This window comes from Thermoleptolyngbya sp. PKUAC-SCTB121, from assembly GCF_016919485.1.
GTDB classification, from domain to species: Bacteria; Cyanobacteriota; Cyanobacteriia; order Elainellales; family Elainellaceae; genus Thermoleptolyngbya; species Thermoleptolyngbya sichuanensis.
Genome location: NZ_CP070366.1, coordinates 3,876,618 through 3,991,960 on the forward strand (window position 1 = coordinate 3,876,618; position 115,343 = coordinate 3,991,960).

The window sequence follows — 115,343 nt, forward strand, 5'->3', positions numbered from 1 at the left end:
CGCACTCTTCACTGCTGGCGGCAGCACGCGCATGATCTTGCCCTTTTCGCGATCCACGGCGACAAGCGTAACCTGGGCTGTGGCGTAGAGGATTTCGCCATCGGGGGACTGGATGCGGTAGTCGCAGTTGAGGCGCACGCCGTCCATCTGCAACCGAGTGCGGACGATCGCCCCTGCGCCCATCTGAATCGCCCGGTGATAGCGCAGCGAGAGTTCGACGACGGGCAGTTCGCAGCCGATCGCCACGAGGTCTTCATAGTTTACGCCGATGGAGCGCAGATACTCGATGCGGGCTTCTTCGAGCCAGGCGATGTAGGTGCCGTGCCAGGCCACGCCTGCATAGTCGGTGTGGTGGGGCTGGACGCGCACAGGATAGTCGAACCAGCTATCGCTGGCGGCGACGGCGGGCTGGATGGCGTGGGTGGGGAGTTCGGTCATGGATGGGCTGCAAACAGATCAAAAGTCTTCCGAAAGCGGCCGAGCGCTGGGCGCGGCCTCCTCTATGCTATCAACGCGATTGGGGCGATTTGCCAAGAGAATGCAGCCTGACACGGGCACAAACTGCAAAATATTCAGCAGTGGAATTATAAGGCGCTCGGCATGGCGGGCGGTATTGCCACGTCAATTTTTACATCATTTCCGCCGCAGCCCAGACCGCCGTATTTTAAGCTGGAATACGGATATTGCAAGGGATTCGGGCTTTGGGGCGATCGCCCGCTGATTCATTCAATTGGGCATTGTCGGAATGATTCGGAGAACGTTCCGATGTATGTTTTGCGAATGGTCTTGAATGGTCTACTGACCTAAACATTCTCTTTAAGACACCCCTAAAACACCCGTTCTGACTTAACTTGTTCTGACTGAAAAGCTGTTAAGAGGCAAGCATGATCGAGAAAATTTTGCTGGCAGATTCTGGCACTGGGCATACCGAGGAAATGCTCAAGAGCCTAATGGAAATCCCAACTGTTCAGGCGGCGACGGTGACTGTGCTGCACGTCGTCCCACCGCAGGTCACCTCCGATGAGATGGTAGCCAAGTGGGAAGAGGGCGGCCGGGTTTTGTCGCAGGCGATCCAAAATCTGAAGCTCGATTCGGCGCGGGTGACGGCAGTGCTGCGGGAGGGCGAACCCAAGGACGTAGTGCTAAAGGTGGCGGATGAAGTGGATGCCGACCTGATCATCATGGGATCTCGCGGCCTGAAGCGGATTCAGTCGATTCTGGAAAATTCCGTCAGCCAGTACGTGTTTCAGCTAGCTTCGCGGCCAATGCTGCTGGTGCGGGATGATCTCTACGTCAAGAAAATCAACCGCATCATGGTAGCAATGGACAAGTCCGACTCGGCAAAGGAAACGCTGAAGCTGGCCATTACCTTCCTGCGCGACATCAAGGGCGGGCAACTGGTGCTAGTGCATACCAACCCAGAGATGAAGCTCAAGCCGGGTGAAATTGCGGCGAACCCAGACGAAGATCCGGTGCTCATTCCGGCGATCGCCGAAGCCAAAAAATACGGCATTTCCTACAAAACCGTCGCCCCCGAAGGCAAACCTGGCGAACGCATCTGTCAGCTTGCGGAAGACCTGAACGTAGACCTGCTGATGCTCGGTTCGCCCGATCGCCGCCCCACCATCGCCAAGGGATTGCCCGATCTGGATCGGCTGCTGGGGCAGTCGCTGTCGGACTATGTGCGGGTGTATGCGCCATGCCCCGTGCTGCTGGTGCGAATCCCGAATCCGTAGCCAGGAGGCAGTCGCAGAGGAGCGGGTCATTTGAAGAAACCTTAGCCTGCCCCTTTGCCTGTCATTTCAAGTCGCTGTGCCGGAATCGTTCACAACAGGACGTGCCTTAGCCGATCGCCCTCAGGTAGGCGGCGCTGAGTCGATTCAGGTAGTTCTTCAGGCTAAAGTTCTGGGCAACCTGTTTTCCGGTTTCGGCAAGCTGGTCGCGCAGGGGGCGATCGCCCAAAATTTGCTCCAGCTTGGCCTGAATATCTGCCACATCGTAGGGATTCACGTATAGCGCCGCCGGGCCGCAGACCTCTCGCAGGCAGGACGCGCTCGACGTGACCACCGGACAGCCCATCGTCATCGCCTCGATCGGCGGCAGCCCAAAGCCTTCGTAGAGCGACGGAAAAACGAAACAGTACGCCCCCTGATACAGATAGCGCAGGGCATCGCCGGGGACATATTCCAGCAGGCGCACGTCCTGCTTTGTGCCGGGGTCAAACAGGTAATCCAGTCGCCCCAGGTCGTCCTCAAAGGACCAGGCCTTTTTGCCGACGATGACCAGCGGCAGGTCAGTTTCCAGCGCGGCATAGGCCTCCAGCAAGCGCCCGACGTTCTTCTTGGGTTCGATCGCCCCCACAAACAGCAGATAGTTCTGATAGCCCAGCCGATAGCGCTTCAGGAAGTCGCCGATTTCCTCCGGCGTTGCGTCTAGCGGCTTGATATTCACGGACTGGTAGGTGACGACGATCTTGTCGGGGTCGGCATCAAAGTAAGACAGCACATCTTTTTTGGTGTGTTCCGACACAGCAATGGTCAAGGTGGAATCCTTGAGCGATCGCTTCACCTTGTTATAGAAATCCTTCTTGTTGTCCAGCGTCGTATAGGGCAGGCGCAGCGGAATCAGGTCGTGAATCGTGGTGACTTTCTTTGCGCCGGGAATGCTGACGGGCAGAGGAAACGTGGCGTGCCACAGGTCGATTTTTTCGGGAATCGTCACCTGAGTAGACCGTCCAAACAGGTTAAACGCCGCATTGGCGACGCTATAGCACTTCGGCAAATTGTACGACCGGGCAAGCTGAATGAAATCTTCGGTAAACTTGCCCTGCTTTAGCACCACCTCGCCCACCGCTTCCCGCCGCCACGCCCGATAGAGCGACGGCACAGAAGATTTCAGCAGGTCTTTGACCAGCATCAGGTTTTCTACCAGTTTGCGCCCGCCCACGTCCTGCTCGTCAAAGAACAGCACCTCGTCCAAAATCGGGTCTTTTTTGTTGCTGTTGCGGCTGAGCAGCACGTCCACATCCGCCCCCAGCACCGTCAGCGCCCGAATCAGGTTCACCGCGTAGGTGCGGATGCCCGTGCCCGTGGTCAGTTGCAGGTTATATCCATCAACGAGAACTTTCAGGCCGGCGAGGACGGGTTCGGCTAGGGGCGGATCTGGAGGGCGATTCCCGCAGGGATCGCTTCGCGAATCGCGCTCCACCCGTTCCACTGAATCCGCCTTGGCCACTGCGGGCACCGCCAGTTCCTTCAGCGCCGCATCTATTATCGGCTGCCCGTCTTCCTGCCGCTCGCTGATGTTGCCCCAGGTAGACCCCTGCTCCGTAATCTGGAAGCTTCGCACCAGTCCGGGTACGCAGATCAGGTACTTGCCCCGCTTGGGAATGGCATGGGGCGACCAGGCAGTAATCCACCAGTCTTCGTCTGCGCCCTGGCCCGGCTTGCCGCCCGTCGGCTTGGGTGCGCCCAGATCCGGCGTAGGAATGGGCATGACCCCGGCCCAATAGTCCCGGTGGGCGTGCAGGTGTTGCCCTGGCATAGAGCGCTTGAACAACACCTCGTAACCCGCGATGCTGCCTTTGGCAAAGGTGGGATGCTCCAGCGCGTCACGCCCCGCCAGAATCGGCCGCTCCACGGGATCTTGGATTTTCTCCAGAATCTTGAACAGGTCGGGATGCACGTCCACATCGTCCTGGAAGTAGGAAATCCAGTCGATGGCGGGGTCGGCTAGCCAGTAGCCGATGCCGACGTTCATGGCGTTGGGCAGGCCGCGATTTTCGGGAATGCGGATGAGGGGAACGCCGTGTTCGTCGGCGATGCGCTGGTTGGCGGCGGCGTTTTCGGGACTGGAGGCATCGTCCACAATCACCACGGGCGCACCCAACTGGCGGATCTGCGGGAGCGATCGCCCCAGGCTCTCCGGTCGGTTGTAGGTGGTAATCGTCACGCCATAGCGAATCGGCTTTACCTTGCCCCGCTGCTGCGCCTCCACCACCGCAAGCTGCTTCAGCAAGGGCTGGAGATGCACCCCTGCTGCTTTGGGCGCGTTTTCCGGCGGCTGTTTGGCAAACACCACAAACACGGCGTTTGCAAAGAGCGGCTGAAACGTCCGCAGCACCTCCAGCGCAAAGGGCGGCTCGATTTCCGCCACCATGCCCTTGTGTATCACCACATAGTCAAAGTGGGACGGCGGCAGCAGGTAGGTGATGTTGTAGTGATAGTTGCCCGGAAAGAACTCCATGAACTCGTTTGGCGCAAGGATGGCATCGAGTTCGCGGGCGTGTTGCTTCAGGAAATCGCGGGTTTCGATCCAGGCGGGGTCGGTGAGGGGGAAAGGCATTTTAACCAGAGACAGGATGAACCAGAGACGGGATAAACCAGAGATGAGGGGGCTTCTCAACCTCCCATCATCCTATCATCCCCGCTTTCCTACGCTCTTCCCCTCAGCCCTACCTCCGAGGGCACTGTGCGCCAGAGTTGTTCCAGATGGGTAGCAGGCATGGTCAGGTAAAGCACGTCCCCGGCTTGCAGCGTGACATCCAGCAGGTTCCAGCCGTGGGTGGTTTTGCGTTCGGCCTCCAGGTACAGCGGCACAAAATCGACATCCATCGCGGCTTCCTTGAGGGGGCGATCGCAGAAGGGATGACCCGGCGTGATCAGCGTCGCCAGGGCCACCCACAGGCTATCGCCGGCCATACCGTTGCCCAGAATGCGTCCGCCCAGCGCGGCGGCGGCAAAAGAGGGAGCCGCCAGATCCGCCGGACTCAGCACGGCTTCAAAATCAAACACCTGCTCTGCCAACGGCGCGAACTGGGGGTCTTGATTGCGAACGATGACGGAAATGCGCGGCGCAATCCCTTTGGCCGTCAGGGCAATTTCCAGATTGGCTACGTCATCGCTAGTGACAGCAATCAGGGCCCGCGCTGAGGCGATATGGGCATCCTGGAGCGTGCAGGCCAGACTGGCATCGCCAAGAATCACGGGCACGCGCAGCGATCGCACGGCGCTCAAAAAGCGATTGCCCGGATCTTTCTCGATTACCACCACGCGGCCACCGCTGGCGTGGAGCTGGCGCACAGTCTGAATACCCACGCCGCCCAGCCCGCAGACGATGTAGTGATTGCGGCGGGGAATGGGGGCAGACTGCCAGAGCTGCCGCAGCCGCGTCCCCAGCACCAGGTCATTCAGCAGGGCATAGCAGATGCCAACCACGCCCGTACCGATCAGCATCATCGACACGGTGAACAGCTTAATTTCGGGCTGCGCTCCTTCCGCCACGCCTTCGTTGCCGCCTGCCCCCGTAATCATGCCCACCGAAAAGTAGAGGGCATCGATGAAATCTGCGCGGACATGCTCGGTGTAGAGCAGGGTGGCCCCCAGAATAGCCGCGAGCAGGAGCAGAATCGCCATTACCGTCGGGCGGACATGCTGCTGAAACTGGCGCAGGTGGTTGCCCCAAACCAGCAGCGTTTCGCTGAGCGATCGCCCGCTAACCTGGGCTTCGGGCTTGGTGGCCACAATCAGGCGATCGCCCCATTGCAGCAGTTGCCCATGCACCACCCCCGACACCAGATCCATGCGGCTATTTTCTGGCAGGTAATAGATCAGCATCCGCGAGCGGTCTTCCCAGAGTTCGCTCAGCGGTCGCCCCAGCCAGGGATGGGTTTCGTCGATAAATTCTTCCCGCATCGGCCAGACCTGATCAAACAGGCGCAGTTGCCCAATCGCCCGACTGCCCATCGCGGCAAAGGCAAACACCGGAGCCGCCAGCGCCGCCACGCTCATGCTGACGTGATCGGGCAGCGTGTGATCGAGGCGATCGCCCAGGCTGGTATTAAACAAGCGGTTGATAATGCGAATGCGAGGATTTAGCACTCGCGCCTGCGTCAGCACGGCCAGATTTTGCGCGTCGTCGCTGCTGGCCAGCACCAGCGTATGGGCCTCTTGCACACCTGCTTCTAGCAGAATTGCCGCCGATCGCATGTCGCCCACGATGATGTCTGCCCCGCCCTGCTCTGCCTGAGCCAGCGGGCGACTGTTGATCCCCACCACTGCCGCACCCTGCTGCTTTAGCAGGCAAAAGATCTTGTACCCCGCTCGACCCAGACCACAAACGATAATTCTTGGTTTCATGAATTCCTGATTGTCAGCCATACGCTCTGTCAGCGGGACGCAAGGGTTGATGGTTTATGCCTGAACAGGCGATCGCCCGCTGCGTTCCAACGTCTCGAAAAACAAACTCAAAAACCAGTCTCGAAAACAGCCCAGAACAGCCTTTAGTCACAAGTTCTGATCTACTGATCTACCAATTCTTTGGCAGGCGGTGCGGGCAAACTGTAGCCCCAAGCACGATGCTGCAAATGTTTACCCAATGTAAAGCTTTGGGACTTGGAGGTTTACAGTTCTCAGGGGGGAGGAGGGAAGAACGAAGAGGGAAGAACGAAGAACGAAGAACGAAGAGGGAAGAACGAAGAACGAAGAGGGAAGAGGGAAGAGGGAGGGTTCTTGGGGTGTGTTGAGGGATGAGATGGGGCGATCGCTCTGTTGCTGTGCCTGTTCCCTGATAGCGCCGCACCAGACTGGGCACACTAAGCAGGAGTCTTTCAAAAGACACCCCACAAGCCATTCACACTTGGTGATTCCTATGCGTCCTCGCTCCACCCCTGGCGCAATTCGCCCTAAAATCAGCACGATGCCCCGCCCCAAAACCGAAGCCGCCGCGTTTCTGGATTTGTATAAACTATCGGTCGAAAAGAAACGGCTCCAGCAAGAGCTTCAGTCGCTAGACGCACGCCGTCAGCAAATTGGCGATCGCCTCGCGGCGCTGGACAGCCAGATCGCCACCCTTGAAACCCGCGTCGAGGCCCTGCGCGAACAGGAGGAGCCGTCGTCTCGTCCGGTGCCCGGATTGGCTCACCCCATTCCTGACAGTTTCGATATGGTGTTTTTGGAATATTAAGTCATGGTTTTGTAGCTATCGGTGGAATCTTTGCGAACTCTGAAATTCCGGGTTTAACAAGTCAAGGTCACTCAGTCAAACCAGCGCTATGACCACCCTAGAGCTAATCACCAGCTTCGCGTTTGCATTCGTTGTTGTCGGTCTGTTTTTTGATTTGGATTCCACCGTCAAGCGGATCGATCGGCGCACCAAACGCCTGGAGCTTTGCCTGGATCTGATTCTCGATCGCTTGGAAATCGACACTCCGTTTCAGCTTTCCGAGCGAATCAAACAAATTGCGCTTGATCCCAAACGTAAAGTCGAAGCGATTCGGCTCTACAAAGAAGAGACAAACGTAACGCTGCGAGAGGCAGTTGATGCCATCAACGCATACATCGCGCAGCACCAATCTTCCAGTAATTCGTAGAGTGCGCTGCTTGACGCATCTCTGCTTATCGCGTGTTTAATCATTCAAATCATTCAAATGAATGCAAAGGGCGATCGCTCATGAGACAGTCCTCAGCCAGCAACCGGGTCGCTGCTTTTCTCTGTGCGTTTCTGGTTCTCGCGCTGTCGGGGATGATTTACCTCGATGGGCAGGGATTGGGCTTTCCAGACGGATTTTTGACCGAGCTAGATCGCGCCAAAAAGCTGCTGGGTCAAATTTTTCTCTGGGTCAGTGTGCCAGTTGCCCTGTGGCTCGGCTGGCTGGGCTGGGTCGCGGCGCGGCAACCGATTGGGCCGCCTCTCCGCAGCACGATCCTGGGCTACGGGGTGTTTCTGCTGATATTGCTGGGCATCTATGGCTATTTGGGGCAGACCCTCGATGCTGGCGGTGGCGGGTAGCGACGGGTTTGGAAGTCGCGATGGCTTGGGAAGCTGATCTCGAAAGCAGCAAGGGAGGCGATCGCCCCGATTCCGCCCAGCCTCAGAACTGCGGCAGAACCTCGGTCGGCCAGCCTCGCGTGTAAGATAGAAAGCGTTCATTCCATTCCTGCTTTTTTACTCAAACCGTCAGCCAATCCATGTCGAACGCCGTTCCTTCTGCACAACCCGAAGACGAATCCGCCCAAAAGATTTATCTGCCGCGCACCAGCGAATCGGAAACGCTCAAGAAGATTCGGCACACGACTTCCCATGTGATGGCGATGGCCGTGCAGAAGCTCTTTCCCAAAGCCCAAGTCACCATTGGGCCCTGGATCGAGAACGGCTTTTACTACGACTTTGATAGCCCAGAACCCTTTACCGAAAAGGATCTGAAGGCCATCAAAAAAGAGATGACCAAAATCATCAATCGCAAGCTGCCCGTGATTCGCGAAGAGGTCTCGCGGGAAGAGGCCGAGCGCCGCATCAAAGCACTGGGCGAACCCTATAAGCTAGAAATCCTGGCGGATTTGAAGGAACCGATTACGATTTATCATCTGGGCGACCAGTGGTGGGATTTGTGCGCTGGGCCCCATGTGGAATCGACCGCTGAGCTGAATCCAGATGCGATCGCCCTAGAAAGCGTGGCCGGAGCCTATTGGCGCGGCGATGAAACCAAAGCCCAACTCCAGCGCATCTACGGCACCGCCTGGGAAACGCCAGAACAACTCGCGGAATATCACCGCCGCAAAGAAGAAGCCCTGCGCCGCGACCACCGCAAGCTGGGCAAAGAACTGGGACTGTTCATCTTCACCGACATCGTGGGGCCGGGGCTGCCCCTGTGGACTCCGAAGGGAACTCTGCTGCGATCGCTCCTCGAAGACTTCCTCAAGCAGGAGCAAATCAAGCGCGGCTACCTGCCCGTCGTCACGCCCCACATCGCCCGCATCGACCTGTTCAAAACCTCCGGGCACTGGCAAAAGTACAAAGAAGACATGTTCCCCATGATGGCGGACGATGACGAAGCCCGTCAGGACGAAGAGGGCTTTGTGCTCAAGCCGATGAACTGCCCCTTCCACATCCAGATTTACAAAAGCCAACTGCGCTCCTATCGAGAACTGCCCATGCGGCTGGCAGAATTCGGCACGGTCTATCGCTATGAGCAGTCGGGCGAACTGGGCGGCTTGACCCGCGTGCGCGGCTTCACGGTGGATGATTCGCACCTGTTCGTCACTCCGGAGCAGCTCGATCAGGAATTCCTCAACGTGGTGGATCTGATCCTCAACGTGTTCAAGAGCCTCCAGCTTAAGAACTTCCGCGCCCGCCTCAGCTTCCGCGACCCAGAACAGGATAAATACATCGGCTCCGATGAGGTCTGGGACAAGGCCGAGGGCGCGATTCGCCGCGCAGTCGAAACGCTGGGTATGGATCACTTCCTGGGCATTGGCGAAGCGGCGTTCTACGGGCCAAAGCTGGACTTTATCTTCCAGGATGCGCTCGATCGCGAGTGGCAACTAGGCACGGTGCAGGTGGATTACAACCTGCCGGAGCGATTTGATTTGGAATACGTCGCCGAAGATGGTTCCCGCAAGCGCCCTGTGATGATTCACCGCGCCCCCTTTGGCTCGCTGGAGCGGCTGATTGGGATTTTAATTGAAGAATATGCGGGCGACTTTCCGCTGTGGCTGGCTCCGGTTCAAGTGCGGCTGATGTGCGTGACGGAGGAGCAGGTACCGTTTGCCCAGTCGGTGGTGGAGCAGATGCGATCGCGCTCCATCCGCGCCGAACTCGACACCAGTGGCGAACGCCTGGGCAAGATGATCCGCAATGCCGAAAAGGACAAAATCCCGGTGATGGCGGTGATCGGAGCCAAGGAGATGGAAACCCAATCCCTCAGCATCCGCACCCGCGCCTCCGGTGAACTCGGGGCATTACCCGTGGCGGAGGTGCTAGAACGGCTGACGGGGGCGATCGCCCACTACGGCAATTTTTAAGGGCAATTTTTAGGGGCAATTTTTAGGGGCAATTTTGAGAGGGCCGATGCGGTCAGGGTTCAGGTCGCCCATGTTGCCCTAAATCAGATTCCTCCCCCGGCTGCCGGATGTCACCCGGATTACCTACAGGGACGCAGCTCACAGCGGATATTAGGGGCTGGGGCTTTGCCGTGCGAATGCAGTTCCGACCGCTGTCTCAAGCAGATAGATGGTTGGGATGACAGCAGAATGGCGATCGCCCAATATTTAGACTCTCCCATCTAGCTACCCTAAATCGCCTTACAAATGAAAGATAATAATGTAACCGTCATCAAAGGTATTGACGACGCGGCCGCCAAAGCCCTGCAAGCCGCCGGCATCGAAACCACCGAAGCCCTGCTAGAAAAAGGCGCAACCCCCAGCGGGCGCAAGCAGTTGGCGCAAGCAACCGGATTGCCCGAAGCCGATCTGCTGCGCTGGCTCAACCTGGCAGATCTGTATCGCATCAAAGGCATCGGGCGAGAATATGCCGACCTGCTCGAACTGGCGGGCGTAGACACCGTGCCCGAACTGGCCCAGCGAAACCCCGAAAACCTGCATCAGCAAATTGTCCGCTTGAACGAAGAACGGAATATCGTCAAGCTATTGCCCGAAGCCGTCCTCGTTGCCAATTGGGTCGCTCAGGCAAAGGAACTGCCCCGTGTGATTCAGTATTAATCTGTTCAATTAATCCGTCTCAATCTGCCCCATCAAATCTGCCTCATCAAATCCGTCCTATCAAATTTGCCCAAATCTGCTGCATGATGAAGCCGCTAAGCCGCTGCGGCCCTCGTCAACGCTGCGGTTTGGCCGGTGGTTCCACGCGCACCTCTCCGAACCTTGACCCTGCTTGCCCTGTGGGATAAACACCTCCCCCGTTGAGCAAGGCCAAACCGTATTTGGGCATTCCCAGATAGACTTGCCCGCTGACGGGGCATTCTAGATCACGTCAGGGAGCGTCATCGGTTTTGTAGATCAGGGCATGTTTAGCCCAGAGGATTTATGGGGGCGGCCCGCGCTATCCCAAAAAACAGACCCCGCCCCCTGCCCATTCGACACACTCGCTCGACATCCATGCCTGGGGTTTGACTGCTAGGGCATGTTTTAAAACCCTTTGATCCCCCCTAGCCCCCCTTAACAAGGGGGGAACCGGGTCAAACCGCTCCGGGAGTCCCCCTTTTGAAGTGGGATTTAAAGGGATCGACTCAAGTCAATCAACGACCTAAAAAGTCTAAAGTCCCCCTTGTTAAGGGGGATTTAAGGGGGATCGACTCAAGTCAATCAACGACCTAGAAAGTCTAAAGTCCCCCTTGTCAAGGGGGATTTAGGGGGATCGACTCAAGTCAATCAACGACCTAAAAAGTCTAAAGTCCCCCTTGTTAAGGGGGATTTAGGGGGATCGACTCAGGGCAATCAACGACCTAGAAAGCTATAAAACAATGCCTAGGCTATCTCCGTCCAGATGCAGCTTATAAAACGTTCTGTCCCAACAGACAGCTTTCGGCACTCTCGCTAGATTTAAGCTGTGATTAGACTTAAACTGGCACTCAGCAGCAGGGTGTCGTTGGGATTTCGGGGTGCCGTGCCAATTGGGTTTTCAGTCGATACAATGAGTCGGTTCAGCGCATCGGGTTGCCCAAGCTAGCCCCCAAAGGCCAATTGTGGGCTTGATACAGGCTTGATGTGGGCTTGATGTGGAAAGAGGGTGTTCTTAGATTTGTACCAGGCTATTTCACGCTAGAGCGATCGCCCTAGCCTGTCCAATCGCTCTGCCCTACAGCGGTTTTGCGCTAGCCACCTATCTGCCCGGACTACCCAGGCTTTTCGCAGATTGTTCCCTGTAGATTTCTCTGTAGACTTTTCCCAAGACTCTTCCCAAGGTTCTTCCCAGATAGTTATTACCCGCGCACGATCGTCACGCTGACATGGGTTCTTCCAAAAAGCCGTCAAACCCTGAAAAACAACTGGCGACTCTAAAGCAAACTCTTCAGGCTCTGCGTGAGGAGGAAACTGAAGATGTGCTGGTAGAAACGGCGATCGCCTATGTCGAGGAAGAATGCGACTATTCGCTCATCTGGATTGCCTCCTATGACCGGGTGGGGCACTGTCTGCGCGGGCGGGGTGGGCGCGTGCCCAATGGTGACACCGGCCCCCTACGGCAGCAGTTTGGGCTAAATCCGGGCGATTTAATGGAGCAGGTGGTGATTCAGCAGCGGCCGATGGGCGTGCCGGATCTGCGCGAAGAGATGCGGGCAGGCGACTGGCGCAAGCTGGCCCAAAAGTATGCCATCCAGGGAGCCTCCATCTTTCCCTTACGGCATCGGGATCAATGTCTGGGTGTGGTAATTTTGGGGTCGTTTCTCTGGGGGGTGTCGCCCCATGCCGACGAGCGAACCCGACTGTCGATGGTCTTTGGGGCGCTGGCATCGTCGCTCTTTCAGCTTGAAGCAGAGCGACAGCGGCAGCAGACCAAGCGCCCCGCCGAGCCGCTCTTGGCGCTGTTGGGCAAGCTGCGATCGCTCCCAGATCTCTCCGCTCGTCTGGCGGCAGTGGTGGACGAAACCCAGCGCTTTGTCGCCCCTACGCGCACCAACGTCTACTGGTTTGAGACTGAGCGACGCTACTTTTGGCTGCGGGCCAGCAGCCGCGATGGCAACGGCTACGGCAGCGGACAAGCCATCACGGGTTTTACTGCCCAGGAAGTGAACAGCTTTTATCAGGCGTTGGCGGCGGATCAACTGGTGTCGGTGGGCGAGGCCCATAGCTCGCTCAAGGCAGAAGTGACGGGGCGACTGATGCAGCAGATTCAGGCGCGATCGCTCTTGGTGGCTCCCATTCTGCTGCACAACGAGCTACACGGCTTTTTGGCCGTCGAGGGCAGCGAACCCCGCATCTGGTCAGACGAGGAAAAGAGCTACGTGCGCGGCGCGGCTCAACTGATCGCCCTGACTGCGCCCCTGGAGGGTATGGAGGAAACCATTCAGCAGGTGAAGCTGGATCAGGCGCTCACGGCTGAACTGTCCACCGCCATCTTCAGCGACTATGACTGGAACCAAACCCTGAAGCGGGCCTCCGACTTGCTGAGCCAACGGCTGCGGGCCGAAACCTTTGCGGTGCTGCTTTACAGTTCCGATCAGGAGGGCTTTGAGGTGGTCTATCAAAGTCATGGGTCGCAGCGACGCAATTTGCCCCCCTGGCTAGACGCGCTCAACCAGGTCGATTGGCAAATGCTGGAGCGCAGCACCGACCCCGTCGGCATTGAAAACCTGACCGAAGACCTGAAGCTGATGGCTTGGCGGCAGGCGTTTCTGGATGCGGGGCTGCAATCAGTCGTGGTGTGCCATACCGCGATCGGGCGATCGCTCGAAGGGCTGGTGGTCTTGGGTCACGACCTGCCCCGCACCTGGAACCGCGCCGAACGGGCCGTGCTGCGCGTCGCTAGCCAGCAAATCGGCGTAATCCTGCACCAGTGGCAACTCCAGCGGCAGACCGAGCAACAGCAAAAGATCAACCAGACGATTCAGTGGGGCATGACCACCCTCCAGCAAATCCACACCCTGGAAACGCTGGAGCGCTCAGCCATGCAGCAAATTGCCCAAATTCTTGAGGTTCCCTTGGCGGCGCTAGTCACTTGGCAGCCGGGCCGCAATCTGGGATACATCACCTCCGCCGTGGTCGGCAATGCTCGCTTTTCGATTCATCTGGATGCGGCGATCGCCCTCCATTCTGACTCACTCGTGCAGTGGGCCAAGCACACCGACGGACTCCTCCCGCTTACCATCGACGACATCGATGCCGAAACGCGCCGCTGGCTCAACGGCAGCGACATTGGGCAAATTCTGGTCATGGCGCTGCGAACCACGCCTGAGCATGAACCGGGTGGCATGGTCATCGTGGCAGATCACCTGGATCGCTACTGGCACGAGCGTCAGCTCAATGCCTTTGGCACCCTCGTTAGCCAGCTAGCCTGGTCGCGACGCTACCTCATCCTGTCGGAAGCCCTCACCCTGCGACAGCGCGATCTAGAGCAAATCAACTGGTATAAGCATCGGCAACTGGAAGAGATCTACCGGGCGCTGGGCATTGGGGTGAAACGGCTCAACGAACTCAGCAACCAAAAAGACCCCCTGGCCAACAACCGCTATCAGCAGGTCGTGCGGCAACTGGGGGGTCTGCTGTCGGCGATCGCCCCAGTGCTGAAAAACGAGCAGTGGCAACTCCACAGCGAATACGAGACGACCCCCCTGGCCTCGCTGCTCAAGCGGGCAATGGAGCGCGTCGAGCCGCTGATTCGCCAGCGCCAACTCTGGCACCAGGTTCACAACGAGGAAAGCAGCCTGAATATCGGCGGCGACCTGACCAAGCTAGAGCTCGTGCTGCACGAAGTGTTGACCAATGCCTGCTTGCGATCGCCCGCGGGCAGCCGCCTCGACGTATGGTGTCGCCCGCTGGATGCCCGCTGGCTGGAGTTGTCCATCACCGACAACGGCATCATCGAACCGCGACTGCTTGAAGAACTGCAAACGGGCCGCCCCGAAGATCTGCTAGCGCCCTCCATCCTCGACACCCCACCTGGGCTGCACCTGGAAATCTGCCAGGCCCTCATGCAGCAGATGGGCAGCGAACTGAGCCTGTATCAGCTTGAAGACGGCCGCATTCTCAGCCGGATGTTGCTGCCAATCGCCCTGGGAATGCCGCCCGACAAGCCAAAACCCTAAAAAGCCCAGAGCGCTGCGCCGAGCGGAGGCGACTGGATGAATATTTGAAAATTTGAAAACGCGCCCTGGAGGACTCGAACCCCCGACATCAGGTTTTGGAGACCTGCGTTCTACCAACTGAACTAAGAGCGCAAAGCTGTAGGTTTTTGACAGGATTTACTACAACTAGCAAAGCCTGTTTACCCAAGTCTATCAGGTTGCGATCGCCCAGCCTAGCCCAGTGTTGAAGATTTCTGAGCGATCGCCCCTGAGAAACCAGACCTAGAGCGGGCGATCGAAGCGCTGCTTCAGACGGGTTGCCTTGCCCACGCGATCGCGCAGATAGTAGAGCTTGGCGCGACGGGCCTTGCCTCGGCGCAGCACCTTGATGCTGGCGACGCGGGGCGAATGGAGCAGAAACACCCGCTCTACCCCAACGCCCTGAAAAATTCGGCGAACCGTGATGGTTTCATTGATGCCGCCATTCCGCATGGCGATCACGGTGCCCTCATAGGGCTGAACCCGCTCCTTGCCACCTTCTTGAATCACAACTCCGACCTTGACCGTATCGCCGACGTGGATGACGGGCAGATCGGTCTTCAACTGTTCCGACTCAATGGAGCGGATGATCTCCTGGGCTTTCATGGCTCTCTGGCTCTTTGCAAAAACTCACAGTCTTCTATAGTAAACTGCTGGGTCGCTTTGCGTCTAGTGCGATCGCCCAAATCAAATATTTTTTCTCGACGAGTAGATGACTAGCCCCAGGCTCAGCCATGACGACGAAGCTACGATAACCCAGATTGCCTGCATCAGGATCGCTTCAAGCTGGCAACCTTTTGGCGGAGGCTATTGAGGTAGCGACCGACGTAGAGATGCCGGACATCGGGCGTGAAATAGGATAGCGAGGGCACGTCTGGACGGCGGCGGACAAAGACCACGTACACCTCATTGGCAAACACTGGGCGAAAGCCGCAGCGGGCAAGTTGAAACAGCAGTGCCTCCACAGGTAGCGCCATGCCTTTGTGCAACACGAGCCAGTGATAGCGACCGGGCGATCGCAAAAAGTCTGCATATCCTTCTACCTGGCCCGAAAACGGTAGCCGAAACTGGGGTGGCGCGGCGATCTGCTCTTGGGGCTTGAGGCGATCGCGCATAAAGTCGATGGTTGCCGTGGTCAGGGCATCCTGCAAGAGCGATCGCAGCAGGCTGAATTCTGCTTCTCGCGCAGCGGGGAACAGTTGCAGGTAGCTTAGCGCCACGCCTACCAGCCGTTTATCTTTGGGGGCGGGATTCTTGTGGTTGATTGGCGCAACTCGGTCAACCTGAAGCGTGAGTTCTGCAAACAGTCGATCCGGCGGTAGCCAATCTGCTGGAATTTGCGCCTGATAGAGCCGCGTGGTGTCGCTGCTATAGGCGATCGCCAGCTCGCTTGGATGCCCATTGACCAGACATTTCAGGCTATCCAGCACCTCCGGTGCGGTGGCCCAGACTTGAGTTACCTGAAACTCGACTCGATAATCGGTCGGCGTGGGGGCAATAGGCAAATCTAGAGTTGACATGGTGACGGGGCCCGTCCAGCGATGGGCGGCGTTGGGCCGGTTCTGGTCACAGTCGCGCCGCTGCCAGCCCAGCCCTCGTAGCGGCTGACAGAAGTTGTAAACCGACACCTCCGAAGGGGGCGGGTTTTGCGCCTGGTAGCGGTCTTGGGAGTGCCATTCCAGCAGTTGTTGCAGCGTGGCAAACTCCAGCACTTGACCCGGTGGCGGCGCATCTAGAGCGAGGCGATCGCCATAGCGCTGCACCAGATCTTGCTGCATTTCGTCAAACCGCTGCTGGAAAATCTCGCAGCCATCGTCATATAGCGCCCGATCCAGCGACATGGCTTCCCGAATCCGCGCCAGCGCTTCCGGCGGAATCTCGCTCAGGGGCGTTTTGGATTTGGCGACGTTTTCGCGGCGGCTGTTGACAATTGGCTTCCAGCCAAAAATGTAGGACAGCAGAAACAGCGACTCTTGAAATCGCTCTAGAATTCCAGCAAAAGCGCACAGATTCAGGCTTTTTTGCGCCAGCGACAGCGCCTCTTCTGGCTCCAGGCTGCCAATGTCGTATTGCAGCAGCCGCGCAATGTGGTATACCTGCACGTTTTTCCCGCTGCGCCCTGGCCCTTCGCCCGTGGCGAACTCCTCCAGCGACATCTGGCTGACGGATTCGTAATAGGGGTCATCCGGCGTGCGGCGGATGTATTCGTAGTGCGAAATCACCCGCGACACGGGTTCGCGCAGCACGGTTACCTTGATCAGGTTTTTGCCTGCCAGCAGCCCCGGAATGTTGACAAAGCCCAAATGCCCGCGAAACAGGCGATATTCGCGCAGTTGCTCTGGTGTGTAGTCGGCAATCTGGTTGGACAGCGTGGCTGGGCAAATCTCCTCGCAGGCGAAGTAATCTTCCAGAATCGTCCGAAACGTCATCCCTGCCGTTTTGGGAATGTGGCAGAAATAGAGCGTGTCGTCGGGCTGCAAGTCGTATTGAGCAGGAAAATGTCTCATTGTTCCCCAGAGCTTTCCAGAGCGATCGCCCGGCTGCCGCATTACGGTAAAACTATACCAGGCGAACCCAGAAGTGTTGAATCTTGATGGTAAAACTTTACAAAAAGCACTCTCAAGAGGCGGATTATTGAGAATGGAAGCAATAAGTAGGTCATTACAGGCAGAATTATAGATCTTTTGTACTGGATTCAGCTATGAACTTGCCCTGCTAACATTGCGTTCAACACTTCTGAGGCGAACCGTATCAGGCTAAAACGAGTCCGGCCGAAACCAGACTAGCCGAAACCAGACCCGCCAAAACCTGGCCGGGCTAGAACAGCGGCCCGCTGACCTTTTCTGAAAGCTTGCGGCGATTGATGCGTTTCCCTGCGGCGGCGATGTCAAGCTGGGCGGCGGCGGTATAGGCTTCGGCGACCTCGGTGGCGCTGCCGATCATTTTCACATGGTGGTCTTGAATCCACAGAGCGCGATCGCAAATTTCCGAAACGCTCGTCATGGAGTGGCTCACCAGCACAATCGTCACGCCGCTATTGCGGAACTCCGCCATTTTGTTGATGCACTTTTGCTGAAACCGGATGTCGCCTACGCCCAGCACCTCGTCGATCAGCAAAATCTCTGGGTCGAGATGTGCCACCACGGAAAAGCCCAGCCGCGCCATCATGCCTGTAGAGTAGGTGCGAATTGGCCGTTCAATAAATTCGCCCAGTTCTGAAAACTCGATAATTTCCTCTAGTCTTGCCTTTACCTCGCGGCGGGTCAGCCCCAGCAGCACCCCATTGAGCAAGATATTTTCGCGGCCCGTTAGCTCTGGATGAAAGCCCGTGCCCAGCGCCAGCAGAGGCGAGATCCGCCCGCGCACCACCACGCGCCCACTGCTGGGCTTCAGCACGCCCGCAATCAGCCCCAGGGTGGTGCTTTTCCCTGCGCCGTTATAGCCTACAATGCCAAACTTTTCGCCGCGATAGACCTCAAAGCTAATGTTGTTCAGCGCTTCAAACTGCTGCCTGCGGAGAGCCTTCAGGTTGTGGGGAAAGTTGAACATCAGGTTTTTGACCCCCCGGACGTGGTGATACATCGGGTAGGACTTGTAGACCTGATCGAAGCTGATAACCGGTTCTTCCATAACACATCCGCAGGCTGTAAACAAACGGCGCTCTCTTCTCTTTAGTAAGACTGCGCTTCCTGAATGCTATGTTGCCAGAGGGCGATCGCCCTATGCCTGGAACATACGCTATCGAAGCATTCGAGCGCATTAAAAACGCCCGCTGGCGAAGTCTAAAGCCAATCTTAAAAACGTGGCATTCCAAGGCTGATAATACTCTACTCCTGCCCGCTGCGACATCCGGCAAGTTTGTAGCGGTGAAGGGTAGGGCACAATGCACCTGGACTTGGGGCGATCGCGCTCTTGCCGGACTGTTGACCTTCGCTCCCAAAGCAAGAGGTTTAGAACTTACGAAGTCGTCCACAATCCAGAAAGCCTATTGCAACTGCATATACTCTGAGGTTATTAAAAGATTCTGGTTAAATTTGGGGCGACCGTGACCCCACCGTGTAGAGTGCTAGTATGCTCTATAACCTTACAGGATTAAGTTTTTCAAAGTTCTTATGGAAATCGAGCGTCCGAATGCAAAACCGCTGACCCGCGAAGACCTGGCAAACCTAGATCGCCTCAAGGCAGTAATTGAAAGGGCGATCGCCGATGGAGTACTAACCGCAGACGAGCAATACAGAATCAAGCAGGTCATTTATAGCAACCACGTTGTGAGTCCTGAGGAAATGGAGCTAGTGCGGGAACTCATCTGGAACAAGCTAAGCAGCGGTGAACTGGTTCGGGATTGGGGCTGGTAGCATTTTATGGCAACTTTAGGTACGGCAACTTTAAAACACCCTCAGAACACCTTTAGAACTGTTAGATAGGTAGAACTGTTAGATAGAATTGTTAGAATTGGCGGTTCCCAGGCTTCTATTTCTGATTCTTCTAGGCTGCATTCTGTTCAGGCAAGCGGGAGCGAAAATCGGAACGTGCTGCCCTTGCCCACTTCGCTTTCCACCTCGATCTCGCCCCCCTGAAGCTGCACTAGCCGCTGGGAAATGGCCAGCCCCAGTCCCGTGCCTCCAGAGTGGCGATTGCGGGAGCGATCGGCCCGCCAAAACCGCTCAAAGACGTGGGGCAGGTCTTCGGGCGCGATGCCCTGTCCCGTATCGCTCACGGCAATCCAGGCGTGGGTTTCGGTATGCCAGACTCGGAGCGTAATTTTGCCGACGGGCGTGTAGCGTAGCGCGTTGCTCAGCAGGTTGACGAGAATCTGCTCGACCCGGCCAGCATCGGCCAGCACCAGCGGCGTTTCCGGCGGACATTCCAGGCTGATCAGCGGGCCGTCGCCGGTCAAAAGCTGGTCAGAAAATCGCTGCACCACTGAGGTCAGCAGCGGATACAGATCCATCTGCTGCGCGTCGATAGGCAAGTAGCCTGTTTCAATCTTGGACAGTTCTTGCAAATCATTGACTAGACGGCGCATTCGGACCGTTTCTTTGCCCAGCAGTTCATAAACCTCTGGAGTCGGGGCGATGGTTCCGTCTGCCAGTCCTTCCAGATAGCCCTCCAGCACCGTCAGCGGCGTTCGCAGTTCATGGGTCAGGTCGGTCACTAAGTCACGGCGGCGCTGCTCGACCCCCTGGAGGTCAGCCGCCATTCGGTTAAAGCTGGCAGCAAGCTGGTTGAGTTCTGGGATTTCGCTGGCGGGAACCCGCTCGTCGAGTTCTCCGGCGGCAAATTTCTGCGTAATCTCTTCCATCTGAATTAGCGGCTGCACAATCCGCTTGGCTACCAGATAGCTGAGCGCTCCGGCAGCACTGGCTCCCAGCGCCATTGACCAGAGTGCGCCCCGGCTCCAGGCAAACTCAAAGCCGCGCACGAGCTCGGTTCGCAGGGTTCGAATGCTGATGACGCGCCCTTCGATGTGCTGGAGATAAACTACAAAAAAGCGGGGTGACGACACCTTGCCAATCACCGTCAGCGTCACCAAACCCACCAGCATCACGGCAAAGTGAGAGAGGAAGAGGCGCGATCTCAAATCAGGCTTGGCCATGCCGTGTGGGGATTTGGATGGGACGCGATTAGATCAGGGCTGATAGGCTTAGGGCTGGTAGACTTGGGCGGGGAGTCCTTGCTGTTGGAGCGAGGCGGCCAGGTCGCGGGCGCTAGCGGCATCGCCAAATACGCCAAGCTGAATTTTTGCCCCATTGTCGAAGTTGCGAACCCAGGCATCGCCGACCACTTCGCGGGCTTGCTCTAGGCTGCGATCGCCGCTGAAGTCCACCACTACATAGTAGCGATTTGACGAGGGAGCCGCAGGACTAGGGGCGATCGCAGGCTGGCGGGGCGCAGTAGCTACGTCTTGAGGTGCAGCAGGCTCAGCACTGGGCACAGGACGCGGGGCTGGCTCGGCTGCTCGGCTGGTGGCGCTGGATGCGCTAGCACGGGGCGCTGGTGCAGCAGCGGTGGCAGCAGGACGGCTCTCGCTGCGGGAACTGGCGGCAGGCTGAGAACGGGCTGGGGCGCTGGGGCGGCTAGCGGGGCGAGGAGGGGTTGGGCTAGAAGGCGTGCTTCTAGCAGCAGGTTGGGCTGGTGCAACAGGCTCGGTTGTGGAAGCTTCGGCTGGGGCAGTGGGAGCCTCTGCGGGGAGCGGTGAACCCGACAGAACGGGCGGCTCGGACGATGAATCAGCCTCGGCCGAGGGTTCCAGAATGGCAGTGCGTCCGCTGGGAAGCGTACTTAGGGTATCCAGATTCACCTCAGGGAACTCTTGAGCAGATAAATCGGGAGAAATGGCGCTGTTCCCAGCCCCCGCATCCGCCGTCAAGGAGCCGTCTGCGCCCGCATTTGCCCCTGGACTAGAGCCGTCTGCCGTCCTGCGAGCCGCTTCGCCCAGACCAATGACGCTCAATCCAGCCGGGTTCATCACCAGATAGCCAAAGCTAAGGCTCGACAGTAGCAGCAAAATCATCGACCCGATCCCCAGTGGCGTGAGCAAGCTTTGCAGCATTCCTGGCTCTTGCTGGCTGGCCCGCAAGTCGCGCTCGTCTTCCGCCAGATTCCGCAGCAGATATTCAGAGGATTCCAAATAATCGTCTGGCTCGTCCGCTGGTTTGGCGGTGGGGTAGAGGTCGTGGTCATGCTGAGGATGCAGCGGAACTGCACCATAATCCGCAGCAGGAGGAGCCATTTGGGGGGCGATCGCCCCACCCAGCAGCAGTTCTGAGCGAGCTTGTGGCTCAGGGGCATACCCCAGATCTGGCAATGGGCTATGCGAATCGGTATTCCTGGCTGCGTCTGGTGCAAGCTGGAGATAGGGACGAGACTCAGCAGCACCCCTGGATGCCTCGTTCCATCTTGCCGGGAGCGATCGCGCTTCAGCCTGAGCAGTCAGGCTGTCTGCTCGTCGATTGCCCTGAAGCACAGGTGCAATGCCCCGCCGACCTTGCTGACGACGATAGCGGGCTAACTCATCTTCTAGCCGCAAATCCAGATTTTCAAAAATGGCTTGCAGCGCCGGGTGCAGCGGCGTAGAGGAGCTAGATTGGGACGGGGTAGCGGGTGAGCGACGCATCGCAGAACTCCTGGCAAGGCTAAATTTAAGTAGCGATTTATGTTGAAAGCTGTTTGATGAAACGTTGACGACTCCAGTACTGTTTCTAATCCCGTTTAGGTCAGCTCAGCACTGCTCAATCAAATTGAATACATAGAATACTATCTAGACGGTTGCGAGGGATTTGACGATTCTGGAGCAAGTCTTTCGACTAAACCTTCGACTCAACCAAGGAGCCACCGATAGCGGACGACCAAAGAAATTCTAGCGAAGGAGCTCCTGCGCGATATAAGGCTTTGTGCAAAAAGCCAAGCAAACACAGCGTTCGCTCGCCACGTAGAGGTTGAGTTAATCTTAATCACGCGCCAAAGCACGATACACCCAGGCTGCTTATAATTCTCGGTCAAAGCAGCTATCTGGAATTGTAATTAAAGAATCATCCCTTGTTGCATTTGCAATTCACAAATCTTGCCGCTCATGACGTTTCAATCTCTCCAGCGTGTTTTAGGTGACCTCGATCAGCAGTCCTCTTGGCGATCGCACCGACAGATCCAGCAGGTTCTCACGGTTTGGCCAGAACTGGTCGGCCCAGCGGTGGCAGCCCAGACTCGTCCGTGGGCCCTACAAGCGGGGGTGCTTCAGGTGGGCGTGTCTAGCTCTCCCTGGGTGCAAACGCTGATGTTTGAGCGGCTCCACATTTTAGAAAAGCTGAATGCTCGACTGCCCTACCGCATTACCGATATCCGCTTTTCTACGACCTGGTGGCATCGGCGATCGCTCCATAGCTCGGCCGAGTTGCAAACCGAATCCGCGCGAGTCTGGCGAGAACACCCTAGCCGACTAGACGGGACAGCGGGCGATCGCCCTCACCACGGCGCGGCTGCTCAACCCACAGACCCCGAATCAGCCTTTCGCGCCTGGGCCAACCAGATGCGATCGCGCACGGCTCAGATGCCGCTCTGTCCCCGCTGTCAGTGCCCCACCCCCCAGGGAGAACTTGAGCGCTGGTCTTGCTGTGGGCTGTGTGCGGTCAAGCAGTGGTAAACCGGCAATTGTAACACCGTAATTTCACGCTCATTTCACAGTAATTTCACCGTAACGGTCTTTGCGGAGGGCTGCTAGCCTTTAAACGGGCAGGCGTGGGCTAAAATCCGGGTGCTGAAGTACGGGTTTAGTTCAGCCAGTCAAGACGGCCTGCGGATGCAGTTTTGGGCTGGTTGCGTTGATGCTTTCAAGGCTGCTTTATGGCGATCGCCCATCGATGATCTTCTTGTGGTTCTACAGCGGGAAGCCGTTCTATTAGCCCGCTGCTCACGCCTCAAAAGTCTCTTATCTTTGCTTTTACTTACAGTTCTAAAGCTATTATTTTCAATTCTTAAAGGCATCCAAGAAAAATCATTAAGGCATCCAAGAAAAATCATTTTTGTCTCATACATATCTCATTTCCTCGTGATCCCCGCTCAGTTTTAAGCAAAACTACGGGGTTTATTGGTGTGCTTGCTTGAATCAGGGGAATTCTAAATTTGGAGATCTCTCAGAATCTGAAGCTAAAAACAATCTAAATACTTACTTTTTATTTGGGATCGCTGAAAGGGTTGCCTGCTCTACAAAGCAACGTTTTTCTGATGATTTTTGACCAAATTTGTTGACTCAGAATAGTAGAGAAGATCCGGTCTTTGCCTCTCCTTTACCGCTCCTCTCGAAATGGATGATTTACATCACAGCATTTCTTCCTGCCGTCGTTGTGCCCATTACCACATTGAGGGGCGACGCGGCGGACATTGCCAACTCTTGGGGGTTCCCGTGCAGGGCGCTTGGGACGCTTGCCCGATGGCGCAGCCGCAGTTTTTGCCAGTGGCGATCGCCGCTGCGGTGGCAGATGTCGAGCAGGTGATTCATTGCCCGCCGCTTGTTCTTCCAGAACCTCAGCCCATTGCCCTACTGGTTGAGATGTTTGTAGACGAAACCCCGCGGACAGAACTGGAGCCTGTGGCGGCGGCTGCGGCTGTGGAAGCTCCATCGCTGCTGCCGAGATCCTTCTAGCGCTGGGTGCTGATCTGCCGAACCCAGGCTGGCTTTTGGGTTATCGCTATTTGGGTTATCGCTATCTGGGTTATCTAAGTAGCAGCCACACCGGAATGGTAAACAGCAGCGTGGCCGTTGTGAGGACAATGCTGCTGGCGATCAGCTCACGGTCGAGGTCGTATTCCTCAGCCAGAATGAGTCCGGCAAAGGCTGTCGGCATTCCCGACATCAGCACCAGTGCTAGTCTTGGCTCGGCAGACAGGCCCAGCAGCGTGGCTAGTCCGGCCACCCCAACGGGCAGCACCATGACCTTGAGCAATGCTGGGGCGATTGCCCCCTTGAGGCTACGCCAGCCGTGGATTTGCCGCAGCCGCAGCCCCATCAGCAGCAGCGCAGCAGGAATAATCACCCACCACAGCGCCCCCCGCAGCCCTGTATCGACTCTATCCGGCAGGGCGATCGCCCGCGTCAGCATTCCCAGCCCAAAGGCCCACAGCGAGGGCACTGTCAGCACGTCGCGCAGGTGAACCCACCAGGCTTTGCCGCCGTGCGATCGCCCATAGATGCTCGCCAGCCATACGCCCAGTCCGTAGGTTCCAACCACGTTCTGCGTGACGCTGTAGAACACTAGCCAGCCCAGGTAAGGCTCGGAAATCAGACTGGGGGCGATCGCCAGCCCCACAAAGCCCGTGTTGCCTAACACCGCAGAGATGAGGAAACTGCCGCGCCGGGCCGAATCTTCCCAACCGGAATCGACCGGGCGTGCCAAACCTGGCTCATCTAGCGCTGGAGTGGACGTTAGCGGGTCTACGCTTGCGGAGGAACTGGAAACGCTGGTCATGATCTTTGGCGGATTTGCGGCGAGGGGGTTCCAGGGCGATCGCCCTAGCTCAAACCAGCGCAGCCCTTGCAGCGTCCCCCAGGAAACACCCAGCCCGCCTACCAGGGCCAGCATGACCACCAGCGGAGCCAGCCCCACCTGCGACGAGAAATCCGTCTGCCGAGCCAGTGTAAAGATTTGTATCGGCACGCCCACCCAATACAGACCGCGCCCTAGCACGCGCGGCAGCGAATCGGGCAAGAGCGAACAGGACAGCAGCCCTAGCCCCGTCCAAAAGATCAGCGGCCCATAGGCATGGAGCAGCGTATCAGACATTTCCAGCACCAGAGTGTCAGCAATCAGCGCCTTCGACTACTGGGTACTTTACGGGAACAGCCGCCATTCGCCAAGCCAGTCCGCACTTAATACCCCGGTCATTAGCCAGATTATGGCTTGAGTGCATCTCAATGCCTCACTGAAATGCCTCACTGAAATGCCTCATCGCAAGGCCTCACCGCAATGCCTTGCGAACCCTAATTACTGGCATCTGCCGGATCGATTCTGCCAGAAGTTCCACTCCCCGCAGGAGCGGTATTGGGCGCACCGGGAACCGCGCTGCCTGGTGCAGGCAAGGAGCCTTCGGGGAGCGGGCTAGGGCCAGGGCTTTGGGGCAGCGCAGGGGAGGGCGCAGGCTGCAAGCCTGGAGAAGTCGTAGGCAACGCAGCAGGGTTGCTGGCCGGGTCAGAGGGTTCATTGGTGGTCATGCTCTCTAGCGGCCCATCCGGCAAAATTTCATTGCTGCGAATCCGCCACTGTCCTCCTTGGCGAGTCAGGTAATAGCGGACATTCAGCGTATCGCCGTTTTCCACCACCACTGCATCAATCTGGGCTTCGTCGGTGCTGCTAGAAGCGGTCGGGGGCAGCACGTTGACCTGCTGAACCTGGTGGGTATAGGTCAGGGGTTCGCCCGCCAGTCGCGCCGCCTCGGAGTTGCTGCGCCACTGCGACAGCATGGGATCTGCCAGGATTTGTCCAAGCTGGCTGGTGTCGTAGCTGCTGCCCATTGCGGCAGATTTTGCCCGCAGCCAAGTTTCAACTAGTGTCTTCCCAGACTCAGCCGTGAGGGGGGCGTTGGAGTCAGCAGGGGAGGGCGATGGCTCTGTTTCTTCGGGAATTGGAACGACGGGTTCTGCAAGGCTGATGCTGAGCTGTTCGCCTTCCAGCACCGGGCCGCTGTTGAACGAACGGGCCACCCAGCTAAACAATAGCCACAGGAGTCCCAAGCTGAGCACGCCCAGCGCCAGCAGCAGCATCAGCCGATCCAGCCGCAGCGTAATGCCCCCGCCGCCGGAACTGCTGGGCAGCGAGGTGGTGGTGCGGCGGCTGCTGTCGCTGAAGGAAGTCCGGGGCGATCGCCCGCCGCCGTCCCCCGTGGTCAGCCGTCCCGAAGGAGACATCTGGGACACGCGCTCGGCTGTTGGAACGGCTGAAGTGCCGTTTGTGGCAGTGTAGGCGGCGGCCGCAGGCTCTAGCGTCGCCGTGCCACCCATGCCGAGTCCATTACCTGCCGTGCCGGCCTGGTCATAGCGGCTCTGGGGCGCAGTCGCCCGACGGGCAAAGGGCGTGGTCGTGCTGCCCACTGGAGCCGGAGCCGACTCCCACTGAGCTGTGTCCGGTTCGCTGGGCAGTTCCTCTAGATACGCCTGCACCTGATCGTCGGCAAAATAATCCTTCAGGGATGCCCGCTGCTGGGACAAGTCGCGGAAATGAGGGAACACCTCGTTTTGCAGCCAGCGTTCGCCGTAGAGACACAGCCCCGGCAGCAGGTCGGGTGAGCCTTGGGAATGTTCGCGAATGAAGGTCAGGGAATCATGCTCCTGGCTGCGTTCTAGGGCGCGGGTGGCTTCTTCGGTTTGCCCCAGCAGCAGGGCGCACACTGCCTGCTCTAGATACACATCCTGGCGCGTACCCAGACGCATCAGCATTTGCTTGGCGCGACGAATCAGGGCGGGCTGGCGATAGGCAAAGCCGCGGGCCAGCAGGGCATACACTGCCAGGTAGGTCGCCACAGCCGACGGGCGACGGGCTTCGACCTCAAACAGGGCGTGCTGCTCGGCGGCGGTGAGGTAGCCCCGGAGTTGCTGCATAAACCGCAGAAAATCTTCTACATTTAGCCCAGAGCGGTCGTCGCCGGTGCCGTCGATGCCGCCGCGATCTTGCAGCATGTCGCGCAGCAAGTTCATGCCCTGGCCCCGCTCAATCTCGTGGGCTTCGGGCAGCGCCAGCAGTTCCAGAATGCGGTAGGGGCGTAGCTTGTAGAGGTCGGACTGCATTTCGCCGCGCACTCCGGCAAACATGCCCTCCCGCAACAGCAGTTCTTGTCCTGCTTCTAGAGATTCGGCAGCGCTTTCGTACTGTCCCTGCTGCCACTGTTCGCGGCCCAGTTCTAGGTAGGCGAAGGCAAGTGTCAGCACGACATCCGACCGGGCAATATCGGCCTGGGCGCTGCGGCCCGCGCTGCCGCTGAAGGCGCTATTAGACAGGTAGGGATGCCCCAGCTTCAGCACCAGTTCGTACTCTCCCAACTCCAGCAGGATCAGCAGCGCCCCGACCAACTGGCTGTCGTCGATGTCGATGCTGGGGGCGTAGGGGTCTGCCTCGGTTTCTAGGGCGATCGCCCCCGATTCTGCCCCAGCAAAGCGATCGCTCGTTGGGTCGTAGCTGCTGGCGAGGAAGGTGGCATCGTAGGCGCGGCGCTGCTCCGGGTTCGACAGGGCGGCGTAGGCCTCGTCCAGAAGCTGCTTGCGAGAGGCGATCGCCGCTTCGGAATATTCGCGTCGGGGAAGCTGCTGCGTGCGATCGCGGTGGGCCTGCTGAAGCTGGTCAGCCGTTGCCTGAATAGGTAGCCCCAAAATGCGGTAATAATCAAGCGGAATTCTCACGGCCCACTTCCCCAAAACTCAACGTTATCAAGACATCTTCTAAATCGACCCATGCCAGCAGGCGGCATCACGTAGCCTTGTAAGACCAGCTAGACTAACTTCCAACAGGCTTTAGCACCTACCATATCCAGGCTCCCAAAGCGGCTTCTAAAAGCAGCATCTAAGCTCAGCAAGCTGACCTCAGATGCTATCAAGCAACGATTCACCCAACGATTCACCGACAAATCACCGAACGAATCACCAACAAAGACTCAACCCATGCTCAAGAAAACTCAGTGCGGGTAGAAGCACGTTTCGTAAACCCCTCGAACCCTGCATATTCCAGGCACTACTCCATTGAGCAGAATTGAGCAGACCCGTCAGGCGGACATTTGTTTACAGGCGGATGTTTACAGGCAGACACCTTCACAGGCGGACACCTATTATCAGCATTAACTGCTGGATGAGCAACCTCAACGTGTCCTCCGAACAAAAGTCCTGATTTGAGTTTTGCATTTGAGTTCCATGATGGGCCACGCCAGTCTATGCTACGTCAATCTCTCTTATCCCAGTCATCTTCTTCTCTTAGCAAACTGCGTCAAGTGAGCGACTCCTGAGACAAAATTTACTCATCAGCATACAAAAAACCTAGAAAAATGCCACAGGTTTTTAGCATTGTGCGAGTTTTGTGCAAACTTCTGTACAAACTTCATGGACGGCCAATGCACCCTGATACACCGATGCACCCGGTTCATTTCCAGTCCCTATAGTTTCCAGTCCCTATAGTTTCACGTAAACCCCTGCATTTGTCAGTGAAGGAAAAGGTTAAGGTTCGCGACACTATATTTCGCTGTATCCGAATATTCCGCCGCATCCAGCAACGCGAACCTCCGGCACAAACAAAACCGGCATCCATTTTAGTGTAGGCAACCGAATTCCTGTTACGATTTGTTACTAGGCAAGTCAAGCCATTGGCGGAGATCCAAGCCATTTGGCAAGTTGATGGCCCTTGGGTTTCTGGCGCTGGTTTCTGGCAGCGGCATTTGGCAGTGGCATTTGGCGAATAGGTCGCTCAGGTATTTTAATAGCCATAGCTGCTTTTCCCAGAAGCCCGCTGGCTTGTACGTGCCAGTTTGGGTTTGCCAAGTTTTTCTGTAGGGGCGATCGCCCTCGCCACATCCTTCTCAACCCCATAGGACAGTCTCATGGTTCAGGAACGTGTATTGCCCGCCTTTTCCGCTAGCCCTTCCCAGATCAGCCGGGAAGATGGGATGGTGGTCTACGAAGACATGGTGCTGGGACGCACCTTTGAAGACAAGTGTGCCGAGATGTATTACCGGGGCAAGATGTTTGGCTTTGTTCACCTCTACAACGGGCAAGAAGCAGTGTCGTCCGGGGTGATCAAGGCTATGCGGAGCGATGACTATGTGTGCAGCACCTACCGCGACCACGTCCATGCGCTTAGTGCAGGCGTGCCCGCCCGCGAGGTGATGGCAGAGCTGTTTGGCAAGGCGACGGGATGCAGCAAGGGGCGCGGCGGCTCGATGCACCTGTTTTCGGCAGAGCATAACCTGCTCGGTGGCTATGCGTTTGTGGCGGAGGGCATTCCTGTGGCGACGGGCGCGGCGTTTCAAACCAAATATCGCCGCGAAGCGCTGGGAGACGAATCCGCAGATCAGGTGACGGCCTGCTTCTTTGGCGACGGCGCAAGCAACAATGGTCAGTTTTTTGAATGCCTGAACATGGCGGCGCTGTGGAAGCTACCAATCCTGTTTGTGGTGGAAAACAACAAGTGGGCGATCGGCATGGCCCACGACCGCGCTACGTCGCAGCCAGAAATTTACAAAAAAGCCAGCGTGTTTGACATGGTGGGCGTAGAAGTGGACGGGATGGACGTGCTGGCGGTGCGAGCCGTGGCCCAAGAAGCCGTGGCCCGGGCCCGCGCAGGCGAAGGCCCCACCCTGATCGAAGCGCTCACCTACCGCTTCCGGGGGCACTCCCTGGCTGACCCTGACGAACTGCGCTCTAAGGCAGAGAAAGAGTTCTGGTTTGCCCGTGACCCGATCAAGCGCCTTGCCGCCCATCTGATCGAGCAAAACCTGGCGACAGATGAAGAACTGAAGGCGATCGACCGCAAGATTCAGGCAACGGTGGAAGACGCAGTGCAGTTTGCGCTGGAAAGCCCTGAGCCAAATCCTGCCGATTTGTATAAGTATGTCTTTGCGGAAGACTAAAACCCATCCCCCTTATGCCCGACCCGATCATGTTTCGTGAGGATGCGTTTGTCGTGCTGGAAACTAACCAGCCAGAACAATTCCTCACTGCCGAGGAACTGTTGCAGAAGCTGGCATCGGTGCTAGAAACTATGCAGGATAGCTTGCCCCGCGAACTGCAAGACATTCCCACGTTGGCAGCGCAAGCGCGTCACTTGCTCGACACCGCCTGCGAACTAGACATCGGGCCGGGGCAGTTCTTGCAATGGTATGCAGTGCGATTGGAGAAGTAACGAGTGAAGTCACTGGAAGCACCGCAGACGCTCGACTAGCAGTCCAAAATCGCAAATCCGAAATTCAGAATCAATACAGTCCCGACTATCAGCCCGACCATACCCGACTATAAAAGATTTCGGGCTTTGAGTTGGAGATAGCGATCAACCAGTTGCGTGCTGATCCGATCAGCAGGTGCGTCTAGGATTAGCACGCCGCGCTGCTTTAGCTTGGCCAGGGCAAGCTGCCGCTGAGCCAAGAGATCGAGGGCAACAGCGCGACTATAGGCCGTCTGCACGTCTTCGGCGGGGTGGTTTGCTCGGTCGTCTACGCGGCGATCGCGCAGGGCCACGCAAAACGGCAGATAACGGGGTGCAAGCTGAGCCATCGCGCCGAAGAGTTCTGCCGAAGCAGTCTGGTCTATGATATCGGTCAGCAGCACCACCAAGGCGCGGCGGGTCTGGCGCTGGGCGACGGTGGTCACGGCGTTGAGATAGTCTGGCTCCTGGAATACAGGCTCGATGGGCGTGAGCTGAGCCAGCAGTTCTGGTAACTGGTGTGCGCCGCGCTCTGGCGGAATCCAGGCGTGCATTTGTTGATCGAAGACCCCAACCCCGACGCGATCGCCCCGATGCAGCCCCGCCAGCGCCAGCGCCAGCGCCGCATTCAGCGCCCAGTCAAACCGTGCCAGCCCCGCCACCTGCGCCGTCATCAATCGCCCCCGATCCAGCAAAATCACCAGGGTTTGCTCCTGCTCTGGCTCCAACACCCGCATCAGCAGATGACTTTTGCGGGCCGTCGCCTTCCAGTCCACAAACCGCAGGTCGTCCCCGGCGCTGTAGTCCCGCAGTTCCGTAAACTCCGTGCCCATGCCCATGCGCCGCGCCCGGCGGATATTGCCGCTGGTTTGCAGCGTCAGCCGCAGCGACAGTTCCCGCAGACCAATCAGGTCGGGATAGACCGCCACGGAAGCCGCCTGGGGAATGCGCCAGTCGTGCCATGCCAGCCCCCAGGGCCCAAGCTGTCGCAGATAGAGATCGCCCCAGGCGTAGACTCCGCGCTGCTTTGGGAAAACAGTGTAGGTGATTTCCCGCGTTTCCTGGGGAGCGATTTCACATTGGATTGCTTCGCGAAACGCCAGGGGTTCTTCCGCTTGCGGCCTGCCAAAGTCGGTCGGGTAGTCGTCTCGCAGTTTGATCAATGCAGGCGCGTTGCCCGCGGTCACGGTCAAATGCACCGGATTTTCGCGCCCAATCGAGAGCTTGTCTAACGGCCGCCGCGCCACGGACACCCGCCGCGATCGCCCCCGTCGGGCATCCACCACGCCCAGCCCCAGCACCACCCCGTCGTAGAGCAGCGTCAGCCCCAGCGCGATCGCCAGCCCAGAGGGACGAGTCTGACCAGACAGCAGGAGGGCGATCGCCAGTCCCGCACCCGTTCCAGCCAGAATCAATTGATACAGTCGCGCCGCAGGAAGCATAAGGGGTTTGAGTTAGGGGGTTGGGATTGTAATTATGACTTACTGAGTGCAAAAGTTTATGTAGCGTTTTTCATTCTGGCGAGGCATAGTAACAGCAATGGGAGAACCAATTCTGTAGGTCATTCAATGACACTTGGGAGAAGGACTCCTCAATGGCTTTGTCTAGATCAAGATAGCTCCGTGCCCCAAGGGAGCGCAGAATACTCTTAATCTTTGAAAAGCAATTCTCGATGGGTGAAAAGTCCGGCGAGTACGGCGGTAGAAACATCAGTTTAGCACCTGCATCCTCAATCAACCTCCTAACTTCTTCACCAAGATGAATCGAGCAGTTATCCATGATGACACATGCCCCTTTCCACAACTTAGGAACGAGTCTCTGGGAAATGAAGGCTTCAAAGGTAAGTCCATCGACTGAACCGATGAGATTGGAATAGGTAATTACCTTTTTAAGGCTAATTGCACCAAGAATCGAGACCCGTTTCCCTCGTTTGCTGGGACGCTTACCATGGGCTCGTTTTCCTTTCGGGGCACGTGCCCGGAGTCGAGCCAAAGCCAGGTTCACTCCTGATTCGTCAATAAAGATTAAGTCTTGAGCCAGGAATCCTCGAACCAGTTGCCAAAATTTGACTCGTTCGATTTGCACCCGTTCAGTTTCCTTTTTGTCGGGATACAGCGTTTTTTTTAAGGGTTAAGTTCAGTTTCTCTAACATACGAAACATCGTCGAAACGCCAATCCGAACACCGACCCTTTGTTCCAGCAAGTCACACAACTCTGCCAATGTCGCGTCATGATTTGATTCAGCAATCGTTTTTAGGATCTCTAGTTGCTCATTACTTAATTTGGTTGGCGTTTGCTCAGTGCGGCGTTTGGGGGCAATCTCACCTGTTTCCCGATATTGTTTGATCAGCTTTCGCACGAAACTGTAAGCAACTCGAAATTGTTGAGCGATTTGACGTTGCGACGTATTCCCTTCAATGTAGACATCAATAATTTTTTGTCTAAGATCTAGTGAGCAGGGTCGCATTTGAGTTAAGGGTAAAGTAAATTCACTGAATAGATTATATCAAAATACGCCTCACTAGGCTAGAAATTGCTATATCCTGAAGTTCAACAACATTCATATCAGGGAATCTTAAGAGAGCTGTCAATTGCGAGTTTATCCATGTTACGCAATTTTATTGTCTCAGTAGCATTCATCTGCTTGCTGCTTATTATTGGTTCTATAGCTGTACCTGATAAAGCCATAGCCAACTCACAACAGCTTCAAATTGTATCGGCATACTTGCGACAAATTCCTGATGCTTCACCACGAAATGATCATGAGCTGATCATCGCATTCAACAGACCTTTGACTCGCGTAGAACTTAATCCTGCCGGGTTTCTTAGATATCCATACGGTATAAAATATTGGGTTGAGTCTTATACTGGATGGAAACATGAACCTTCAAGTATTGAAGGAATACAAGAGGGACTGGCGAGAGATGACAATCTTTCATATTGGCCTTTCATATTGGCTTGATAGCGAGAACTCATTCTATCCTATAGGTCGCTACAGCTATGACGAGGAAGTTGATAGATCCTTCAGAAAAGGAAACATTAAAAGCTTGCGCGTTAAGTTATACAAACAGGACAGGAAAAATCCTGATTCAGAATATCAACTGATTCAAACATTTGAAGCTAATGCTCTGTGAAAAATGACACTGGACTGCTAGGCGAGGATGAGCTTAACAGAGTCCTTGCGGACAGACATTTCGCAGTCCGAAGTCAAAATCGCCTAAAGTCTTTGTACGGCAGATGCTTTAGATATCTATTCTCCTTTCTAGAAACCAGTGCCGAAATCTGGCAATCTCATAAAGTTAACAAGCGGCTGATGGGAAACAGCGTACAACAAGCCAGGATATGGAGGCGGGGCTTTTTATCCTGCTGCCTTTTGAGGTTCACTCAATTTCGGCAAACCCTGCCTCTAACCCCTAATCCCTAACCCCTCCTTTTGCTAAGGTAGGCAATGTCGTAATTTTCTGCCGGATTGCTATGGTTCGTCGCATTGCCCCCCCTACTGGTTCCTCTGGCTGGCTCCAGCCGCTCGACCGGGTGGCTTGGCTGATGATGGCGGTGCTGCTGGTGCTGACGGGGCTGCTGCTGGCGGGGGGCGACCATGCTTCGCCACGGGTGCGCGATTTTAGCTGGGACGGGCGGCAGGTGGGCGCGGAAGATCGGGCGTTTTTGATGACCTTTAGCCGTCCGATGGATCGCCAGAGCGTGGAGCAAAATCTGCGAATTGAGCCGCCGCTGTCGGGCAAGATCAGTTGGGCGGGGCGGCGCATGGCCTACACGCTCGATACCCCAGCGCCCTACGGAACCGAGTATCAGGTGCGGCTTCAAGGGGCCCGCGATCGCTTCAATCAGTCCACCGATACCAACCTGCTGCAACCCTTTGAAAGCAGCTTCAAAACGCGCGATCGCGCTTTTGTGTATCTGGGTGCGGAGGGCGACGAGGCGGGGCGGCTGGTGCTGCAAAACCTGACCCGCGACGAAAAGACCATTCTCACCCCGGCGGATCTGGGTATTTTCGACTACGAGCCGTATCCAGAGGGCGATCGCATCCTGTTCTCAGCTGTCGATCGCAAACATCGCGCCGACGATATTAGCCCGTTTCTCTACACGGTCACCACGGGGCTGCTGCCGGAAGCACCCGCCCCCACCATTAGCCAAATCAAAGCGGGAGAACGAGTGAGGAGCGATCGCGCCCCCCAGCCCGCGGGCATCGTGCAACTGGTGCTGGGCGACAATGAGTACCAGAATTTGAAATTTGACCTGTCGCCCGACGGGCAGCGCATCGCCGTGCAGCGGGTCAATCGGCAAAATCCGGCCGAGTTTGGGCTGTGGGTGATCGAGCCTGGTGAGCCTGCCAAGCCCGTGCCGACTGAACCGGGCGGGGACTTTGTGATTGCCCCCGACGGCAAAACGCTGGCCATGGCCCAGGGCGAAGGCATGGCAATCCTGTCGCTCACGCCAGAGGAAGATGCAGCCGAAGAGGGCAAGCCGCTGGACTTTTTGCCAAAGTATGGCCTAGCGCTGAGCTTTAGCAAAGATGGCGCGGCGGCGGCGATGGTGCGCTTTAACCGCGACCCGCAGAACCCGACGCGATCGCTCTTTTTGGTCACCAATCAGGGGCAAGAAAAGGAACTGCTGACCACCGACGGCTCTATTTTCACCGCCCAGTTTGATCCTACAAACTCGCTACTCTACTGTCTGGTTTCCACCCGCCTGCCAGGGGATATTTACGTCGAACAGCCCTATCTCGTGGCCGTTAACCTAAAATCTGGGATTCGGACTGACTTGCTCAAGCTGCCCATCCAGCGGGATATCCAAATCGCGCTGGCCCCGGATGGATTGGGGCTGCTGTTTGATCAGGTGGTGTCCGCCTCAGATAACACTGAGGAAGGTATTGCTCAGGGCAGCGACGGACGGGCGATCGCCACCAGCCGCCTCTGGTTCTTGCCCCTACAGCTTGACGACGAGGGCAATCCCCAAAAAGTCGCCCCCCAGCCATTGGCGGTGGCAGGGCTACGACCGCGATGGTTACCGTAGGCTAGCCTGTCGGGAATGGGGTCTGCGAATGGAACCTTCAGGCACGACTCGCTCAACCCAGCGAAGGAGACGTGCTAAAATTTTTGCCCCCTTGGGCTGAGTTTGCCGGGCAAACGCCTGGATTTGGGCTGAATCCTTTATGATGAGTGAAACCTTTAGGACTTACGCAGTTGAACAATTTCTCGTGGACTGCGCCCGCGAGGAATTGTCCAAAATCCAGAGAACTTATCGCAAGTGCATAAGAGCTAATTTATGAAGCAAATCTTAAGAAGCCTGAAACTCTTGGCATGTGTGGCTTTGAGGTCATGTTTGCCCAGGAAAAGCGGTTTCTCGGAAATCCTTGATTAACAAGGCTTTCAGGCTCCTTTACAAATTAGCTCTAAGTCCTGACTTTTTTCGCTGAGCGATTTTTGGCTCAAAATCGGCCTCTAGACTTCCAATCTTTGGAGGTTGAAAGAAGTTGCAAAAAGTTTCAAGAGGTTGCAAGAAGTTGCAAGCTGCTGTTGCAAGTCGTTAGTGCAATCGTCAGAACAGATATAAGAACCGTTATTCAGAACAATTAGGAAGGTTCAGCAGCCTCGATTAAGCGGGCTTTCCGCATCCTGACTCCCACTCTTCTATCGCGCCCAAATCTAGACTATGCAAGGTTTCAACATGCACGTTTCCAAGTCCCTGCGCCGACTGCTGATTTTGCCCCTAGTGGCGCTGTTTTCCGCCTTTGTCGTGGTGTCCTGCGCGGGCGGCAGTGGCGGCCCCAGCGGCTCCGCCTCCGGAGGGACGGTCACGGTCGGCTCCAAGGACTTCACCGAAGCATTTATCATTGGCGAGATGTATGCGCTGGTGCTGGAAAAGGCAGGGTTGACGGTGAACCGCAAGCTGAACCTGGGGGGAACGCCCGTGGCCCAAGCTGCGCTGATGAGTGGCGAAATCGACTTGTACCCCGAATACACGGGCACGGGGCTGCTGACGGTGCTGAAATTGCCTGCCCGGAGCGATCGCCAGGCCGTGTTTGAAGCCGTCTCTAAAGGCTATAAAGAGCAATTTGACCTGGTGTGGCTGGAACCGTCGCCCATGAACAACACCCAGGCGCTAGCCATGACCCGCGCCAAGTCTGAGCAACTGGGCATTAGAACCATTTCTGAGATGGCTGCTAGAGCCAGCGAACTGACGATTATCGGCCCGCCAGAGTTTGAGCAGCGTGAAGACGGTCTCCCCGGCATCAAAAAAGCCTACGGCGACTTCCAGCTAAAAGGCTACAAAGCCGTTGATCCGGGTCTGCGCTACAAAGGGCTGGTGGATGGCGAAGCCGATGTGGCTGTTGCCTTTGGCACCGATGGCGAAATCGCGGCGTTTGACTTGGTGCTGCTGGAAGATGACAAAAATCTCTTCCCGCCCTATCAGGTTGCGCCCGTGGTTCGGCAAAAGGCGCTGGATGCCAATCCCCAAATTGCGGATGCGCTGAATGCCCTTGCGCCCAAGCTTACCGACGATGTGATGCAAACCCTCAACTTTGAAGTCAGCGGCAACCAGAAGGAACCCGCCGACGTGGCCCGCGAGTTTCTGACCAGCGAAGGGCTGATTTAGGGGCTACTCCATGAGCGCTATCCGATTTGACAATGTGCTGCTCCGCTTTCCGAGCATGGCGCGGGCGGCGGTGGATCACGTCAGTTGCGAGGTGGAGTCCGGCAATCTGGTCGTCATCTTGGGGCCGAGCGGCTGCGGCAAGACGACCCTGCTGAAGATGGTGAATCGGTTGTATGAGCCGACAGCAGGCACCATTTATCTGGGCGACACGGACATTCGCCAACTGCCGAAAACCCGGCTGCGCCAGCAGATTGGCTATGTGATTCAGCAGTCGGGGCTGTTTCCCCACATGACCGTAGCGCAGAACATTGCTGTTGTGCCCAGGCTGCTGGGCTGGGCCAATCCCCGCATTCAGGCGCGGATCGACGAACTGCTGGATCTGGTGGCGCTGCCGCCAGGGGAATATCGCGATCGCTATCCTGCCCAACTCTCCGGCGGACAGCAGCAGCGGGTGGGGCTGGCGCGGGCGCTGGCGGGCGACCCGCAGGTGATGCTGATGGACGAACCCTTTGGGGCGATCGACGCGATTACCCGCGCTACGCTGCAAGACGAAATTTTGCGGCTGCAACGGCAGTTGAAAAAGACGATTCTGTTTGTCTCACACGATGTTGAAGAGGCGCTGCGGCTGGGCGATCGCATTTTGATCATGAAAGCCGGCCAGATCGTGCAATACGACACGCCGTTCAATATTCTGACCAAGCCCACGAACGAGTTTGTGCATGACCTGGTGGGCGCAGACGACATGGTGCGCCAGCTCAGCCTGCTGCGCGTGTCCACCGCCATGACTCGCTTGCCCGACGGCTACGCCCTCAATGGACACAATGGACACCCCACTATCGCCCGCGAAGACAGCCTGCGCGATGCCCTGTCGCTGATTCTTCGCACAGGCGCACCCAAGCTCACGGTTTTAGAAGACGGTTCCCCCGTGGGCACGCTGACGCTAGAGCATATTCGCGACTCTGCTAGCGTGGGCGCGAGGGGCTAGAGGCGTATCGGAAGCGCGACGGCTTGTGTAAATCGTTGATCTTCCGCTGACCCATTTTCCGCGCTAACCCATTTTCCGCTAAGCCATTACGCCGTACTGCACCCCCAACTGCCGGAGCCACTTGCGATAGGCCAGCGACGTGCGATCGCCCGGCAGGTGAAACTCGACCGCAGGATTCAGCGGCAGTTGCGGCGGGTTGTGGGATTCCAGATTGTCTAAGTCTTGCTGCACGATGCGATCCTGAAAGGCAATCAGTTCTGCATCGGGAATCTCCTGCCCAAAGTTCAGCGCCATTGCCATCCAGCCGACGCACTCCGTCTCGCTGACAGGCGTGACGTGATACAGCAGCGCCAAGTTTGCGCCACTGGGATTGGGCTTGCGGAGGTGCGCCGTGAGCGGACGCTCCACGCGGTAATCGTAGACCACCTCGCTGCCGCTGCCTGTGCCATAGGGGTCGGGCTGCCAAATTCGCAGGTTGCGAGCCTCGATACCAGTGGGCGTAACCTGTACCTCATAGTCGGCGATTTCGGGGCGCTGGGGAGAACCCAGGATGTCGGCGTGTAGAATCGGCAGGTGGGTCACGTCCAAAAAGTTCTCGATTGCCCGCGGCCCGCTGGTGTGGATCGTGTAGGGCCCGGCGATCAGCCCGCGATAACCCGGTTCGTGCCATTCGGGAAAGTCCACTATTTCCTGCCCCGGAACACCCAGGCAGACATAGACTAGCCCGTAGCGCTCCTGCACTGCGTAGGTTTCGGCGTGGGACTGGGGCGGCGGCGTATAGCCGGGGTGCGCCGGAACCAACACGCAGCGCCCAGTGGGGTCAAATGCCAGCCCATGATAGGGACACACAAGGCGATCGCCCGCCACCCGCCCTTTTGACAACTGCACGCTGCGATGGGGACAGCGATCGCGCCACGCCTGCACCGCCCCATCTGCACTGCGCCAGAGGACGATGCCCGTATCGAGCAAGCGCGATCGCCCCACTGCGCCAATGGGCACATCCACCGACCGAGCCACCACATACCAGTCGTTCCAAATCACCGGGTCAATCGCCGCCGCAGTTGCCTTCAGTGGATTGGCAGCCGGATTGGCCGGGCGATCGCCAGACTCTTCAAGACCGCCCTCCACGCCCAGATCGAACCCTATTCTTCCAGTTGCCACAGCTCTTTATTAAAGTCTTCGTCCAGCACGCGCTTCGGCCGCATGATCAGCACCACTCGCCCCAGGATTGGCTTGGCAGGCGGCACGTCAAACCACTGAATATCCAAATGTCCTTCTTGGTCTACCACAAAGTAGCTGAACTCGTCCCACTGGCGCTGCGCCCGGTCAAGAATCACTAACACCGACTCCGACGGGCCCTCCGGCACATTGGGCAACTGGTCGCTGTCGGTGATCAGCGCTACGGGGTCTTCGGCCGCCAAAATCACCTGCCAGCCGGGAACTGGAACCCACGCCCCTATGCCCGAAAATTTGACAATGCCAAAGGGTTCCTCCTCTTGCAGAATCGGCACCGCCTGGAGGTGGGCGCGAGACAGCGGCAGCCGACCCGCCACCGGAATCACCCTCGGCACCTCCGACTCCGTTTCCAGCCGATAAAACGGCAGCCGGGGAGCCTGCTGTACACGAGCCACGCCAAAATCCGTCAGCAAATGCTCGAGCTGCTGGCGGGCACTGTCGCTGCTGGCGAATTTCAACCCCTGGGCAATCAGGCGCGATCGCGCTTGCAGATCCGCCTGCTGCCGCGCCAGGTTCCAGCAAAAATAGGCCACCGCGTCGCCTGGTGCCTGGGGAAACTTCTCTGGCGGGGCCGCCAGCCGCGAATACTCCTTCACCGCCCGCACTAGATCCCGTGCCCCTTCCGAGTCCACGCCTTTTTGGACTACCAGTTCTGCAACCGCCGCGCGATCGCCCTGGCTCAGCACCCGAAACTCGTACAGCGTATCGCTACCCGTCCGCTCAAAACGGGCCCGCACCGCGTCCGACACGCCCACCTTCAGCATCGACAAATACACCTGCGCCGCTACTACAATCTGGTTTTGCTGCACAGGCTCAAACCCCGTTGCCTCAAAAATTTGCTGCGGCGAATACCCTGCTTTTTGCAACTGCAAGCAGGCTTTGCCCCAGTCCATCCAGGTGCCCTGCTTGCGCCGCAGCAACAGGATCAGCGCTTCTATGTCTGGCTCGGCGGGGGCGCGGTCGGGAGCGGGCGACGCTGGAGACGTTTCGGAAGGTTCGGGTGGCAGGTTAATCATAGAGTGTGAGGTTCTGTGCCGAAGGGCGAGCAACAAGGCTATTCCCCATTAAACGCCAAATCTCTTACTTGAAATCCAAAGATTAGTTGACGAAGTTACTGTTCGTCAGGCATTATAGGAAACGCACAAGGGGCTATAGCGCAGTTGGTAGCGCATCTCAATGGCATTGAGAGGGTCAGCGGTTCGAATCCGCTTAGCTCCATTCTTAAGTTCCGTTTGATTTTTCATAGCTCTGTTTCTCTGTTGCTGATTATGCCTGCGCCTAGGCTGCGGAAGTGCTAGCATCAGCCTATTTTCCAGACTCACTGCGAGCCTAAGGGCATCTCGAACTACCTTTCTGCGAATTATTGCTAGAGTTAGCCGTGCTGTATCAAATTTAAGATCAAGCTATTTTTAGCAAGCAACCCTATTTTTCGAGGTGCCCCCAAGCATCAGTGTTAGACAAACGTAGGCAAGTGGGAATGGGCGCTGCGTGAAATTATGGCAACAGAGTCTGTCAGTTCTACTACAGTCAACCAGGGACTAGCGGGCCGTGATGTTTCAAGGCCATGTATCTTTGCTCGTCATGAAACGTTTCACCCTCGCTTTGGTTGGTTGAAGAAGGGTTTTGATCGTGCCTCTATCGATTCAGAAATTTTCTTAAGGGAGGATGCCCCTGTTCGACTCGGCGTGGGAAAGAACATGGTGCGATCGATTCGGTACTGGTGTTCTGCCTTTAAGCTGCTGAAGAATGACCAGCCGACAGAATTTGGTCAGCAACTTTTGGGGCAGGACGGTTGGGACTCTTATTTGGAAGATCCGGCCTCCCTTTGGCTGTTGCATTGGAAATTGCTAGAAGCGCCTAACTTGGCAACTGCCTGGGATGTTGCCTTCAACTATTTTCGTCCGATCGAGTTTACGGCTGAAGATTTGTTTTACCAGCTTTGTGAATACCGCGATCGGGTTGCGCCTCGTATTTCTGATTCTTCACTCAAAAAAGACGTGAGTTGCATTTTGCGGATGTATGTCGTGCAACCCAGTAAAAAAGCGAAGGTTAGCGAAGACTCTCTGGATTGTCCATTTACGGAACTGGGGTTAATTTACACCGCAGGGGATTCTCGACACTATCGGTTCCGCGTTGGGCAGAAGCCAAGCTTGCCCCCCGAAATTGTGGTCTACGCTTGCTTAGAGCACCACGCTCGAACGGGTAGCCCCGCCAAAACGATTCCAATTGCCAATTTGCTCTACGACCTGGGCAGTCCAGGGCTTGTTTTTAAGCTGACCGAGAGTGCGATCTGCGACGCGATCGAAGTTGTCGCCCGACGGTGGAATCAAATTCGACTCTCGGATGCCGCCGGAAAGCTGCAATTTTCCTTTGAAGGGGAGCCACTTAAGCTGGCAGCAGCTATCTTAGACGGCTACTATCGGTTCTTCTGTGGAGACGCTCCGCGAACGGGAAGGTGAGCAAAATGACCAATCAGGTTCTATTAACCTATTTTGAGCTACACCGCCGCTACTACCGATCCGTCAATTTAGAGAGAGACTTAGATAAGCCTGATGCGGTTCAGGGCTATGTTCCGACGGAGCGATCGGCGATCGCGTTGCGACGGATTTTATCTGCCATTGGCGATCCGGCTGCTCACCGCGCCTGGACATTAACAGGAGTCTATGGAACAGGAAAGTCGGCATTTGCTCACTATCTGGCGGCTTTATGTGCGCCTGGAGGGAGTCGCGTTGCTGAGGAAGCTTGGGCGATCGCCGAATCCGTTTTTCCGGCTGACAGTCCTGAAATGGCTGTCATCACAAATGTTCCTCAGCCTGGATTATTCAGGGCTGTGGCAACGGCTCAACGAGAACCCCTAAGCTGGACGATCGTCCGTGCCTTATCGCGCGGGTTTGAGCTTTTTTGGAAAAAGAAGCGAAAGCCAGATTTTTGGATGGATCTCAATGAGTGGCGCTTTCAGGCGGAGGCGGGCAACTGCCAAGTGACTGACCAACAAGTGCTGAAATTGCTCCGAACGATCGCCCAGACGGCTGAAACCGATGTGCTGCTGATTATTGATGAGTTGGGCAAGAATCTGGAGTATGCGGCGCATCATCAGGGGATTCAAGATCTTTACCTGCTGCAACAGATTGCTGAACTAGAACTTCAGGGAGACTATCAGGTTCACCTGTTGGGGATTCTCCACCAGTCGTTTGCAGGCTATGGCGATCGCCTCTCCACAGCAGAACAAAGTGAATGGGTAAAGATTCACGGAAGATTCACCGACATCGTTCTCACTGAATCACCCAGCCAGATGACCCGCTTAATCGGGCAAGCTATTCGTTGCTCTGACCCAATCCGACCCAGGGTTTACAGCCAAGCTGAAAGCTGGTTTGATGCGTTGAAAGAGCTACTCTCGGAATACGAGATTTCAGCGAAGGTGCTAGCAGATGCTTACCCCCTGCACCCCCTGACGGCTCTGGTGCTGCCAATGCTCTGTGTGCGTTACGCCCAGAACGATCGCTCTCTATTTACCTTTCTCACGAGCGACGAGCCTTACGCTTTCAGTCAGTTTCTTAAAACTGCCACCCTTGAAGGAGATCAAATTCCTACCTTAAAGCTGCACCAGCTTTATGACTACTTTGTAGAGACCGTCGCCGGGCTGGCATCACGGCTTAATTTACAACGTTGGGTTGAAGTACAAGGGTTGATTCAGGATGCCAAAGACCAGAATCAGGATGTTCTTAAGGTACTGAAAACCATTGGAGTCCTCAATCTGGTCACCTCAACCGGAAGGTTTCGTGCAACGCCTGAATTAGTCGTGCTGGCATTGTGCGACTCTCCCACGGATGCGAAGGGACGTAAGCATTGGCAAAAGACGATCCAGCAACTCAAAGACAAAAGATTAATCACCCACCGCAGTCGAACTCAAGATGAATTGCGGATTTGGCAAGGCTCAGATTTTGACGTTGAAGCGGCAATTCAAACGCAAATCGAGCAAGCCTATCATCCCCTAGCCGATTTGTTGACTACAACCTATCCCTTAAAACCGCTGGTCGCTCAACGCCATTACACCACAACGGGCAACCTCCGCTATTTTGAGCAACGGTACATTGATAGCCGGGTTAATCTACAGACTTTGACGTGTACGACAACAGGGAGTGACGGCTTAATTGCTTACTGGTTAGATCCAGACCCTCTGAAAACCGTTCCACCCTTTACCGCAGATGGCAAGCCTTTAATTGTGATTACAGTTGCCAATCTTGACCTACTGCAAATGCGTAGTGAAGATTTTTTGGCACTGAAAAAGATCTGGAAAGATGCCCCTGAGTTGCAAACGGATGGCGTGGCAAAGCGAGAGGTGAGACAACGCCTTGTGGAAGCAGAGCAACTCCTAAATGAAACCGTTGCTCTAGCGTTCAACTGGTCAGCCCAAAAGAATACTTGCTGGATCGATGGGCGACTTGCTGCCATTGAGTCTGACCGGGGTTTTCAAGCTGCGCTTTCAGACTTGTGCGATCGCGCTTACAACAAAGGCCCAGTGCTGGACAATGAACTGATCAATCGCCGCGAATTGACCTCCCAAGGGGCAAAAGCACGACGTGAACTGATTGAGGCAATGCTGGAACGTTCTAGCCAAGAACGACTAGGGTTAGAAGGTTATGGGCCTGAAGTCGCTATATATGGTTCGGTGCTAGAGGCGACAGGGATTCACCGCCAGGAACAGGGAGTGTGGGGTTTCTATCCGCCTAACCCCGCATCAGGTGTGGCAACGACCTGGCGGGCGATCGCCCAGTTTTGTCTAGAGGCAAAGGAGCGATCGCGCAGCTTGGATCAGATTTACGCCGACCTGCAAGCACCCCCCTACGGAGTTAAGCCAGGAGTAGTTCCCGTCCTGATAGCTGCTTTTCTGCTGGCTCATGTTGACGATGTCGGAATCTACAAGGACGGCACCTACATTCCTGTTTTGGGAGCAGAGCATTTTGAGTTGTTGGTGAAATCGCCCTCGCGCTTTTCGGTGAAGCACTTTGAGATGACTGGACTGCGATCGCAAGTCTTCAAGGAACTGGAAACCGTTCTGAAATCTCCAAATGCCAAAACTCCTGATGGAGTGCGTAATGCATCATTGCTAGCAGTTGCTAAGCCCTTGTTTGGATTTGTCCGTCAACTGCCGGAATTCACGCGATCGACAAAGCGGCTGAGTGCAGAAGCACGAAACGTTTTACAGGCATTACAGACGGCTCAGGAACCTGATGCTTTACTGTTTGTCTCTTTACCAGAAGCTTGTGGGTTCAAGCCAATGACAACGGGTAGTGAGGAAAATGAACAGGAAGCAAAAGCATTTCAAAAGAAACTGGTGCAATGCATCCATGAGATTCAGACCGCTTACGACAATTTGCTGACTGACTGCCAAAAGCACCTTTATGAAGCATTTGGGGTTCGCAGCAAGGAAGCCAACTTAAGGGAGGATTTGCGAGTTCGTGCCAGCTACTTGATAGGGCAGTGCATCGATCCAGTACTGCGGCATTTTGTCGCTAAAGCTGTGGAAGAGGATTCGTCTGACAGAGATTGGCTAGAGGCACTCGTTAGAATTGTGGCGGACAAGCATCCAAAGGGTTGGATTGACGAGGACTTCAGTCGATATGAAATTGCTTTGAGTGATTTGGTTCGTCGGTTCGAGAATCTAGAAGCCCTTCGGACTGAAGTCAGGCGGCAAGGTAAAGGATTTGATGCTCTGCGAATTACGGTGACTGGGCCAAATGGTCAGGAAGTTCATGAAGTTGTTTGGATCGATGAAGAATATGAAGCGTTATTCGATCGCCTCACTGAAGAGGTGTTGAATACGCCAGCATTGAAAGACAATCCCCGGCTTCAGAAGGGCCTTTTAGCAAAGCTCAATGAAAAACTCTTGAGTCGCAAGGATGTTAATTCTCAAGGTGAATTTGGAAAACCTAAACGGAAGCGGGATCAGCCAGCATGAGTAAGAAGAAGGTTCGGCACATAGTAGGTCTCTCTGGTGGCAAGGATAGTACAGCCCTTGCTATCTTTATGCGTCGAGAATATCCTGACTTGGAAATCGAGTACTTCTTCTGTGATACCCATAAGGAATTGAAGGAAACTTACGAGTATCTAGGGCGAATTGAAGATTGGCTTGGGATTAAGATTAACTACCTCGAAGCAGAACGAGGCTTCGACCACTGGCTGGATGTATACGGTGGAGTATTACCGTCTCCCAAAATGCGATGGTGTACCAGGCAGATGAAAATCATTCCCCTGGAAAAGTGGGTAGGTGACGATGAAGTGATTACCTATATTGGTATTCGTGCCGATGAAAATCGAGATGGCTACATCTCGACCAAGCCCAACATCACACCTAAATTTCCTTTCAAAGAACACGGACTTGTTAAAGCTGACATTATCCGCTTACTTGAAGAAAGCGGAATTGGAATGCCTGACTATTACCGCTGGCGATCGCGATCGGGCTGTTACTTTTGTTTCTTCCAGCGCAAATATGAGTGGGTGATGTTAGCACAAGAGCATCCTGACCAGAAGTGTTGAACGCAATGTTAGCAGGGCAAGTTCATAGCTGAATCCAGTACAAAAGATCTATAATTCTGCCTGTAATGACCTACTTATTGCTTCCATTCTCAATAATCCGCCTCTTGAGAGTGCTTTTTGTAAAGTTTTACCATCAAGATTCAACACTTCTGCATCCTGACCTCTTCCAAAAGGCGGTCGAATACGAGCAAAATCATCGAGACGGCAGAACTTACACCTGGACACAGGGCGAAACCCTGCTAGAACTATTAGCGCGAAAAGACCAGGTTATCGCTGACCATCACAAGGCAATGGCACGGGAAGCCCAGAAAAAGCCCGATCGCCCCTTGGTGGAAGCATTAGAAGCCGTTCTGGATGAAGAAGACGAAACCTTACCCTGTCTCGCCTGTCATTTGTAAGCCGAACTCAAGGCATTTTGCACAGTCCTGGATGCCATCAAGGAGACTCAATGATAGTAGCCGCCACAAAACCCCTTCAAACGCCTCAACCCGTGCGGTTTACAGTGCAAGACTATCACCGTTTAGTAGAACTTGGCCTTTTGGGTGAGGATGACCACATCGAACTCATTCGGGGGGAGTTAATTCAAATGGCAGCACGAGGTACTGCCCACGAAACCTGTATCACTCGCTTACTCAGAGTCTTACCTGAGTTAGTGGGCGATCGCGCCACTCTCCGCTGCCAGTCTCCTATTACTTTATCCTTTGATGGGGAACCAGAACCCGATTTTTCGATTGTGCAAAACCGAGAGGATGACTATGAATCAGCCCATCCCACACCTGCGGAAACGCTCTTGGTTATGGAAGTAGCAGATTCGTCGCTGGAGTACGATCGCACAGTGAAGTTGTCTTTGTATGCAGAAGCCGGAATTCGAGACTACTGGTTGTTTAATGTGGTCGATCGCTACCTGGAAGCCTATAGCCAACCTGCTGAAGTGGCTCCTGGTCAGTTTGGGTATCTACATCGACAGATCGTCACAGCACAAGCTGCGATCGCCCTTCCCCCCTTTCCTGAGCAGGTCTTATCCCTGGATTGTATTTTTCCTTAGTCACTTCTGGTTTTTCACGCCCTATGCCTGGTTTACCCACCTCCTTACTGATTAAAGCTGACCTCCGAGTGCTGCTGGCTCAGAGTCTCCAGCCCAATGCCCCAACGGGTTCTTTGTCGGCTCAGGCGCGGCAGAGGGCAAAACAATGGGCGATCGCGGCAAATTTGCTAGACGATCGGGGTTTGACACCCGAAGGAAATCTGGTAGCGACCAAAGATCCTTACCTGGAAGCAACGGTGACAGATTGGTTGATTCATTTTTACTTAAGTTTGAATGATCGCAGTTTATGGCACTATTTCATGTGTGAGTTTTTACCAAACCATTCATCCTTCACTCAAGAGGAGTTAGTCAATAGCTGTATTGAAACTTTTCCAATTGAATCGCCAGAGACGTTAAAAAAGAGCATTCGATTAATCCTGAGGACCTATACAGAATCAGAAGCGATCGCGAAAATTGGGTTTCTGAGACAAGACAAAAAGATATATTCGATCAGTAGTCCAGATCTATCAAATCCTTATACGACTGGATATCTTTTTGCAAAGCTTTGGGAATATAACTACAACATTCGAGCATCTGTTCTAGTGAATGAGATTCTTGACACAGATATGGGTTTAGTTAGTGTTTTGGGAATTAATAAAGCACAGTTGAGACAGCAATTAGACATTCTGGAAAAACATGAAATTATCGAGCAGCGATCGGCAAAGCCACATCTTGCAGGAACAAAACCGCAAACAAAAGATGATGACGAATTTCCCTATCAAGTTCATCGTTGTTGGGATACGGCAATAGAGTTATTGAAGAAAGCATACGAAAATGATATGGCAACTCCAAATAGACCCTTAATTCAATCATTAGGAGAAATCCTTGATGATGACGATAACATTCCTGACTTCTCACAATTTTTAGAATGGGCTTCGAGATTAATAGCCCTGGATGGCGGATCAAACACGATTGTCAAATTAGTGTCGTGAATGTGCTGCCGTAAAAGGCGCAAGTAATTTTCTGCATCGCTTCGACGACGAAACCGATTAATTACGGTACGTTGCATATTGGGCAGCAGACGAACCACCGCCCAGACATGAAGCGGACTAGTATCCATAATATTCCTCAAAATCAACGCAAAGTTTAGCGAGACACTAGCTAAAGTGCCTCCCGAAGTCGTTTAATGGAGGATGAGAAAGAACCTCTTACTAGAAAAGTTTTCTAGAAAAGCGGGGAGTTGTCAAGTGTTTCTAAAAACTTTTTCCAGATGGAACAGGATCGACCAAAACTTACCCTAAAACAATTGAGGGAGAAAGCGGAACTCTCGCAGGAAGCTTTGGCACGTCTAGTTGGGGTTAGTAGCAAGACTGTCAGCAACTGGGAACGAGGAACCAATGTGGCTAGCTTGACAGTTCCTCAGATGAAAGCCCTTTGTGAGGCTTTAGGTGTAACACTCAATGAACTGCCGGATGACTTCAGTTCGGAGCGGGAATAATAGGGAATGCTCTCTTAATATATTTCTATGGATACTCCTGATCATCTTACTTCTCACGTTAGACATGATCGAGCCGCTGAAAGTAGTTCTAGTGAGGATTTGTTTATTGATATCTTTCAGGAGACTCTGGGGTTTGAGCGAACTCAATTGCTCATTCCTCAGTATTCCGTAACAGATATCTACGGCACTAATCGGTTTATTGATTTCGCGTTTCTTTCCCGACTGGATAAGTATGCTTTTGAAATTGACGGTGAAGTGTGGCACGCACCTGATGGTGCAATGGTTAATTCACAAATTTACCGTGACCAATTATTACGTCAGAACAGTTTGGTTTATCAGGGGTGGAAAGTTTATCGTTGGACAGATATTCAATTAAGCACTGAGCGAGAACGCATTCAGGAGCAACTTTTACTCTTCCTAGAAAGAGAAATTGTGCAGGGAACCTTAGTGGTGCAGAAAACTTTTAGAGTCTCAGGATGAGAATACGGTGACACGGGAAAATTCAACACGGGTTTCCAATTGCGCTCGTTTTTTCAGTGAAGCCGCCGCCGTCGATGGACTTTTGCGAGGTAACGTTGCCAATCGAGGAATCGGCAGATTGAGATAGTCCAAGCGTTGAATTTCGCGTAATCCCAATTGTAAAAAACTCAAACCGCGTTGATTGTGCCAGTCCAAGGCTGCCCGTCGTCCCTGTTCGATGACTGCAACAACGGCAATGGCAATGGCAATCAACGTTGCCGCCGCTAACAGCATCAGTAGACAACCGAGGGCAGCAGCACCACGCAAATGAGAACGGATCAGGTCAAACGCCGCCGACTTGTAATCTTTGAAATGCGGTTCGATACCACCAAAGCGTTGACCATAGAGTTCAAAGGTTGCTAACGTGGGCGGCAGATTGGAGAGGACTGCCCAAGGTTCACTCGCTAAGTCCAGATGAGCCGTGGCAAGATGAGCGTCGATGTCTTGGAGAATCGTCACCTTGCTAAACAGATACGCTTCTCCTTGTGGCGGCAACAACTCAGCGACCGCAGCGGTTCTGCCCGTTGAGAGGGTGATGTTCAAGTCCGATTTGGCTCGAATCGCCCAGTTCCATTGCTGCTGTTGCAACCAACGAATTAACGCTCCGTGTTCAAAGCCTCGGTCGGCTAACAACGTGACTTGAACGCCTTGAGGCAAGCGTTGTTGTGCCATTTCCAACACGACCTTGTAGTCTTCAAAGCCAACGCTAGCACTGCCATGTTCCAACACGTGCTGAGCTATTACGACCGAACGACCGCCCCAGACCAGACACACTTCAATCAAGCAATACTGGTCCCACAGCATACTCGTATCGAGCGTGAGTAGCATTACCATGCCTTCCCAAGCCCTCAAAAACTGCTTCAGCAACGGCACGTAAAAGGTTTCAGCATTGATGTGAGCATTATGGACAAAATAGTTCAGGCGTTCCATGTGGCTACGCGCCTGACAGTCTCGGTGACTCAAGTAGGGTAGCCAATGACTCAAACAAGCACTCTGGGCTTGTAAAATCGCTGCCACATTCTCACAAAACCCGTGGAGGTGGCGTTGGTCTTTTGGAAAAATCCATTGACTCAATTGAGTTTGCAGTTGACGATAAAGTTGGGGGACAGACATGGGGAATTGCTTTTTGTGTGGAAACTTGAGCATCCCATGTCATCCCCTTTCCTGTCACTTCTGTCTCATCATGAGACTCCCTAAATATCGAGCTTTTGGGACTTTTCTGCACCACTAAGGCAGGGAACACTAGATGGATTTTTGCCAAAACAGGAAGTTGGAGAGATTTCGTTAAGAGAGCATCAGATGGATGCACTGAAACAACTGGAAGAATTACGAAATCGAGGTAAAACAATTGCTTTACTAACTCATGCAACAGCAGAAGTGTTGAAAGATAGCTCAACATACAAAAAATGGGGGCAGAATATTGTATTCTAGCCCCCAGCAAACAAAAACAATGTTTAAGATGCTAGTGTCATTTCCTGCGCTTGTCAAACCGATACTCAAGCAGTTGTGCCCACATAACTATCCTGTTTTGAACTCTCGCTTATTCTTTGAAATCTGGTTGACCTTCGTTTTAGACCAGGGTTTAACGAGCATGAGAAGCCTGTTTTATCGTCTCAACAAAGCAGGAATCAAGGTTGATATTTCCACCTTTTCTAAAGCCTGCAAGACTCGACAGGATGAACACTTTTGTCGCATCTACGCTGAGCTCATAAGACAGCTAAAACAAAAAAATCCAGCGACAGCACAGATGCTGTTTCCCATTGATTCAACGGTCATCACATTGACAAGCAAGTTGTTCTGGATGCAAGGCTATCATCAAGTCAAATTGCTTAATGGAGTCAACTTAACGCAAGGTAATCCCAGTGAATGCCTGATTCATTTTGGTCAAGGACATGACGCAAAATTTGCTGACAGAGTGACAGGAATGATTCCTGAAGATGCCATCGGCGTCATGGATAGAGGCTTTGCCAGTTGGGATTTCCTTGACCAATTAAGCCAGGATCAGACTCGCTTTGTTGTCCGCCTTAAGAACACGATGAAGACCGAGTTTGAGCATGAGCGATATCGAGTGGTTTGGTTTTGTGACTTAGAGAGCCAAACGGAGTTTCGGCTGGCGACCAATGTAGAACTGATGACGAATGAAGAGATTAGTGAAGTCTATCGCCATCGGTGGCAGATAGAAGTGCTGTGGAAGTTTCTAAAGATGCACTTGAAGCTAGATAAACTAATCTCTAAGAGTGTCAATGGAGTCACCATTCAAATCTACATGGTGTTGATTGCCTATCTGATTCTGCAATTGATAGAAATTCCAGAGTTTTATGGTCATCAATTACTAGATAAGTTGCGCTATTTGCAACTTGAATTGAGTCGTCGTTGTTCGATTGTCCATTGGAGCTACGATCTGCTGCCAGAGACACTCGTAGGAGCTTCGTAGGGTTGAATGTAAAGTTTTATGTCTCAATTCAACACTTCTGATGCAACAGGTACAGGAAAAACCCATGTTGCTATTTCCCATGCTCACTATCTAGGTTTTAGAACTCTGTATCTTGCTCATCGCAAGACTTTAGTTACTCAAACACAGGAGAGATTTTCTGAGCTTTGGTCTGATGCAACTTCTGCTATTTATCAGAAGAAAAAGAGCAAGCCGGATTCTCATATCGTGTTATCTACAATCCAGGCAATTGCAGATTCATTAAATCAATTTGATGAGCGCGAATTTGGTTACATCATTATTGATGAGAGCCATCATGCAGCCGCAGAAACTTACCGCAAGGTGATCAGCTATTTTCGTGCAAAATTCATTCTTGGACTAACAGCAACGCCGGAACGCCATGATGGGCAATCCTTAACAGAAATTTTTCAGAACTGTGCCCATCGACTTGAATTAGAAGAAGCAATTCAACGAGGTTTGTTAGTTCCAATCCGCTGTATTCGAGTTAAAACGAAGGTTGACTTGTCCAAAGTTCGATTTAATGGCGTTGATTACCGGAGTAATGACTTGGGACATGCTTTAAAGGTGCCCGATCGCGATCGCTTAATTGTGGACACTTATTGTAGTCATACGCTGGGTAAACGTGCTGTTTGTTTTTGCATTGATATTGCTCATGCAGAACGAATGGCAGAGCTATTCAATCAGCAGAATGTTCAAGCATCTCATGTGTCTGGGCGCATGGCAGAAAACCAGAAAGAACAGATATTAACAGACTATCGAACTGGTAAAATGCAGGTTCTTTGTGCCTGCGACATCCTTAATGAAGGCTGGGATTCTCCTGAGACAGAAGTATTATTAATGGCACGTCCCACACTGAGCAAAGTTGTTTACATTCAGCAGCTTGGACGTGGCACCCGAACTGCTCCAGGTAAAGAATACCTGCTAGTATTTGACTTTATTGACAATACCAGTCGTTATACTCAGGCACTTAATACTCATCGCTTGTTTAAAAATCCTCACTATCGCCCTGGGGCACTCGTCGCAGCCCCAAATGATATGCTGGCTGAAGAGGCAGCGACCTACGCAAAAGGCGAAAAACCGAGTGATGTATTGGGGCTTCATTTATGGGTCGATAAGTACGAAGCAATCGACATCTTTCGTTGGCAAGATGAAGTCAAAGAGCAGAAGTGTTGAATCTTGATGGTAAAACTTTACAAAAAGCACTCTCAAGAGGCGGATTATTGAGAATGGAAGCAATAAGTAGGTCATTACAGGCAGAATTATAGATCTTTTGTACTGGATTCAGCTATGAACTTGCCCTGCTAACATTGCGTTCAACACTTCTGGTCAAAGAGATGTATCAAACTCGTGAATTGGAAGCTGAATTGGGAGTTGCTGACAATGTTGTAAAACAGTGGGTTGTGACGGGCAAACTTATTCCTGATCACACAATTCCAATTGGGAATCAAACTTATTTCTACTTCAGAAAAGAACGACTAGATGAAATTCAGAAACAATTCAACATCATACCGATCACAAAAGAGAATATTAAAGTTAAGTTTGTTGAGTTTGTCCAGAACATGGATATGAAATATTCCTATAAACCTGTTTTATTACTGGGCTTACTTCAACTTGCAGACTCTAGCGGAAAAATCAAAATTCCTGATCTTGTTACTTTCTTTAAAGCCTTTTACCTGAAACGATTACAAAATGGTGAAATAGTGGAAAAAACTGGAAGCAAGATGGTGCGAATTGCTGAACTGAGCGATCGCGATATTGAATCTATCCTACTTTCAATGCCTTTCGAGAAATTTGAGCGGCGCAAATTCATCCGTCGCCTGAAAGAACTCACCCTGCTCAAGTTTGACCCTGTACTTTGGAAAAGTCTCACTCAACAGGACAAAGCTGACCTCAAACAACTGGCTGAAACCGCCCTGGTAGAATATTATCAACGTCTGGAAACCCATTCATCTCTCACTCACCATGACGACCGAACGATTGGTTAAGCTACCCCCCTTGGAAAATGGCGATCGCCTCACCCGCAGTGAATTTGAGCAGCGGTACAACGCCATGCCCCAGCTCAAAAAAGCCGAACTAATCGAAGGAGTCGTTTACGTGAGTTCTCCCGTCCGCGTCATTCATAGCCAACCCCATGCCGACCTCATGACTTGGCTGGGTTCCTATCGCGCGGCTACACCGGGTATTGCCTGCTACGACAACCCCACCGTGCGCCTGGATGCCGACAACGAACCTCAACCTGATGCCGTGTTGCGTCTGGAACAGGGGGGCAACTCATGGATTAGCGATGATGGTTACCTAGAAGGCGCGCCCGAACTTGTGGTTGAAATTGCTGCTAGCAGTGCCTCCTACGACTTGCATGACAAACTGCGGGTCTACCGTCGCAATTGCGTACAAGAATACATTGTTTGGTGTACCTACAGCCAGCAGATTGATTGGTTTTACCTCGAAGATGGCCAGTACAAGCCCCAGTCTCCAGATGCTAGCGGCATTCTGCGAAGTCGGCAGTTTCCTGGTCTATGGTTAGCGGCTTCGGCACTCTTGGCGGGTCATCTCGCTGCGGTGCTGCAAACGCTTCAGCAGGGGATTGCTACCGCCGACCACCAGACCTTTGTTGAGTCTTGGGCGGCGGCGGCGGCGGCGCGGGTTGGGCGGATTGCTACCGCCGACCACCAGACCTTTGTTGAGTCGCTCCAGCCAACCCCCTTGTGATTTACCTCGACTACCACGCCACTACTCCCGTCGATCGGCGTGTGGCCGATCGCATCTATCACTTCATGACACTCGAATTTGGCAATGCCAGTAGTGTAGATCATGAGTGGGGCGATCGCGCCGAAGCAGCCATCATGCAAGCGGCTAAACAAGTTGCAGATCTAATTGGAGCCTCACCGAGGGAAATTGTTTGGACATCTGGCGCAACCGAGAGCATCAATCTGGCAATTCAAGGGAGTCTCCCCCCTAACCCCACGAAACCGCATCGCATTGGCTTAATGCCGATCGAACACAAAGCTGTCCTCGATACCTGTCGTGCATTGGAGCAGCGAGGTTGGGCTGAACTGGTTTATCTGCAAGTAGATTCCAGAGGCAGACTTGACCTGGAACATTTGGAACAAGTCTGCGCTGAGGGACTGTCTCTGCTCTGTGTCATGGCAGCTAACAACGAGATTGGCAACCTCTACCCGATTCAAAGAATTGGGCAGATTGCTCAACATTACGGCATTCCTTTTCTATGTGACGGCTCTCAGGCAGTCGGTAAAATTCCCATTCAGTTTGAACAGTGGGGCATCACCTACCTAGCAATCTCTGCCCACAAGTTCTATGGCCCCAAAGGAGTTGGGGCCCTAGCTGTTCGTAAAGGCTATCACTTGGAGCCGCTTATATTTGGTGGCGGTCATCAACAAGGAATGCGATCGGGTACTCTTAACGTCCCTGGGATTGTTGGGTTAGGAGAAGCTTGTCGGTTGCGATCGCTGGAGATGGAAGAAGATGAGCGGGCGATCGCCATGAAGCGCGATCGACTTCAAGATCTGCTCCTAGAGAAGATCCCTAACCTAGTGATTAATGGAGATCTAGAGCATCGGCTGGCAGGAAATCTTCACATTTCAATTCCTGGTATTCCCAATAGTGCTGTCATCGCTAGAGTCCGTTCTAAATTAGCGATATCAACTGGATCAGCTTGTTCTTCTGGTCTAGAAGAACCTTCCCATGTGCTACGTGCACTGAAGCTACAAGACACAGTGATTGATGGGGCACTTCGTATTGGGATTGGTAAGTTTAGTCAGGATCAGGAGATTTACGCAGCAGCAGACTTCTTAATAGAAGCCTATGAAATGAGGAGCATCCCACTTTCGATGAAACAGTCAACTGGCGAGCTGTCCATTGAGGTAGGCACAGCGCAGACTCAACATGGCATTAACGGAGGCCGTATTCCAGCGAGCACCCGAAATTTGGAGGCGTCGCCCAATCTGTTTGACAGCCGATTCTACGGCTCCTGATCCAATAGAACAGAGTTGCTCAGCCTGGTAGAACCCATAATTCACGATGCGAGAGCGATGGGTGCTCAGATAGGCTTCAAAATTGCGGGCTTGCTTGCGCCGACAGTCGGCAAAGAGGCCTGGCGGCTTCCACTTGACCTTGCCATAACAGCATTTCCGCCGCTGCTAAGCGCTTGAGCGACCCACCGACTTTGTAGAGGTTTTCTTTGAGATGGTACCAATCGAGGATTTCCCAACGGGTCTCAACGGTGGTGAGTTGAGCAAACAGATTCCACACCCCAGCGTGACCATCGCCCAGACAGACCAGTGGGGAGAGCAAGCGTTGAGCGCTGAGATAATCAATCAAGCTGTCATTGTCTTGGAAGAAGGCGTTGTAATAAATCCCCTCCACCCGCACCGCTTTGTAGTCTCGCCACGGGCTATCGGACTCTAGCAGGTCACGCAGACGGACTTTGCCGCCATCAATGCTGACCTCACTGACGCCTTGTTTAGCCTCGGCAGACTCGAACGACTGACGCCCCACCAGACGTTGTTGGGTCGAGTGCCCGACCCGCATCCCGGTCAGGGCTACGATGTCATCCTCTGCATCTTGAAACGATTCGTTGGCACTTAAGCGTAGGTTGGCTTTCTCTAGGCCACCACTGAGACGGCTGTAAGCCTTTACGCCTAACCGTTCTGCCTGACTTTGACGAATCTCAAGGACCCCTACCAAACTCTTCAATCGGCGAACCCGGCCTCGGGCGGGGTAGGCTTTCTGGTTGACAAAAAAAGGGCAACTCGAGGGCTCACCTCCTCTAGCATTTGCCGTCGTACAGTCTGCTCGATGCCTTCTAGACTATCGAGCCCCTCTCGGTTGCTATTGCGATACAAAATCTCGGCGATCTCTGCTGTACAAGCTTCCAATCGCTTTTGGTCTTCAGGTGTCCTGGTGAGTCATCCCTGGGGCTACCCTCCCATTCTCACCCTTCGCACTGTTTTCGCGAAAGTGGGATGCTCCCTATGAAATGACCCGTCAATCTTTGTATGCTTAGGACTAATTCAATCTGTAATTCAATCTGTTAAGCTCTTTTGACGATCGAAGAATATCGAAGAATATTTAGAGCCAGCTTTGTTGAAGATGTTTCGGCTGAAGATCAGCCAGACGTGATTGCAGTCCCTAAAAAACGAACTTTGAGTACACTAAAAGCGCTGCCTGACTTTCAAATTCTGCCCATGCACCCTTGCTGTTGCTCAGCGAGTTCGTTCCTTCTGCTCAGGAAAAACTCATTTCTGGTTTCGGGCATCCAGTTAAATTGGAGACACTCCGAAGATAGCCGCTGGGCTTGCAATGTACCCGCTATATTTGCCAAAACCCATGTCCTCCCCGGCTGACGGAGCTAATTTTCAACGCCCGCTGCGATCGTCCCTGCAAGTGAGGCTGACGCTGGGGGCGATCGCAGCAATTTGGGGTGGGCTTGGGTTGGGGATGCTCTGGATGTCTTGGCGGACGGAGCGAATGTTTTTGTCGGATCACCGGGCCAAGCTGTCGGCCATGGTGCAGCAGATGCCCGATCAGGAAGTGGCGATCGCCCACGGATCTGCCTCCCAGAGCGATTTGCAGGACATGGTCAACCGGCTGTCGTCGGCCAATACCTGGCTGTGGATTCGAGATCACCAAGGCAACATCTTAGCCCGCTCCAACAATCTCCAGGTTTCTGAAAATCAGGATGCGCTGCTGGATCTGTCGGAAACCACCACTACCCCCAAAATCCTGCGGCTACATGGACAGTACATCATTTGGTGTACCTATCCGCTACAGCATGACGGGCAGATGATTGGGCAACTCTACGTCGCCAAGGACGTGACCCGCGACTACAGCATGTTGCAGTCGGTCAACCGCGATCTGATGATGGGCACGGGTATGGGCGTGGTGACGATGAGCGGGCTGGCGGCCTGGTTGATTTGGCGATCGCTCTCGCCCCTGCGGCAGGCCAACCAGATCGCTGAAGCCTACAGCGCTGGCAGCACCAACATCTCCCGCCTCGACCCAGATCAGGTGCCCGTCGAGGTGCAGGAATTGGTTCACACCTGCAACCGCCTGGTCGATCGCCTGTCGCAAACCGCCGAACGGCAGCGCCAGTTTACCAACGACGTGTCGCACGAACTTCGCACGCCGCTGAGTCTAGTCTATGGCTATCTGCAAAGCACCCTCCGCCGCAGCCCCAACCTCACCGAGGCGCAGCAGGAGATGCTGTCGATGGCGGTTTCTGAAACCGAGCGCACGATTGAGCTGCTCCAGGGATTGCTAGAACTCGCCCGCACCGACAGCAGCGCGGTGTTGTTTAACCTGGAACCCGTGCCGATTGGCGAAGTGGTTGGTGACGTAATCCGCATGACAGAACAGTTCAAGCAGCGATCGCTCAAGCTAGAAGCGCCCAGCCAGCCGATTGTTGCCCGGGCCGACCGCGAACACCTGCTGCGTGTACTGGTTCACCTAATCGACAACGCCATTCAATATTCCGAACCCAACCAGCCCATCAGCCTGACGCTCAGCCGCAAAGCACCCTGGGCGACGATTCAGGTGCGCGATCGCGGCTGTGGCATCTCCAAAGAAGACCAGGCGCGAATTTTTGAATCCTTTTACCGGGTTGATGCCTCCCGCAGCCGGGCCACAGGCGGCGTGGGGTTGGGGCTGGCGATCGCCAAATCCCTGGTCGAAGGCATGGGCGGGCAGATCGGTGTCGAATCAACTCCCGGTGTAGGAAGTGTGTTTACCGTAAAGCTGCCGCTTTTGGAGTGATGGAGTCGCGGAGCGATGGAGCGATAGGGCATTTCTACGCCTTCACCCCTTCATCCCAATCCTCTCTCCCCCCCCCAATCTTTAACCCCCCAACCCCTGATCATGTCTACTATCCTTTTAGTTGAAGACGAAGAAAAACTGGCTCGCTTCATTCAGCTAGAACTGGGCTGCGAGGGCTATCAGGTAAACGTCGCCCACGACGGACTGAGCGGGCTGACGCTGGCGCGCGAGACTCCGCCCGATCTGGCAATTTTGGACTGGATGCTGCCGGGAATGACAGGCGTGGAACTGTGTCGCCGCTTGCGCTCGACAGGCAGCAAGATTCCGGTGATTTTGCTGACGGCGAAGGATGAAATTGGCGATCGCGTGACGGGGCTGGATGCGGGAGCCGATGATTACGTCGTCAAGCCCTTTAGCATTGAGGAACTGCTGGCCCGCGTCCGCGCCCACCTGCGCCGCACCCAGGAACCCGACCCCGACGCACTGGAGTTTGCTGACCTGACGCTGAATCGCCGTACCCGCGAGGTGTTCCGCAACGGTCGCCTGATCGAACTCACTGCCAAGGAGTTTGACCTGCTGGAACACCTGATGCGCCGCCCCAAACAGGTGATTACGCGCGATCGCATTTTGGAAGAAGTTTGGGGCTACGACTTCATGGGCGACTCCAACATCATCGAAGTCTACATCCGCTACCTGCGCCTAAAACTCGAAGAACAGGGCGACAAACGGCTGATTCAAACCGTGCGCGGCGTGGGCTATGTGCTGCGAGATTAGGGGTTGAGTATGACTAAACTACGCCCAAAGCACCAATCCCGGCTGATAGGGGCTGCTGAGGTTTTCGTGCTTGGGCAAGATGCGGAGGGAAAGTCCCTGAAAGCCGCTGTTGCGATAGGCGATCGCCCGCTGATAGACACTCATGGCAGGATTATCCGAATCAGCCCCAACATACTCCATGACCACAGGCTGCCCGTTGGCGATTTCGCCATGCTCGTCGATTGCCCCCTGGTATAGCTCTACCTGTATGTCGTCCGGTGTCAGTTTGCCCAGGCGGATGTAGGCCGTGACGAGAATCTCCTGTTCCACCTGCACATTGCCATCTGAGGACACGTCCACCCGGTCGATTTTCATGTCATACCAATGCTCAAACAGATGGTGATGCCAGCGGGCCAGGTCTTTGGCCGGGGCATAGTCATTGGAGATCATCGCCCGAGCGCGATCGCTCGCCGGGAAATAGGCCCGCTCTGCATATTCCGCCACCATCCGCGCTGTGTTAAACATGGGCAAATTCAGCCGAATCGCGTCCTTCATCTTGGCGATCCAGCCGTGGGGAATATCGTTTTCGTCACGGTCATAAAATAGCGGCACGATCTCCTCTTCCAGCAAATCATAGAGGTCATTAGCTTCTACCTCGTCCTGCTCCTCTGGGTCATCGTAGTCTTCGCCATGCCCAATCGCCCAGCCCGTCCGCACATAGTCTGCCTCATCCCACCAGCCATCCAGCACGCTGAGGTTGGGCAGTCCGTTCATCGCCGCCTTCATGCCGCTGGTTCCAGACGCTTCGCGGGGGCGGCGTGGCGTGTTTAGCCAGATGTCGCAGCCCGCCACCATCATCCGCGAAACGTGGATGTCGTAATTGGGAATAAACACGATGTGGTGGCGAATGTCGGGGTCGCGGGTAAAGTGGACAATCTCGCGGATTAACTCCTTACCAGGATTGTCTTTGGGGTGGGCTTTGCCCGCGATGATGAACTGTACCGGATGGTTGGACTTGAAGCGATCGCCCAGCCCCAGCATAATCCGCTTGATCCGCTCCACATCTCGCATGAACAGCGTCGCCCGCTTGTAGGTGGCAAAGCGCCGCGCAAAGCCGATGGTCAGCACTTTGGGGTCTAGCACGTCCTGCGTCTGGCTGAGTTCGATGAGGGAACCGCCGCGATCGCGCAAGCTTTGTTGCAACCGCTCCCGCACAAACAGCACCAGTTCCGACCGACAGCGCTCGTGGTTCCGCCAAAATTCTTCATCGGGAATGCTGCTCACCCGCTCCCACAGGGGATCGCTGGCAGGGGCCATGTTCCAAGCTGGGCCCAAGTAGCGATCGTAGAGATCCTGGGTAGATTTGGCCACGCAACTGCGGGCGTGAACGCCGTTGGTGATGGAGGTAATAGGCACCTCTGCTAAGGGTAGCGCCGACCACAGCGTTGCAAACATCGACCGTGACACTGCGCCATGCAGCTTGCTCACCCCGTTTACGAAGGAGGCCATCTTGAGCGCCAGAATTGCCATGCTGAAGGGAGCCGCCAGATCGCCCGGATTTTCGCGCCCTAGCGAGAGAAACTGCTCCCGCGCCAGCCCAAACTTTTCGGCGTAGTGCCCTAGGTAGTAAATGATTTTGTCGGAGGGAAACAGGTCAATGCCAGCGGGCACGGGCGTATGGGTGGTGAAAACCTGACTGGCTAGGGCCACCTGCGCGGCCTCTTCGTAGGTCAGCCCGGCTTCTTCAATCATCAGGCGAATCCGCTCCAGCGCCAAAAACGCCGAGTGCCCCTCATTCATGTGATACACGGTGGGGTTTAGCCCCAGCGCCCGCAGCATCCGCACGCCGCCAATGCCCAGCATGATTTCCTGGTGAATTCGCAGGTCGATATCGCCGCCGTAGAGTTCATCGGTAATGTCCTGGTCGTACTGGTTATTTGGTTCAATATTCGTATCCAGCAGGTAGAGGGGAACGGTGCCTACCTGCACGCGCCAGATGCGGGCGTAGACCTTGCGACCGGGATAGTCCACCTCAATGCGGATTTCGGAGCCGTCGGGGTGGCGCTCTAGGTGCAGCGGCATATTGTAAAAGTCGTTGATGGGGTAGCGCTCTTGCTGCCAGCCGTCGGCGTTGAGGTATTGGGCAAAGTAGCCTTCTTGATAGAGCAGGCCCACGCCCACCAGCGGCAACCCCAAGTCGCTGGCGGATTTCAAATGGTCGCCCGCTAGCACGCCCAAGCCGCCGGAGTAGATGGGCAGGCAGGAGGTTAGCCCAAACTCGGCAGAAAAGTAAGCGTAGCAGTCGGTTAGCCCAGTCTCAGGGGCGATTCCCGCTGGGGTTTTGCCGTTGGGGGTAGGGGATTTGGGCGATCGCCGCTTGCGAAACCAGCTTGGCTGCCGCAGATAGTCATCCAACTGCCGCTCTACGCGCTCCATCTGCGCCAAAAATCCGTCGTCTTCGGCCACCTCCCGCAGCCGCGCCTGACTGATCGTCCCTAGCATCAGCACGGGGTTGTGTTTGCTGGTTTCCCACAGGTCTCGATCCAGCCGCCGAAACAGGTCTATCGCTTCATAATCCCAGTCCCAGTGGAGGTTATAAGCAATGCGCCGCAGGGGTTCGAGCAGGGGCGGCAGGGCGGGGGTGACGTTGAAGGTGCGGATGGGTTTCATAGAGGGAAGAAAAAAGAACGAAGAAACAAGAACGAAGAAAAAAAGAACGAAGAAAAAAGAACGAAGAGGGAAGAACGAAAAATAAGGCGGGAAGGGAGGTTAATGCTTCTGAGGGGAAATGGTGGGGGGCTGGGGATGAGGTTGCTGGGAGCTTTGGAGCTGATGGACTAGTAATCCAGAATCGCAAATCCAAAATCGAGAATCGATCTGACTCCTGTATTGTGTCCTGAGCAGATTCTAAGGATGCGGGGCTTAATACTTTTTCTCTACTGCATTGCGTTGCGTTACGAATGAGCAAAAAATTAGGCAAAAAAAGAGCGGCCAGCGGCCGCTCCTCAGGAGAACTCTGAGCTAGAAAACAGGAGTTAGAAAACCAGAGATTGCATGGATGTGGCTAGATGACGAAGTTGAGGGAGGTGACGCTGCTGACCTGGGTGTTGTTCAGGTTGGCGATCGCCACGAAGTTAGTTCCTGCGCCGCTGCCATCTGCATCGACAAAAATGCGGGTCGCTGTGCCCACCTGCGACAGCTTAACGTAGGCGCTGAGCCGCTGGAACGGCGTGCCACCTGCTAAAAAGGCGGGCTGTTGGAAGATGCCGCGCAGGTCGATGACATCGGTCGTCTTGAAATCGGCGATCGTGTCAATGCCTTCGGCCAGGCTATTGAACACGAACATATTTCTGCCGCCGCCGCCGATTAGCACGTCGTTGCCTGCGCCGCCGATCAAGATATCGTTGCCGGCCTGCCCGCGCAGCGTGTCATCGCCTGCACCGCCGACGAGTTGGTCATTGCCGCCGCCGCCTCGCAGGTCGTCGTTGCCGCTGCCCCCATCCACCAAGTCATTGCCGCCGCGAGCAATCACGCGGTCGTTGCCGCCCCGCGCAATAATCCGATCATTTCGATTGGTTCCCCGCAGGGTTTCTGCTCGGTTGGTGCCTCGGACAACGTTAGGGCGACGGCCTAGCGAAAACACCAAAGGTGTTCCCAGTTGCCCATTGGGGGCTGAGGGAATAACGACGAGTTCTTCGTTGCCTGGCCCCACATCGTCTGCGGTCATTTCCCAGGTGTCGAAGGCTCCCGCAGCCAGCGCGTTGCCGGCTAGGTCGGTGATGTCGCTGACACGCAGCGTCAGGGTATAGGCTCCGGTGCGGCTGGTCAGCCGATTTAGGTTCCCCACCGTAAAGGTGCGGTTGTCGCTGGTGGAGAGCGTGGCGCTGCTCAAGTCCAGCGGGGTGCCGCTACGGGTCAGTTGCAAATCGCTCAGGTCAAAGTTTCTGACGGCTTCGCTGAATTGAATCGTGATCGTGCCCAGCGCAGTTGTCCGGGGGTTGGGAGTAACGTCCACAATGTCCACTGTTGGGGCGATGCGGTCGATTGTGTAGGCGGCCGTGCCGTTGACCCCGGCCACGAGCGCCAAATTCTCTGAATCTTTGATCGAGCCGTCATTCAGCACGTTGAGGCGAACCGTACCGTTGCCTGTGCCCGTGTTGACCACCACCGTAAACTTGCCGTCTGTGCCCGTGACGCTGGCCACGGTTGCCCCGGTCAGCCCAGTGGTCGTCAAGCTGAAGTCGGTGACATCGACCCCGGTCACGGGTTCGCTGAAGATGACCGAAAAGCTGACGGTTGGGGCATTGGTGGCTTCGGGGCCGACGCGGGAAATGGCGAATACGCGAGGAGCCTGGCCCGGCAACTCTGCCGACAGAATCACGCCAAAGAAATTGTCGTTGTTGGCGGGCGAGTTGTTGTCGCTGCTGGCGCTGTTGCCTTGGGCAAAGAGGCGATCGCCCGTCACCGTGGGCAGGCGGGTCGGCATTCCCAGATTGTTGCCGTTGCTATTGGTCAACGAGTTGAGCGCAAAAATCGCGCCGCCCAAGCCCTGACCATCGCCGCCTGCGCCCGCACCGCCCTGAGCGCTGTTGTTGATGAAGCGCGTGTCGGTCATCGTCAGAGACCCCGTGCGGATGAAGATGGCACCACCCATGCCCGCGCCGCCGCCGCCGCCGTTGCTATTGCCATTGCCGCCGCCAAAGCCGCCCTCGCTCGACAGCGTTAGGGTCGTTCCGCCGCCGCCGCCGCCAAAGCCGCCCTTGCCGCCCTGACTACCGTTGGGGTTGGTCGCGCCAGAGCCGCCGCCTGCGCCAAAGCCGCCATCGCCGCCGTTGCCACCAAAGCTGCCGCCGCCGCCGCCACCGCCGCCTGCGCCAAAGCCGCCACTTGCGCCAGAGCCGCCGCCGCCGTCTGTGCCTGCGCTGTTGCCGCCCACACCGCCAATGCCTGCGCTATTCAGCAGCCCGCCGGAACCGCCCGCGCCGCCCGTGCCGTTGGCATTGCCAGGGCTGCCATCGCCGCCAAAGCCACCGCCACCGCCTGCGGCCCCAGAGGGGTGGGCTACTCCGCCATTGCCGCCCATGCCGCCGCCGCCCTGGCCCAGTCCAGCCAGTCCTTGTCCGCCGACGGCAACGTTTTCGCTGAGGGTGATATTGCTCAGGGTGACGTTGCCATCGAAGATAAACAGGGCGCCGCCCATTCCGCCGCCGCCGCCTGAACCGTCACCCCCTTCGGCCCGGCCCAGGGTTAGCGTCAGGTTTTCAAAGGTGACATTGCCGCTTTCAATAAAGAAGAGTCGGACATCTCCTTCGTCATTGATACCGTTGCCGTTGGCATCGCCGCTGAGGCTGAAGGTGTTGCCAGTGCTGCTGCGAATTGTGAGGCTGGCGGATTCTCTAATAAAGGGCAGCGCACTGGTCAGGACGATATTATTAGTAATTTCAATAACATCTGCCTCAGCGTTGGTGTTTGCCGAATTGATAGCGTTGACCAGCTCTTGGAACGTTGCAACCGAAAAAGTAGCCATAACTGCTTCTCGTAGATCTGTAAAACTTCAGCGGGTCGTGACTGTCAAATCGCCAAGCAGTTACCTTAGACAGTGACCGTCAGATCCGGCCCGGACGCGAAATTGACGTTTACGCACGCCAAACAGGCCCCGCTCTGTGACGACCGCAACTCCCAAGAGAGTCCGTGCCCTCCCACAAAACGACGCTAAGCGTGACTTCCTATACAAGTACCTGAGGGCGATCGCCCCTTGCAAAGGAAATCTAGTAAGTTTTACGGAGCCTTTAAGTTAAGAGAATCTACGTAAGGCTTGAAAAAACTTTTCTCAGGATTTTTCCGGATACTTCAAAGAATCGAAAGGAAGAAAGCTGAGTGATTTACAGAATCAAAGCACTTTTAGTTGCCGAAACCTGTCAAATGCGCTTCTGGAGAAACTTTGGGCCCTTGTCAACTTTAGTTTGGACTAACTGGCATCACAATAATGCTCAACAGGATGCCATAAAGAATCTGCTCAACCGTTCATAACAGTTGAACTTAAGGAATTGGATACAATCCTGCTCGCAGTTAAGCTGCTGTTGCAACCGGACTGTTCAGGGATTGTTCGGATGTCTTGCGTTTCGAGGCTCGTTTTTTGACCATCGGATAGCAGGGACGAGGAGTTGGCTTGTGCCCCTTGCCTCGTCCTGGCGATTTACCACGAGGTTTAGGCGCAGGAGCAGGGGTGCCAATCGCTGCCAAAATGCCTGCAAACGCTTGTGCGACCCGACCCGGAGTCAACGTTTCTTGCGGTGCCTGCCAGGGCAAGGGGTGGTCAGTACAGTCCTTTCGCGCTAACCACAACTGCCAACTGAGCAACGGCATCAGGCTGCTCCACTGTTCGGTTGCCGATACAGAACTGAACTGGGGATGTGTCCAATATAGCCTCTGCTTGGCAAAGCGATACCAGTGTTCAATGGCAAAGCGACGGAGGTAGTGCAACCACAGGGTTTCTAACGGAGGCATCTGCTCACCCAGCCAAACTAACCACAAAGGAGCCAAGCGTCGCGTGCTGCTCTGTGTCTCCAGCACCTCCACGCGCAACACTTCCATTGCCCGTTTAGGGGATTTGCGGAAATGGTATGCACTCCAACGACTGACCCGCACTCGTCCCCAGTTGGGATCATCGACTTCAACGGTTTCGACCGGGACACTCCAAGTGTCAGGGTCATTGAGTTTCATCTTATGTCCATGCTTGGCAGGTGCGCCTCGCCCTCGATACGCTGGGGGCGCGCCATAGACACATCGATTGGATGTAACCCGCAGCAGCAAGTCTGCCTCAATCCCTGCCGTTTGGTTGACAAAACTGGCATTGCCGTACCCTCGGTCGTAGATCGCCAACGGACGCACCGCTAACTGCCGAGTCACTTGTTTGAGTTGGAATGCCGCTTTACTGGCGGGTGTTTCAAAGCTGGTGATGCGCTCATGCCGCAATGGTAATGCCCAACTGCCCCTGTCTTCAGCAATCCAGGCTAAGGTACTGTAGTTTTGTCCGGCTATCGGGGCATGTCCTGTTCTGCCTGATAAGGTGCGGTCTTTCAAACGCCTGGCAGCAGGACGGTTCCACCGACTCGCATCACCTGCCAACAACGGTTGCTGCTGAGTCGGTATCTGCTGCACCAACAGCTTCAGCACCTTTGATCGGGGTAGGCGGCTATCGCGCAACGCTTCATAGGGGCTCGACCACTGGCGACGAAAGACAGGACTCTGCGATAGCCTCACAAACGACACGATGCACGCACTCACTAACACGGCATCCATCAGATCAAACAGGGCATCTCTGGCGTTTCCCAAGCTGGCATACAACGTTTGGCGAAATTGCTGAAGTTCGTTGAAAATCATGGGGTCAATGTTGGTTGTACTTCATTGACCTTACGGCAGTCGGTGCTTCTCATTGACTGCCTTCCTCTTCACCATTAGTCCAAACTAAAGTGTCAACGGGTTCGCCTCATACCAAGGCAGCAGAGGACTTGCGAAGATATACGCAGGTCAACCCGACAGTAAATGCCGCACAGCGCTGAGTCAACAGTCAGCACAGCACGTCGATATCTGGTATAAAAAAGAACCCCCTCCTGTGCGTTCTCTGCAAGCACGTCCCGACAGTGTTCTGGCAGTGTTCCAGCTTTGCTCCAGCGTTGGTTCCAGCGCTAGTTCAACGGGTCGCGCCAGAAGACAATGTTTTCGTTGAGCGTGACCAATTGAGCGCCGGGGTAGTAGAAACTGAGGATGCGGGCGGCCGACCAGCCCAGTCGTCCCAATCGATAGGACCCCGTTTGGCTCATGCCGACGGCGTGGCCCAGGCCCCCGCCGACAAAGGTGTAGCCCTTGAGTACCGTCATCGTCGGCACGCGGTTCTGCGCTTCTAGCGAATTGCCTGTCGCTTCCTCGGCGGGCTTTGCAGCTTTGATAGGCGCTGTCTCGGCGGCATCGGGTTCGGTAGCAACAGGGGATGGCTTGGACACCGAAGGAGAAAGGTTGGCTTCAACCCCTGTTTCTCCGTCCTCTGGTGCGGATGAGCTAGGCGCGTTTTGGGGAATGGGCACCTGGGCGTAGACGGGTTCCAGGTAGAACAGGGTACTAGTGGGGGCATAGAGTGCCCGGAGAATCTCGTCTTTTTCTAGGGTGATTGGGCCGCGATCGCTCTGGATGAGCAGCTTTTGCACCCGACCGGCGGGCGATCGCTCCACCACCTGCACCGACTCCACCCGCGTCAGGTTGGCAAACGGATGGCGCTGGCTTTGCAAATAGCGGCGTAGCCCTTCGGCAATGTTTTCCAGAGTGCTTTCCTTGCGCCAGCGGAAGCTGTCCCAGCCTGCTTCATTAAAGCCCTGCCGCAGGTTTAGAAAAGCTCGCAGATTCAATTCGTCCGACAGGGGGCGATTGGCCAAATCCCACACGCCTTCTACGGAGTCCACCACGGCCCGCAGGTAGGGACGGTTCTGCCCGTTCCACACGTCAGCAAAAGGAGCCGTGATGCCGCCCGTGGTGGAGGAATAGAGCGCGTCGATTAGCTCGTTGCGATAGGTCAGCACTTGACCCCGTGTGGCGGCGATCGCCCGATCCGCCGATTCCACCGCGCCCGTCAGCCCTTTGTAAACCTGGCACTGAGTATCAGCACAGAGTTCGTAGCCGTCGATGGCAAATCGCCGCAGGTTTCGCAGGGCATAGGTGCGTGCCAAAATTGCCTGAGCTTGGACTGCGGTGGGCGGCGCAGACGGCCCAATTTCGTGGGGCACGACACCGCGCAGGTAGGTTTCCGTGGGGACGTAGTTGACGAGGGTATAGTTGCCGTAGGCGTTGGGCTGGAGGCGCAGACTGCCACCGTAGAGCCGACGGTTTGGCACATTGGCATTGCGAGCCGCGTTGGGAGGCAGTTCGCCTTCGGTGACGAACACGCGGCTGTAGGAAGAGAGAATTTCCACCTCATCGCGCATCAGGCGGTTGCCCTCCACCTCCAGCACAGCGCGGGGCACCTGCCGCTGCACCTGGCGATCGATAAAGGCGGTGCGTGCGCCCTGAGCTTGCAAATTCTTCAGCAGCAGCCGACGTACCAGCGGCGTTTCGTAGGTGTCTCGCTTGGCCCATACCTGCCACTGGCGCGGCTGGGCCAGTTCTACCTCGATGCCGCGCGATCGCCACTGGTTGGCCTGGTCTTCTGCGCTCTCAAAGCTGCGGTGGTTGCCCAACACCACTTTTTCCACCACCTTTGGCTCTGGCAGCGGCTCCATCACCACACCCACCCTCACCGGGGCGGCAGTGGTCACGGTCTGGTCTTGCCCGTCGTCGGTTTTGAAGCGGAGCGAGAGGCGATCGCCCTCGGCAGGTTGCAGCGTCAGCACGTCCTGCGGTTCGTCGCCAAAGCGCTGCACGATGCCGATTTTCAGCACGGGGTTTGGCGGGGCCGCAGTCTGAGCCAAAGCGCGATCGCCCATGCCCAGCCAACAGACCGCCGCAATTGCCGCGCCCGTCAGACCCGACAGCACAAAGGCAGGGCGCTGAGTGGATACATCCGGGCTTGCGGGGGCTTTATCCCGGTTCACAAAGCTGCTAAGTCCCATCGTTCCAAGTGATATAAGGGGGCTGCCCATGCTTGCTCTTGATTTGCTCTGCGTTTGACCGACTGACCTGTTTTCTCAGTTTGTTTTCTCAGTTTGTTTTCTCAGTTTGTTTTCTCAGCTTGCTTTATCAGGTTGCTTTATCAGGTTGCTTTATCAGGTTGCTTTATCTTCGCCAGCTTGCTTTATCAAAGAACACATCGACCGCGCTAACCGTTCAAGACGGGAGAAATATGGAATCTTGAACCGCACCCAGTACAAATTATGAAGTGCGATATGCCGATCGGCAACGGTTGTGGCTAGCCAGGATATGCCAGGTCAATGTGCCAGGTTCGCTATGACCCTGCGCTATCCTAACGTGAAACTCAAAGTCCGTCCCTCTCAAGAGAGAGTAAGCTGCGACAAATCTTTCAAAACGCCCGTCTCTTCAGAAGAACGCCGATCTAGACTAGAAGAGCGATCGCCCATAAACCGTGGTTCCAATTACGCAATTACACACTAAAATTTGGGCACGCTCTACAGTGCTGGATGTGCCTCACCCCAGGAGCCTTGCATTCAAGTCTTACACTCAAGCCCTGAAATTCAAGTCTTGAGCGAGTGTTCAACCCAAAATGTAGCTCCAAAACGTTGATTTTTCTTGCAGCATGGGAAGAATAGCGACGTTTTTGGGGAATCCTATAGCGATATAAGCGAGCGATATAGATGTACTTGAGTAGGCGTACTTAAATCATCGATGGACTTGGGGGACTGGGGATACATGGACTTGGCGTATGCATAGCGACTACTTACGTAAGCCAATTACGTAAGCCAACCGCAAGCCAACCGCCATCGGCGAGTCGTTACGTGGGCGAACCGCTAAGCTACCCCTAAGTCAGTCCAGAAGGGTCAATCCAGAAGGTCAATCCGAAGGTCAATCCAGTCCACGACGGCAAGCGTAAGCGTAATAGCTAAGCCCAGTTCAGGCAAATCCACTCGCAAATCCACTCTAGGTAAACCCAGTCCAGGTAAACCTAGTCCAGGCAAACCTTTAACCCATCGACCTGCCAGCTTCGGCAACTCCAGGCCGCTTCCTTCGTTCCCCTCAAGACAACCGTGACGTATCAACCGGCGCAACTTCAGGACTTAATTCGGGCGATCGACGAGGTGCTGGGCAAATCCAGCCCCCGGCTGCCTTGGGTAATGAGCGGCGAGGCAGACCAACAGCGCCGTGTCCTGGAGGAAACCCGACGCTATCTGGCCCAAATGCAGCAGCAGGGAACCCCAGCAGCGGGGAGCGCCCTCGCCCACGACCCCATGAATCAGGGCTATGCGGTGCCCCTGTCGCCGACCTCGCCTGCGGAATCGGCCCAACAGGTGCTGCAAGCCATGCTGCAAGAGATGACCTACTTGCGGACGACGGTGATGCAGCCGCTGCGAAATGACCTGGAAGTGCTGTATCGCCAGCGCGATCGCCTCCTGCAAGAAATTCACGAGCTAGAATCTCAGCGCCAACAGGCCGTGCTGACGGATGCCACACCGCCGCCTGCGGCCACGCTGCCCGCCGCTGACCAGCAGCGCCTCATCTCCGAGTTTTTGCAAACGCTGATGAGCCGGTTGCAGGCAGATCTATCGGGGCAGGTGGCCCAAATGCTGACGGAGATCGAGGCTCAGGCTGCGGGTGCTGGTGCCAGCGTTGCAGAGCCACATCGCCCCTCTGCCGCATCAGAAGCATCTGACTCGGCTGTGTCCCCATCTGCAACTGAGGTGCCCGCCCTTACGCCCGCCGAGCGCCTCCAGCAAATTCAGCGCATCCAGGCTCAGTCTGACCAACTGCTGCTGAAGCTAGACAACAGCCTACGAGTCATCTTCGAGTCGCTCCAGAGCAACATCGAAACCTATCAGGAATCGCTCAGCCTGGGGCTGGACAAGATGAATACCCTGGGGCAGCAGGGCGAGTCCATCTTTGCGGCAATGGTGAACCGCCTAGCCGAACAGCTTAGCCGAGAAGCCTCCCACTACCTCCAGGCCTCGATTCAAGATGCCGAATGGCAGCCCGCTACTAGCCTGCCCCAGTCGTCGGCCCGCCCGCCTGCCGAGCCGCCTGCCCCACAGCCGACGACAGAGCCAGCCACGGAACAGTGGCCACCTGCCTCGCTGGAAACTGCTGCTTCGTCTGCCCGTCCGCAGTCCGACAGCCTCGACCCAATCGACCAACTCCTCAGCGAACTGGAAGACGAACTGACGGTATTTCAGGTGCCGGAACCTGTTTCGGATGAAGACTTGACCGTGTTCCAAGTGCCAGAACTCGATTTGGATGAGGAACTGACGGTATTCCAGGTGCCGGAACCCAGCCCGGACTCTGGTGCGGCTGACCGTGTGGCCTCCGAAAGCGAGTCAGACCCAATGCCTGCCGATACCCGCCCCATGGGTTCCACTGCCTATCCGGGGCTGCTGGACGAAATTGACGACCTAGAAGCATTGGAACTGCTGACTCAGGAGCTAGAGCGGCTGGAACTGGCATCGGTGCCGGAACTGCCAGAACTGGAGGACGACGCGGAGTTTGCATCGCTAGACGATGGCGACGAAGACCTGACGATGTTTCAGATTGACGAGTCGGCGATGACGGATTTCCGGCCGGATGAGCCACTGGGCGATCCTCGCACGGTCTTGCAGGTCGATGCTGAGGAGGCTGAAGAGACAGAAGAGACAGAAGAAGCCTCCGTCAGTCCAGGCTTGTCAATTGAAGATTTGGACTCGGCGCTAGATCTACTGGGGCAAATTAGTACCCAACTGGATGCCGAGCTAGAGCAGGCAGGCTCCACCGACGGGCCCGATAGCGCCGACCTGACGACGGGATTTGGACTGGATGCCGACTCTGTTAGCGGTACAGACTCCTATGACGAACTGGATGCGTTTTACGAGAGCCTGTTTGGCATAGACGCGGCTGGGGCCACCGGAGAGACGGCAGAGACGGCAGATGAAGAGCCAGTCGATCAACACCTGTCGGATGCGGAACAGCGATCGCGCGTTCAGCTTGTCCCCGATATGACGGACGTAGCAGAACCCAGTTCGGTGAGTGAAGGTGAATCCGATCTGCCTGATCTGTCTGGTTCGACTGATCTGACTGATCTAACAGATCTGAGCGATACGCCCCCCATTGATGCCGAGTTGGGTAGCCTGGACAGCCTGGATCAGGCTTTGTTTGGCGGACAGGCAGACCCAGCCAGCGATGCAACCGATGCGACCGATGCGGCGATCGCCAGCCCCAGCGTTGATGAACTGGTGGATTTGTTGAGCGAGTTCATGAATGTCCCTGCTGCGGCCGCTGCTGGGGAAGCCCGTGCTGGAGAAATAGCAGATCCAGCCGAGCCGACGGCGCAAACCGAGTCCTCCGCCTTGCAGCCGCCTCATTCCACAGAGCGATCGCCCGAAGCAGTCGAGCATCTGCTGTTTGGGGAATCTCCAGAGCCGCCCCCCGCCGAGGAGCCGGACGGTGGCCTGTCTTCGCCCCAGCCCAACAAGCCGGAGGTGATCCGCTCCCTCAACGACCTGCTGCAACTGATGGCGGCAGAATCCGCAGAAGAGTCGGCGGTGGGGCTGCCAGCGAGTGGACTGGCGACCGATGCCGAAGATCGCTACGAGCCTGCAAATCCGGGCGAAGACCTGTTGGGTGGCGACGATGTGCTGTCCAGTCCCCGTCCCGATGTACAGGTGACCCAGACCACGCTGGAGCAGCTTGTGGCTGATTTATCAGATCTGGAAGGGCTAGCGGCGGATGCCTTTAGCACCGACTTGGCTGCCCTCAGTTCGTCCGCAGCAGCGCCCGCCACAGACGTATCTGAAACGGACTCTGAAACGAGCAGTAGCTTTACAGATTCGCTGGCAGACTGGGGGCAATTCCCGCAGGAATCGCTGCGCGAGTCGCCCGATCCGTTCCCCGCTGCGGGTTCGGTTGCCGACCCGACTGACGAAGGTCAATCCTACTGGCAGGGCAGTTCTTTCGCTCAAAATGCCCCGACGGAAGAGGATCTGTTTATCTCCAGCCTGTTTCCTGTCGAAGATGGGTCGGACGACGAGATGACGCTGCTGCTGGACGGGCCGCCGCCGGGACTCTCCACCCCCCTGCCCGAAAAAGCGATCGCTCCTCTGACCACACCAGAATCGCTGGCGGATTGGGTCAACGCGCTGGATGAAACCGAACTGCCGCCCGACCGAGAAGACCTGAGCCTGAGCGACTTTCAGGCGGTGATGCAAACGGAGCCTGCACCATTTGCCCCATTGGACGGAATGGGGGCGATCGCCGATGTGCAAACACCCCTCCATCCAGCGGATTACTCGCCCTTAGTGGAGGAATCATTAGAGGACTCGTTCGCTGACGATTTTTCGGATGACTCCTCTGGTGATTTTTCTAGTGATTTTTCCGGCGATCTGCTTGCTGAGGATCTATTCTCTGGACTAGAAGGTTCTAGCGCAGATAGTGCTGCCGTATCTCCCGCAGAAGTGCCCTCAGCCGCGCCCCCAGCCACGCCTGCCGAGAACGTCGGGTTAGAGTCTGCCAGTCTTGAAGATTTTTCGGCGGATTTTGCCGTGCCTGCCTCGCCTGCGCCGTCCCAGGGCGTTCCTGCGAACTCCCCCGACCTCGCTCCCCCTCCGGCAATTCCCAACAGCCTCGAAGACCTGTTTGCAGAACTGCCGCCTGCCCCGCAGCCCAGTCCGCGCCAACCCAGCGTCCCCCCACCCAGCGACTCCCTCCCGGATAGCATCCTAGAAAATCTATCGCTATCGGTGCCTGCGCCGCCGCCGGGTGAGGCAGCATTGACGCTGAGCGGCTTGGAGAGCCTGTTTGAAGATTTGCCGTCGGTCGGCGAGGTGACTCCTGTGCCGCCGCCAGGGTCGCCCAGCACCAGCCTAACCGCAGCCGATTTGACCAGTTTGTTGGATGACGCAGAACCCGCTCCTGCGGCCGACTTGGGGAATCCAGTGAATCCGGTGGATGAGGCGCAGCCTGCGGATTCGCCTGATTCCTCCAGCGAGGCAAAAAAAAAATCCTCTAATCCGCCCAACCCCCGCGAACCCAGAGGCTTCGGGCGGCTCCAGCCCAACACCCGCCGTCCCCAATAGTGCTGAGCCGGATTGGGAACTGCTGTCCGCTGCCGGAGGCAATTCGGGCCCAAACCCAGATTTTGCCGCTGCTCCTGCTGCCGAGTTGCCGCTGTCTGCAACTGACCCATTGCAACCCTGGCTCGAAAGCTTTGATCCAGAAGACTATGAGCCAGATCTAGAGCTACAGGATTTGATGCAAACTCTGGGGATTGCTCCGGAGGCGCTGTCGCGGCTGCTGTCTGCCCTGTCGGGTGTGTCTGGATCTGGTTCGCCCCAGGCAGGCAAACCCGCTGAAGCATCGGCAAAGCAGGCTGAGAATGTCCAGTGGTATCTGGGGTTGGACATTGGAACAACGGGCATTTCGGCAGTGCTGCTGCGATATCCAGCGGGAGCGCTGTACCCGGTTTACTGGCTGGAATTGCCGCCTGCGTCGGAGCGCAATCGCCTGCCTGCCCGCAAGACGTTTCGGCTGCCCGTGCAGGTGCAACTCAGCGCGGTAGATGAGAAGGATCAAAATACGGCTCCCATTGCGATCGCCCCCCTCTCTGCCAGCCTCGGCCATCCGCGCACCCAACAGCCCCACCGGCTCACTCTCAGCCACCTCAAGCCCTACCTGCAAGTCGGCGTGCCCTACTATTCTACCGAGACGCTGCAATGGGAACCCGTCGCCCGCTGGAGTGATGCCCAGGCCCTGCCGCTGAGCCTGTTTCAGCAAGCGCTACGGACGCTGTTGGTGAGCCTTACCCTCTCAACGGGCGGCTATGCCTCCGAAGATGTTGCCACGACAATCCCATTGCTCACCTGCGGCGCAGTGGATCTGGAAGAAGCCCAGTTTCAGCTTGCGCTGCGGCAGTTGACGGGCGTGATTGTCAGCTATCCCGCCAACTGGTCAGATACCTATAGCTTCAACCTGCGGGAGGCGATTTTGTCGGCTCGTTTGGTTCGCCGGCCTGAGCAGATTTTTCTGCTGGAAGAGGCGATCGCCACGCTGCTGTCTGGCTTGCCCAGCCCCGATGCGCGTCCGCTCCGGCTCTCGCCTGCCCCGGCCCAGCCCGCCGACCTCTACAGCGGCAACTGGCAGGGCGGAACCCTGGTGCTGAGCGCAGGCGCAACGCTGACAGAGTTAGCACTGGTGAACTTACCCAGCCAGTTGCAGCACCTCAGCCCCTGCGACTTCGTAACTCGCACGCTGCCCTACGCGGGCACAGCCCTCGACCAAGACATTCTGACTCAACTGGTGTATCCTGCCTGGGTACGCCAAACCCACGGCCCGCAGCGCCCTATTGTCGAAACTCCCAAGGTCGAAACTCCCAAGGTCGAAATTTCCAAGAATGAGGGCGATCGCCCAACATCGTCCAACGTCTTGTCCCACAAACCGGGCGGAGCAGACTGGCACGAACCTCCTGTTTCTCCCGAAGCGGCAGCCGACCCCTGGCTCGCCGTAGGATGGGACGACTTGACCCTGCCCGCCGTGGGCGATCCCGACCCGGCCCACCGCCACCGAATGCTGCAACGCCTGCGGAGTTCCGATTTGGGACTCTGGCTGTTGCATGTCGCCGAGCGGGTCAAGATTGCGCTCCAGCAGCAGGAACAAGTGGCGCTCACTCTGGGCAACCAGACCCTCAGCCTGACGCGCCACGACCTCAGCAGTCGGGTGTTGCTGCCCTACGTGGAGCGGCTCAATCGGGAGCTAAACACACTGCTGCGGCAAACCGGCCTGTCGCGGCTGGAAATTCGCCAGGTGGTCTGCTCTGGGGGCAGTGCCTCGCTGGTGGCGATCGCCCGCTGGCTGCACCAAAAGCTGCCCAACGCCACCATTCTTCAAGACACCTACCTGTCGGCAAGCCACGCCTCTACTGCCTGTAGCCGCGTCGCCTACGGTCTGGCTGTGTTGCCGCTGCATCCGCAGGTGCTCAATCGGCCGCGCCACCAAACCAGCGACTATTACCTGCTGATGGAACTGCTGCGAACCTTTCCCCAATACCCCGTCACCCTCGACAGCGTGCTGCACACGCTAGAACGGCGCGGCATCGACACCACGGCCTGTCGTCAGCACATTCTCGCGCTGCTGGAGGGGCATCTGCCACCCGGACTGGTGCCGATGCTGGACACAGGGCTGCTCATCCCCACTGCCGCCAGCCAGTCAACCGCAGCTCATCTGCTGGAAGCACCCCTGTTTTTCAAGCAAGACAACCAGACCTATCGCCCCAACCTCCAGCAGTGGCATCGCCTCCGCGCCCACCTCGACATGCTGCTGGCCACCACCTACCAGAAGCTGACCGAGCCGCTGCGAGGGGCGCTGGTTGAACCCAGAAAGCAGAGCAGCAGGGATCAGAGATCAGGGCTAGACTTCAGTCGCTAGCCCCAAGACTCAGCCCCAAGACTCTATTTCTTGACTCTATTTCTTAGGGCGATCGCCTCCCCGCGACAGATTTCGCGCCGGAGCTTCGGGACGGAGCTGGCCCCGGCCATTGCGAACAACACGCAGCATATCGGAAAACTGCTGCTCTAGATCTTGCAAAATGCGATCGGCGTAGTCATCTGCACCGGCCTGGATTTCCTCACATTCGGCGATCGCCCGCCGCCGCATGTCTTCAATCTCCTGCTGAGTCTGCCGCCGCATCCGCTCGATTTCTACCATCGCCTGCTCATGGGCCACTTCACATTCCTGCTGCACACGCTGGCGAATCTGCTTCATCTCAAGCTCTGCCTGCCGCACTAGCCCCATCTCGTCGAGAATTTGCGCGGCCCGCCGCTCTGCCGTTTCGATGATTTCCTGGGCGTATTGCTCCGCCTCCAGCAAAATCTCTTCCTTGTGCTGGAGCAGTTTCTTCGCCTCTTCAAAAGCCGGATGTAGGTTCATCTGCACCAGCTCTAGCTGATCCAGCACCTGATCCTCGTTGATCAGCGTCCGATTGATAATCGGCAGCCGCGATCCTTCCAGGATCATCTCTTCCAGCTTAGCCAGTTCGCGCTGGATATCTACTCCACCGACTCGGCTCGCCTCTCCATTGAGGCTGGCGTTGGCGCTGGTTCCGTTGCGGTCTGGGGCAATGCGGTTGGGGGAGTCTTGGCGTAGCATTGGCAGATATCTAACGCGACGGCGGAAGGGACGAGATGATCAACAGGGCCGCCAAATTTGGCGATTTCTTTAACTAGGCTGCTACTCAGAAAACTATACTCGCTCGAAGTCGCTAAGAAGAAAGTTTCGATATCCTCAGCTAGGGTCTTATTGGTGTGGGCCATCTGCAACTCCTTCTCAAAATCAGAGAGGACACGCAGCCCCCGCAGCAAGACCTTTGCTCCCTGCATTCTGGCATAGGTCACGGTCAATCCATCAAATGTGTCAACTTCGACATTCGGCAAGTGCTGAGTCGCCTGCTGAATCTGTGCTACCCGCTGATCAACCGGAAACAGCGGCGTTTTGCTGGGATTCCGCATGACAACGACAATCAGCCGACCAAATAGCCGACTGCCACGCTCGATGATATCGAGATGCCCCAGGGTAATAGGATCAAAGCTACCAGGATAAACCGCTATCACAGGATTGTGTAGTCAGATTTTAAGGATTGATGGCAACGGTGACGACGCAGGCAGGACGCAAATCTGATCAAATCAGCGAAACAATCAAGTCAGCACAACAAGGATCGAATGTAACCGAGCAGCTTATCAAGACGAGTTCAGTCGGGTTAGTGTCAGTCGGGTTACTTAGTGGGATGCACTCAGGAATGCACTTAGAGGGTGTTTGAAAAGGTATCGCCTGTAATGTTAAGCACTCAGAGATCCCCCCTAGCCCCCCTTAAAAAGGGGGGAAACCGCCTTAAAGTCCCCCTTTTTAAGGGGGATTTAGGGGAATCTTGCACGCTTTGCTACAAACAGTAGGACTTTTCAAACATCCTCTTAGAACAATTCGGCTAAAAATTCGGTTCATGCAAATGTTCAGTTCATGCAAATGATAGATGCCCAGACATTATACGGCGAAGCTTTCTAGAAGCTAACCGGAAAGTTTTATCTAAAGTTTTGCAAGGGTTTTGCCGAGGTTTTGTTAGAAATCGTCAGAAATCATGCGTCAACCTGGCAAATCTGGCGATTCCGAACGCAGCATCAGCCGCAGCACCGACAAACCCAAAATAATCAGAAACAACACCAGCCCTATCGTACAAGCGTAGCTCAATTCCAAATCCTGAAACGCCCGCTCGTACACGTAGTAAACCATTGTTTTGGAACTGTTGCGCGGGCCGCCCTGCGTCATCACAAACACTTCCTCAAACACCTTCGTTGCCGAAATGGCAGAAATCACCGCCACCAGCAGCAGATAGGGCTGCATCAGCGGCACTGTAATGTCCCAATGTTTTTTCCAGCCCGTGGAGCCATCGATCGCCCCCGCTTCGTATAAATCTGCTGGGATTGCCTGTAGCCCTGCCAGGTAAATCACCATGTAATAGCCCAGCCCTTTCCAAATCGTCACCGCCATGACGCTAAACAGGGCAAGTTGTGGGCTGGTCAGCCAGGGCACACCCGCCTCCGATAGCCCCAGCCAGCGCAGCAGTTGGTTCAGCAGCCCCGTTTCGGCATAGAGCCAGCGCCAGGCGATCCCCGCTACCACCATCGAAATCACCACAGGCGTATAAAACGCTGCCCGAAACCCGCCAATTCCCGGTAATGCCCGATTTACCAAGATGGCCAGGCCCAGCGGCAGCGTCACCAAGATAGGAACAACGCAAATCAAGTAAAGCAGCGTGTTTCGCAACGTTTGCCAGAAGATGGGGTCGCGGACGAGGCGCTGGAAATTTGCAGTGCCGACCCAGGCGGGGGGCTGGGTGATGTCAAATTCAAACCGGGTGAAGCTGAGGTAGAAGGCGTTGAGCGCGGGGTAAAAAATCGTCAGCCCCAAGACCAGCAGTGCCGGAGCCAGAAACAGGTAGGGTGCGAGCCGTGAAAGCCATACCCTGGTGCGGACTGAGCGGGCAGCCGAAGCGTGTTCGGGAGACAAGGGAGAGGCCATGGGTTTGAGGATCGGGGGACGGCCCAGCAAGTGCGTGATACAGAAGGAATCATAACGTTGCTGCGTCGCTGGGCGCACGAGATAGGCGAGATGGCGTGGGAAAAAGCGGCGGAAATCGTTCAGAGAATGGGAATACGAGCCAGACACTGACCTCCAGAAAAAGCGCACAAAAGCCAGGGCGTTAGATCATTTACGTTTTAAGTACAATTGTACTAAACTAAAGGAACGCAGTTTTTTTGGGGGCGAGGTTGCTCCGCAACGCTAGTGCGATCGCCACTTTCGCTTATCCCACTGCTGATTGCCCACTGCTGATTGCCCACCGTTTACTGCCCCCCCTTATTGCATTGCACGATCTTGCACTGCCTGTTTTTAACTGCACTGCTTTAAACCCGCTGTAAACCTGCTTCGTTCCAAGCCCGACCTGAAGTTGGTGTTCTGAATTCCCGAATCGCCTGCGACTCTTCTAATTGCTAATTGTCGGATAGACCGGGCTTCGGGCTTCCCAAGCTTTCCCTTGCGCTAACGTGCCCCATGCAAATCCGTCCTATGCAAATTCAGCTTGCCCCTGCTCCGCCCGAAGCAAACGGTTCATCCCCAGCGGCTTCCCCAGCTACTCCGCGTTCTTCTGTGTCGGCTGACCCTGCTCTTTCTAAAGGGCGAGCGGTCAGACGGACTCGCCCCCAATCGTCGGCTGGCTATCCAGCTTGGGGGCGAAGGCTGGCGAAAGGGCTGCAACCGCCGAGCGAGCCGCTGTCGTTCTGTGCTGAAGCGGGGGTTTGGCTGGCAGGTGGTGTGCTGTTTCGGGTGGCGACGCACCAAATTCTAGTGGCGCTGCCGCAGCTTTGGGTTCCTGTGGCGATCGCCCTACTCACCCCTGCAATCGTGGCAACGGCCCTGTCGTTCCGAGTTCCTCGTCTGTCGCTGCTATTGGGCTATCGCCTCTGTCTGATTGCTGCTGGACTCTTCCTGACCGGATTCTGGCTCTAAGTTAACCCCCTAACCCCCCTTAATTCCTATGAGCGTACTTCTTGGAGCGGCCTGGCTGTTAATTGTGTTGTCTTGCTTCGTGCTAGTTGGCGAAGGAGGAAATGATGAAGCGCCGTAAACCCGAACGCAAAAATCCCGCGTCCTATCTGGTGATGGGTGGATCGCTGCTGATGCTGGCGATGCTGATGACGGATTTGGGCGATCGCCGTCCCAAGCCCGTCAGCAACAAGTGTTTGGAGGTGGTGCAGTCGCAGTCGGTGCTGCACCGCGACAAGCTTTCACAACTGCTCAGCATTCCTGAGCGCAGCAGCCGGGAGCAGGTGAAAGCAGTGATCAGCGAACCCTACTGTCGGCTGCCGCAGGTCGAGATTCGCGCCGGAGTGCCCGCCGACCGCGAAGCCTACCCCCTGGCGTTTGACCCGCAGACCTGGTTTGTGGTGCTGTACGAGGGCAATGAGTATGTGGGCTATGACTTTGTATTTAAGAAGTAAGCACCCATTAGGCGCGTATCGGAATCGGCGGCCCATGTGGGGGGCGATTTCCGTAGAGAAAGTGTGCCACACCGCTTGCGCGAACGCTTTGCGAATCGCCCTGCTGATTCCCCTGACAGCTTGTGGCATAGCCCAGGAACCGCCAACCGCTCGCAGTGTGCTCATCCATCAGACCTGGCAAATCCAGCCGGGAAGTGCGATCGCGGGTCATCGCGTGTTGGCGGGGCTGGGCGATATTTCCATTGACTTGGCAGGTCAGCGGGTCTATGCCCCATTTGACGGACAGATGCAGCCAACCGCTGGGAATTGCGTTGTGTTTTCCAGTCCTGAAGTGCCTGCCTATCTGCTGCGGCTGTGTGGGCTGCGGCGGCCTAGTCTGGGCAGCGTGCAAGAAGGGCAAGCGCTGGGGCGTGGCGAGGTGCTGCATTTCGCCACGCTGCGAAAACAGACTGATGGCCGCTGGGCCCTGGTGGAACCGTCGTCCGCACTGCTGACCCGATTGCTGCGATCGCCCTGACTCCCCGCTCCTCCCCTATACTCTTCCCCGACAGACCAACCCCCAACATGGCAGAACTGGCAATCCTGGGCTATATCGTCGGCGGCTATCCGCTGGAGGGGGCTGACCACTCGCCCGCCCCATCGCTGACGCTGGTTCTAAAGTCGTCGGCTTCCCGGTGGAGTGGGTTCAGGGGCCTGCTGGCGGGGTCGATGGCGCTAGTGCTGGCGGGGTCAGTTGTAAACCAGACGGCGATCGCCCTTTCTCCCGATCGGGTGTCGCTGGAGTTTCCTGCTGCTGCTAATTTGCCCGCCACCAGTCCGCTGGCCACTGGCTCACAAGACGCTACGACTGTAGCGTTGGCTTCAGCCTTGCAAAGTGACATCGCCCCCTCTAATGAGGAACACCCCGTTGCCGACCCGCCGCCAATCGCGCCGCTGCCTGTGCCTCCTCAGGCCACCGAGCCACCATTGGGAAAGGGGCGAACTGCGGCTCAGCTAAAATTGCCGCCCCCACCGCCCAGCCCGGCCCAGCCCAATCAAGGAAATGTACAAGTCCAGACACAATCTGCGCCACCCTCTGTGGTGTCATCGTTAGGCCAGGCTCCCCCATCCCAAGACTCGCCCCCTGGTTCCCACTCTGAAGCCCCTGCTTCTATAGCGCTGGCGGGGTCGCCCTCCGCTGCCAAAGACCCGGCGCTGAGTTTTGATCTAGAGTTGGTTCCGGCGGCGATCGCTCCTGTTGTAGCGTCGGTCTCCTCAGAAAGTCCAGTTCTCGCAGCGCTGCCCGCCATGCTTCAGGCGGCGTTTGCAGGCGGGGTAGACTCGCTGGTGGCGATCGCCGTAGGCAGCGCCGAGGGCACGCGCACCCCACGCGGCGACTACACAGCCGCCTACCAGGGGCATACCGATCCGGGCAATGGCGTATGGAACCTGGGCACATTCTCCTATCAGCACGGCGCAGCCTCGCCCGCCGAAGCCGACCGCAAGCAAATCCAGCGGCTCCAGCGGCAAGCGCAGCAGCTCCAGCAGACCGCCGCCAACCTAGGACTAGAGCTAAGTCTGGCAGAACAGCTAAACGGCATTGATCTGGCGAATCAATCGCCCCGTGCGGCGTTGAGTCGGGGCGGCTATCTCGATCGGCTGCTGGAAGCCCGCCAGCAGGGAATCACAGGCGAAGAGGCGATTCTGTGGGCCCGCACCCGCGCCTTTCTCGACCCCGACACGCAGCGCTGGAATGCACCAGGGCTGGGCAACACGACCGAAAGTATCACCCGCGACCAGGCCCGCCGAATGGTGGACGTGCAGCGGGCGATTGCTCTCAATCCTCCGAAAGTCGCATTAACCAGCCCAGCGACCAACTCTGCTGCTGCTCTAAACGCAGCACAATCCTCGTCTTCACCATCCGAAATTTCGCCCAATCGACCTGTAGCTAAAAACACCGATGAGTCGGTCAGTCGCTTGTTGTCGTTCGACCCGCCGTAATCTTACGTAATCCAATTGGAAGAGGGTTAGGACTTACGCAGTTGGACGATTTCTCGCGGGCTGCGCCCGCGAGAAATCGTCCAAAACCCAGAAAACTTAATCGCAAGTGCGTAAGTCCTGAGGGTAATTTCAGGTGATCTAGCTTCGGCAGCAGGACACTGGAGGATTTGACCTCAGAAAGTCAGGCTCAATTCTGTGGGGCTGCCCGTCGGGAACTTCCTGGGTGAATCCTAAGTCGTGCCCGACTGTAAGTGACACCATGAAGATTTAGCCTATCCTCATTGGAGGCATACGGAATTTTACGGAGTTGATGCGCGAAGATCCGCAAGCAGATCAGTTAAAGTGATAATTGTTACATAAATCGGTTGATCTTCTGCGGACTATACGGTATGTTTGTGTATACGTTGTGCGACACACTCAGTTGAAATACGGAAAACGCAAAAGTCTGCGAAAAGTTTTTATCAAGAAATAGCTTTTCTTGCCAGACTCTTCCGGTTTCTAAAAGCGACTGGGATGTTGTGTCCGTATAGCGGCTTTTGAAAGTGCAATCCCTGCACTGCCCGGAGCGTCCGTTGGAGCGTCCGTTTACACCTTATCTGTTTGCATATGACTGCAATATGGCTGCATAGGACTTATGGCTAAGGAGCAAGATGGGCCGCCGCCCGAACGTGTTCCCCGCTGCCTTTTTCTCAGTTGGGTTTCCCCTATGATGGGGCGGCTTTAGGGCATGACGACTTGGGCGATCGCCCTCCGGATTGCAGGTTCAGGATCACGCTTGTTTTGTGTCTTCTCGATCTCGTGTCTTCCCCGTTTGTTGATGTCTTGGCTTTGATAACCCTTAAGGTGGCATCCTTCAAGATGAGCTTACGGCAATTTCTTTCAGAGCCAGAAGAGAACCAGAGTAGCGACAGCTCTGGCGCTCTGTCAGTTTTTTCTCCCGTTCTGCCGCTCTTCCGACGCATTCCGCCAGAGCGGGTTGGGCTATGCGGCGAATTTGACTACGACGGCCTCTCCAAGAGGGTCGAACACTGTTTTCGTCAGCACTGCCGCGAGACTGATCTGCTGGGGCTGCGCGTCAGCCAGCGGGGGGCGATCGTCTTGCTGACCGGTCGCTTTCCCAACCCCCAGACTAAGCACGAACTGGTCGCCTTGGCGCTGGGCGTAGATGGAGCCGTCGGCGTAGAAGTAAATGGAGAGACGATCTTCCCACCGCTGCGAACCTGTCACCTGAGCGTGCCCGCGTCGCTGCACCGAGCTGGCTAAAGGAAGCCCGGATGGGTGGATGGGCTTTGGGGTTTGGCTCAGCACTGGACGAGCCGATGCCCCAGCGACTCAATCCATCAGCGCTCGAAGGGCACTCGCAATTGGCGATCGCCTTGCGCTCGACCACTGGCAGATTCAGCCAGCAGCAAGTTAACGAGGGGCCGGTTCTAACCCGCCTGCAAGCAACCTGTCTGCAACAACTGCCTCTGGCCGCGGTTTAGGGCCAGAACCCGGCAGTTCCAAGCTGCCTGCAAGCAACCTGTCTGCAACAACCCAGCAGCCTGTTTATAACAAAAATGACGCGAAAAAAAATGACGCAACAAAGGCCTGGCTAGATCCCAACGGCATCTAACGCAGGCCAGAATAAGGACGAGCAGGCTCAAGAAACCTGTCTGGATGTTTCATCTAAGTGGGCACTCAGTGCAAAGCAGCCCTGAGCGCCCTCCAGCGAACCCTTCTAGGCCTCGGCATCGGCCTCAGTTTCTTCTAGCGCTCCGTCACGGCGCTTCTTGATTGCCGCAATGCCCATACCAATAATGCCAGGCAGCAGCGCTGGCGTGGGCACAACTCGGTAAGCTACGTTGTCGATATTAATCCAGCCGTTAGTTCGAGTAAAGGTGACAGATTCGATGGTGGGGTCACCGACACCAGCCACAAAGCTGAAGTAGTTACCAGGATCCGATAGGCCAAGCAAATAGGAAAGGGTAGTGGAAAAGGTGCCACCGCCGACCAGATTAAAAACGATGTTCATGTCTGCACTAGGACCGCTCCTACCTCTAAATAAAAACCCGAAAGAGTCCCAGGTTTTGTAGTCGCTGGTGAACGTGACGTTGCTGCCGCTTAAATTTCTCAGACGCAGGTAGTTATCGACCGCAGAGCTTGCAGGCAGAATCCGCAGCCTATTACCTGTGGCAATGATATCGCCATAGTCTTCGTTAAACGTATTGTAGAAGCCAGGAGCAGGTGTCTCGAAGTCAATCACGCCCGTTGGGGGTAGACCCTGGCTGAACTTGGGACCAGTGTCCCGGAACATGCTTAGCGCTTCGGCGGGCAGAGCAGACAGGACGGAAACCGCAGCGGCGATCGCCGTTAGAGCAAACGTTGAGGCTAGTTTCATAAGTTGAATGAATGATCTATCTAAGTGGTTTTGTCGGAACAGACTTGGCAGAGCACCACTCGGTAGATCGAGGCAGACGGGCTTTCACGAGAAACGCTTCTGAGGAGAACCCTGTCTAGGTACTGAGCGCCTTTAGCCTCAGTGCTTGTAACACTCGATGTAGCAACCTACACTAGATTTTGCCTTCGATAGCAAGAGATGACAACGCTACAGCCTGAAATTCACGGAGAACTTACAGTTCTTTCACGAAAGAAAATGCGAGATGCGTGTTTCACTCAATCAAATTGCGACGGAACCCAAATTGCGACGGAACCAGATTTTGACGGGTAGATCGCAAAGTTCAGGGCTTTACGAAACGCCGAATCGTTCAACAGATTCACACTGAACAGGTTTATTGAGACAGCCATGCTCAACTCTACGGATACGATTGGCAAGTTGGAGCTTGAAACTTCAACTTGCTCGCTCACTTTATCAAGGCTGTATCAAGCATATCCGGATCTCTGTGCTGAAAATAACTAGATGACCTGGCACAGATTGCCCGAAATGGCGGTGGTTTCTAGGAAAATACCGGGGCGATCGCCCTAGAGTTCGGATCTTACGGAACAATGCCCGTGTGTTTTTTTTGAGGGCGATCGCCACCAAAATCGCCGCACAAATACGCAGGTCATAAATCCCAGCTTTTTGGTAAGAGTTCCCAGGGTCAAGAGGCGATTGCCTCGTCTACCGCCTCGTCTACGATCGGTCGGCTGTGGCGCTGGGCGGCGCTGAGGAATGCGTCTACGTCTGCTTCGGCCGTGTTAAACGCTGTTACTAGGCGCACCATCGAGCGACCGTCCGACTCCCAGGCATAGAACTGAAAGCCGTCTGCCTGGAGTCCTTTCAGGATGGGGTCGGGAAAGCGGACAAATAGCTCGTTGGCTTCGACGGGATAGGCGAGGGTCACGCCGGGAATTTTCCGCAGTCCAGCGGCGAGGCGCTGGGCCAGGCAGTTGGCGTGGGCGGCGTTTCGCAGCCAGAGGTCGTCTGTCAGGTAGGCTTCCAGTTGGGCGGAGAGAAAGCGCATCTTGGAAAACAGGTGGCCGCCCCGCTTGCGGCGATATTCAAATCCGGCTGCTTGCTCCGGATTAAAAAAGAGGACGGCCTCGGCGGCGATCGCCCCATTTTTTGTTGCCCCAAAGGAGAGCATGTCTACGCCTGCTTGCCAGGTCATCTCGGCAGGCGTGCAGCCCAGGCTAACTAGGGCATTGGCAAACCGCGCCCCATCCAGGTGCAGCGGCAGATGGTATTGGTGCGCGACCTGGGCGATCGCCCGAATTTCTTCCAGCGTATACACTGTGCCCGCTTCGGTTGCCTGGGTAATGCTGACGGCGGCAGGCTGGACATGATGCACAAACCCAATTCCGGCATGGGCCAGCGCGTGGGCCAGCGCCTCCGCCGTGATTTTGCCGTTTTCCCCTGGAAGCGTCACCAGCTTTGCACCGCCAGTAAACAACTCCGGTGCGCCGCATTCGTCTACGTTGATGTGGGCTTCGGCGTGGCAGTAGATCGCGCCGTAGGGCGGCGCAACGACCGACAGAGCCAGCGCGTTTGCCGCAGACCCCGTGGCAACTGGGAACATCGACAGGTTGGTTTCAAACAGGTCACAAAACCGCTGCTGGAGCCGCTGCGTAATGTCGTCAGCGCCATAGGGCATCGCGGCTCCGCCATTGGCAGCAATCAGCGCAGACAGAATTTCGGGCGACGCTCCGGTCACGTTATCGCTGCAAAAGTTCATGGGTGGCTGAGGGGGTGCTGGTTGCAGGTTTAAGGTTGGATGTGTCAAATTACGAACCGTTTAAGGATTGCCCGTGACGCGGGATGGCGAAGAAGGGCTGCTCTCGGCCGCAGGACTGCCTGCCGGGAGAGCCGTTGGGCTGGGCAGGGGCGTTGTGCCTGTGGGTGCGTCCGATGGAGACGATTCCAAGGGCGATGCAGCGGTTTGCCCCTGTCCGCCGCTGGCTAGCTGATTGATCTGATCTTTATATTGGGCTGGAGCTAGGGCAGCGGCGCTGTCGAATAGCGGCTTGGATTCTTCGGTGCGTCCGGCGGCTTGCAGAACGAGCGCCTTGCCCAGCACTGGGCGAAAATCGAGGGCGTTTTGCTCGATGGACTGGTCATAGAGGGCGATCGCCTCTTGCGTCCTGCCCTGCTGCGCGTAGACCCGTCCCAGCAGCAGTTGCACCGAAACCACATCGACACTGCCCGGAGCCACTCGATTTCGCTCATCGGCGGTGCGGAGCGTGTCTTGCAGCAGGCTGACGGCCGCTTCGGGGCGCTGCTGCTCTAGCATCAGGTCCACAAACCCTTGCAGCGCGTTGATATTCCCCGGCTGGGTTTCCAAAATGCTGCGGTAGGCCTGGGCGGCTCCTTCGCGATCGCCCACGCGCTGTTTTGCCTGGGCCAGCAGCACAGTGTAGTCGCTCTGGTCGGGGTTGAGCTTGGCCAGCTTTTCCAATGGCTCGATTGCGCCCTGCACGTCGCCCTGGCGAATGCGGGTTTCCAGCAGCCCCCGCAGCGCGGTTTGATTGTCGGGTTCTCGTTGCAGCACCAGCTCATAGCCCCGCGCCTGATCTGCCAGTTCCGCCTGTTGCGACGCAGGAGACGCGCCGGGTGTTGCGCTGGGCGACGCACCCGAACTGGCCACTCCTGACCGCAGCGCCGTCATAAACGGCAGAAACAGCAGGGCCAAGAAAGCGAAGGCGGCGATCGCCATCACCCCGTTAACAATCCAACGATTGCGCTTGTCAAACACGGCCAAACCCCAAACTCAAATAGAAATTCGTCATTTGTCAAATGCCATTCCATTATGATCCAACATCGAAAACATCAGCCGAAATCCCTGACGCGGGGCGATCGCCTCTGTATAAATCAGCAGGGAATAATTATGCCCCGCGCTTTGTCAGGGGCAGACCCTGCTCTATCTGGGTTTACGCCTTGCCTGTCTGTCGGGACGCACCCTACTCACCCTTGGTCGCTTGGCCCAGAAACCGCTCGATCGATAAAATGCCTTAATCAAGACTGGCAGCCAGCATCAACCTGGATGTTAACCTAGTGTTTATTTCCAAGTGGTTCGCTTGTTGTTTCACTGGCATTTACCTGTCAGCGTTTGCGGGTGGATGGGTTCCCGCAATAAGGAGGTTGCATGAGTTCGTCTCGCGCTCAGTCGTCCAAGTCTTCTGGGTCATCGTCGTCCCCCAATGAACCGTCTCAGGCATCATCTGCACCTGAGCTATCCTCACCAGTACCGACCGATATGGATCAGATTTCCGCCCCCGCTTTGTCCAGCGATGCCCCGACCGTGCCATCCGATTTGCCCACGCCCAACGGTGCTGACGCTCATGCCCACCAGCCGTATGCCTCAGAAAGTCTATCGGAGGATGACAAGACGGCTACTGTGAAGCCGCTGACACCGCCCAAGCCGCCCAAGCCGCCTGTTCGCCCGGCCGCCGCCAAGCCCGAAGAAGACCCCAAGCCTCAGAGCATCAAGCCTTCGGTCGCAGAACCCACAGCAACGCCAGACAAACTAGACAGCACAGTAGCTGAGTCCCCAGCGACGACTGAACCCGTGGCGGAGGTGGGAACTCAAGGGAACGCTGAGGCAGCCTCTGGAACTATTGACGCAGGCGTAGCTGAAAAGAACACCCCGCGAAATCACCCCATTCCGCCCGCCAGCGAACCCATGCAGTATCGCGCAATTGGGCTGGTGCGCGGCGTTTATGCCCCCTCTGAGGAGCAGTTTACCCGTGGCACGCTGACCACAGAAGACGGCACCGTGATCGATGCAGTGCTGCTGGGTCGAGTCATGAGCTTGGTGAAAAAGCATCTTGACCTGACCCAGGCTCACCTGTGGGTGGTGTATCCCCGCACCCGCGAAAAGGTGGCCGATCTGCACGCCCAGATTGTGGGAGTCTGGGAACCTGAAAGTTTAACCAAACCCAAAGAGGCAGATGAGCCAAAAACGGGTGAAGCTTCATCTGAATCTGAAACAGTGCCAGAGTCCGCAATGCCTGATGGACTCACCGACGGCTACTTCTCGGTGCGCGGTGAGGTGCTGTCGGCTTCTCCCGAAGAGAATCGCGTTGTCGTGCGCGTGCAGCAGGCTCCCAAAAAAACCGACAAACCTGGTGAAGACAAGGAGCGGATGTTCAAAATCATCCTGCATGGAACCCTGGAAGGTAAAACCGTAGGCTATTTCTGGGATTTGCATGTACAGCGCAAGGGAAACGACCTGATGTTGCAGGGCGGAACGTTGATTGGTCTGGTGCCACCCAAGAAGCGCAAGTCTAAGGGTGGCGGCCCACGCAGCAACTTCGCTCGCAAGAAGCGCTTCCCTGATCGGGGCGGTGCGCCGTCTCGTCCCGTTCGCGCTGGCGAGGGCGGATCGACTCCGGCTCCTGTGCGACGCGAGGGCATATCTAAGCCCGTGAAGCGCCAGAAAGATTCTTAGTGCAGGTTTGGTTCCTGGGGCGATCACTACTCCAGGCTGATTTGCGACCCCAGTCGATCTTGTGCCAGAAATGTGCGATCGCCCGGAATCGGGGCTATAGGTTCCGTCAGGGTAAACTCGCCCGCCTCGATCCACTGCTTCAATTCCTGAGCTATCTGCCGTGCCAGAAAAATGCTGGACAGCGGCGCAGATCGGACACTGCGGCCGTCGATGGTAATGCGGCCTGATTTTAGCTGGGCATAGCTGACCAGCCCGAAGGTGGGGCGCACCCGCCGGGGAATCGAAAAATCTACCACTGGAGCCACCAGATCTGCATCCTGGACGGCGCAGCGTTCTACCACTGCCTCGTTGAGGACGGGCAGCGGCACGCCAATGCCAATCATCAGCGACGGGCCGTAGCCCCTGAAATAGCAGCCCTTGACCCAGCGATCGCTCATTTGCTTGGCATCGCCAATCAGTGCCAGCGTCGCCGCCGGGCCGATGGGTGTATGGTTGGGCAGCCGCTTTTGCAGCGGAAAATGCTGCGTTCCCTCCCAGGCTACATAGCCCACGCCGCCGCCCAGAAAAATCCGCGTGCCAATGCCCACCAGGTTCAAATCTGGGTCATTCAGCAGGGGCGACAGCGCTCCCGGATTGGCATAGACCGCATTGCCTAGGCGTGGCTGGAGCGGGCCTAGGTAGGTATAGAGCGGGCGATCGCCCCCGTTCACGCCCACGATGAAGTTCTGGTATAAATTACGCGGGTTAAACAAGTAGAACTGGTTAATCGTGTCGCGGGTAATCGTTGTCTCCACCGACGCACGGGGGTAGCAGTCCGTCACTTGGCCAATCGCCCGCAGCTTTACAGGCTTTCCGGCGATCAGGTCGGCGATGACGTGGCCACCGCCCCGCTCTCGCGGTACATTGCGCCCTTTGCCCTCGCGCAGTTCCTCCGGATCAGGTGTATCCCACGCGCCGCCCATCTCCGCCATCTGACTCGCGCCTAGATACAAGTCCACCGCCCCAAAGCCCGAATAGGCCATCACGCCATCCAGCCAGCACTGGCGAATTTTAATCGGCGGATCAGTATGCCCCAGGTTCAGCACCGCCCCCGACGATTCCGCAGGCTCAAACGTGCCCGTCGTCACCACGTCCACCGTCTTTGCCACTTGGGCTACACCCAACTCCGCCACCTGCGCCTTTAGCTCCTCCACCGTCCACACTACGGCTGTTTGCTGCTGAATCTTGTCATTGATTTCGGCGATGGTTTTCATAAAGGGTCGGGTTGCAGGAGTCGGGTTGCGGGGGCAGGAGTTAGGCTTCGGGATTAGGGTCTGGACAGTCCCCCTTGATAAGGGGGATTTAGGGGGATCGTTACGCCAAGGGACGGAAGAGTTGGACGGATTAGGGTCTGGACAGTCCCCCTTGATAAGGGGGATTTAGGGGGATCGTTACGCCAAGGGACGGAAGAGTTGGACGGATTAGGGTCTGGACAGTCCCCCTTGATAAGGGGGATTTAGGGGGATCGTTACGCCAAGGGACGGAAGAGTTGGATGGATTTCGAGTCCCTCCTGGATAGGCTAGATAGGAAAAATGTAGGGGAATCTGCATCCTTGGCAACACCTAGCATCTTTCAGCAAAACGCCTGATGATAAGGTTAGGGCAAATTATTCATTCGCATCTCGGTTAATCCCTTTCTACAGTCAATCTTCAGTCAATCTTCAATTTCTAACTCCTTCTCCTACCACTCTGAACCTCTGGCCATGCTGACACTCGAAACGTCTTCCCAACGCGACTGGACCCCGATTTTGCAAGAATTTGACGCGATTTTGGGCGAGTCCGGCGTGATTCGGCGCAAGGAAGAGCTGCTGGTCTACGAGTGCGACGGGCTGACCAGCTACAAGCAGCGGCCGGCGGTGGTGGTGCTGCCGCGCACCACAGAGCAAGTGGCGCAGGTGATTCGAGTGTGCGATCGCCACCAGGTTCCCTTTGTCGCCAGGGGAGCAGGTACAGGACTCTCTGGCGGGGCGCTGCCCGTCGAAGACTGTGTGCTGATCGTCACCGCCCGCATGAACCAGATCTTGGACATTGATCTGGAAAATCAGCGCGTTGTCGTGCAGCCCGGTGTGATCAACAACTGGGTGACGCAAGCCGTCAGCGGCGCAGGTTTTTACTATGCACCCGATCCCTCCAGCCAGATCATCTGCTCCATCGGCGGCAACGTTGCGGAAAACTCTGGCGGGGTTCACTGCCTGAAGTACGGCGTAACGGTGAACCACGTCCTGGGGCTGAAGGTGGTAACGGCGACGGGCGAGATCGTCGATTTGGGCAGTAAGATTCCCGAAATGCCCGGATACGACCTGACTGGAATCTTTGTCGGCTCCGAAGGGACGCTGGGCATCGCCACAGAAATTACGCTGCGGATTCTAAAAGCGCCGGAAACTATCCGCGTGCTGCTGGCGGACTTTTCCAGCGTGGAAGCAGCGGGACAAACTGTGTCAGACATTATCAGCGCGGGCATTATCCCCGGCGGCATGGAAATGATGGACAACTTCAGCATCAACGCGGTGGAAGATGTCGTCGGCACGAACTGCTACCCCCGCGATGCTGAGGCGATTTTGCTGATTGAGCTAGACGGCTCCGAAGTAGAAGTGGACACCAACACGCAGCGCGTCGAAGCCCTCTGTCGCCAAAACGGGGCGCGGAACATCACTGCCGCCAGCGATCCGCAGGAGCGACTGACGCTGTGGAAGGGACGCAAGGCCGCCTTTGCTGCAATGGGCCGGATTAGCCCCGATTACTACGTGCAAGATGGCGTGATTCCCCGGACGAAGTTGCAATACGTGCTGCAAGAAATTGAGGCCCTGAGCCAGAAGCACGGCTATCGCGTGGCGAACGTGTTTCATGCGGGTGACGGCAACCTGCACCCGCTGATTCTCTATAACAACGCGATTCCGGGAGAACTGGAGAAAGTTGAAGATCTGGGCGGCGACATCTTGAAGCTCTGCGTGAAAGTAGGCGGGAGCATTTCGGGAGAACACGGGATTGGCGCAGACAAGCGCTGCTACATGCCCGAAATGTTCTCCGCTGCGGATCTGGAGACGATGCAATATGTCCGCCAGGTATTTAACCCCAAAGGGCTGGCGAATCCGGGCAAGATCTTTCCTACGCCCAAGACCTGTGGAGAAGCCGCAAGGGCGATCGCCCCTAGCGCATTTCCCACCCTAGAACGGTTCTAGAGGATAAGATAAGCCTCATGGCTCAACCCACGGTCTGACTTGCGCCCAAGCATCTTCGCCCAGCAAAACCATCACGATCGATACCCACGATGTGCTGATCACAAAAGCAAGCACAGATCCGAATAACAAACGGACTGACAACGAGACTAAGCAGCAGGTAAGTTTGCATGGTTTAACTACACCTGTTAGCATCTTGTGTTCGCATGAAGTCCAAAGCGGGGCTTTGATTGGATTCAAAGCATTGTTTGTCTAAAAAATTTGTCTAGAAAAGGATGAAATGCGCCCTTCAAACTTCACATCTATTCTTCAGATCTAGGACTTACGCAGTTGGACGATTTCTCGCGGGCTGCGCCCACGAGAAATCGTCCAAAACCCAGAAGACTTATCGCAAGTGCGTAAGTCCTGAAATCTTCAAACAAGTAGTTCAGGATTCCGTAGTGTTGATAAAAATCGGATACATCTAAATCGAAAAACCTCAGTAAATTCAAAGGGTCAATTTGAGATTGACGCTTGAAAAACTCGTAGATTATCCCTCTTTCCTTCTTGTAGCACAGGCGACTTGACCTCAGGAATGCTCTCTACTAACCTACGGTCATCAAGTTTTTTAAAGATTTGCTGACTCTGTTCAAGAGTAGAAATAATTGCTGAGGTGTCATTGTTAAGTTGCGTGGAGTAGTGCAGGAGTAGCGCGATCGATAGAGCATTCATTTTCTAATGTTTTATTGCTCCCACTTCTGGGGATTTTGCTTCTAGGATTCTCACTGTTTGAAGGTTTTGGTCTGCTTTGTAGCGCTTGTTCAACTCTAGTTGTAATGCAATACCCTTAACTTCTTTGGGATTTCTTAATAGAGCGAGTCTACGTTCTGTGATTAGATTCTGCTGAGTCAGCTTTATCGAATTCAAAGGGATTTTGTAGTTTTATGACTTCATTTTTCAATCGGGTTCTTGTTGGATTCCTCGCGGGAGTTTTGTTACTGCTGTCTGCTGTAGCTGGCGATGGGGCGATCGCTGCTCCGATGGGCTTCACAACTCCAGTGCTAGCCAAGGTGGCCGAGCCAACGCTGTCCTCCCAGATCAAGAGCTTCCTCGAAACCCTGTCCAGTACCCAGGAAGTTATTGATGACTACGCTTCGGATGTCAGCAAACTCGTGCCGAAGAGTCTCAAAGAAGCTCAGAAGCTGGCAGATGACCTGAAGCTAACTCTGGACAAGTTGGCGACTGCGCCTGCGGGTTCTGCTGAGCAAGCCAAACTCTCCAAGAGTTTTGTTAAAGCTAGCGCCAAGCTGAATGAGTCGGTCGCTGCGCTGGATGCCCTAAAGGTCGAATCTGACACCGTGGCTGATGCGTCTAAGGCTGCTGCAAGCAAGCTCCAGGCTGACCTGAAGGCGTTTGCTGACGATGCTGGAAACGCTCTGAAGGAGCAGATTGAAACTAAGGTCTTCGGTTCCAAGGATCTGGTTTCTCAGGCGGCTCAGGCTATCAAACAGCTTGCAGACGATGCCAGCAGCATCAGCACGGGTTCTGTCGATGTCAAGTCGATTTCTGAGCATCTGGCTGGTTTGAGCAAGGTCGTCGAGTTGGCTTCTTCGCTGACTAGCAAATAGCAGGGTGGTTTATCGGGTCACACTGCTTTTGCAGTTGTGGTGACGGTTGTGATTGCAGTTGTGATTGCAGTTGTGACCTGATAGCCTGTCCTTAGAGCTAATTTGTAAAGGAGCCTGAAAGCCTTGTTAATCAAGGATTTCCGAGAAACCGCTTTTCCTGGGCAAACATGACCTCAAAGCCACACATGCCAAGAGTTTCAGGCTTCTTAAGATTTGCTTCATAAATTAGCTCTTAATCAAGCCTGGGTGCATCTGCTTTACGACAAATGTTGGCTTGAGTTGTTGAATTAGATTGCTTGCTTGACGAACTCGATTTAACGATTTTGTTTGATGACTTGTCCTTATCTAACGCTTGGTTTTCTGATTGGCTGGTCGATTTTGGAGAAGTATCTTATCCGTCCAATTCGTCCGCTTTGTCCAAATTTTGTCTAAATATTGATTCCCGTTTAGCTTTTTGCCCCTCTTTATCTAAATAGGATGGTTTGAACATGAAGAACTTAACGTCTTTAGCAATTCGTTCGGCTGGCGTGGCTGTGCTGCTGACAGGTGCAACGCTGGCGGCTCCTGCTTTTGCTCAAGATCCGGCAGTGGTGCAGACGGCTACCGATTCCTGCATTAGAAATGCTCAGCAAAATGGCTTTGCCCTGAAGGAAGTGGTGGAAGCGGGTGCTTCTGACCGTCCTGGTAAGGATGCGAAGGTGGTGCTGATGGTGACCAAGGACGGCGCAGATGCTCGCCAGACCTGCTACTACAGCGTGGCTGATGGCGGCGTGACGTTCGATGATGCTGTGGGCGCTGCTCGGAACTTCCCTTGGTGGTGGCTGCTGCTGCCGATCGTGGGCTTCCCCCTCTTGCTGGCAGCATTCCGCGGCCGGGATACCGTGACCCGCACGGTCGCCGAAGACCCCCGCTATGTGGGCGCTCGTGAAGTTCGCCCAGAAGGGATTGTCCGCGCTGCAAACCAGTCGGTCAACGTTCACTCTGGCCCAGACGGAAGCTACCGCGTTACCAGCACGCTCTACGACGGGCAGCGTGTTGCGCTGACAGGTCGCCGCGAAAACAACTGGGTGGAACTGGCCGAGGGCGGCTGGGTGCAGTCTCAGTACATCGACGCAGCCTTCACAGGTTATGCCAACCGCTAGGGGCTGTCTCTGGGATTGACTAACTGCGTTTGGACGACTGATTCGATTTCGTTTTCAAGACTGCTGTGCGGCGATGCTGCACAGCAGTTTTTGTTGCGTTTCCGGGAACCCGTCATACGAACAGCCAGACCAGCCAGTTCACCAAGCTAAGAATAATCATCAGCGTATGCCATAGCTGCTTGAGGGCTTTGCTGGCAGGCGCGTTGGAGGTTGGCAATTTTCCACAGTAGCCACGCCAGCAAAATGGCTAGCGCGATTGGAATCAGCAGATTTTTGACCACAAGGGGAAGCTGGAGCGTGCTGGCCCGGGGGATGTAGACTGCGTCGATAAGATAGGCGATCGCCCCCGATTTCGTCAATTTCTTATTTTTCTGCAAAGTTTGCGTAAAACTATCCTGCCTTGAGCGCCGATTTTGGGAATTCTGGACTGTGAATGGGAATGTCCCTTCAGGGATCGCGAGGCATCCGGTGACGCTGGATTCGGATCGATTGTTAGGTTACGGTCACGAGACGCACGCTCCAAAACGCACGGAATTTCCAGGAAGTTTTATGAAAACGCAAATCGGTTCGGCAACAGGTCGGTGGAGGAGGTTGTGCTGGAGACAGGTTTCGGCAATGCTGCCAGTGGCGATCGCCCTCTTGCTCACGGGTTGCCCCACCGCAACAACCCCAGACTCATTATCCGAGAATGGTAAAGCCTTTAGCAATTCAGCATCTCCGCAATCGGTAACAAATTTAACGAGTGCCGAGAAACCCTCAGTGCCAACAGGGGGCAATGGGCGAACCCTTGCGTCGTCAGCAGCAGCCACCAAAAGCAGCACTTGCCAGCTCAAGAGGAAATCTGGAACGATCTCGACTTGCGTCGTCAGCAGCAGCCACCAAAAGCAGCACTGAGGAGAATTGGGCCGTTCAGCAGGCAGTACTCAATGATCTATTGCTCAATACAGTTCTCCATCAAGAATTCGAGCGAGTGCCAGGGCGCGACCCGGCAGATGTAATTCCTTTGCAGGTGGGGGCGATCGCAGTTGTCGAAAACTACGCCCTAGCAGAAGTTTTTGGAGGAGTCGGCGACCTCCCAGTCATTGATGGCTACCACCTGCTCATTAGGCAAAATGGTCAGTGGATTGTGGTGGAAAGTCTTGGGGTTGGCCCAGAGATTTGGGTTGCCCGCCTCACCAGAATGGGGGTGTCCAACGAGACGTTCTCTCGGTTGCTCGACGGGCTGCGGGCAGTTGGCGCAGATTATACGATTTTCGACGTGCCCATTGGAGCGTCAAATATGCCCTGTGTGACCCGACTTGACGACCCCAATCCTCCCACTAATGTGCGGATAACACCAACCACTGCGGGCAATGTTATCGGACAGATTCCTAACGGGACAGCGCTCACAGTCATGCAGCCACTCAACGGCTGGCTCAAAATTCGACAGCCGCTGGTGGGCTGGATGTCCATGAATCTGACGCGGGTGTCCTGTGGGAATTCCCTGGACGAAGTGCAGCGAAACCTCGATGAATTGCAGTTGAAGGAAGAAGAACTAGCCATAGAAGCCGCCGATACGCTAGTTCGCTATCTCTATCGTGGAGCAGAGGGAACCTCGGCGGAAGCGGCGATCGCCCATTTTAATGGGTTCGCTATCGGGAAGTTCTACGCCCTAGAAGCAGCCCTCAACCAACACACCGAAGAGGTTCGCCGCCAGGTGTTTCAGCGGGTCATCGCTCCAGGAATGCATCCCCAAGCCGTGGCCAACTTTAACGAGGCATTGCTCAACAGATCAGATTCGTCGCCAACCCTCAGAACTTGGGAAGCGCTGAAGCCTTGAGACTCGCTAGATTGAAATCAATTGAAATTGACCCGACGGAACCGCAGAGGACATTTCCAGGAACTTGTATAAAAGTTATGAAAACATGGACTCGCTCAGTTTCAAGGCAGCGATTAAGCAGACCTGCCAGACTATTGCCAATGGTGCTGCCGGGGGCGATCGCCCTGTTGCTCACGGGCTGCCCCCCAAGCACAACCTCTGCTTCGGTAGAGAGAAACGGATTAGATGATTCACCCAGGAATGCCTCCGCTCAGCCAACGGACGGTGCTGCCGAAACGTCACTGCCTAAAACCGATCCCTCACAGCCATCTGCACCACCCACTGCTGCAAAAAGCAGCGCCAGTGAGCAAGATACCGTTCGACAAGCGGTGGTGAGTGACCCGGCAATTGTTGAGTTCCTCCAGCGTCGGGCAGCGCGATTATCCAGTGATACAGATCCCCTCTCTCTGATTGAAGTTGGCACAATTGCCATTGCTGACAACTACGCGATCGCAAGATACAGCACGAGGGAGGGCGATCTACTGGACTACTACAATGTGCTGCTGGTCAAGCAAAACGGCTTTTGGGTCGTAGCGGATTTCCTCGGCATGAGTACAGAAATCACCAAAGCCCGTCTTGTCTATTGGGGAGTGCCAGAGGGCATCATCACCCAACTGGTAGACATGCTCCGCGCTCAAGATCCTGAGATTTATCTGAATGATGCCTATGATCATGGCGATGCCCCGATGCCCTGCATAACGCAGATAGAAGACTCCAACCCGCCGACCAACGTGCGTCAGTTAGCACCTGTCTCAGGCGTGCTGGGGCGAGTCATTGGTCAATTGCCCAATGGCACCCCGGTGCGCGTGGCCCAGTCTTACAACGGCTGGCTCAAAATTCGGCAGCCGCTAGTGGGCTGGGTGTCGATGGATCTGACGCGGGTGTCTTGTGGTGATTCGCTGGCAGAGGTGCAGCAGAACCTGAATGCATTGCAGGCAAAGGAGGAGCAGTTATCCGCAGAAGCAGCCGATACGCTGGTGCGCTATCTCTATCGCGGGGCGGAAGGAGCGTTTGCTGAAGCGGCGATCGCAAAATTCAATGAGTTTGCGATGTATCACTTCTATGCCCTGGAAGCAGCCTTCGACCCCCACAATGAAGAGGTGCGCCGCCAGATATTGCAGCGAGTGATTGCTGCCGGAATGCATCCCGAAGCGCGAGAAAGCTTTGAGCGGGCATGGCGAAATCGTGATCCAGATGCAGCGCCATCACCGATTCTGCAAACTTGGCGATCGCTCAACTAGTATCAGTCTTTCGCTACCGAAAAGGGCTGCATTTCTGAGCTGGTTCCTGTACAGCGTAACGCCTTGAAACCTGCTTGTCACTAATGTGTTGATCCTTGTTAGTTGTTGTTTCCATCGTCTTTGTTCGTCAGCTTCTTCACCCTGATTAACCTAATTTTACCCCAACCCAAATATGGAAAAAGCACCTAAAACTGTTGTCAAACCTTGCGCTAAGGCGATCGCCGTCCCCGCAATGCTGGGCTGCTCAACGCTAGGTCTTCTGTTGCTGTCTGCCTGTAGTTTGCCGATTCGCTTGAGTATGGCATCACCGATTGAATCGGTTGCTGAACGGCAACCGGGAGCAACAACCTTATCAAGCTCCACTGCCGATGTGTCTAGCCCGCAAAGATTGCACGAAGGGGCGATCGCCCAAGCAGACGGGATCATCTTGTCGTTTGAGCAAGCCACCATTGGCGGGATTGCCCTATCGATGAATGAAGCCGCAGTCCGCCAGCGCCTTGGAGAACCCATGAGAGTTTTAAAGGATGAAACAGAGTGCTGCGGCACACTGACAGTTCTGGACTATCCCACCCTCTCCCTGGGGCTGACCGAAGATGGAGTGTTTTCCTACGAAATAACCAGCTCAGAGATGGCAACGGCTGATGGCGTGCGTGTTGGCGACACTCGTCAAAAGCTGGTTGCAACCTATGGTCAGACGGGAACTCCAACCGCAGAGTGGATGTGCTACGTCGTCGAGTTTGAAGGATCAACCCTTTGCTTTAGGCTGGAGGGCGATCGCATTCAGATGATTACCTACGACGCTCTGCTGAACTAAGTCTGACGGTTCTGAGGACGTACACCCCCTGCACACTGAACGCGACTCCCGAAAGAACACCCCAAAGACGACCTTTCCTGCACACTTCTATGAAAACCTGGACTCCTCTAGATTCAAGCAAATTGGTTAGGAAACCACCGCTTTGTCTAAGTCAAATATTATCAATGGCAGCGACATGGGCGATTCGCAAAGCGATCCCTGCGGGAATCGCCCTCTTGCTCGCAGGTTGCCCAACATCTACAACATCTGCTTCTTTGTCGGAAGATGGGGCTAGCAGTGCACCCAGCGCCCCTGCTCAGCAGACAGCCAGTGCATCAGCAGCGTCTACCGAACCATCGCCTGAAGGATCAGCAGCGAAGGCCGACCGCTCGCAGACTCCGGCAGCGCCAGCAGCAACAGCTACAAGAGCAGCTAAAAGTAGCACTAGCGAGCAAGAAGCAGTGCGACAGGCGTTGCTCAATGACCCATCGCTCAGGGAACAGCTTCAGCAAGCTCTAGCAAACTACAATACACCGGGTCGAACGTTGGTGCCGCTATCGGTGGGGGCGATCGCCATTGTTGAGAATCATGCCCTTGCAGAAGCTTCTGGGGGGTATGGCGACTTGCCCATTATCGACGGGTACTACCTGCTCAGGCAGCAAAATGGTCGGTGGGCGGTTGTGGATAGCGTTGGTCGCGGGCCAAGCATTGAGACTGGTCGGCTGACGCTTCTGGGTTTGTCGAACGATGCCATTTCTGGATTGCTCAATGCGCTGCGAGCCGCCGGAGTGAATTTTACAGTCTCCGACGCGCCACTGATTTCGCGAGAGCAAGTCATTCTGGGCAGCATTTCTCCCGATATGACCGTTGCCGCAGTAAAGCAGCAGTTGGGACAGCCGCTCTCTGAAAAGGTTGAGGAAACGGGCTGCTGCGGCCTGCTGGTTTATCTAGAATATCCCCATCTTTCGCTGAGGCTATTCCAAGATGGCAATGTCTTCCAAATGACTACCACTCATCGTGACGTGGCGACGGGGGCAGGGGTGCGGGTAGGAGATACGCACGAGGCAGTGACCAATGCCTATGGCTCGCCTTCTCTGTCAGATGGCGAAACACTGCTCTACTACATCAGCGGATCGGATCAATCCGAGTCGTTTTCCTTTTCGCTGGAAAACGGTCGCGTCGTGGGAATCAGCTACTCTGCCTTGCTGAATTAGCGCAGTTATGTGTAAGGGAGGGGCGATTGCGCTTTTTTACACACACTTACCAGCTATACCTCCCGTTCCACCACCAGCGCCTCGCCCGGCCGCAATGCCCTGACCTGCTCGGTCAAATCCTGCCAAGGCTGGAGCTGCCCCGCCTGAAACGTGCGGCTCATGACGACGTAGATCGAGGTCTGGTCGCCGCCGATGCCTGCCTTCACCACGGTCTGCCAGTCGTCGGCGCGGAGTTCGTCGGTGATGTGCCAATGCCCCGTGTTGCCATCGCCTACCCAGCGCAGCCGCCGCGAAAAGCGGAACGGCGCGGGCTTTTTGCCGACGATCAGCATTTTTTGCAATAGCTTGCGGATTAGGTTTGGGAAGAAGCGTCCCACCGTCAGCATGACCAAGCGCAAAATCATGAGGTTTAGCGGGGTCATCTGCTTTTGCTTGGCCCAGCCGAGGTTGCCTTGAATTGTGAGGTCGTCGGGTTCCAGGTGAATATCATAGCTGCCGACGAGGTGACCTACGGCGTTTTTCAGCTTGCGGCCCTGTTGTACTTGCAGAGAGAACTGTGTGTCGGAGAGCAAGAGGCGATCGCCCCGAAACAGCTTAAACACGCCGCCCTTGTTCAGCCCCAGGTATAGCTCCGTGTCGCCCCGGCGATCGACCAGAATCTTCGCCTCCGGCAGCCACAGGCTTTCCTTGGGGCGATAGTCCACCGTCGGGCGCTGCGGCACAAAGTCTTGCCACGCCAGCAGATAGTTCCAGGTGTGGTGGCCGATGATGTGGTCGTCGGCATAGCAGGGCGCTTTGCCGTTCGCCAGCCCGCGCAAGAAGCGATCGTTAATGCTGAGCGCCTCCGGCATCCACTGCCCCACCAGCTCAAAGCCATAGGGAAAAAAGTTGTAGGTGTTGCGGCTGGTATATTCGCCCCCAAAGGAGCCATCGGGATGGACAAAATGCGCTGCCAGCCCCACGGCTTTTTCCAGCGACTTCTTCAGGCGAATATCGGGAATCAGCCGATATAGCCACGCCAGACAGGAAATCGTCAGCGTGTGATAGCCCGGATCGCAGCCTTCATATTCCTGAAACCATCCCTCCGCGCTCTGCCAGGACAACACCTGTTCTAGCCGCTGCGCCTTGGCCGCCTCCCAGTGCGATGTATTCAGCATCCGCGACAATAGCTCCAGACCCAGCACGATCAGCGCCTGGTGATTCGTCAGCCGCCCGCTTTCTTGATGATGGGCCAGCCAGTCGGCCCGCCGCACCAGGAACCGAATGATTTCGTCATTTTGCAGCCCTAGCCGCCGATAGCTCTCGACAAACGCCAGCAGCGAAAATGCCGCCGCCCCGCCCGCCCGCTCAAACGGGAAATAGTCGTCGCACGACCCATCTTTGTGGGCGCTTTTCGCCGCGTAGAGGATGCCCGCCTCCACCCAGTCACGAATTGCCGCCTGTCGGTAATAAGGATTCTCTGGCGCGTCCGTCTCATAGGCCAACGCCAGCGGCAGCACAAATTCCTGCGCCATGCCGCTGGGAAAGTCGATGATTTTGTAATGCCAGAAGTTGCGATCGAAGCAGCCGTAGGTAGGGCTGTGGGGATTGCGATCGCCCAGCGTCAGGATCTTGGGAATTTGGGCCAGCGCTTCGCGGGCAAAGAGGTCACGCATTGCTTCAGGAAAGGTTTGGGGAAATATTTGGAGGGAAAGGTTTGGGGAAATATTGGGGGGAAGTATTTGGAGAAATATTGGGGAACGGTTTGGAGCGACCGAGCATCCGGCAATTTAATCATCCCATTCCATCATTTCTATCCATTCATTCCAGTCCATCATTCATTCCAGCGCCCTTTCCCCTTTCTGTCTCTCCCGCTCCAACTCGATGCGCCGTAGCCGCAGGCGATTTTCCTCCAGCAGTTGCCGATTTGCCGCCATCAAGTCTGCTACTAGTCCAAACATCCAAAGCTGGAAGCCGATCAGCACCAGCACCGCCGCCAAGATTAGGCTCGGCGCACGGGCGCGGGTGGGGTCATCGAACCAGTACAGCAGCAGCCAGCGCAGGCCCAGCAGTGCGCCCAGCCCCATTGGCAGCGTGCCCGCCATCAGGAAAAAGCGCAGCGGCCGATAGAGCATGAAGATTCGCAGAATCGTGGTGGCCGATCGCCACACGTAGGACGGAATACTGCGAACCAGGCGCGACTTGCGGGTTTGCGGATTGGTGCGAATCGGCACGGAGGCGATCGCCATCCCCTTTTGCCCCGCCTGGATAATGGTTTCCAGCGTGTAGGTGTAGTTGTTGAACACGTTAAGCTGCATGGCGGCCTCGCGGCTAAAGGCGCGGAACCCGCTGGGCGCATCGGGCACGTCGGTATTGCTAGCTAGCCGCACGATGGAGCTACCCAGGTTTTGTAGCACCTTTTTGGTGGTGGAAAAGTGTTTTGTCTCCCAGATCGGGCGTTCGCCAACGACGATTTCCGCCTGCTTGTGCAAAATTGGCTGGATCAGCCGGGGAATGTCTTCGGCGCAATATTGATTGTCTGCGTCGGTGTTGACGATAATATCGGCCCCAGCCCTGAGGCAAGCCTCTAAGCCTGCCATGAAACCTTTGGCTAAGCCCTGATTGGTCGAAAAGTTGACGATGTGATCGACCCCGTAGGCTTTGGCCACGTCCACCGTGCGATCGCGGCTGCCGTCGTTAATAATCAGCCATTCCACCACGTCTACTCCCGGAACTTGGCGCGGCAGTTCCGACAGCGTGAGCCCCAGCGTCTTTTCTTCGTTGTAGCAGGGAATTTGAATAATCAGCTTGGTCATAGGTTCAGCCCATCGCCCTCACACCCCGATTGCCCCACATCCCGATTGCCCCACGTCTCGATTGCCCCACTTCTTGATTGCTATAGAGGGCGATCGCAGGCGCAAAACAGTTCCCACAGTTGATCCAAATTCCGTTGATCCAGCGTCCAGACCGTTCGCAAAAACGGTTGTAGAAGGATTAAACACCCAATCATAAATGCCAGTAAAACACGAATAGGCAACCGCCGATTTACCTGGGCAGATTCGCTTGGGCAGATCAGTCTGGGCAGATTCGCCTATCGATCGGTCAGGGGCCCTTGCAGTTCCTCCCGGCTCCCTTTGCTAGACTAGGCTAGGTTTAGCCAGGTCAGCTTGCAGTTCAGAATTATCGGAATTATTCGGAATTCAACGACTGCTCAAGCATTCCAGGATTTTGCAACCCTAACCCCCCACCCTTTCCGCCATGTCGCTCTATTGCAGCCAAGGCCACGCCAACACCCCCGGCAGCCGCTTTTGCAACCGGTGTGGAGAGGCACTGTCGGCTGCGGCGGGCGGGCAGGAATTATTGGGCGATCGCTACAAGATTGTGCGCGAGCTGGGGCACGGTGGCTTTGGGCGGACGTACCTGGCAGAAGACCAGAACCGCTTTCGGGAATCCTGCGTGCTGAAGGAGTTTGCGCCCCAGGTGCAGAGCAGCTACGCCCTGCAAAAGGCAGAGGAACTGTTTCAGCGAGAAGCGGGCGTGCTGTATCAGCTTCAGCACCCCCAGATTCCCCGCTTTCGGGAACTCTGCCGCACCCAGTTCAACGGCAAGCCCAGTCTGTTTTTGGTGCAGGACTATGTGGACGGGCCGACCTATCGCCAACTGCTAGATCAGCGCCGCCTCCAGGGAAAAACCTTTTCGGAAGCGGAAGTGACGCAACTGATGCGCGATCTGCTGCCCGTGCTGCACTATATCCACAGCCTGGGCGTGGTGCATCGCGACATTGCGCCGGATAACCTGATTTTGCGAACCGCCGATCAACTGCCCGTGCTGATCGACTTTGGCGGCGTAAAGCAGGTCGCCGCGTCCGTCGCCTCGCAGTATACGCCCAGCGCCCCCACGCCGACCCGCGTCGGCAAGGTCGGCTATGCGCCAGACGAGCAGATGGATCACGGCCAGGTCTATGCCCACAGCGATTTGTATGCGCTGGCGGTGACGGTGCTGGTGCTGCTGACGGGCAAGGAACCGGGGGAGTTGGGCGATTTGTCGGCGGGTACGTGGCGGCAGGGGATCAAGCTGAGTCCAACGCTCAGCCGCACGCTGATGAAAATGCTGGCCGACTCGCCGCGCGATCGCTTCCAGACCGCCGCTGAGGTGCTGCAAGCCCTGCAACCCCTGCCGGGAGCGAATCCCAGCCTGCTGCCCCCACCAGGAACCTTGCCACCCGCCGCCTACGCGCCGCCCTCGACTCAGCCAACCTACGCCGTTTCGCCCCAGCCGCCCGTTTCGCCGCCGCCGAACCCAGCGCCTACGGCGGCGGTTCCTGTGCCTGCGCCTGCGCCCCGCTTGCCTGCAACAAAGGCTCCCCTGGGTGGCATTGGGCTGGGGCCGATTTTGGCAACGGTGGCGATCGCCGCAGGGGTGTCTGCGGCCGTGTGGGGGACGCGCGACGTGTGGCTATCGCTGCTGCCGGGGGGCGAGTCGCCGCCGGACGTGGTGGAAACCGTCAGCCCGTCGCCAGAGCCAGAATTTTCGGCAGAGGAGCGCCAGCGCAAAGCAGCTCTCACCCAACGACGGCAGGATTTGGGCGTAGACTCTGGCTTTCTGGTGCAAATTACCGATAGCACCTTTCACCAGCGCTATCCCGAACTGGGTGGCCGCAGCCTGGGTAAAGGCGAGGCAGATGCAGAATGGCGAGAACGCTGGGATGCGATCGCCACTGAGTGGCTGGATATCTTTGAGCAGGAACTCAGCAGCACGGCTCGGCGCAAACTGGGGAAATATTCGACGAGCGATCGCACGGCCTGGCGAGATGCCGTGAACAAACTCTACGTCAGCAGCCGCGCCCTCAATGACCTGACCGATGCACAGTTTTTCAACCGCTTCCCCGACCTGCGTGGGCAGGATTTTATCAACGCCCCCATCGGCCAAGTCTGGCAGGGCATGGCGGCGGATCAGGTGGCGGCGATGCAGTCGGGTAAAACCCTCAGCCGCATTGAGTTTTCACCCGGATCGCTAGGCGAATCAGTAAGCGGCAACCTCAAACCTGGGGAGGGCAGGGTCTATATTGCCAACCTGCAAGCCGAGCAGCCCGCCCGGTTTGACCTGGAAACCAATTCTGGCGCGGCGCTGTTTTCCATCTACCCACCGACCCCCAGCGCCCAGGTGCCGCCGATCCTGGAAGACTCTGAAACAACCCGCTGGGCAGGAACCCTTCCCCAGAGCGGCTATTACGAATTTGTCGTGGTGTCTAGAGGCCGCGAGGGGCTGCGCTATCGGCTCAACTTGGCAGTCGATCGCGTGATCACAACCCCCGCCAGCCCCGACGATCGCCCCACGCCGCGCCAGTCTGACGAGCCAGTGCGGCCGGGAAACTAAGGAATTAGCAGTTATCCGCTCTGCACTACACCTAAACCGCTTCTACAGGATTTTTGGAAAAGTCAGAAAGCTAAAGCTCTCACCTCGCAAAGGGCGGTAAACACCGGATGCAGCGTGTTATTGAGCGCAAAGCAAAACAAGAACTCATACATTAGGCATTTTCAAATCACATTATGCATTTTCAAATAAAGATTTGCCGAAGTGTTCAGTGATAACTTCTTCTAAAGATCACGTAGTACGAGAAGCGCTTTGTGAAAACCTCAAACCTGCAATGCCATATTAGATTAGTCAGGGTAATTACAGAAGTTCTCCAAAATGCGACTGTTTTCCCTGAGCATCCTATCGCGTAAACTCCTCAGCAACCAATAATCAGCAACCAATAAATTTATGGAAGACGTAGTAGATCTCGAAAATGGCAACAGAGATGACAACAAAGGCAACCCCCCGGTCTTCCCGGTTGACCCTCCTGTTGTAGATCCTGATAGTCCTGGTTCCAGCAATCCTGATGTGGGTTCTGGTGGTGGTCCGGTGTCTGGGCCTGGTGATTCTGGCAGTGGATCGGGCGGTGGTGCTGGCGGTGGTGCTGGCGGCGGCGGTGGTGCTGGCGGCGGCGGTGGTGCTGGCGGCGGCGGTGGTGCTGGCGGTGGTGCTGGCGGCGGCGGTGGTGGCGGTGGCGGTGGTCGCGGCGGTGGCGGCGGTGGCGGCGACGGTGATCTTAACAATTCCAGATGATGGTTTCGTTCGTATCCCCGTGACTGACTGCATCTGCTGTGGCTGCTACACCACAGACACCAGCGTTGGTATTGATGATTTGGTTTCTGGCGATGCCGCAAACAACGTGATCATTGGCACGGAGAGGAATAATACTCTTCAAGGTTTAGATGGCGACGACCGGCTAGAAGGGCTATTTGGCAATGACCGACTGAAAGGCGGCAACGGCAATGATACTTTGATTGGCGGCGAGGGCAATGATCTGCTCTGCGGCGACAATGGCAACGATGTTTTAGTTGGCGGGACGGGTAATGATACGCTGGTCGGCGGTCTAGGCAAAGATACCCTTGAAGGTGGTGAAGGGGCAGATATCTATCGATTTGCAGGCTGCTCGCTCCCAGAAGCGTTAAAGAACTCGACGCTGCGGCAAATGGATACGATTGTGGGTGCTAATTTTCGAGAGGGCGATCGCCTAGAAATTGCGGTTTCCGGCTTCCCTGCCCGTCCCCGCAGGTTGTTCAACGCAGGGCGCATCCAGGCGAAAAACCTGCAAGCCGCGATTCGCCAGGCCTATGCTGATGTTAGCCCGCGCAAACGAGGCAGCCAGCCGCTCGGTACCCAACAGGCCGTGTTCTTTCAATTTGGACAGAGATCCTATCTGGCAGTCAATGATACAGCTCGCGGGTTTAATGCCAAAAACGATATGGTCGTGGCATTTCAGGGCAACTTGAGAACCGTTCTGGGTAGCGACGCTAGCGCAAATGTGCTGCAAGTGCCGTCCTATTTTGCATAGCGGAATTTGCACCATAGATCTGCATCGCTGGAATTAAGTTGTAGGAATTTTTACTGACTGCTGTTTAGTTGAAAAGAAGATTTGGGTAAGCTCTGCGTAGTTTTTCCAGTATGGCGGCTACTCTTTCAGTCGCCATACTGGACACTTTGTAGTAGTTCATACCGCTGATCTCGAGTACGTCGGAAACTAGGGGAAATAAGAAAGTTCTATGGCAAATCTTGCGCCCGTGCTGGACACCTCAGGAGCCATCACTCTGGGGGCGATCGCCGCTGATATTTCCCCAGCCGCCAACCTCGGCATCAGCCTGTCGGAACTCGTCGGCAGCGGGATCACCGATGCCAACGGAGACCCCACGGGCATCGCCATCACAGGCGCAGACAATACCAACGGCACCTGGCAATATTCTCTCAACGGCGGCACTACCTGGATTGATTTCGGCTCCGTTTCCGAGAGTTCTTCCCTCATCCTGGGAGCCTAAACCCTTTACAGCGGACTATTGGGCACCAAACCTACCGACCAGCCCTGGCTAGCCTTTGGCAATTTGGGAGACATGACCGAATCACTGATCGCTGGAGGCGTGAATCTCAATACGCTGGGGAACTCTGCTTTTCCTGGAGGCATCCGAAACTTGACCTATGCTGGATACGGCAACAAAAACACCAGCGGTAATCTGGTCAACTCCCGTTTTCCAGAACTGGATGCAGACCAGGGATTTACAGTTGCCTTCAGCATTAACTTCGTTTCAGAGGCTCGCAGCAACGAAAACCGGGCCGGCTTCAGCATCCTCGTGACAACCCAGACCAACACCAAGGCGATTGAACTGGGCTTTCAGCAGATTAATAGCTCAACGGGCAAGATCTTTGCCCAGGGCGATGGCATCACGCCCAATCCTGGCGGGGAGCCGAACAACCTGTTTGTGGCGGCAGAGTCCGTCAGTTTTAACACCAATCAGGTTGCCGACTACCGACTGACGATTCTGGGCAATCGCTACACGCTGTTTGCCGACGGCAATCAAATTCTGTCTGGACCGCTGCGAAACTACACAGCCTTTGAAGGAGTTACACCACCGGGCGGCACGGAACCAATCGATCCCTACGAAGAACCCAATGTCATCTTTTTGGGCGACAACACGACATCGGCGCGGGCATCGGTGAATTTCTATCAACTGGTGCTGCAAACCCAGACGCGGGTGCGGTTTCAGCCAAATGCTGGATTTAATGGCACGTCGAATTTCACCTTTCGAGGGTGGGATACGACGGATGGTAAATCGAATGGCGATCGCACTAATACCAGCACAAACGGCAGCTCTACTCCCTTCAGCGCAGCCTTTGCAGCCGCGACTATCACAATTCAAGCGGGTGGCACAGGCGGCGGCACAGGTGGTGGAACGGGCGGCGGCACGGGTGGCGGCACAGGTGGTGGAACGGACGGCGGCACGGGTGGCGGCACAGGCGGCGGTACGGGTAGTGGTACGGACGGCGGCACAGGCGGCGGCACAGGCGGCGGCACACCCCTGCAAATCGAATTTATCGGCACTGAAAATGACGACACCCTGACAGGCAACGCCGCGAATAACCGAATTTGGGGATTGGCAGGCAACGACCTGCTGGTTGGCGGCGACGGCGACGATACGCTGGTCGGCGGGCTGGGGCAAGACACCTACGACGGCGGGCTGGGGGCCGATGTGCATGTGTTCGCAGGCGCAACGCTCAGAGCAGCCCTGCAAACCTCTCCAGTTCGCAGACCCGATCGCATTTTGAACTTTGGGCCGGCCGATGTCATTCAGTTTGATTTTGACGATAATCTTGCCACTCCTGATCTGCCCAGGAAGCTCTTCAACGCAGGCAGGATTCGCGCCAAAACGCTGCTGGATGCCACCCGGCTCGCCTTTGCCGACAAAAACCAGAAGCAGCGAGGCAAACAAGCGCTGAGGGCGCTGGAGGCGACGTTCTTTACCTATCGAGGCACCCGCTATCTGACTTTTAATGACCCAAAGGCAGGCTTCAGTCCCCGCAATGATTTTCTAGTGGCGATGCCGGGAATGCAGTTTGACGCGAGCGATGCCAACCGGGGTGCGCTGCGGGTCAGCAATTATTTTGTGTAACCATGTTTTGTGTGTAACTGTGTTTTGTTTCGCAGTTTTGTTTCGCAGCAAGACCTATATCGCTAATCTGTATTGCTAAAAATTCAGTGTCGCTACACAAAATCGCTACAGAACACGCTACAAAAGTCGCTACACAAAGTCGCTACAAAACAAGAGTGGGGCGCTTGATTAAGCGCCCCACTCAACTATGGCTATCCAAAATAATTAAACCTCTCAACTCGACAATGGCGACGGCCGGCTAAACTCGCCCAAGAGCAGGCACCAGACGGCGCAGACGATGCATTTTCACCCTGGGTTGCTCAGGCTGAGCAGTTTGGGGGTCAGGATTGAGCGCTTTGTGGAGCGCCGTCCAGGTTCGGGGACAGACAGTGCCGCTGGGGGTGAGGCTGTTTTGGGCTTGAAAGGCGATCGCCGCCTCAGCCGTTTTTTCGCCAAACACGCCATCCACGGTCAAAGCATTGCCCAATCGATTCAGCACTTTCTGCAATACGTAGACATCGGCTCCAGAATGGCCAGGGCGCAGAGTGCGACAGCCGGGCTGGAGGGTGGCCTTGAGGGTGGCGAGGGTTGTTGGATCAACGATCCCGTCTACCCGCAGATTTTGCCGGCGCTGGAAGGCGCGAACTGCTTCTTCTGTTAGCCAGCCAAAATCCCCATCCACCTTAACCCGATAGCCATGAGCGCAGAGGAGTTCCTGCACTTCGGCAACGGCATGTCCCGTATCCCAGGGGTACAAACAGGTTGGGTTGGCAGAAACGATTGCTGTTGCAAGTGGCTTGCTGGCGATCGCCCGCGATTGATCTAGGGTCATTTCGAGTCTCCTTCCCCTGGCGTGGGACTTGATTGTGTGCGTGTCGCCGCGTGGTTTGGTTTTGGGACAAGATGCCCCGCTCCGCACACGGCTTTTGTTTCATGGTTGGGTTGTGAGGATTACCTCGTGAAAGTAGCCTTAGAATGCTTTTCTGACGTGCTGATCTCAGCAGTTGGACACCTTCGAGCCGCGCTAGAACCTGTGCGCCTTGCGTCGCAAGACGCGCAGGACTCCCAGCGTTGATCTATGGGCATCCGTCTACTCAGATTGCGTCTTCGATGCTTTCTAAAGTAGAGGACTTGTGAGTTGAAAACTTCACCGGGCAAGGTCAATAAAACTTCACCCATATCGGCGATTATACTGTGAAACTACAATCGCCGTGGGTTCTCGTCCGGGTAGCTTCTTCAAAGCTTTAAGGATACCACGCGGTGGCCAGCGTTATCCTACAAGTCCAGATCCAGGTCGTCCAGATCCAGGTCGCTCAGGTTTAAGTTGCTGAGCGGGTCAGGTTCCGCCGCAAGCACCTGTTCCGCTGTGACCACGTCCGACGCTGGGGGAACTCGGACAGGTTCAGACTGGGCTAGCTTGATCCAGCGGCGATCGCGCGTCACGTAACCCAGTTCCACCAGATAATCTCGATGGGGCTGCGGAATCGGGATGTGGCAATCGGGTACGGCCTCGTTGCACTGGAACTGGCGCACAGGGCGCAGAACACCCCCCGCTTCGCGCTCGGTCACGTCGTAGAGATGCAGCGCCATCACCTCGCCACCGTTTTGCCGCGCCGCTGCTTTCCGCTGTTCCGAGACTTCCCAATACACGTAGGCATCGGTCTCATCGCGGGGCACCAGGATAATGCGGCTGGGGGCGATCGCCCCAATCGGCGGCGCAGTCGGGGCTGGCACGCCGACCGGAGGCACTGCACCCATCGCAATGCCCGACTCAGTACCCGACCCAGTGCCAGACTCTGCCCAACCGCCCTCGGTTTCACCCGGAACGCAGGCAGGTACATGCACCGCCGCCGAGCGTGCCAACGGCAGCCACTCTCGCTCATTCGACAGGTAGCCGACTTCAGCCACGTAGTCTCCGGCTTCTTCGGCAACCGGGATGTGGAAATCTTGCGTATTTTCGTCGCAGTCAAACTGCTGCATATTGCGCTCGTCGGCGCGGCTCGCGTCTTTTCCCGTCACGTCATACAGCCGCAACTGGAGATTGCGCCCGCCTTGTTCTGCTAGCAATGCGCGATCCGCCTCCGACAATTCCCAATAGGCATAGACATCGCGGCAGGAGCGGGGTGTTAGCACTAGCCGACTCGTACCTGGCAAATCGAGCAGGGCTTCGTCTTCGGGCTTGCGGAATAGCCACCACAGCAGCCCGCCCAGCACCGGCACAGCCAGCAGCAGGAACCAGGGGAAACTGCCGCCTTCCGCAGGCTCATCGGCAGTCTCCGCCGGAGATTCTGGCGCAGGAGAAACCGTTCCCGCAGGCGTTTCCCCAGGCACAGGCTCACCCGGCGCGGGCGTTGCGGCAGGCTCCGCAGGCGAGGCATCGGGCACTGGGGAGGCATCGGGCGCGACGGGCGAGGCATCGGGCGCGGCGGGTGAGGCCGGCGCAACGGCGACCGGGGGCGGGGCAACAGGTGCGCCACTTGCACCGGGGCTGACCGCAGCCTGCACATTGGCATCGGTCGCAAAGCCCAGAAACGCCTGGGCCGCCTCATTGGGCTGGGGCCCTTTGTAGACATAAAACACGGGCAGCGAGAAGGGATAGCGGGGGTCAGACGGCAACACGTCGTCCATCGGCACAGCGCGAACGTCCGAGCGACCCAGCACCTCATCGGCGATCGCATAGCCAATGCCGTCGTTGCCCAACTGCCGCACTAGCTCATCGGTGGTGTCTGGATTCAGCCGCACCACGCTGCCGCCACTGCCAAAGGGACGACTTCGATATTTGTCATAGCTGGCGATCGCCCGCCGCAGGTCACTGCCTTCGGGTCGGTCGATGGGGCGAATCGCTCCTGGCGCACCGCCAAAAGCAGACCAATCCGTTACATCGCCCCAGTAAATTTGGGACACGGCTTCATCGCTGAGGCTGCCATTAAACGGATTGTTGCTGCCGACGATAAAGGCAATTTTGCGCCGTCCCGCAGGCACCGCCACCAGCCCTCGCGCTTTTTCGGCATCCGTCAGCGGACGGGCGATCGCCGCTAGATCTACCCGGCCCGCATCCACCGCCTGCAACGCATCCTCGGCCCCGTCGGCAGAAAGGTTGACCTGAGTACCTGGATAACGGGATTCAAACTGCTGTTTGAACGCCTGGTTAATTGCGCTGAGGCTGGGGGAGCCGTTGATATTGATACGAGTGCCGCTGGGAACGCTGGCAGGCAGCGCAAATCCGGTTGTGCCGCTTTGAGCCAGGGCCGGCGCTAGTCCCATTGTCTTCCAGGCAGCAGTCCCCGCGATGGACGGTGCGATCGCGGCCGATAGCAAAAACACCAGCGTCGCGGCGGAGGTTCCCCGATGTTTAATCCTACTCATAGCGCAACTCTCAGATGAAACGGTCTTGTTTAGCGTTTTGATAAACCAAGCGGACGCTCTATACGAGTTTGTCTATCGCCTGCTCTCTATGCGCTTACATCCTATGTCACTTGCGCCAAAAATGAACCAGATTACGCAAGATTCTTGGTGCTTGTCAGCCGACAGCGCTTCAGGAAATGCCCAATCAGATACAGCGATCCACACAACACGACCAAGGGTGCGCCATCGCCCGATTGTGTAGCACCAGGGGCAGACTCTTCAGAGGCACTGAAGGCCGCCTCCAGTGCTGGCCATACGTCCGAATGCTGTTGCGATCGCGCCAGTTGCGGCTGTGCCTCGGTGGCCAGCGCGGCCAGCTTTTCCAGGTCAACGGGAGAATGCTCTGGAACAGGGACAAGATGGAGGCGATCGCCCGGCCGCAGCAGCGCCCGAAATACGTCCGCGTGATCCTTCGTGCCGATCATACCGATGACCCAGGTGATGGGGGACGAGCAGCGGTCGCGCCAGCGTTGCGGAGCAATATCGCCCTGCTCGATTTGCTGATCGACATACTGCCGGAGGGCGATCGCCCCAGCCGGATTGTGCGCCCCGTCGATCATCAGCCGATGCCCTTGCCAGTCCATCCACTGCATCCGGCCGCGCCACTGCGTCCTGGCCATGCCTGCCACGATGTCTGCATCCGAAATGGCCCACCCCCGCAGCCGCAGCAGCTGCAAGGCAGCTAGGGCAACGGCGGAGTTGGTGAGCTGGTGTGCGCCGGGGAGGGGTAGCGGGTAGGAGATGGTGGCTTTGGGGCGTGGGGCGTTATCTACCTCGTTGCCTATCTCGTTGCCTATCTCGCTACCTAACCCGCCATCCCACTGCCACTCGGCCCAGCCGTTGCCCAGATCGACCGCAGGCTGCACCCAGATCGCAGGACACTGGAGCGCGTGCAGACGGGCTTGCAGCACGGCGGCGGCTTCTGGTGGCTGGGGGGCGATCGCCGCTGGACAGCGAGCTTTCAGGATTCCGGCTTTTTCGCCGGTGATGTCGGCCAGGGTGGGGCCGAGGCGCTGCCAGTGTTCGCGGCTGAGGGAGGTGATGAGGCTGACGAGGGGGCGATCGCACACATTGGTGGCATCCAGCCGCCCGCCCAGCCCCACTTCCATCACCGCTACATCGACCTGCTGTCGCGCAAAGTATAGCCATGCCGCAGCAGTGACCACTTCAAACTGGGTGGGCGACGGGTAGTTGGGATCAATCGCGGCCACGACTTCTTCCAAAAGCGAGTGCAGCGCGTTCACCGAGATATCCTCGCCGTTGAGCCAGATCCGTTCGCACCAGTGTTCCAAATGGGGGGATGTATAGCGTCCCACTCGATAGCCCGCCTGCATCAGCACGGCAGACAAATAGGCACATACAGATCCTTTGCCATTACTGCCTGCGATGTGCAGCACGGGCACTTGTCGCTGGGGATTTCCCAGCGCCGCCAGCAGCCGCGAAATCCGCTCTAGCCCCAGTTCCACGCCAAAATGGGTAAAGCGACTCAGCAGCGCATCTACCGGATCGAGGACGGGTGAGTCGCCAGGGAGCGTAAGGTTAGGGTCGAGAACCATTCATCGAAGCATTGATACAGATCGAAGATATAGATCGAAGCGAATTGAATCGAATTGATCGGGAAATCAGGCGAAAACGTAATCATCGGGCTGATATTCAGCCGTGGGCGTGAGCCGCCAAGTGGTGTCGCCTGTGAGTTCCAGCACGTAGTCGTGATATTTCAGCAGGCTGGGGCGATGGCCAACGCTGATGTAGGTGGTGTCTTTTTGGCGGAGTTGGTCGTAGAGGCGGCGCTCGTTTGCCAAATCCAGAGCGCTGGTGGCCTCGTCTAGAATGGCGTAGCGCGGCCGGGTCAGCAGCAGGCGGGCAAAGGCGAGGCGCTGCTGTTCGCCCAAAGACAGCACGTTGGCCCAGTCTAGCTCCACGTCAAAGCCGCCGACCCGCTCCGGCAAATCCGACAGATTCACCTGTTCTAGGGCGTAGCGCAACTGCCCCTCGTCAATGAGTGCGTCGGGATGGGGATAGAGCAACTGGTCGCGCAGCGTGCCCAGCACCATGTAGGGCCGCTGGGGCAAAAACAGCATTTCGTCTAGGTCGGGGCGGACAATGCGACCGGTGCCCTGGTTCCACAATCCGGCGATCGCCCGCAAAATGGAACTCTTGCCCGCGCCGCTGTGGCCCACGATCACCAGTCCCTGACCTGGCTCCAGCTTGACGGACAAATCGCGGACTAGGAGGCGCTGATTTTTGGGGGTCACCAGCGTCACATGCTCCAGCGAGATTTGAGAATCTTCCACAGTATCAATGGCAGTTTCGCCTGCTTCCAGGGGCTTGTCTACCTTGTCTTGGAGGGACTCGGTAAAGGTTTCTAAACGGTTTACGCCAGCCGCAAATTCGCTGAGCTGGTTGATTTGCAAAACGACTAGGGCAAAGGCTTCAAAGATTTGGGAAAAGGCGAAGTTGGCCTGGCTGATGTCGCCAAATCGAATCTGGTCTTGAAACAGCATCGGAGCCAGAATCGCAGACGGCAGAATGAAGGTGAGATATCGGTAGGGCGTGCGAAAAAAGCCCATCGTTCGCTGCCAGCCAATCAGGAAATGGTAGTTCCGCAGCACCTCTACAAACCGTCGCTGGAGTTGCCCTGCCTCCTGCGCTTCGCCCTGGTAGAAGGCAATCGATTCGGCATTGTCGCGCACATGCACCAGCCCGTAGCGAAAATCGGCTTCCTTTTTGAGCTGGTTGAAATTGAGCGAAATCAGCCGTCGCCCCAGCAGCGCCACAACGACCGTTCCCACTAGGGCGTAAAAAATCAGAAATACGGTCAGACCGACAGACTTGGACAGCAAGATGCCCGTGAAGGAAATCACGTCGATGATTGACCCCAGAAAGATCAGCAGGAAGTTGAGGCTGTAGCTTGTGAAGGAGTTGATGTCTTGGGAGATGCGCTGGTCGGGATTGTCGATCAGGTCGTCTGAGTTGAGGTTGTAATAGGCGCGATTGCTGAAGTATTGTCCCAAAAAGCTATTGGTCATCCACTCGCGCCAGCGCAGCCCCAGCAGGTCTTGCACATAGCGGTAGAACACCACAAAGGGAGTGGCGATCGCAAACACGCCCGCATACACGATGAAAAATCGCCAGAACGTCGGCGCATCTTTTTCCGCCAGCGCCGTGGTGAAGAAATTGCCCACAAAGCTGATCACCACGTTCATGCCGCTGACACACAGCAGTAGCAGCAGCAGCGCCGCCAAAAACGTCCACTGCTGCCAGCGCGGTAGCACCTTGTCTCGCGCAAAAAAGAACGCAATCCAGGGCACAATCAGCCCCGCCGTCAGCACAAACACCATCGGCGGGCTGAACAGCGTATTTGCCAAAGACACCATGCCGCCTGCGGTTTCTGCCATGAATTCGGGAAAGCCTCGTTCGATCGCAAGCGTGAGCAGGCCCACCACCGTGGCCAATAGCGCAAACAGAAACACAATCAATAGCCCTAGCAGCACAAAAAACTGCCAGCCGCCGCGCCCGGTGGGAAACCAGTAGGGCTGGGCGATCGCCACGAAGCGATTCCACAGCCGCCAGTCAAAACGATTGA

At 55.9% G+C, this 115,343-nt stretch carries 81 protein-coding genes, 2 tRNA genes and 4 pseudogenes (2 of these 87 cut by a window edge); 52 read left to right on the forward strand and 35 right to left on the reverse strand.

Annotated elements, in window-relative coordinates; translation table 11 throughout:
• On the reverse strand, window positions 1-438 hold the 5' portion of the coding sequence (locus JTM80_RS15915; protein ID WP_172354336.1) for a thioesterase family protein. Its footprint begins 24 nt before the window's first position; 438 of the gene's 462 nt are visible here — the first part of the coding sequence; it begins with the start codon at window positions 436-438; the stop codon falls past the left edge of the window.
• 446 nt (window positions 439-884) lie between these two features.
• On the opposite strand from JTM80_RS15915, the gene JTM80_RS15920 reads away from it, so the two are divergent.
• Window positions 885-1,736 carry a universal stress protein gene (locus JTM80_RS15920; protein WP_172354335.1) on the forward strand — a complete coding sequence of 284 codons (852 nt, stop codon included), beginning with the start codon at window positions 885-887 and terminating at the stop codon, window positions 1,734-1,736.
• A gap of 106 nt (window positions 1,737-1,842) precedes the next feature.
• Here the strand turns inward: JTM80_RS15920 and JTM80_RS15925 are convergent, their stop codons facing one another.
• Both JTM80_RS15925 and JTM80_RS15930 read right to left on the reverse strand, forming a co-directional pair.
• Window positions 1,843-4,344 (reverse strand): glycosyltransferase, encoded by a 2,502-nt coding sequence (locus JTM80_RS15925; RefSeq protein WP_205369786.1) that lies wholly within the window; start codon window positions 4,342-4,344, stop codon window positions 1,843-1,845.
• Window positions 4,345-4,433: 89 nt separating this feature from the next.
• On the reverse strand, window positions 4,434-6,137 hold the full coding sequence (locus JTM80_RS15930; protein ID WP_172354333.1) for a TrkA family potassium uptake protein: 1,704 nt from the start codon (window positions 6,135-6,137) through the stop codon (window positions 4,434-4,436).
• A gap of 511 nt (window positions 6,138-6,648) precedes the next feature.
• Here JTM80_RS15930 and JTM80_RS15935 point away from each other — a divergent pair.
• The 6 genes from JTM80_RS15935 (at window position 6,649) to JTM80_RS15960 (ending at window position 14,536) form a co-directional block, all read left to right on the forward strand.
• Complete coding sequence (locus JTM80_RS15935) at window positions 6,649-6,963, forward strand: hypothetical protein (RefSeq protein ID WP_172354332.1); 315 nt, start codon at window positions 6,649-6,651, stop codon at window positions 6,961-6,963.
• An 88-nt stretch (window positions 6,964-7,051) separates the two neighbouring features.
• A complete protein-coding gene (locus JTM80_RS15940; RefSeq protein WP_172354331.1) occupies window positions 7,052-7,369 on the forward strand; it encodes a hypothetical protein in 318 nt (105 codons plus the stop codon).
• Window positions 7,370-7,449: 80 nt separating this feature from the next.
• Window positions 7,450-7,788 (forward strand): hypothetical protein, encoded by a 339-nt coding sequence (locus JTM80_RS15945; RefSeq protein ID WP_205369787.1) that lies wholly within the window; start codon window positions 7,450-7,452, stop codon window positions 7,786-7,788.
• Window positions 7,789-7,967: 179 nt separating this feature from the next.
• Complete coding sequence (thrS, locus tag JTM80_RS15950; protein WP_172354329.1) at window positions 7,968-9,800, forward strand: threonine--tRNA ligase; 1,833 nt, start codon at window positions 7,968-7,970, stop codon at window positions 9,798-9,800.
• A 285-nt stretch (window positions 9,801-10,085) separates the two neighbouring features.
• A complete protein-coding gene (locus tag JTM80_RS15955) occupies window positions 10,086-10,496 on the forward strand; it encodes a DUF4332 domain-containing protein (RefSeq protein WP_172354328.1) in 411 nt (136 codons plus the stop codon).
• Window positions 10,497-11,743: 1,247 nt separating this feature from the next.
• Complete coding sequence (locus JTM80_RS15960; RefSeq protein WP_205369788.1) at window positions 11,744-14,536, forward strand: GAF domain-containing protein; 2,793 nt, start codon at window positions 11,744-11,746, stop codon at window positions 14,534-14,536.
• 59 nt (window positions 14,537-14,595) lie between these two features.
• Here JTM80_RS15960 and JTM80_RS15965 read toward each other — a convergent pair.
• The 4 genes from JTM80_RS15965 to JTM80_RS15980 all read right to left on the reverse strand — a co-directional run bounded on the left by JTM80_RS15965 (window position 14,596) and on the right by JTM80_RS15980 (window position 18,184).
• Window positions 14,596-14,668, reverse strand: a tRNA-Trp gene (locus JTM80_RS15965).
• 129 nt (window positions 14,669-14,797) lie between these two features.
• Window positions 14,798-15,160: a 50S ribosomal protein L19 gene (gene rplS, locus JTM80_RS15970; RefSeq protein WP_172354326.1), complete on the reverse strand. Its 363-nt coding sequence runs from the start codon at window positions 15,158-15,160 to the stop codon at window positions 14,798-14,800.
• Window positions 15,161-15,324: 164 nt separating this feature from the next.
• Window positions 15,325-17,061: a sulfotransferase family 2 domain-containing protein gene (locus JTM80_RS15975; protein WP_205369789.1), complete on the reverse strand. Its 1,737-nt coding sequence runs from the start codon at window positions 17,059-17,061 to the stop codon at window positions 15,325-15,327.
• A 310-nt stretch (window positions 17,062-17,371) separates the two neighbouring features.
• Window positions 17,372-18,184: an ABC transporter ATP-binding protein gene (locus JTM80_RS15980; RefSeq protein WP_172354324.1), complete on the reverse strand. Its 813-nt coding sequence runs from the start codon at window positions 18,182-18,184 to the stop codon at window positions 17,372-17,374.
• Between the two features lie 482 nt (window positions 18,185-18,666).
• Here JTM80_RS15980 and JTM80_RS15985 point away from each other — a divergent pair, with 482 nt between their 5' ends.
• Window positions 18,667-18,909: a hypothetical protein gene (locus tag JTM80_RS15985; RefSeq protein WP_172354323.1), complete on the forward strand. Its 243-nt coding sequence runs from the start codon at window positions 18,667-18,669 to the stop codon at window positions 18,907-18,909.
• 146 nt (window positions 18,910-19,055) lie between these two features.
• On the opposite strand, the gene JTM80_RS15990 is transcribed toward JTM80_RS15985, so the two are convergent.
• A complete protein-coding gene (locus JTM80_RS15990) occupies window positions 19,056-20,150 on the reverse strand; it encodes a cell wall metabolism sensor histidine kinase WalK (RefSeq protein WP_172354322.1) in 1,095 nt (364 codons plus the stop codon).
• A 48-nt stretch (window positions 20,151-20,198) separates the two neighbouring features.
• Window positions 20,199-21,671 carry a hypothetical protein gene (locus JTM80_RS15995; RefSeq protein WP_172354321.1) on the reverse strand — a complete coding sequence of 491 codons (1,473 nt, stop codon included), beginning with the start codon at window positions 21,669-21,671 and terminating at the stop codon, window positions 20,199-20,201.
• 456 nt (window positions 21,672-22,127) lie between these two features.
• Between JTM80_RS15995 and JTM80_RS16000 the strand changes: the two genes are divergently transcribed.
• On the forward strand, window positions 22,128-22,694 hold the full coding sequence (locus JTM80_RS16000) for a DUF721 domain-containing protein (RefSeq protein WP_172354320.1): 567 nt from the start codon (window positions 22,128-22,130) through the stop codon (window positions 22,692-22,694).
• Window positions 22,695-23,354: 660 nt separating this feature from the next.
• The gene (locus JTM80_RS16005; protein WP_172354319.1) at window positions 23,355-23,693 is read left to right on the forward strand and encodes a hypothetical protein; all 339 of its coding nucleotides are present in this window, start codon (window positions 23,355-23,357) and stop codon (window positions 23,691-23,693) included.
• Window positions 23,694-23,763: 70 nt separating this feature from the next.
• Here JTM80_RS16005 and JTM80_RS16010 read toward each other — a convergent pair whose 3' ends face one another.
• Window positions 23,764-24,831 carry an AEC family transporter gene (locus JTM80_RS16010; RefSeq protein ID WP_205369790.1) on the reverse strand — a complete coding sequence of 356 codons (1,068 nt, stop codon included), beginning with the start codon at window positions 24,829-24,831 and terminating at the stop codon, window positions 23,764-23,766.
• Between the two features lie 197 nt (window positions 24,832-25,028).
• Entirely contained in the window at window positions 25,029-27,437 is a 2,409-nt protein-coding gene (locus JTM80_RS16015) for an IMS domain-containing protein (RefSeq protein ID WP_205369791.1), read from the reverse strand.
• 1,184 nt (window positions 27,438-28,621) lie between these two features.
• Here JTM80_RS16015 and pdhA point away from each other — a divergent pair.
• Both pdhA and JTM80_RS16025 read left to right on the forward strand, forming a co-directional pair.
• Complete coding sequence (pdhA, locus tag JTM80_RS16020; protein WP_205369793.1) at window positions 28,622-29,650, forward strand: pyruvate dehydrogenase (acetyl-transferring) E1 component subunit alpha; 1,029 nt, start codon at window positions 28,622-28,624, stop codon at window positions 29,648-29,650.
• Between the two features lie 14 nt (window positions 29,651-29,664).
• Window positions 29,665-29,922 (forward strand): chlororespiratory reduction protein 7, encoded by a 258-nt coding sequence (locus JTM80_RS16025; protein ID WP_172354316.1) that lies wholly within the window; start codon window positions 29,665-29,667, stop codon window positions 29,920-29,922.
• Window positions 29,923-30,029: 107 nt separating this feature from the next.
• Here the strand turns inward: JTM80_RS16025 and JTM80_RS16030 are convergent, their stop codons facing one another.
• Entirely contained in the window at window positions 30,030-31,382 is a 1,353-nt protein-coding gene (locus JTM80_RS16030; RefSeq protein WP_172354315.1) for a DUF58 domain-containing protein, read from the reverse strand.
• 70 nt (window positions 31,383-31,452) lie between these two features.
• Window positions 31,453-32,407, reverse strand: a protein-coding gene (locus JTM80_RS16035; protein WP_205369795.1) for an IS630 family transposase whose coding sequence is annotated in 2 segments (ribosomal slippage) — window positions 31,453-32,065 and window positions 32,064-32,407 — 957 coding nt in all. Because the reading frame shifts where the segments join, the coding sequence is not laid out codon by codon here.
• A gap of 177 nt (window positions 32,408-32,584) precedes the next feature.
• Between JTM80_RS16035 and JTM80_RS16040 the strand changes: the two genes are divergently transcribed.
• The 4 genes from JTM80_RS16040 to JTM80_RS16055 all read left to right on the forward strand — a co-directional run bounded on the left by JTM80_RS16040 (window position 32,585) and on the right by JTM80_RS16055 (window position 37,543).
• Window positions 32,585-32,902, forward strand: a complete 318-nt coding sequence (locus JTM80_RS16040) for a hypothetical protein (RefSeq protein ID WP_205369797.1) — start codon at window positions 32,585-32,587, stop codon at window positions 32,900-32,902.
• Window positions 32,903-33,414: 512 nt separating this feature from the next.
• Complete coding sequence (locus JTM80_RS16045) at window positions 33,415-34,974, forward strand: Ig-like domain-containing protein (RefSeq protein ID WP_172354313.1); 1,560 nt, start codon at window positions 33,415-33,417, stop codon at window positions 34,972-34,974.
• 654 nt (window positions 34,975-35,628) lie between these two features.
• A complete protein-coding gene (locus JTM80_RS16050) occupies window positions 35,629-36,558 on the forward strand; it encodes a glycine betaine ABC transporter substrate-binding protein (RefSeq protein WP_205369800.1) in 930 nt (309 codons plus the stop codon).
• A 10-nt stretch (window positions 36,559-36,568) separates the two neighbouring features.
• Complete coding sequence (locus JTM80_RS16055; protein WP_172354311.1) at window positions 36,569-37,543, forward strand: ABC transporter ATP-binding protein; 975 nt, start codon at window positions 36,569-36,571, stop codon at window positions 37,541-37,543.
• 78 nt (window positions 37,544-37,621) lie between these two features.
• Here JTM80_RS16055 and JTM80_RS16060 read toward each other — a convergent pair whose 3' ends face one another.
• Window positions 37,622-38,704: an aromatic ring-hydroxylating dioxygenase subunit alpha gene (locus JTM80_RS16060; RefSeq protein WP_225906657.1), complete on the reverse strand. Its 1,083-nt coding sequence runs from the start codon at window positions 38,702-38,704 to the stop codon at window positions 37,622-37,624.
• On the reverse strand, window positions 38,686-39,795 hold the full coding sequence (locus tag JTM80_RS16065) for a RuBisCO accumulation factor 1 (protein WP_205369802.1): 1,110 nt from the start codon (window positions 39,793-39,795) through the stop codon (window positions 38,686-38,688). Before JTM80_RS16065 ends, JTM80_RS16060 begins: the two co-directional genes overlap by 19 nt.
• Before the next feature lie 129 nt (window positions 39,796-39,924).
• On the opposite strand from JTM80_RS16065, the gene JTM80_RS16070 reads away from it, so the two are divergent.
• From JTM80_RS16070 to JTM80_RS16110, 9 genes and pseudogenes are all read left to right on the forward strand, one after another.
• A tRNA-Ala gene (locus JTM80_RS16070) sits at window positions 39,925-39,997 on the forward strand.
• Window positions 39,998-40,275: 278 nt separating this feature from the next.
• Window positions 40,276-41,238: a DUF4007 family protein gene (locus tag JTM80_RS16075; protein ID WP_205369804.1), complete on the forward strand. Its 963-nt coding sequence runs from the start codon at window positions 40,276-40,278 to the stop codon at window positions 41,236-41,238.
• A 5-nt stretch (window positions 41,239-41,243) separates the two neighbouring features.
• On the forward strand, window positions 41,244-44,738 hold the full coding sequence (locus tag JTM80_RS16080; RefSeq protein WP_205369806.1) for a hypothetical protein: 3,495 nt from the start codon (window positions 41,244-41,246) through the stop codon (window positions 44,736-44,738).
• Window positions 44,735-45,301: pseudogene (locus tag JTM80_RS16085) on the forward strand (phosphoadenosine phosphosulfate reductase family protein); the annotation flags it as partial. The gene JTM80_RS16080 and the pseudogene JTM80_RS16085, both read left to right, overlap by 4 nt.
• Before the next feature lie 173 nt (window positions 45,302-45,474).
• Window positions 45,475-45,714 (forward strand): annotated as a pseudogene (locus JTM80_RS16090) (phosphoadenosine phosphosulfate reductase); the annotation flags it as partial.
• A 50-nt stretch (window positions 45,715-45,764) separates the two neighbouring features.
• Window positions 45,765-46,361 (forward strand): Uma2 family endonuclease, encoded by a 597-nt coding sequence (locus JTM80_RS16095; RefSeq protein WP_172354307.1) that lies wholly within the window; start codon window positions 45,765-45,767, stop codon window positions 46,359-46,361.
• A 23-nt stretch (window positions 46,362-46,384) separates the two neighbouring features.
• On the forward strand, window positions 46,385-47,332 hold the full coding sequence (locus JTM80_RS16100) for a DUF4007 family protein (RefSeq protein WP_172354306.1): 948 nt from the start codon (window positions 46,385-46,387) through the stop codon (window positions 47,330-47,332).
• 248 nt (window positions 47,333-47,580) lie between these two features.
• The gene (locus JTM80_RS16105) at window positions 47,581-47,838 is read left to right on the forward strand and encodes a helix-turn-helix transcriptional regulator (RefSeq protein ID WP_225906658.1); all 258 of its coding nucleotides are present in this window, start codon (window positions 47,581-47,583) and stop codon (window positions 47,836-47,838) included.
• Between the two features lie 27 nt (window positions 47,839-47,865).
• Window positions 47,866-48,318 (forward strand): hypothetical protein, encoded by a 453-nt coding sequence (locus JTM80_RS16110; protein WP_205369808.1) that lies wholly within the window; start codon window positions 47,866-47,868, stop codon window positions 48,316-48,318.
• Here the strand turns inward: JTM80_RS16110 and JTM80_RS16115 are convergent.
• On the reverse strand, window positions 48,310-49,470 hold the full coding sequence (locus JTM80_RS16115; protein ID WP_205369809.1) for a transposase: 1,161 nt from the start codon (window positions 49,468-49,470) through the stop codon (window positions 48,310-48,312). The two genes, JTM80_RS16110 and JTM80_RS16115, sit on opposite strands and share 9 nt — an antisense overlap.
• A gap of 141 nt (window positions 49,471-49,611) precedes the next feature.
• On the opposite strand from JTM80_RS16115, the gene JTM80_RS16120 reads away from it, so the two are divergent.
• From JTM80_RS16120 to JTM80_RS16145, 6 genes and pseudogenes are all read left to right on the forward strand, one after another.
• The gene (locus JTM80_RS16120; protein WP_205369810.1) at window positions 49,612-49,788 is read left to right on the forward strand and encodes a hypothetical protein; all 177 of its coding nucleotides are present in this window, start codon (window positions 49,612-49,614) and stop codon (window positions 49,786-49,788) included.
• A gap of 28 nt (window positions 49,789-49,816) precedes the next feature.
• Window positions 49,817-50,791 (forward strand): transposase, encoded by a 975-nt coding sequence (locus tag JTM80_RS16125; protein ID WP_205371237.1) that lies wholly within the window; start codon window positions 49,817-49,819, stop codon window positions 50,789-50,791.
• An 18-nt stretch (window positions 50,792-50,809) separates the two neighbouring features.
• A complete protein-coding gene (locus tag JTM80_RS16130) occupies window positions 50,810-51,982 on the forward strand; it encodes a DEAD/DEAH box helicase (RefSeq protein WP_205369811.1) in 1,173 nt (390 codons plus the stop codon).
• A 161-nt stretch (window positions 51,983-52,143) separates the two neighbouring features.
• Window positions 52,144-52,794 (forward strand): hypothetical protein, encoded by a 651-nt coding sequence (locus JTM80_RS16135; RefSeq protein WP_205369812.1) that lies wholly within the window; start codon window positions 52,144-52,146, stop codon window positions 52,792-52,794.
• On the forward strand, window positions 52,772-53,518 hold the full coding sequence (locus JTM80_RS16140; protein WP_172354302.1) for a Uma2 family endonuclease: 747 nt from the start codon (window positions 52,772-52,774) through the stop codon (window positions 53,516-53,518). Before JTM80_RS16135 ends, JTM80_RS16140 begins: the two co-directional genes overlap by 23 nt.
• Window positions 53,515-54,630, forward strand: a pseudogene (locus JTM80_RS16145) (cysteine desulfurase family protein); the annotation flags it as partial. The gene JTM80_RS16140 and the pseudogene JTM80_RS16145, both read left to right, overlap by 4 nt.
• A 36-nt stretch (window positions 54,631-54,666) precedes the next feature.
• Here the strand turns inward: JTM80_RS16145 and JTM80_RS16150 are convergent.
• Window positions 54,667-55,704, reverse strand: a pseudogene (locus JTM80_RS16150) (ISKra4 family transposase).
• A 451-nt stretch (window positions 55,705-56,155) separates the two neighbouring features.
• Between JTM80_RS16150 and JTM80_RS16155 the strand changes: the two are divergent.
• Both JTM80_RS16155 and JTM80_RS16160 read left to right on the forward strand, forming a co-directional pair.
• Window positions 56,156-57,580: a cell wall metabolism sensor histidine kinase WalK gene (locus JTM80_RS16155; RefSeq protein ID WP_205369813.1), complete on the forward strand. Its 1,425-nt coding sequence runs from the start codon at window positions 56,156-56,158 to the stop codon at window positions 57,578-57,580.
• A 99-nt stretch (window positions 57,581-57,679) separates the two neighbouring features.
• The gene (locus JTM80_RS16160) at window positions 57,680-58,354 is read left to right on the forward strand and encodes a response regulator transcription factor (protein WP_276568594.1); all 675 of its coding nucleotides are present in this window, start codon (window positions 57,680-57,682) and stop codon (window positions 58,352-58,354) included.
• Between the two features lie 18 nt (window positions 58,355-58,372).
• Here the strand turns inward: JTM80_RS16160 and glgP are convergent, their stop codons facing one another.
• The 4 genes from glgP to JTM80_RS16180 form a co-directional block, all read right to left on the reverse strand.
• Window positions 58,373-61,003 carry an alpha-glucan family phosphorylase gene (gene glgP / locus JTM80_RS16165; RefSeq protein ID WP_172354297.1) on the reverse strand — a complete coding sequence of 877 codons (2,631 nt, stop codon included), beginning with the start codon at window positions 61,001-61,003 and terminating at the stop codon, window positions 58,373-58,375.
• 394 nt (window positions 61,004-61,397) lie between these two features.
• A complete protein-coding gene (locus JTM80_RS23355; RefSeq protein ID WP_172354296.1) occupies window positions 61,398-63,860 on the reverse strand; it encodes an Ig-like domain-containing protein in 2,463 nt (820 codons plus the stop codon).
• Window positions 63,861-64,402: 542 nt separating this feature from the next.
• Window positions 64,403-65,716, reverse strand: a complete 1,314-nt coding sequence (locus tag JTM80_RS16175) for an NF041680 family putative transposase (RefSeq protein WP_205369514.1) — start codon at window positions 65,714-65,716, stop codon at window positions 64,403-64,405.
• A 305-nt stretch (window positions 65,717-66,021) separates the two neighbouring features.
• On the reverse strand, window positions 66,022-67,932 hold the full coding sequence (locus JTM80_RS16180) for a SpoIID/LytB domain-containing protein (RefSeq protein ID WP_225906659.1): 1,911 nt from the start codon (window positions 67,930-67,932) through the stop codon (window positions 66,022-66,024).
• A 1,089-nt stretch (window positions 67,933-69,021) separates the two neighbouring features.
• Between JTM80_RS16180 and JTM80_RS16185 the strand changes: the two genes are divergently transcribed.
• A complete protein-coding gene (locus JTM80_RS16185; protein WP_205369815.1) occupies window positions 69,022-73,029 on the forward strand; it encodes a hypothetical protein in 4,008 nt (1,335 codons plus the stop codon).
• 2,380 nt (window positions 73,030-75,409) lie between these two features.
• Here JTM80_RS16185 and JTM80_RS16190 read toward each other — a convergent pair.
• The 3 genes from JTM80_RS16190 to JTM80_RS16200 all read right to left on the reverse strand — a co-directional run bounded on the left by JTM80_RS16190 (window position 75,410) and on the right by JTM80_RS16200 (window position 78,016).
• Complete coding sequence (locus JTM80_RS16190) at window positions 75,410-76,093, reverse strand: ATP synthase F0 subunit B (protein ID WP_172354293.1); 684 nt, start codon at window positions 76,091-76,093, stop codon at window positions 75,410-75,412.
• Window positions 75,994-76,554: a pantetheine-phosphate adenylyltransferase gene (gene coaD, locus JTM80_RS16195; protein ID WP_172354292.1), complete on the reverse strand. Its 561-nt coding sequence runs from the start codon at window positions 76,552-76,554 to the stop codon at window positions 75,994-75,996. Before coaD ends, JTM80_RS16190 begins: the two co-directional genes overlap by 100 nt.
• 526 nt (window positions 76,555-77,080) lie before the next feature.
• Window positions 77,081-78,016 (reverse strand): carbohydrate ABC transporter permease, encoded by a 936-nt coding sequence (locus JTM80_RS16200; RefSeq protein WP_205369817.1) that lies wholly within the window; start codon window positions 78,014-78,016, stop codon window positions 77,081-77,083.
• Window positions 78,017-78,547: 531 nt separating this feature from the next.
• Between JTM80_RS16200 and JTM80_RS16205 the strand changes: the two genes are divergently transcribed.
• The 6 genes from JTM80_RS16205 to JTM80_RS23135 all read left to right on the forward strand — a co-directional run bounded on the left by JTM80_RS16205 (window position 78,548) and on the right by JTM80_RS23135 (window position 82,891).
• Window positions 78,548-79,003, forward strand: coding sequence for a hypothetical protein (locus JTM80_RS16205; protein WP_205369819.1), 456 nt, complete (start codon window positions 78,548-78,550; stop codon window positions 79,001-79,003).
• A gap of 101 nt (window positions 79,004-79,104) precedes the next feature.
• Window positions 79,105-79,494, forward strand: coding sequence for a hypothetical protein (locus tag JTM80_RS16210; protein WP_205369822.1), 390 nt, complete (start codon window positions 79,105-79,107; stop codon window positions 79,492-79,494).
• Between the two features lie 34 nt (window positions 79,495-79,528).
• Window positions 79,529-80,011 (forward strand): hypothetical protein, encoded by a 483-nt coding sequence (locus JTM80_RS16215; RefSeq protein ID WP_205369823.1) that lies wholly within the window; start codon window positions 79,529-79,531, stop codon window positions 80,009-80,011.
• Between the two features lie 47 nt (window positions 80,012-80,058).
• A complete protein-coding gene (locus tag JTM80_RS16220; RefSeq protein WP_205369824.1) occupies window positions 80,059-81,474 on the forward strand; it encodes a hypothetical protein in 1,416 nt (471 codons plus the stop codon).
• 858 nt (window positions 81,475-82,332) lie between these two features.
• The gene (locus JTM80_RS16225) at window positions 82,333-82,737 is read left to right on the forward strand and encodes a hypothetical protein (protein WP_205369825.1); all 405 of its coding nucleotides are present in this window, start codon (window positions 82,333-82,335) and stop codon (window positions 82,735-82,737) included.
• A 19-nt stretch (window positions 82,738-82,756) separates the two neighbouring features.
• The gene (locus JTM80_RS23135; protein WP_255548784.1) at window positions 82,757-82,891 is read left to right on the forward strand and encodes a hypothetical protein; all 135 of its coding nucleotides are present in this window, start codon (window positions 82,757-82,759) and stop codon (window positions 82,889-82,891) included.
• A gap of 303 nt (window positions 82,892-83,194) precedes the next feature.
• Here the strand turns inward: JTM80_RS23135 and JTM80_RS16230 are convergent, their stop codons facing one another.
• The 3 genes from JTM80_RS16230 to JTM80_RS16240 form a co-directional block, all read right to left on the reverse strand.
• Complete coding sequence (locus tag JTM80_RS16230; RefSeq protein WP_172354286.1) at window positions 83,195-83,854, reverse strand: PTPA-CTERM sorting domain-containing protein; 660 nt, start codon at window positions 83,852-83,854, stop codon at window positions 83,195-83,197.
• 700 nt (window positions 83,855-84,554) lie between these two features.
• Complete coding sequence (locus JTM80_RS16235) at window positions 84,555-85,628, reverse strand: low specificity L-threonine aldolase (protein ID WP_172354285.1); 1,074 nt, start codon at window positions 85,626-85,628, stop codon at window positions 84,555-84,557.
• 60 nt (window positions 85,629-85,688) lie between these two features.
• Window positions 85,689-86,645, reverse strand: a complete 957-nt coding sequence (locus JTM80_RS16240) for a lipopolysaccharide assembly protein LapB (protein WP_172354284.1) — start codon at window positions 86,643-86,645, stop codon at window positions 85,689-85,691.
• A 390-nt stretch (window positions 86,646-87,035) separates the two neighbouring features.
• Between JTM80_RS16240 and JTM80_RS16245 the strand changes: the two genes are divergently transcribed.
• Window positions 87,036-88,340, forward strand: coding sequence for a hypothetical protein (locus tag JTM80_RS16245; RefSeq protein ID WP_172354283.1), 1,305 nt, complete (start codon window positions 87,036-87,038; stop codon window positions 88,338-88,340).
• A 26-nt stretch (window positions 88,341-88,366) separates the two neighbouring features.
• Here the strand turns inward: JTM80_RS16245 and JTM80_RS16250 are convergent, their stop codons facing one another.
• The gene (locus JTM80_RS16250; protein ID WP_172354282.1) at window positions 88,367-89,593 is read right to left on the reverse strand and encodes a homocysteine biosynthesis protein; all 1,227 of its coding nucleotides are present in this window, start codon (window positions 89,591-89,593) and stop codon (window positions 88,367-88,369) included.
• Between the two features lie 489 nt (window positions 89,594-90,082).
• Between JTM80_RS16250 and glcD the strand changes: the two genes are divergently transcribed.
• The 3 genes from glcD (at window position 90,083) to JTM80_RS16265 (ending at window position 94,304) form a co-directional block, all read left to right on the forward strand.
• Entirely contained in the window at window positions 90,083-91,558 is a 1,476-nt protein-coding gene (glcD, locus tag JTM80_RS16255; protein WP_172354281.1) for a glycolate oxidase subunit GlcD, read from the forward strand.
• Between the two features lie 968 nt (window positions 91,559-92,526).
• Window positions 92,527-93,162: a hypothetical protein gene (locus JTM80_RS16260; protein WP_172354280.1), complete on the forward strand. Its 636-nt coding sequence runs from the start codon at window positions 92,527-92,529 to the stop codon at window positions 93,160-93,162.
• 488 nt (window positions 93,163-93,650) lie between these two features.
• Complete coding sequence (locus JTM80_RS16265) at window positions 93,651-94,304, forward strand: SH3 domain-containing protein (RefSeq protein ID WP_172354279.1); 654 nt, start codon at window positions 93,651-93,653, stop codon at window positions 94,302-94,304.
• Window positions 94,305-94,450: 146 nt separating this feature from the next.
• On the opposite strand, the gene JTM80_RS16270 is transcribed toward JTM80_RS16265, so the two are convergent.
• On the reverse strand, window positions 94,451-94,663 hold the full coding sequence (locus JTM80_RS16270) for a hypothetical protein (protein ID WP_205369826.1): 213 nt from the start codon (window positions 94,661-94,663) through the stop codon (window positions 94,451-94,453).
• Between the two features lie 575 nt (window positions 94,664-95,238).
• On the opposite strand from JTM80_RS16270, the gene JTM80_RS16275 reads away from it, so the two are divergent.
• From JTM80_RS16275 to JTM80_RS16290, 4 genes are all read left to right on the forward strand, one after another.
• On the forward strand, window positions 95,239-96,123 hold the full coding sequence (locus JTM80_RS16275; RefSeq protein ID WP_205369827.1) for an SH3 domain-containing protein: 885 nt from the start codon (window positions 95,239-95,241) through the stop codon (window positions 96,121-96,123).
• A 140-nt stretch (window positions 96,124-96,263) separates the two neighbouring features.
• Window positions 96,264-97,403, forward strand: coding sequence for an SH3 domain-containing protein (locus JTM80_RS16280; protein WP_205369828.1), 1,140 nt, complete (start codon window positions 96,264-96,266; stop codon window positions 97,401-97,403).
• A gap of 172 nt (window positions 97,404-97,575) precedes the next feature.
• On the forward strand, window positions 97,576-98,217 hold the full coding sequence (locus JTM80_RS16285; protein WP_172354276.1) for a hypothetical protein: 642 nt from the start codon (window positions 97,576-97,578) through the stop codon (window positions 98,215-98,217).
• A 440-nt stretch (window positions 98,218-98,657) separates the two neighbouring features.
• A complete protein-coding gene (locus tag JTM80_RS16290) occupies window positions 98,658-99,410 on the forward strand; it encodes a hypothetical protein (protein WP_205369829.1) in 753 nt (250 codons plus the stop codon).
• A 53-nt stretch (window positions 99,411-99,463) separates the two neighbouring features.
• Here the strand turns inward: JTM80_RS16290 and JTM80_RS16295 are convergent, their stop codons facing one another.
• The gene (locus JTM80_RS16295) at window positions 99,464-101,065 is read right to left on the reverse strand and encodes a hypothetical protein (RefSeq protein WP_205369830.1); all 1,602 of its coding nucleotides are present in this window, start codon (window positions 101,063-101,065) and stop codon (window positions 99,464-99,466) included.
• Between the two features lie 162 nt (window positions 101,066-101,227).
• Complete coding sequence (locus tag JTM80_RS16300) at window positions 101,228-102,205, reverse strand: glycosyltransferase family 2 protein (protein WP_172354273.1); 978 nt, start codon at window positions 102,203-102,205, stop codon at window positions 101,228-101,230.
• A 442-nt stretch (window positions 102,206-102,647) separates the two neighbouring features.
• On the opposite strand from JTM80_RS16300, the gene JTM80_RS16305 reads away from it, so the two are divergent.
• From JTM80_RS16305 to JTM80_RS23140, 4 genes are all read left to right on the forward strand, one after another.
• Window positions 102,648-104,765 carry a serine/threonine-protein kinase gene (locus JTM80_RS16305; protein ID WP_172354272.1) on the forward strand — a complete coding sequence of 706 codons (2,118 nt, stop codon included), beginning with the start codon at window positions 102,648-102,650 and terminating at the stop codon, window positions 104,763-104,765.
• Between the two features lie 517 nt (window positions 104,766-105,282).
• Window positions 105,283-106,269: a calcium-binding protein gene (locus JTM80_RS16310; protein WP_205369833.1), complete on the forward strand. Its 987-nt coding sequence runs from the start codon at window positions 105,283-105,285 to the stop codon at window positions 106,267-106,269.
• 208 nt (window positions 106,270-106,477) lie between these two features.
• Window positions 106,478-106,747: a hypothetical protein gene (locus JTM80_RS16315; protein ID WP_172354271.1), complete on the forward strand. Its 270-nt coding sequence runs from the start codon at window positions 106,478-106,480 to the stop codon at window positions 106,745-106,747.
• Window positions 106,748-106,765: 18 nt separating this feature from the next.
• On the forward strand, window positions 106,766-108,373 hold the full coding sequence (locus JTM80_RS23140; protein WP_205369834.1) for a bluetail domain-containing putative surface protein: 1,608 nt from the start codon (window positions 106,766-106,768) through the stop codon (window positions 108,371-108,373).
• A gap of 238 nt (window positions 108,374-108,611) precedes the next feature.
• Here the strand turns inward: JTM80_RS23140 and JTM80_RS16325 are convergent, their stop codons facing one another.
• The 4 genes from JTM80_RS16325 to JTM80_RS16340 all read right to left on the reverse strand — a co-directional run.
• Window positions 108,612-109,184 (reverse strand): peptidoglycan-binding protein, encoded by a 573-nt coding sequence (locus JTM80_RS16325; RefSeq protein ID WP_172354270.1) that lies wholly within the window; start codon window positions 109,182-109,184, stop codon window positions 108,612-108,614.
• Window positions 109,185-109,627: 443 nt separating this feature from the next.
• Entirely contained in the window at window positions 109,628-111,718 is a 2,091-nt protein-coding gene (locus tag JTM80_RS16330) for a DUF4912 domain-containing protein (protein WP_205369836.1), read from the reverse strand.
• 131 nt (window positions 111,719-111,849) lie between these two features.
• Window positions 111,850-113,313 carry a folylpolyglutamate synthase/dihydrofolate synthase family protein gene (locus JTM80_RS16335; protein ID WP_205369837.1) on the reverse strand — a complete coding sequence of 488 codons (1,464 nt, stop codon included), beginning with the start codon at window positions 113,311-113,313 and terminating at the stop codon, window positions 111,850-111,852.
• Between the two features lie 66 nt (window positions 113,314-113,379).
• A protein-coding gene (locus JTM80_RS16340; protein ID WP_172354267.1) for an ABC transporter ATP-binding protein/permease crosses the window boundary here: on the reverse strand, window positions 113,380-115,343 show its 3' portion. 37 nt of this gene lie beyond the right edge of the window; only the last 1,964 of its 2,001 coding nucleotides appear in the window; the start codon falls outside the window, past its right edge — the gene reads right to left on this strand; the stop codon is at window positions 113,380-113,382.

What these genes read in the sequence shown, in the direction of transcription:
- JTM80_RS15990 (WP_172354322.1), bottom strand. Translation starts at nt 20,150, where the DNA reads ATGGCCAAGCCTGATTTGAGATCGCGCCTCTTCCTCTCTCACTTTGCC.
- JTM80_RS23355 (WP_172354296.1), bottom strand. Translation starts at nt 63,860, where the DNA reads ATGGCTACTTTTTCGGTTGCAACGTTCCAAGAGCTGGTCAACGCTATC.
- JTM80_RS16330 (WP_205369836.1), bottom strand. Translation starts at nt 111,718, where the DNA reads ATGAGTAGGATTAAACATCGGGGAACCTCCGCCGCGACGCTGGTGTTT.
- pdhA (WP_205369793.1), top strand. Translation starts at nt 28,622, where the DNA reads ATGGTTCAGGAACGTGTATTGCCCGCCTTTTCCGCTAGCCCTTCCCAG.
- JTM80_RS16125 (WP_205371237.1), top strand. Translation starts at nt 49,817, where the DNA reads ATGCTAGTGTCATTTCCTGCGCTTGTCAAACCGATACTCAAGCAGTTG.
- JTM80_RS16300 (WP_172354273.1), bottom strand. Translation starts at nt 102,205, where the DNA reads ATGACCAAGCTGATTATTCAAATTCCCTGCTACAACGAAGAAAAGACG.
- thrS (WP_172354329.1), top strand. Translation starts at nt 7,968, where the DNA reads ATGTCGAACGCCGTTCCTTCTGCACAACCCGAAGACGAATCCGCCCAA.
- JTM80_RS16175 (WP_205369514.1), bottom strand. Translation starts at nt 65,716, where the DNA reads ATGATTTTCAACGAACTTCAGCAATTTCGCCAAACGTTGTATGCCAGC.
- JTM80_RS16140 (WP_172354302.1), top strand. Translation starts at nt 52,772, where the DNA reads ATGACGACCGAACGATTGGTTAAGCTACCCCCCTTGGAAAATGGCGAT.
- JTM80_RS16030 (WP_172354315.1), bottom strand. Translation starts at nt 31,382, where the DNA reads ATGCTTCCTGCGGCGCGACTGTATCAATTGATTCTGGCTGGAACGGGT.
- JTM80_RS16210 (WP_205369822.1), top strand. Translation starts at nt 79,105, where the DNA reads ATGATGAAGCGCCGTAAACCCGAACGCAAAAATCCCGCGTCCTATCTG.
- JTM80_RS16065 (WP_205369802.1), bottom strand. Translation starts at nt 39,795, where the DNA reads ATGATTAACCTGCCACCCGAACCTTCCGAAACGTCTCCAGCGTCGCCC.
- glcD (WP_172354281.1), top strand. Translation starts at nt 90,083, where the DNA reads ATGCTGACACTCGAAACGTCTTCCCAACGCGACTGGACCCCGATTTTG.
- JTM80_RS16095 (WP_172354307.1), top strand. Translation starts at nt 45,765, where the DNA reads ATGATAGTAGCCGCCACAAAACCCCTTCAAACGCCTCAACCCGTGCGG.
- JTM80_RS16050 (WP_205369800.1), top strand. Translation starts at nt 35,629, where the DNA reads ATGCACGTTTCCAAGTCCCTGCGCCGACTGCTGATTTTGCCCCTAGTG.
- JTM80_RS16190 (WP_172354293.1), bottom strand. Translation starts at nt 76,093, where the DNA reads ATGCTACGCCAAGACTCCCCCAACCGCATTGCCCCAGACCGCAACGGA.
- JTM80_RS16055 (WP_172354311.1), top strand. Translation starts at nt 36,569, where the DNA reads ATGAGCGCTATCCGATTTGACAATGTGCTGCTCCGCTTTCCGAGCATG.
- JTM80_RS16265 (WP_172354279.1), top strand. Translation starts at nt 93,651, where the DNA reads ATGAAGAACTTAACGTCTTTAGCAATTCGTTCGGCTGGCGTGGCTGTG.
- JTM80_RS16285 (WP_172354276.1), top strand. Translation starts at nt 97,576, where the DNA reads ATGGAAAAAGCACCTAAAACTGTTGTCAAACCTTGCGCTAAGGCGATC.
- JTM80_RS15920 (WP_172354335.1), top strand. Translation starts at nt 885, where the DNA reads ATGATCGAGAAAATTTTGCTGGCAGATTCTGGCACTGGGCATACCGAG.
- JTM80_RS15955 (WP_172354328.1), top strand. Translation starts at nt 10,086, where the DNA reads ATGAAAGATAATAATGTAACCGTCATCAAAGGTATTGACGACGCGGCC.
- JTM80_RS16305 (WP_172354272.1), top strand. Translation starts at nt 102,648, where the DNA reads ATGTCGCTCTATTGCAGCCAAGGCCACGCCAACACCCCCGGCAGCCGC.
- JTM80_RS16180 (WP_225906659.1), bottom strand. Translation starts at nt 67,932, where the DNA reads ATGGGACTTAGCAGCTTTGTGAACCGGGATAAAGCCCCCGCAAGCCCG.
- JTM80_RS16100 (WP_172354306.1), top strand. Translation starts at nt 46,385, where the DNA reads ATGCCTGGTTTACCCACCTCCTTACTGATTAAAGCTGACCTCCGAGTG.
- JTM80_RS15980 (WP_172354324.1), bottom strand. Translation starts at nt 18,184, where the DNA reads ATGGAAGAACCGGTTATCAGCTTCGATCAGGTCTACAAGTCCTACCCG.
- glgP (WP_172354297.1), bottom strand. Translation starts at nt 61,003, where the DNA reads ATGAAACCCATCCGCACCTTCAACGTCACCCCCGCCCTGCCGCCCCTG.
- rplS (WP_172354326.1), bottom strand. Translation starts at nt 15,160, where the DNA reads ATGAAAGCCCAGGAGATCATCCGCTCCATTGAGTCGGAACAGTTGAAG.
- JTM80_RS16215 (WP_205369823.1), top strand. Translation starts at nt 79,529, where the DNA reads ATGTGGGGGGCGATTTCCGTAGAGAAAGTGTGCCACACCGCTTGCGCG.
- JTM80_RS15945 (WP_205369787.1), top strand. Translation starts at nt 7,450, where the DNA reads ATGAGACAGTCCTCAGCCAGCAACCGGGTCGCTGCTTTTCTCTGTGCG.
- JTM80_RS15940 (WP_172354331.1), top strand. Translation starts at nt 7,052, where the DNA reads ATGACCACCCTAGAGCTAATCACCAGCTTCGCGTTTGCATTCGTTGTT.
- JTM80_RS16295 (WP_205369830.1), bottom strand. Translation starts at nt 101,065, where the DNA reads ATGCGTGACCTCTTTGCCCGCGAAGCGCTGGCCCAAATTCCCAAGATC.
- JTM80_RS16025 (WP_172354316.1), top strand. Translation starts at nt 29,665, where the DNA reads ATGCCCGACCCGATCATGTTTCGTGAGGATGCGTTTGTCGTGCTGGAA.
- JTM80_RS16005 (WP_172354319.1), top strand. Translation starts at nt 23,355, where the DNA reads ATGGATGATTTACATCACAGCATTTCTTCCTGCCGTCGTTGTGCCCAT.
- JTM80_RS16335 (WP_205369837.1), bottom strand. Translation starts at nt 113,313, where the DNA reads ATGGTTCTCGACCCTAACCTTACGCTCCCTGGCGACTCACCCGTCCTC.
- JTM80_RS16080 (WP_205369806.1), top strand. Translation starts at nt 41,244, where the DNA reads ATGACCAATCAGGTTCTATTAACCTATTTTGAGCTACACCGCCGCTAC.
- JTM80_RS16135 (WP_205369812.1), top strand. Translation starts at nt 52,144, where the DNA reads ATGTATCAAACTCGTGAATTGGAAGCTGAATTGGGAGTTGCTGACAAT.
- JTM80_RS16235 (WP_172354285.1), bottom strand. Translation starts at nt 85,628, where the DNA reads ATGAACTTTTGCAGCGATAACGTGACCGGAGCGTCGCCCGAAATTCTG.
- JTM80_RS16250 (WP_172354282.1), bottom strand. Translation starts at nt 89,593, where the DNA reads ATGAAAACCATCGCCGAAATCAATGACAAGATTCAGCAGCAAACAGCC.
- JTM80_RS16225 (WP_205369825.1), top strand. Translation starts at nt 82,333, where the DNA reads ATGAGCTTACGGCAATTTCTTTCAGAGCCAGAAGAGAACCAGAGTAGC.
- JTM80_RS15935 (WP_172354332.1), top strand. Translation starts at nt 6,649, where the DNA reads ATGCGTCCTCGCTCCACCCCTGGCGCAATTCGCCCTAAAATCAGCACG.
- JTM80_RS23135 (WP_255548784.1), top strand. Translation starts at nt 82,757, where the DNA reads ATGGGCTTTGGGGTTTGGCTCAGCACTGGACGAGCCGATGCCCCAGCG.
- JTM80_RS16075 (WP_205369804.1), top strand. Translation starts at nt 40,276, where the DNA reads ATGGCAACAGAGTCTGTCAGTTCTACTACAGTCAACCAGGGACTAGCG.
- JTM80_RS16280 (WP_205369828.1), top strand. Translation starts at nt 96,264, where the DNA reads ATGGTGCTGCCGGGGGCGATCGCCCTGTTGCTCACGGGCTGCCCCCCA.
- JTM80_RS16220 (WP_205369824.1), top strand. Translation starts at nt 80,059, where the DNA reads ATGGCAGAACTGGCAATCCTGGGCTATATCGTCGGCGGCTATCCGCTG.
- JTM80_RS16325 (WP_172354270.1), bottom strand. Translation starts at nt 109,184, where the DNA reads ATGACCCTAGATCAATCGCGGGCGATCGCCAGCAAGCCACTTGCAACA.
- JTM80_RS15930 (WP_172354333.1), bottom strand. Translation starts at nt 6,137, where the DNA reads ATGAAACCAAGAATTATCGTTTGTGGTCTGGGTCGAGCGGGGTACAAG.
- JTM80_RS16110 (WP_205369808.1), top strand. Translation starts at nt 47,866, where the DNA reads ATGGATACTCCTGATCATCTTACTTCTCACGTTAGACATGATCGAGCC.
- JTM80_RS16205 (WP_205369819.1), top strand. Translation starts at nt 78,548, where the DNA reads ATGCAAATCCGTCCTATGCAAATTCAGCTTGCCCCTGCTCCGCCCGAA.
- JTM80_RS16010 (WP_205369790.1), bottom strand. Translation starts at nt 24,831, where the DNA reads ATGTCTGATACGCTGCTCCATGCCTATGGGCCGCTGATCTTTTGGACG.
- JTM80_RS16200 (WP_205369817.1), bottom strand. Translation starts at nt 78,016, where the DNA reads ATGGCCTCTCCCTTGTCTCCCGAACACGCTTCGGCTGCCCGCTCAGTC.
- JTM80_RS15925 (WP_205369786.1), bottom strand. Translation starts at nt 4,344, where the DNA reads ATGCCTTTCCCCCTCACCGACCCCGCCTGGATCGAAACCCGCGATTTC.
- JTM80_RS16130 (WP_205369811.1), top strand. Translation starts at nt 50,810, where the DNA reads ATGTCTCAATTCAACACTTCTGATGCAACAGGTACAGGAAAAACCCAT.
- JTM80_RS15975 (WP_205369789.1), bottom strand. Translation starts at nt 17,061, where the DNA reads ATGAGACATTTTCCTGCTCAATACGACTTGCAGCCCGACGACACGCTC.
- JTM80_RS16245 (WP_172354283.1), top strand. Translation starts at nt 87,036, where the DNA reads ATGAGTTCGTCTCGCGCTCAGTCGTCCAAGTCTTCTGGGTCATCGTCG.
- JTM80_RS15985 (WP_172354323.1), top strand. Translation starts at nt 18,667, where the DNA reads ATGGAAATCGAGCGTCCGAATGCAAAACCGCTGACCCGCGAAGACCTG.
- JTM80_RS16000 (WP_172354320.1), top strand. Translation starts at nt 22,128, where the DNA reads ATGACGTTTCAATCTCTCCAGCGTGTTTTAGGTGACCTCGATCAGCAG.
- JTM80_RS16155 (WP_205369813.1), top strand. Translation starts at nt 56,156, where the DNA reads ATGTCCTCCCCGGCTGACGGAGCTAATTTTCAACGCCCGCTGCGATCG.
- JTM80_RS16315 (WP_172354271.1), top strand. Translation starts at nt 106,478, where the DNA reads ATGGCAAATCTTGCGCCCGTGCTGGACACCTCAGGAGCCATCACTCTG.
- JTM80_RS16115 (WP_205369809.1), bottom strand. Translation starts at nt 49,470, where the DNA reads ATGTCTGTCCCCCAACTTTATCGTCAACTGCAAACTCAATTGAGTCAA.
- JTM80_RS16230 (WP_172354286.1), bottom strand. Translation starts at nt 83,854, where the DNA reads ATGAAACTAGCCTCAACGTTTGCTCTAACGGCGATCGCCGCTGCGGTT.
- JTM80_RS16045 (WP_172354313.1), top strand. Translation starts at nt 33,415, where the DNA reads ATGGTTCGTCGCATTGCCCCCCCTACTGGTTCCTCTGGCTGGCTCCAG.
- JTM80_RS15995 (WP_172354321.1), bottom strand. Translation starts at nt 21,671, where the DNA reads ATGCGTCGCTCACCCGCTACCCCGTCCCAATCTAGCTCCTCTACGCCG.
- JTM80_RS15960 (WP_205369788.1), top strand. Translation starts at nt 11,744, where the DNA reads ATGGGTTCTTCCAAAAAGCCGTCAAACCCTGAAAAACAACTGGCGACT.